95 protein-coding genes, 4 pseudogenes, 1 CRISPR repeat array and 1 riboswitch (1 of these 101 running past the window's edge) are annotated in these 115,343 nt (G+C 38.0%); of the genes and pseudogenes, 20 read left to right on the plus strand and 79 right to left on the minus strand.

Going from position 1 to position 115,343, the window contains the following annotated elements; all coding sequences use genetic code 11:
* Positions 1-60: 60 nt before the first annotated feature.
* A CRISPR array of direct repeats spans positions 61-882; the repeat unit is 32 nt; unit sequence ATTTCAATCCACGCACCTACATGAGGTGCGAC.
* Positions 883-1,076: 194 nt separating this feature from the next.
* The 9 genes from cas2 to BALCAV_RS00675 form a co-directional block, all read right to left on the minus strand.
* Entirely contained in the window at positions 1,077-1,367 is a 291-nt protein-coding gene (cas2, locus tag BALCAV_RS00640) for a CRISPR-associated endonuclease Cas2 (RefSeq protein ID WP_003321347.1), read from the minus strand.
* Positions 1,368-1,380: 13 nt separating this feature from the next.
* Entirely contained in the window at positions 1,381-2,412 is a 1,032-nt protein-coding gene (gene cas1c / locus BALCAV_RS00645; protein ID WP_003321346.1) for a type I-C CRISPR-associated endonuclease Cas1c, read from the minus strand.
* Positions 2,409-3,068 carry a CRISPR-associated protein Cas4 gene (gene cas4 / locus BALCAV_RS00650; RefSeq protein ID WP_003321345.1) on the minus strand — a complete coding sequence of 220 codons (660 nt, stop codon included), beginning with the start codon at positions 3,066-3,068 and terminating at the stop codon, positions 2,409-2,411. Before cas4 ends, cas1c begins: the two co-directional genes overlap by 4 nt.
* Positions 3,058-3,918 (minus strand): type I-C CRISPR-associated protein Cas7/Csd2, encoded by an 861-nt coding sequence (gene cas7c / locus BALCAV_RS00655; protein WP_003321344.1) that lies wholly within the window; start codon positions 3,916-3,918, stop codon positions 3,058-3,060. The genes cas4 and cas7c overlap by 11 nt, the downstream gene beginning before the upstream one ends.
* Positions 3,915-5,828: a type I-C CRISPR-associated protein Cas8c/Csd1 gene (gene cas8c, locus BALCAV_RS00660; protein WP_003321343.1), complete on the minus strand. Its 1,914-nt coding sequence runs from the start codon at positions 5,826-5,828 to the stop codon at positions 3,915-3,917. The genes cas7c and cas8c overlap by 4 nt, the downstream gene beginning before the upstream one ends.
* On the minus strand, positions 5,825-6,544 hold the full coding sequence (gene cas5c, locus BALCAV_RS00665; protein ID WP_003321342.1) for a type I-C CRISPR-associated protein Cas5c: 720 nt from the start codon (positions 6,542-6,544) through the stop codon (positions 5,825-5,827). Before cas5c ends, cas8c begins: the two co-directional genes overlap by 4 nt.
* A 107-nt stretch (positions 6,545-6,651) precedes the next feature.
* Positions 6,652-6,813: a hypothetical protein gene (locus BALCAV_RS22215; protein WP_160173380.1), complete on the minus strand. Its 162-nt coding sequence runs from the start codon at positions 6,811-6,813 to the stop codon at positions 6,652-6,654.
* Between the two features lie 263 nt (positions 6,814-7,076).
* Complete coding sequence (locus tag BALCAV_RS00670; protein WP_003321341.1) at positions 7,077-9,503, minus strand: CRISPR-associated helicase/endonuclease Cas3; 2,427 nt, start codon at positions 9,501-9,503, stop codon at positions 7,077-7,079.
* Positions 9,504-9,985: 482 nt separating this feature from the next.
* Positions 9,986-10,948, minus strand: a complete 963-nt coding sequence (locus BALCAV_RS00675; protein ID WP_003321338.1) for an N-acetylglucosamine kinase — start codon at positions 10,946-10,948, stop codon at positions 9,986-9,988.
* 206 nt (positions 10,949-11,154) lie between these two features.
* Between BALCAV_RS00675 and glcD the strand changes: the two genes are divergently transcribed.
* On the plus strand, positions 11,155-12,570 hold the full coding sequence (gene glcD, locus BALCAV_RS00680) for a glycolate oxidase subunit GlcD (protein ID WP_003321337.1): 1,416 nt from the start codon (positions 11,155-11,157) through the stop codon (positions 12,568-12,570).
* Complete coding sequence (locus BALCAV_RS00685) at positions 12,567-13,898, plus strand: (Fe-S)-binding protein (protein ID WP_003321336.1); 1,332 nt, start codon at positions 12,567-12,569, stop codon at positions 13,896-13,898. Before glcD ends, BALCAV_RS00685 begins: the two co-directional genes overlap by 4 nt.
* A 364-nt stretch (positions 13,899-14,262) precedes the next feature.
* Here BALCAV_RS00685 and BALCAV_RS00690 read toward each other — a convergent pair whose 3' ends face one another.
* From BALCAV_RS00690 to murQ, 9 genes are all read right to left on the minus strand, one after another.
* Positions 14,263-15,384 (minus strand): CdaR family transcriptional regulator, encoded by a 1,122-nt coding sequence (locus BALCAV_RS00690; RefSeq protein WP_003324173.1) that lies wholly within the window; start codon positions 15,382-15,384, stop codon positions 14,263-14,265.
* A 176-nt stretch (positions 15,385-15,560) separates the two neighbouring features.
* Complete coding sequence (locus tag BALCAV_RS00695) at positions 15,561-16,328, minus strand: MurR/RpiR family transcriptional regulator (protein WP_326938275.1); 768 nt, start codon at positions 16,326-16,328, stop codon at positions 15,561-15,563.
* 255 nt (positions 16,329-16,583) lie between these two features.
* Positions 16,584-18,170 carry a beta-N-acetylhexosaminidase gene (nagZ, locus tag BALCAV_RS00700; RefSeq protein WP_003324176.1) on the minus strand — a complete coding sequence of 529 codons (1,587 nt, stop codon included), beginning with the start codon at positions 18,168-18,170 and terminating at the stop codon, positions 16,584-16,586.
* 25 nt (positions 18,171-18,195) lie between these two features.
* Positions 18,196-19,245, minus strand: a complete 1,050-nt coding sequence (locus BALCAV_RS00705) for a serine hydrolase domain-containing protein (protein ID WP_003324177.1) — start codon at positions 19,243-19,245, stop codon at positions 18,196-18,198.
* Between the two features lie 172 nt (positions 19,246-19,417).
* Positions 19,418-20,602 (minus strand): anhydro-N-acetylmuramic acid kinase, encoded by a 1,185-nt coding sequence (locus tag BALCAV_RS00710; RefSeq protein WP_003324178.1) that lies wholly within the window; start codon positions 20,600-20,602, stop codon positions 19,418-19,420.
* Between the two features lie 231 nt (positions 20,603-20,833).
* Entirely contained in the window at positions 20,834-21,793 is a 960-nt protein-coding gene (locus tag BALCAV_RS00715; protein ID WP_003323720.1) for a carbohydrate ABC transporter permease, read from the minus strand.
* Between the two features lie 18 nt (positions 21,794-21,811).
* A complete protein-coding gene (locus BALCAV_RS00720; RefSeq protein WP_003323722.1) occupies positions 21,812-22,735 on the minus strand; it encodes a carbohydrate ABC transporter permease in 924 nt (307 codons plus the stop codon).
* A gap of 228 nt (positions 22,736-22,963) precedes the next feature.
* Positions 22,964-24,271, minus strand: a complete 1,308-nt coding sequence (locus tag BALCAV_RS00725) for a sugar ABC transporter substrate-binding protein (RefSeq protein WP_040323281.1) — start codon at positions 24,269-24,271, stop codon at positions 22,964-22,966.
* 88 nt (positions 24,272-24,359) lie between these two features.
* Entirely contained in the window at positions 24,360-25,271 is a 912-nt protein-coding gene (gene murQ, locus BALCAV_RS00730; protein WP_003323724.1) for an N-acetylmuramic acid 6-phosphate etherase, read from the minus strand.
* Between the two features lie 373 nt (positions 25,272-25,644).
* On the opposite strand from murQ, the gene BALCAV_RS20990 reads away from it, so the two are divergent.
* Positions 25,645-29,676, plus strand: a complete 4,032-nt coding sequence (locus BALCAV_RS20990; protein WP_052044313.1) for a SpoIID/LytB domain-containing protein — start codon at positions 25,645-25,647, stop codon at positions 29,674-29,676.
* 456 nt (positions 29,677-30,132) lie between these two features.
* Here BALCAV_RS20990 and BALCAV_RS00745 read toward each other — a convergent pair whose 3' ends face one another.
* Positions 30,133-31,329 carry an MFS transporter gene (locus tag BALCAV_RS00745; RefSeq protein ID WP_004427453.1) on the minus strand — a complete coding sequence of 399 codons (1,197 nt, stop codon included), beginning with the start codon at positions 31,327-31,329 and terminating at the stop codon, positions 30,133-30,135.
* Between the two features lie 122 nt (positions 31,330-31,451).
* Here BALCAV_RS00745 and BALCAV_RS00750 point away from each other — a divergent pair, with 122 nt between their 5' ends.
* Positions 31,452-32,210, plus strand: a complete 759-nt coding sequence (locus tag BALCAV_RS00750; RefSeq protein WP_004427450.1) for a TrmB family transcriptional regulator — start codon at positions 31,452-31,454, stop codon at positions 32,208-32,210.
* A 118-nt stretch (positions 32,211-32,328) separates the two neighbouring features.
* Here BALCAV_RS00750 and BALCAV_RS00755 read toward each other — a convergent pair whose 3' ends face one another.
* Complete coding sequence (locus tag BALCAV_RS00755) at positions 32,329-32,946, minus strand: acetate uptake transporter (protein ID WP_004427449.1); 618 nt, start codon at positions 32,944-32,946, stop codon at positions 32,329-32,331.
* Positions 32,947-33,242: 296 nt separating this feature from the next.
* On the opposite strand from BALCAV_RS00755, the gene BALCAV_RS00760 reads away from it, so the two are divergent.
* The 3 genes from BALCAV_RS00760 to BALCAV_RS00770 are packed head-to-tail and all read left to right on the plus strand — an operon-like array spanning position 33,243 to position 36,835.
* A complete protein-coding gene (locus BALCAV_RS00760; RefSeq protein WP_004427446.1) occupies positions 33,243-34,007 on the plus strand; it encodes a DeoR/GlpR family DNA-binding transcription regulator in 765 nt (254 codons plus the stop codon).
* Positions 34,004-34,921: a 1-phosphofructokinase gene (gene pfkB / locus BALCAV_RS00765; protein ID WP_004427443.1), complete on the plus strand. Its 918-nt coding sequence runs from the start codon at positions 34,004-34,006 to the stop codon at positions 34,919-34,921. The genes BALCAV_RS00760 and pfkB (BALCAV_RS00765) overlap by 4 nt, the downstream gene beginning before the upstream one ends.
* Before the next feature lie 27 nt (positions 34,922-34,948).
* Positions 34,949-36,835, plus strand: coding sequence for a PTS fructose transporter subunit IIABC (locus BALCAV_RS00770; RefSeq protein WP_004427441.1), 1,887 nt, complete (start codon positions 34,949-34,951; stop codon positions 36,833-36,835).
* Between the two features lie 11 nt (positions 36,836-36,846).
* Here BALCAV_RS00770 and BALCAV_RS00775 read toward each other — a convergent pair whose 3' ends face one another.
* Positions 36,847-37,125: a hypothetical protein gene (locus tag BALCAV_RS00775; RefSeq protein ID WP_152563023.1), complete on the minus strand. Its 279-nt coding sequence runs from the start codon at positions 37,123-37,125 to the stop codon at positions 36,847-36,849.
* Positions 37,126-37,352: 227 nt separating this feature from the next.
* Between BALCAV_RS00775 and BALCAV_RS00780 the strand changes: the two genes are divergently transcribed.
* The 5 genes from BALCAV_RS00780 (at position 37,353) to BALCAV_RS00800 (ending at position 43,263) form a co-directional block, all read left to right on the plus strand.
* Positions 37,353-37,964 carry a trimeric intracellular cation channel family protein gene (locus tag BALCAV_RS00780; RefSeq protein ID WP_004427437.1) on the plus strand — a complete coding sequence of 204 codons (612 nt, stop codon included), beginning with the start codon at positions 37,353-37,355 and terminating at the stop codon, positions 37,962-37,964.
* A gap of 181 nt (positions 37,965-38,145) precedes the next feature.
* Complete coding sequence (locus BALCAV_RS00785) at positions 38,146-39,939, plus strand: LytS/YhcK type 5TM receptor domain-containing protein (protein WP_004427435.1); 1,794 nt, start codon at positions 38,146-38,148, stop codon at positions 39,937-39,939.
* Positions 39,902-40,642: a LytR/AlgR family response regulator transcription factor gene (locus tag BALCAV_RS00790; RefSeq protein WP_004427432.1), complete on the plus strand. Its 741-nt coding sequence runs from the start codon at positions 39,902-39,904 to the stop codon at positions 40,640-40,642. The genes BALCAV_RS00785 and BALCAV_RS00790 overlap by 38 nt, the downstream gene beginning before the upstream one ends.
* A 526-nt stretch (positions 40,643-41,168) precedes the next feature.
* A complete protein-coding gene (locus BALCAV_RS00795; protein WP_004428311.1) occupies positions 41,169-42,623 on the plus strand; it encodes a carbon starvation CstA family protein in 1,455 nt (484 codons plus the stop codon).
* Positions 42,624-42,816: 193 nt separating this feature from the next.
* A complete protein-coding gene (locus BALCAV_RS00800; RefSeq protein ID WP_004428312.1) occupies positions 42,817-43,263 on the plus strand; it encodes a DUF4183 domain-containing protein in 447 nt (148 codons plus the stop codon).
* 126 nt (positions 43,264-43,389) lie between these two features.
* On the opposite strand, the gene BALCAV_RS20995 is transcribed toward BALCAV_RS00800, so the two are convergent.
* The 3 genes and pseudogenes from BALCAV_RS20995 to BALCAV_RS00815 form a co-directional block, all read right to left on the minus strand.
* A complete protein-coding gene (locus BALCAV_RS20995; protein WP_052044314.1) occupies positions 43,390-43,608 on the minus strand; it encodes a DUF4183 domain-containing protein in 219 nt (72 codons plus the stop codon).
* 189 nt (positions 43,609-43,797) lie between these two features.
* Positions 43,798-44,292: pseudogene (locus tag BALCAV_RS00810) on the minus strand (GntP family permease); the annotation flags it as partial.
* Positions 44,293-44,388: 96 nt separating this feature from the next.
* The gene (locus tag BALCAV_RS00815; protein ID WP_004428318.1) at positions 44,389-45,531 is read right to left on the minus strand and encodes a glycerate kinase; all 1,143 of its coding nucleotides are present in this window, start codon (positions 45,529-45,531) and stop codon (positions 44,389-44,391) included.
* 178 nt (positions 45,532-45,709) lie between these two features.
* Here BALCAV_RS00815 and BALCAV_RS00820 point away from each other — a divergent pair, with 178 nt between their 5' ends.
* Positions 45,710-45,994, plus strand: a complete 285-nt coding sequence (locus tag BALCAV_RS00820; RefSeq protein ID WP_004428319.1) for a helix-turn-helix domain-containing protein — start codon at positions 45,710-45,712, stop codon at positions 45,992-45,994.
* A gap of 425 nt (positions 45,995-46,419) precedes the next feature.
* On the opposite strand, the gene BALCAV_RS23315 is transcribed toward BALCAV_RS00820, so the two are convergent.
* From BALCAV_RS23315 to BALCAV_RS00845, 7 genes and pseudogenes are all read right to left on the minus strand, one after another.
* Entirely contained in the window at positions 46,420-46,554 is a 135-nt protein-coding gene (locus BALCAV_RS23315) for a thiamine pyrophosphate-dependent enzyme (RefSeq protein ID WP_081939175.1), read from the minus strand.
* Positions 46,555-46,661: 107 nt separating this feature from the next.
* Positions 46,662-47,006: a thiamine pyrophosphate-dependent enzyme gene (locus tag BALCAV_RS23000; RefSeq protein ID WP_004428322.1), complete on the minus strand. Its 345-nt coding sequence runs from the start codon at positions 47,004-47,006 to the stop codon at positions 46,662-46,664.
* Between the two features lie 231 nt (positions 47,007-47,237).
* Entirely contained in the window at positions 47,238-47,432 is a 195-nt protein-coding gene (locus tag BALCAV_RS00830) for a hypothetical protein (protein WP_004428324.1), read from the minus strand.
* 187 nt (positions 47,433-47,619) lie between these two features.
* Complete coding sequence (gene dcm, locus BALCAV_RS00835) at positions 47,620-48,669, minus strand: DNA cytosine methyltransferase (protein WP_004428326.1); 1,050 nt, start codon at positions 48,667-48,669, stop codon at positions 47,620-47,622.
* Between the two features lie 201 nt (positions 48,670-48,870).
* Complete coding sequence (locus BALCAV_RS21905) at positions 48,871-49,038, minus strand: serine protease (protein ID WP_136446061.1); 168 nt, start codon at positions 49,036-49,038, stop codon at positions 48,871-48,873.
* 12 nt (positions 49,039-49,050) lie between these two features.
* Positions 49,051-50,794 (minus strand): annotated as a pseudogene (thiC, locus tag BALCAV_RS00840) (phosphomethylpyrimidine synthase ThiC).
* A gap of 144 nt (positions 50,795-50,938) precedes the next feature.
* Positions 50,939-51,053: riboswitch (TPP riboswitch) on the minus strand.
* Positions 51,054-51,138: 85 nt separating this feature from the next.
* The gene (locus BALCAV_RS00845) at positions 51,139-51,435 is read right to left on the minus strand and encodes a hypothetical protein (protein WP_004428330.1); all 297 of its coding nucleotides are present in this window, start codon (positions 51,433-51,435) and stop codon (positions 51,139-51,141) included.
* Between the two features lie 423 nt (positions 51,436-51,858).
* Here BALCAV_RS00845 and BALCAV_RS00850 point away from each other — a divergent pair, with 423 nt between their 5' ends.
* From BALCAV_RS00850 to BALCAV_RS23185, 3 genes are read left to right on the plus strand one after another with little or no spacing between them, the layout of a single operon-like run.
* Positions 51,859-53,049, plus strand: a complete 1,191-nt coding sequence (locus tag BALCAV_RS00850) for a glycine C-acetyltransferase (protein WP_004428332.1) — start codon at positions 51,859-51,861, stop codon at positions 53,047-53,049.
* Positions 53,050-53,087: 38 nt separating this feature from the next.
* Positions 53,088-54,065, plus strand: coding sequence for an L-threonine 3-dehydrogenase (locus tag BALCAV_RS00855; protein ID WP_004428334.1), 978 nt, complete (start codon positions 53,088-53,090; stop codon positions 54,063-54,065).
* A gap of 19 nt (positions 54,066-54,084) precedes the next feature.
* Positions 54,085-55,323 (plus strand): GNAT family N-acetyltransferase, encoded by a 1,239-nt coding sequence (locus BALCAV_RS23185; RefSeq protein WP_326938276.1) that lies wholly within the window; start codon positions 54,085-54,087, stop codon positions 55,321-55,323.
* Positions 55,324-55,387: 64 nt separating this feature from the next.
* On the opposite strand, the gene BALCAV_RS00865 is transcribed toward BALCAV_RS23185, so the two are convergent.
* The 29 genes and pseudogenes from BALCAV_RS00865 to BALCAV_RS01005 form a co-directional block, all read right to left on the minus strand.
* Positions 55,388-55,705, minus strand: a complete 318-nt coding sequence (locus BALCAV_RS00865; RefSeq protein WP_003324551.1) for a hypothetical protein — start codon at positions 55,703-55,705, stop codon at positions 55,388-55,390.
* Positions 55,706-55,827: 122 nt separating this feature from the next.
* The gene (locus BALCAV_RS00870) at positions 55,828-57,450 is read right to left on the minus strand and encodes a lactate permease LctP family transporter (protein WP_003324550.1); all 1,623 of its coding nucleotides are present in this window, start codon (positions 57,448-57,450) and stop codon (positions 55,828-55,830) included.
* Positions 57,451-57,484: 34 nt separating this feature from the next.
* On the minus strand, positions 57,485-58,444 hold the full coding sequence (locus BALCAV_RS00875; protein WP_003324549.1) for an L-lactate dehydrogenase: 960 nt from the start codon (positions 58,442-58,444) through the stop codon (positions 57,485-57,487).
* 568 nt (positions 58,445-59,012) lie between these two features.
* Entirely contained in the window at positions 59,013-59,858 is an 846-nt protein-coding gene (locus BALCAV_RS00880; protein WP_003322836.1) for an ABC transporter permease subunit, read from the minus strand.
* Positions 59,858-60,643 (minus strand): phosphonate ABC transporter, permease protein PhnE, encoded by a 786-nt coding sequence (phnE, locus tag BALCAV_RS00885; RefSeq protein ID WP_003322837.1) that lies wholly within the window; start codon positions 60,641-60,643, stop codon positions 59,858-59,860. The genes BALCAV_RS00880 and phnE overlap by 1 nt, the downstream gene beginning before the upstream one ends.
* 12 nt (positions 60,644-60,655) lie before the next feature.
* Positions 60,656-61,420: a phosphonate ABC transporter ATP-binding protein gene (gene phnC / locus BALCAV_RS00890; RefSeq protein WP_003322838.1), complete on the minus strand. Its 765-nt coding sequence runs from the start codon at positions 61,418-61,420 to the stop codon at positions 60,656-60,658.
* Positions 61,421-61,449: 29 nt separating this feature from the next.
* Complete coding sequence (locus BALCAV_RS00895) at positions 61,450-62,547, minus strand: PhnD/SsuA/transferrin family substrate-binding protein (RefSeq protein WP_003322839.1); 1,098 nt, start codon at positions 62,545-62,547, stop codon at positions 61,450-61,452.
* A gap of 120 nt (positions 62,548-62,667) precedes the next feature.
* Positions 62,668-63,492: a PHP domain-containing protein gene (locus tag BALCAV_RS00900; protein WP_003322840.1), complete on the minus strand. Its 825-nt coding sequence runs from the start codon at positions 63,490-63,492 to the stop codon at positions 62,668-62,670.
* Positions 63,489-64,200, minus strand: a pseudogene (locus BALCAV_RS00905) (phosphonate C-P lyase system protein PhnL). The gene BALCAV_RS00900 and the pseudogene BALCAV_RS00905 overlap by 4 nt, the downstream one beginning before the upstream one ends.
* Positions 64,197-65,401 (minus strand): annotated as a pseudogene (gene phnM / locus BALCAV_RS00910) (phosphonate metabolism protein PhnM). The pseudogenes BALCAV_RS00905 and phnM overlap by 4 nt, the downstream one beginning before the upstream one ends.
* Before the next feature lie 13 nt (positions 65,402-65,414).
* Positions 65,415-66,254, minus strand: a complete 840-nt coding sequence (locus BALCAV_RS00915) for an ATP-binding cassette domain-containing protein (protein WP_003322844.1) — start codon at positions 66,252-66,254, stop codon at positions 65,415-65,417.
* A complete protein-coding gene (locus BALCAV_RS00920; RefSeq protein WP_003322845.1) occupies positions 66,247-67,113 on the minus strand; it encodes an alpha-D-ribose 1-methylphosphonate 5-phosphate C-P-lyase PhnJ in 867 nt (288 codons plus the stop codon). The genes BALCAV_RS00915 and BALCAV_RS00920 overlap by 8 nt, the downstream gene beginning before the upstream one ends.
* Positions 67,103-68,218, minus strand: coding sequence for a carbon-phosphorus lyase complex subunit PhnI (locus BALCAV_RS00925; RefSeq protein ID WP_003322846.1), 1,116 nt, complete (start codon positions 68,216-68,218; stop codon positions 67,103-67,105). Before BALCAV_RS00925 ends, BALCAV_RS00920 begins: the two co-directional genes overlap by 11 nt.
* Positions 68,206-68,823, minus strand: coding sequence for a phosphonate C-P lyase system protein PhnH (gene phnH, locus BALCAV_RS00930; protein ID WP_003322847.1), 618 nt, complete (start codon positions 68,821-68,823; stop codon positions 68,206-68,208). The genes BALCAV_RS00925 and phnH overlap by 13 nt, the downstream gene beginning before the upstream one ends.
* Positions 68,824-68,838: 15 nt before the next feature.
* Positions 68,839-69,264, minus strand: coding sequence for a phosphonate C-P lyase system protein PhnG (gene phnG / locus BALCAV_RS00935; RefSeq protein WP_003322848.1), 426 nt, complete (start codon positions 69,262-69,264; stop codon positions 68,839-68,841).
* A gap of 163 nt (positions 69,265-69,427) precedes the next feature.
* A complete protein-coding gene (locus tag BALCAV_RS00940; RefSeq protein WP_003322849.1) occupies positions 69,428-70,141 on the minus strand; it encodes a GntR family transcriptional regulator in 714 nt (237 codons plus the stop codon).
* 258 nt (positions 70,142-70,399) lie between these two features.
* Positions 70,400-71,275 carry an SMP-30/gluconolactonase/LRE family protein gene (locus BALCAV_RS00945; RefSeq protein ID WP_003322850.1) on the minus strand — a complete coding sequence of 292 codons (876 nt, stop codon included), beginning with the start codon at positions 71,273-71,275 and terminating at the stop codon, positions 70,400-70,402.
* Between the two features lie 69 nt (positions 71,276-71,344).
* Entirely contained in the window at positions 71,345-73,015 is a 1,671-nt protein-coding gene (locus BALCAV_RS00950; RefSeq protein ID WP_003322852.1) for a formate--tetrahydrofolate ligase, read from the minus strand.
* Between the two features lie 377 nt (positions 73,016-73,392).
* On the minus strand, positions 73,393-74,082 hold the full coding sequence (locus BALCAV_RS00955) for an HAD family hydrolase (protein WP_003322853.1): 690 nt from the start codon (positions 74,080-74,082) through the stop codon (positions 73,393-73,395).
* Between the two features lie 456 nt (positions 74,083-74,538).
* The gene (locus tag BALCAV_RS00960) at positions 74,539-75,426 is read right to left on the minus strand and encodes an ROK family protein (protein WP_040323296.1); all 888 of its coding nucleotides are present in this window, start codon (positions 75,424-75,426) and stop codon (positions 74,539-74,541) included.
* Positions 75,427-75,452: 26 nt separating this feature from the next.
* Positions 75,453-76,472 (minus strand): SIS domain-containing protein, encoded by a 1,020-nt coding sequence (locus BALCAV_RS00965; protein ID WP_003322855.1) that lies wholly within the window; start codon positions 76,470-76,472, stop codon positions 75,453-75,455.
* Between the two features lie 25 nt (positions 76,473-76,497).
* Positions 76,498-77,430: a 1-phosphofructokinase gene (gene pfkB / locus BALCAV_RS00970; protein WP_003322856.1), complete on the minus strand. Its 933-nt coding sequence runs from the start codon at positions 77,428-77,430 to the stop codon at positions 76,498-76,500.
* Entirely contained in the window at positions 77,393-78,289 is an 897-nt protein-coding gene (gene fba / locus BALCAV_RS00975; RefSeq protein ID WP_003322857.1) for a class II fructose-1,6-bisphosphate aldolase, read from the minus strand. The genes pfkB (BALCAV_RS00970) and fba overlap by 38 nt, the downstream gene beginning before the upstream one ends.
* A 93-nt stretch (positions 78,290-78,382) precedes the next feature.
* Positions 78,383-79,114, minus strand: a complete 732-nt coding sequence (locus BALCAV_RS00980) for a GntR family transcriptional regulator (protein ID WP_003322858.1) — start codon at positions 79,112-79,114, stop codon at positions 78,383-78,385.
* Positions 79,115-79,285: 171 nt separating this feature from the next.
* Entirely contained in the window at positions 79,286-80,107 is an 822-nt protein-coding gene (locus tag BALCAV_RS00985; RefSeq protein WP_003322859.1) for a carbohydrate ABC transporter permease, read from the minus strand.
* A gap of 10 nt (positions 80,108-80,117) precedes the next feature.
* Positions 80,118-81,047, minus strand: coding sequence for a carbohydrate ABC transporter permease (locus BALCAV_RS00990; RefSeq protein WP_003322860.1), 930 nt, complete (start codon positions 81,045-81,047; stop codon positions 80,118-80,120).
* 85 nt (positions 81,048-81,132) lie between these two features.
* Entirely contained in the window at positions 81,133-82,380 is a 1,248-nt protein-coding gene (locus BALCAV_RS00995) for an ABC transporter substrate-binding protein (RefSeq protein WP_003322862.1), read from the minus strand.
* A gap of 166 nt (positions 82,381-82,546) precedes the next feature.
* Positions 82,547-83,695 (minus strand): Gfo/Idh/MocA family protein, encoded by a 1,149-nt coding sequence (locus tag BALCAV_RS01000; RefSeq protein ID WP_003322863.1) that lies wholly within the window; start codon positions 83,693-83,695, stop codon positions 82,547-82,549.
* Positions 83,696-83,823: 128 nt separating this feature from the next.
* Positions 83,824-84,864, minus strand: a complete 1,041-nt coding sequence (locus tag BALCAV_RS01005) for a LacI family DNA-binding transcriptional regulator (RefSeq protein WP_003322864.1) — start codon at positions 84,862-84,864, stop codon at positions 83,824-83,826.
* 378 nt (positions 84,865-85,242) lie between these two features.
* Here BALCAV_RS01005 and BALCAV_RS01010 point away from each other — a divergent pair, with 378 nt between their 5' ends.
* Positions 85,243-86,916 (plus strand): methyl-accepting chemotaxis protein, encoded by a 1,674-nt coding sequence (locus BALCAV_RS01010; RefSeq protein ID WP_003322865.1) that lies wholly within the window; start codon positions 85,243-85,245, stop codon positions 86,914-86,916.
* A gap of 204 nt (positions 86,917-87,120) precedes the next feature.
* On the opposite strand, the gene BALCAV_RS01015 is transcribed toward BALCAV_RS01010, so the two are convergent.
* The gene (locus BALCAV_RS01015; protein WP_003322866.1) at positions 87,121-87,576 is read right to left on the minus strand and encodes an RrF2 family transcriptional regulator; all 456 of its coding nucleotides are present in this window, start codon (positions 87,574-87,576) and stop codon (positions 87,121-87,123) included.
* A 191-nt stretch (positions 87,577-87,767) separates the two neighbouring features.
* Between BALCAV_RS01015 and hmpA the strand changes: the two genes are divergently transcribed.
* A complete protein-coding gene (hmpA, locus tag BALCAV_RS01020) occupies positions 87,768-88,979 on the plus strand; it encodes an NO-inducible flavohemoprotein (RefSeq protein WP_003322867.1) in 1,212 nt (403 codons plus the stop codon).
* Positions 88,980-89,350: 371 nt separating this feature from the next.
* Here hmpA and BALCAV_RS01025 read toward each other — a convergent pair whose 3' ends face one another.
* The 5 genes from BALCAV_RS01025 to BALCAV_RS01045 all read right to left on the minus strand — a co-directional run bounded on the left by BALCAV_RS01025 (position 89,351) and on the right by BALCAV_RS01045 (position 95,681).
* The gene (locus BALCAV_RS01025; RefSeq protein ID WP_003324472.1) at positions 89,351-90,817 is read right to left on the minus strand and encodes a protein adenylyltransferase SelO; all 1,467 of its coding nucleotides are present in this window, start codon (positions 90,815-90,817) and stop codon (positions 89,351-89,353) included.
* A gap of 162 nt (positions 90,818-90,979) precedes the next feature.
* Positions 90,980-92,395, minus strand: coding sequence for an OmpA family protein (locus BALCAV_RS21005; RefSeq protein ID WP_003324471.1), 1,416 nt, complete (start codon positions 92,393-92,395; stop codon positions 90,980-90,982).
* Between the two features lie 241 nt (positions 92,396-92,636).
* Positions 92,637-94,127, minus strand: coding sequence for a glycerol kinase GlpK (gene glpK / locus BALCAV_RS01035; protein WP_040323263.1), 1,491 nt, complete (start codon positions 94,125-94,127; stop codon positions 92,637-92,639).
* A 23-nt stretch (positions 94,128-94,150) separates the two neighbouring features.
* The gene (locus BALCAV_RS01040) at positions 94,151-94,954 is read right to left on the minus strand and encodes an MIP/aquaporin family protein (RefSeq protein ID WP_003321529.1); all 804 of its coding nucleotides are present in this window, start codon (positions 94,952-94,954) and stop codon (positions 94,151-94,153) included.
* A 157-nt stretch (positions 94,955-95,111) separates the two neighbouring features.
* Positions 95,112-95,681 (minus strand): glycerol-3-phosphate responsive antiterminator, encoded by a 570-nt coding sequence (locus BALCAV_RS01045; RefSeq protein ID WP_003321527.1) that lies wholly within the window; start codon positions 95,679-95,681, stop codon positions 95,112-95,114.
* 1,150 nt (positions 95,682-96,831) lie between these two features.
* On the opposite strand from BALCAV_RS01045, the gene BALCAV_RS01050 reads away from it, so the two are divergent.
* Positions 96,832-97,863 carry a polysaccharide deacetylase family protein gene (locus tag BALCAV_RS01050; protein WP_235213054.1) on the plus strand — a complete coding sequence of 344 codons (1,032 nt, stop codon included), beginning with the start codon at positions 96,832-96,834 and terminating at the stop codon, positions 97,861-97,863.
* A 60-nt stretch (positions 97,864-97,923) separates the two neighbouring features.
* On the opposite strand, the gene cntE is transcribed toward BALCAV_RS01050, so the two are convergent.
* The 7 genes from cntE to BALCAV_RS01085 all read right to left on the minus strand — a co-directional run bounded on the left by cntE (position 97,924) and on the right by BALCAV_RS01085 (position 105,498).
* A complete protein-coding gene (gene cntE / locus BALCAV_RS01055; protein WP_040323268.1) occupies positions 97,924-99,135 on the minus strand; it encodes a staphylopine family metallophore export MFS transporter CntE in 1,212 nt (403 codons plus the stop codon).
* Positions 99,132-99,902, minus strand: a complete 771-nt coding sequence (locus BALCAV_RS21910) for an ABC transporter ATP-binding protein (protein WP_003321524.1) — start codon at positions 99,900-99,902, stop codon at positions 99,132-99,134. The genes cntE and BALCAV_RS21910 overlap by 4 nt, the downstream gene beginning before the upstream one ends.
* Positions 99,903-100,721: an ATP-binding cassette domain-containing protein gene (locus tag BALCAV_RS21915; RefSeq protein WP_003321523.1), complete on the minus strand. Its 819-nt coding sequence runs from the start codon at positions 100,719-100,721 to the stop codon at positions 99,903-99,905.
* Positions 100,718-101,524: a nickel transporter permease gene (nikC, locus tag BALCAV_RS01070; RefSeq protein ID WP_003321522.1), complete on the minus strand. Its 807-nt coding sequence runs from the start codon at positions 101,522-101,524 to the stop codon at positions 100,718-100,720. The genes BALCAV_RS21915 and nikC overlap by 4 nt, the downstream gene beginning before the upstream one ends.
* Entirely contained in the window at positions 101,521-102,462 is a 942-nt protein-coding gene (nikB, locus tag BALCAV_RS01075) for a nickel ABC transporter permease (RefSeq protein ID WP_003321521.1), read from the minus strand. The genes nikC and nikB overlap by 4 nt, the downstream gene beginning before the upstream one ends.
* Positions 102,462-103,973, minus strand: a complete 1,512-nt coding sequence (nikA, locus tag BALCAV_RS01080) for a nickel ABC transporter substrate-binding protein (protein ID WP_003321520.1) — start codon at positions 103,971-103,973, stop codon at positions 102,462-102,464. Before nikA ends, nikB begins: the two co-directional genes overlap by 1 nt.
* A 340-nt stretch (positions 103,974-104,313) precedes the next feature.
* Entirely contained in the window at positions 104,314-105,498 is a 1,185-nt protein-coding gene (locus BALCAV_RS01085; RefSeq protein ID WP_003321519.1) for a glycoside hydrolase domain-containing protein, read from the minus strand.
* Between the two features lie 189 nt (positions 105,499-105,687).
* Between BALCAV_RS01085 and BALCAV_RS01090 the strand changes: the two genes are divergently transcribed.
* Positions 105,688-106,743: a tetraprenyl-beta-curcumene synthase family protein gene (locus BALCAV_RS01090; protein ID WP_003321518.1), complete on the plus strand. Its 1,056-nt coding sequence runs from the start codon at positions 105,688-105,690 to the stop codon at positions 106,741-106,743.
* Between the two features lie 857 nt (positions 106,744-107,600).
* Here the strand turns inward: BALCAV_RS01090 and BALCAV_RS01095 are convergent.
* The 6 genes from BALCAV_RS01095 to BALCAV_RS01120 all read right to left on the minus strand — a co-directional run.
* Entirely contained in the window at positions 107,601-108,023 is a 423-nt protein-coding gene (locus BALCAV_RS01095) for a DUF1801 domain-containing protein (RefSeq protein ID WP_003321516.1), read from the minus strand.
* A 256-nt stretch (positions 108,024-108,279) separates the two neighbouring features.
* Positions 108,280-109,062 (minus strand): enoyl-CoA hydratase/isomerase family protein, encoded by a 783-nt coding sequence (locus tag BALCAV_RS01100; protein WP_003321515.1) that lies wholly within the window; start codon positions 109,060-109,062, stop codon positions 108,280-108,282.
* Between the two features lie 194 nt (positions 109,063-109,256).
* Complete coding sequence (locus tag BALCAV_RS01105; RefSeq protein WP_407920848.1) at positions 109,257-109,721, minus strand: MepB family protein; 465 nt, start codon at positions 109,719-109,721, stop codon at positions 109,257-109,259.
* A 307-nt stretch (positions 109,722-110,028) separates the two neighbouring features.
* Positions 110,029-110,703, minus strand: coding sequence for an HAD family hydrolase (locus tag BALCAV_RS01110; RefSeq protein WP_003321679.1), 675 nt, complete (start codon positions 110,701-110,703; stop codon positions 110,029-110,031).
* An 864-nt stretch (positions 110,704-111,567) separates the two neighbouring features.
* Positions 111,568-114,765, minus strand: a complete 3,198-nt coding sequence (locus BALCAV_RS01115) for an AAA family ATPase (RefSeq protein WP_004428306.1) — start codon at positions 114,763-114,765, stop codon at positions 111,568-111,570.
* Positions 114,762-115,343, minus strand: the 3' portion of a protein-coding gene (locus tag BALCAV_RS01120) for a hypothetical protein (RefSeq protein WP_040323271.1). 159 nt of this gene lie beyond the right edge of the window; only the last 582 of its 741 coding nucleotides appear in the window; its start codon lies beyond the right edge, outside the window; it ends in the stop codon at positions 114,762-114,764. Before BALCAV_RS01120 ends, BALCAV_RS01115 begins: the two co-directional genes overlap by 4 nt.

Consider the following 115,343-nt stretch of genomic DNA (forward strand, 5'->3'; position numbering starts at 1 on the left):
CCACGCACCTACATGAGGTGCGACTTCCTCAACGTCTGCAAAGTCATCATATTTGTTACCATTTCAATCCACGCACCTACATGAGGTGCGACTATTAATTATAAATTAGCACATGATTTAGATTAATTTCAATCCACGCACCTACATGAGGTGCGACTAATAGGTGTTTTTGTGCATTTTGATTAACATATTTCAATCCACGCACCTACATGAGGTGCGACTTCATGTACTTCTGTGTAATCCACTCGCAAAGATTATTTCAATCCACGCACCTACATGAGGTGCGACGGAGTTGTGGTTTTTATTTTTCTAACTATCACCGATTTCAATCCACGCACCTACATGAGGTGCGACATTATGAGCCAATTATAAAAAAATGGGAGGAGCAATTTCAATCCACGCACCTACATGAGGTGCGACCCTCTAATTCGCTAATTTTGAAAGGGTAAGCGGTATTTCAATCCACGCACCTACATGAGGTGCGACTCTTTCTACTTGCATAATAAAATCTTCCATCTAATTTCAATCCACGCACCTACATGAGGTGCGACGGCTACTAGTGCGGCTATTGCAGCTATAACCCAATTTCAATCCACGCACCTACATGAGGTGCGACATCGACAAAATCCTCTGCCGATATACTCCCATTTTATTTCAATCCACGCACCTACATGAGGTGCGACATCAGCGATTTGTCTTAATAATCCTTTAACCTCTATTTCAATCCACGCACCTACATGAGGTGCGACCCTTGTGCAAATAGGTATTGATCTAGTCATGGATTTCAATCCACGCACCTACATGAGGTGCGACGTTGACGGTCTTTCTCACCAATACGCATCGCTTCACGATTTCAATCCACGCACCTACATGAGGTGCGACAGCGAAAATGGCTCAAATTAAAGAAAATACCCATTAATTAGAAGACATTTCCACAAAAAAACTGCTCAGAATTAACTCATTCCTAAAAATACGACAAATTCCAACAATATCTACTTTATTTTTTAGGTGCGAATCCCCCTAGGAAATGATGATCGCCTCACATTCGCACTCATCTATTCTCTCATTAAAACTCGTCAAAAAATCAAAGGTGATTCGATGTCAATTGACTCCTTCACTCCAATATGCTCTACTTTATTTTTGTGGTTATCTCCTAATTTATAAAATCGGAGACTATCTTCTTTAGGATTTATAATAGATGATAGTTCATGCTTTAATGATACATATTGTGTAGAATCAATGATACATTCAAATACCGAATTTTGAACTCGTTGACCATAGTTTTGACAGGTTTTTGCGACTTTTCTCAAACGTTTTTGTCCAGCACTTGTCATTGTACTCACATCATAAGTTATTAAAATTAACATTGCCTACTATCACCTACTTCCAAAGAAATGGTGGGTACTCATCTAAATCTCCTCTAAGAAATCGAGCCAATAACAAAGCTTGGGCATGTGGAACAAGACCCCATGTTATTTTTTCTCCTAAAAAAGGATGGGTGATTTTTTCTTGCTTTTTATTTTGCCAAGCGGTAAGGAATTTTTTCCGAGCTTCTTCCGTCATAATAACAGCACCATTTTCTTTTTTGAAAAAATCGTCCTTATTGAGAGCCTTTTTATTAATAAGGGTCAACACAAATTTATCAGCATATATCCCACGTAATTCTTCCATTAAATCTAAGGCTAATGAAGCTCTTCCTGGTCTATCTCGGTGTAAAAAACCGACATATGCATCTAATCCAACTCCCTCTAATGCGGCAGCCATATCATTTGCTAACATTGTATAAGCAAATGATAATAAAGCATTCACATTATCAAGTGGAGGTCTTCGGGAACGACCTTTAAAACTAAAATTCTCTTTCTGCTGTAAAATCATTTGATCAAACAGTCGATTATAACTAATTGCAGCCTGCCCCTCTAACCCTCTTAAACGCTCCAAATCTTCACAAATTCTTACCTCTTCAATGATCGTTGATAAGTGCTGGGAAACTTCTTTAAACTTCTGTATATCCAAACGAAGCGGATAGTCCCTTGTCATTCTTTCTATCATCCATTTATTATTAAAAATTTTCCCGATAATAAAGTTCCTTGCGATATGAGCAGATGCCATTTCATTATCGGAGATCCTATACTGTTTTTTCCTTAACGTCACATTTCCACGGCTCTCACCAATGACCCTTGCCAAAAAACGCCCGTTCATTGTTAAAAAAGTAATGGAAATATTCCTGTCAGCACAATACCCCATTAACGCAGGACTTGCACCTGTATAACCAAAGGTGACGATGGATTCCAAATTATGAAGCGGGACTCTGCCCAATTTATTCTCATCTTTTAAAAGAACAATGTTGTCACCATCTAATGATAGATAGACATCTGTTTGGTTAATAAAAAGCGTATTTAAGAGCTTTCTCATCCTTTTATTTTCCCTTCAATATAGCTTTTTACTGATTGTTTGTTCATCAATTTAGGAAGACAGATATGTTGTAAGGAGCAACTTTTGCAAAAAGTTCCGGTTTTCACTTTTGGGGTATGGCGACGTTTGTAATATTGATACATTTCATGTGTGGTTTGCCTTACTTTCTCTTTTAATTCTTCTGTAATAGATACTTTAATCCGTTGTTTGGTTTCATTATAAAATAAATAACCATACTCCACCTCACACAATAACATCTCCTCAAGACAAATCGCTTGTGCGACCAGTTGCAATAAATCTTCTTCACCCTGTTTTTTCTTACCACGCTTATATTCAACTGGATAGGGTAAGTAGGTACCACTTACCCCGTTTATTTCAACGCCTTTTGCATCGCTTCTAAACTCGACTACATCACAAACACCCGTTATTTTTAATTCTCTGGACTGTATTGGCATAGCTCTTACAACTAATTTATCGCCACGTTTTTCACGAATTGTATGGTCATCTGCTCGTTTATGCAAATGTTGCCCTTCAACGGTTTTAACATTTTCCTCCCACTGCTGTTCAATATGAATTAACGCCCATTGACGCTTACAGAACTGGAAATGTTGAATACCTGATAACATTAAATAGTTATCTTCTTCATTAAAGGCCATCAATTACCTCAGGTACAAGGCCATCTAGTTCATCAATTTGAATCGTATAGTCCTCAAACTCTCTCGGTTCTTCTGTATTTTTTTCAATTTTTAATGTACGGTGCACTTTAGCTGATGAATATTGCCCTAACTTAGAACTATGCTCCCACCATAAAACCTTGTTTACCTCCATACTTCCATCTGGCCGTGCGGATGAAGCATCATTTTCAAACAAAGTAATTAAAGCTTCTTTAAATTTCTTAGCATCCTCATTAGAAAAACCTGTCTTTTCAGCTAACTGAGTGTTAATGCTTCCTTTAAACACATAAACTCCAAAATCGACACGGTGCTTCATTCCCATTGTGTCGGAGCCCTTAGCTGTTCCTGGTTCTGAATTAACACTTTTGGTAATTTGCATGTTTGTAATATCAATTTGGTCAACACTTGTTGCCGTATGAATAGAAACTGGTCCACGTACACCAACAGAAACCCCTTTACCACCAGACCCTTTGAAGGCAAATACTTGTCCAAAGCTCCTTACATCAATCCATTCGTTACAAGCTAATAAGGCAAAAGCATCACTAGAGCCATTTTTATCTTTCATTATTTTTTGTAACTCTGGAATCGCTTCCGCTCTTTCTTTTAAACTACCATAAGAATCTACTTTATTATCATTAGACTGAACAAAGACAGACTCTTCCATTTGCATCAAACGATTACGGATTTTTCGTTTTAAAGCGACATCAGATACTTCCCCTTTCCCTTCATAATTTTGTCTCGGTCGATTCCCATTTAACGGGTCTCCATTCGGATTGGCTTTTGTTACAGTAAAAACGACAGCGAAATCAATTTTGTGATCCAATGTACTCATAGCTCATTTCCCCCTTCATTTTGCTCCACTTTTTCTTTTTTCTGATACATGTCGTGACGTTGACTTGATAAACCTAATAAAAATTTACCTGTTAATGGACGGTTGTTAAAATCATCCACATTAAATTTTGATGAGATTTCATCAATAATTATCGTATATCTTGTCGCACCTTTTCCTAATTTCGCCAAATAGGGCTGTAAAGCTGCTTGTATCGTTTTCCAAGTTCTTTCTGGGCGATTCGCAAATGAGTTCATATAACGTGTGGCATTTGTTGCCCTTTTCTCACCATTGCTATCTAAGACGTTTCTTTCTAGTACATCGGCAACCGCTAGCAATCTACCAAAAAGGTAACTGCGATCGTCATTATTATTATCTACGGCCATATCATAGTCCTCCTTACTATTTATAAGTGCACATGCAATACTTAATGTTTTCTCCCATTCCCAATTTTCTAACGCAACTGGATTTGAAGCTCTTTGAATCGCACTTCGAACAATATCAGACGGAATCGGGTGTTCGTCGACAATACAAGGTAAAAGTCGTTCCATTAATCCTTTTACAACCTTTTCATTGGCATTTGGTCCATATGTAGCAAAGGCAATGTCTTTTGTCGATGGGGCACCGGTAAATTGAATCCTGTTACCATCTTTCGTTTTACGATAACTGTGACGCCATTTGCACCGTGAGTGCCAATTAATTAGACCATTTATATATAACTCTTTTTGAATATTACGATAATACAAAACCGCAAGACGACCGGTTGTTGCTGAGTCTAATACGAGAATATTGATTTGTTCATTAGTATCAAGTTCTTTTAATCGATTCATATATCCCGATAATGCTTTTTTTACTTCAGTAGCGTAGTTCTGATGGGTATTAGCTACTTGAATTGGTTCTTCTGGAGACTCGTCCCACTCTTCATAAATATCAAAACTATCACTAGTCGGATCAGGAACTTCAGGAACTTGATTCCCCCATACTAAAAAAACGCGACCATCGACAATTTTAGCTTGGCGATTAATTAACCACTTCAGTGCGTTATGAGCCTTTTGAGAGACATCATAACCTATAGTTGCTACTTGATCGCTCTCTCTAAATCTTCCACGATAAGTGAATCCACTCTTATCATTATCTGAAATCAACTTAGCTTTATCACCAGCGTTTCGAATTTTATTGGCATGTCGATTCGTTTTAGGGATCCATTCGCTGGATACATAACATAAATCTTCATCACCTAAACTTTGGTTGTAAAACGAGGTAAATGAATCAAACACCTCTTTTGACTGCCATACTTTTGATAACACTTTAGTTGGAGAGTGAACATTAAAGCGAATAAACGCTCCTTCTTGTCCTCCAGCAACAACGGAAAAAATATCAGGTTTTCCTTCAAATAATTCTTCATATTTTTTATCCCATGAAGTAATCAGTTTTCCTTCACTATCAAGGTGAAGTTTCTTTTCATTGACTAAATCTTCAATTAATCTACCTTTTTTCAAATACTTAAAAATACTATTGACCATCCAATGGTTATAAGGTGAGCTGACCCACTCTTCTAATTGAGCGATGTACGCTGAATAAGGTTCTTCCTTTTTTATCACTCCTCCATATTTAACGTAATCACCCGCAACATAACTTAGTTTGTCATGAAGAGGATAAGGTGCCACAAGTGAACCTGAACGACTTGAGGACTTCTCAGTTGCAGGGATTAACGTATTTCCATTACCTTTAGGAATAATCTCAGCGGAATAGAACTCCCCATCCTCTGTTACAAGCACCTCAATATGAGCCGTTTGCGTTGTATGCCCAACCGGAATTAACGTGTACTCCTTCTCAAATCGGTTCAATTTTCGTTCACCAACTTGACTCGAATTCTGTTTATACGTTTGATAGAGACTTAGAAATAAACTCATTCACTCATCTCTCCTTCTAACACCTTTGAAAGTTCCTCCACAGACTGGACATTCGATTGGTCAAAGTGTTTAGCTTCCATTTGACCTAAGGAGCGTACTTGCGGACATTGCTCAGGAAGAATAAATTTAATCACACCATTTTTTATAACTGGACTCCATAATCTTACTTCCATTTCATCTCTTCCTATTTCATCAGGATAGTTGATGCCATGAACCATCGGGCCAAGGTGAATCTCACCATAATCATCATAAAACCCTTCACCTTCATTAAATGGATGCGGCTCTACATATCCTTGACACTCTCTTGCCCCTAAGAAAATATCTCTTCTCCCTCCAACCTTTAAAGCACGTTTCGCAATATTATGATGTTTATTTTCATTACGGTCAAAAGCGAGATCTGGACGATGAAAGTTAAAATCAAAATAAGCTTTCACATGATATCTAGGCTTTTGTAAATACGTGTAATTCGCTAGTGTGTTTCCTCCACTATATTCAATCGGGCGGATCCCTTTAGATTCCATTTTAATCGGATTCATAATCCGCAGTTCATCAATATACCACACAATCGTTGGCTTCCAATAAATCGATTCGACAATTCCTTTTAAGGCTTGATACGTTGGCACTTGATAGGTCATCTTTTCGCCACCAAGCTTCATTAAGGGATCCGTAAATAAGGCATAATCACCCCAAAGAACAAACTCAATTGAATTTCGCATTGTTTAATTCCCCCTTTCGTTTATTCAATATTTGAAGTTAGAAAATGATTTAACCCCCTCTGTCATAATAGAATAGGCAGCTCTCATTATGACAGAGAGATATTTTCTTAACTAATAACTTTTAAACAATTTTGGTGCTCACACAATTTATTTTCAGCACCTTTAATAAGATAACAAATTGTATTTCTTAAAGTTGTATTCTCTTTTTCTAGTTCACATATTCTTTTTTGTAACTCTCGCTCTCTCTTTACAGATTGATAAATCATCATTTTAATATTAAACACCTCCCACCTCATAAAAAAATAATGTGAATAGAATGAATATTATGTATATTTTAACTTAAATTCCCCTTTATCACAACTAAATTTTAATTCCTATTTATTTATTATCTGAAGTACTAAATTCCCATCCCTAAATTAATATGAAATTTCTAATATGGTATAATGAATTGTCGCTGCCTCAGCGTGGATTGAAATAGATATTAAATAAAAGGTATTAAAAACCTATCATTCCAGATAGGTTTTAATTATCCTCAAAAAAACATTCCACCCATTTGTGCTTCACTTTTTGTATTCAATCCATACTCATCATCGTATGTATTTTCTACTAACACAAAGATCTCTCCATCTAGATAGGATATCAGCCCACCATTTTGTATTAATTCTCTTTTCTCATGTTCAAAAAGATTAATCGAATAATATTGTGCTTTCCTTAACAGATGAGCATACTCTTTAATCGACCTTGAACTATTTAATTCAGCAATGATCTCTTTTCCTTCTCCATAAGGAACGAGTACAGAAGTCGTTAAACTTTCAATTACTTGAAAGTTCTCAGCTGCTGTACGGTAACTATTGGCTAAATATAAATCAAATTTCTGGTTGTATGAACGAGCTTCTGCTAAATATTTATTTTTCTTCCTTGATGCATACAGTAAGTCAACCATGTCCGTTCCAAGACTAGGAATTGGGTAATTTAAGCTCACTTTTAATTCTGTGTAATACACCTGAAAAAACCTCTCTATCGCCTGCCTAGATAAGAGATGCCCACCATGTACGGTTGAATCTCTTTTTAAATCTTTTAAAATTTGCTTTGTGACCATTTTCCCTGCTTGTATTTCTGATAATTTGTCCAAATTTTCTTCTTCATGATCAATCATATAAACGGATTGAAGCCCGTCCATTTCACCGTGACGATTACACCTACCTGCTGCTTGGGCAACCGAATCTAAACCAGCTAAAGAACGGACTACTGATTGAAAGCTAATATCTACGCCTGCTTCAATCAGTTGCGTACTTACACATAATACTTTTTCTCGATTTTTTAATTTCTTCCTCATCTCAGCCAACTTTTTATTACGATGAGCTGCACACATGGAAGTGCTTAAATGGTAAAGAGAAACATCCCCGCCTATCTCTTTTAACTTCTCATATAAATCTCGTACTACTGATTTTGTATTTAAAATAACCAAGATACTCTCTTTTTCTTTCATCTGTTCTTCAATAAATGATACAAGTTTCTCATTTGTAAAAGTACTTTCTGAAGCCAAATCAATCATTTCCACTCGTTTGAAAGCATCAATTACCTTATCAACTTGTGCGATCATTTCACCATCATGTGTTATCTCCAACTTCTGCTCAACAAAATTTAGAGCAGGTTGAGTCGCTGTACAAAGAACCATCGTAGAGTGGGCATAATCTTTCAAAAAATTAAGAGCATCATTAAAAAGAGAAACACATGAAGTAGGAACCTTTTGAACTTCATCAAAAATGACCACTGATTCACTAAGATTATGCATCCTTCTACTATTACGACTTCCCTTCGCATAAAACACATTTAAAAATTGAACCATCGTCGTAAAAATAATAGGCGAATCCCAGTTATCCTTCGCCAACTTTAGTTTCTGCTTATTTGAAATTCTTCCATCCTCAGCTTCATCATCTATCGAATCATTAATAATATTTGAATGATGTTCTAATATGTTCGCATCATCCTGTAAAATTTCTCTGACTTCCTGAGCATTTTGTTCAATAATTGTTGTAAACGGGACAATATAAATAATCCGTTTTTTCTTTTGTAATAAAGCATGCCGCAAGCCAAACCTTAAGCTTGCTAAAGTCTTCCCTCCACCCGTTGGAATCGACAGAGTATAAATGCCTGAGGGACGTTCGGCAAATTTTGCACATTGTTCAGACATTTCGCTTCTCAACTTATCAATGGGAGATGGTTCACCTTGTTCACTTTTGAATGAATCAATCTTCTTCATTAACCTATGATAAAATTTTTGAAAAAGTTCTTCTGTATCAACCTCTAATTCATACGAAACATTCTCCTCAAACAGACGTGTATTCGTCCGATCCCCATCAATTAATGTGCTAAAAATAAACTTTATTAAAAACATTAGGTTTTTTTCGCGTTCAAGTGGTCTTTTTCGATTAAAAATCTCTAATTCTTTTGCTGCACGCTCTACATATTCTTTGAATTCAGATTCGCTCATTACATGCTCAAAAAATAGCCTCTTTGTTTCACTAAACTCCGGAAAAGGCTTTTCTTTTACACGATACAAATAATTCGATTCTAATTGCGGGGTTAGAAAATCTAGCAAATAAGAATGATGAGATAAAATACTATTTCCAACTACCTCTGATAAAATCAAATACCACATCTTCTCTTTTGCTTTATTAGAATGATACATTTCATAAAGTAACTTACCACCAGCTGTAGAATGATCGACACTTCCCCGCTTAGATGGTGCATCCGGATTTTCAATCGCATTCAATAAGTAATCTCGGAATTCGCACGTATACTTACCTAGGTCATGCAGCAAACCCGCTAATCCAGCGATATGTTTAACCCCTATTTTCTCACCATAGCCTTCTGCTAAATGTTTTACTTCGAGTAAATGTTCTCTTACTGTTTGGATTTTCCCATCAGATTCACGAACATGTGCGATAAACTCCATCCAATCCTCCTCTCAAAAATCAAAAACAGCAAAAAAACCATTATTATGATTTTCTTGCTGTTTCTCTAGGGGTATCATTTTGTTATTAACTTATATTATAGTCATTATATACCAACAAATAGAACTAGTCTATTATACCTATCAAATTATTTGAGTTTTTTTTAAAAGTTATGAATTAGCTAAATCGTTGGATGAGCAAAAAATTAGAAAATGGAGAAGGGGATCAAGAGATTTATTGACTCAAATTCTTGAATTATTTTATCGAAATAGAAGAGTTATAATACGAAGAGTTTATTTGAAATTTTAAAGTTCGCACCTTGAACACACGTATACAAGGTGCGACTGCGAAAATTAGCACAAACTAACACAATATAAGCATTATTTCGTCATAATCATTTGCATTCATTTCATTTTTATCTGAATTTTATACTTTCATTCTAAATCACTTTGTTTCATCCTACAACGTTGAAAAAATTCCTCACCTATTCTTTAATAAAATTCACCATAAATTCTCCATCCACCTTACCAACTTCAGCTCGTAACGCGGCAATAACCGCACCACCTACAGGGGCAATTTTCGGTAAGACAAAATGAAATGAATAGATTTTGTGTTCCTTTAATTGTTTTTCGATTCCAGCTTGTAATAAATCGGCTCGGTTCATGACACCGCCTGTTAAGACAATTGGCAAACTGGTATCCGTTCGAACGTTTCCTCTTTTTATCAATGTTGCGATTTGATGCCCGAGCAATTCGGCTTGCTCATTTAAAATTTGTAAGGCAACCCCATCCTTTTGATCAGCAGCGGCCATCACGTGTCGACTTAAGGAAGCAATCGTTTCACGAGCTTTTTCTTCATAAATAAATGGAATCAATGCTGCTGGATTATCTATTTGGAAGTGAGTCAAAATCAGCTTTGTTAATAAAGTCTCGTTGCCTGTTCCATCATAGGCTTGAAAGACAGCACTAACGCCCGCTTTCCCAATCGCATATCCACTTCCTTCATCTCCGACTAAATAGCCCCAGCCACCGACACGATAGCGGTTATTATCGCGATCTACACCGTATGTAATCGAACCAGTTCCTGAAATTTGCACGACTCCAGGTAAACCCATCGTACCTGAATAAAGAGCAATAATCGCATCATTATCAACCTCCACCAGGATACCAGGAATCAATTTTTGTAGAAATTCTTTAATGACTTCTTGCCGATTTGTCCCCTCCATACCAGAAAGTCCGGCAAATAAACTACTGACTTGTTGATAGGCCAGCTCATTTTGCTCCTTTAAGGCGAATAGTAATTGCTTTAGTTCCTCTTTAGCCTGCTCCATCCCAACGCTATTTGGATTTGTCGCACCAACCGTTATTTCAGCTGCCACATGACCTTTTTCACTTACTAGAACACCTGTCGTCTTTGTCCCCCCGCCATCAATACCAATCACATACATAAAATCGCCTCCATCTTTCTTTTCCTCATCATAGCGAATTTCCTATATAGTTGTCTATACCTATTATAACAACCTTGCTCCATTAGTCTAAGATACAATAATATTTTTATTACACCCCGTTTTTTTGTACAAATATACATATATAAACAATCGAAATCCCTTTATGATGAATGTATGCGATTACGTTTTGAAAAGGAGTTGTTTTTATGATAACAACTAAAATTAAAAAAGAAATTATTATGATTGTCGGTGAAAATAACTACGAGGATTCACCCGCTAGTAAGCTCGTTTATTCCTTTGATGCAACTCCACAATTTCAAGCGATGCCAGATGCTGTCGTCTCGCCTAGAAATAAAGAAGAAATTGCTCAAATCGTCAAGCTATGTAATAGCCATCAGATCCCGATCGTCCCCCGTGGTTCTGGGACTAATTTAAGTGCGGGTACGACTCCACTTGAAGGTGGAATCGTACTTTTATTTAAACATCTCGATCAAATTTTAGAAATAGATGAAGAGAACTTAACGATTACCGTTCAACCCGGGGTAAACACGCTCGAAATGAGCCAAGCCGTTGAAGAGATTGGATTATTTTATCCCCCGGACCCGAGTTCGATGAAAATATCACAAATCGGCGGCAATATTAATGAAAATTCAGGCGGGTTACGTGGCTTAAAATACGGGGTGACACGTGATTATGTACTCGGACTTGAAATCGTTTTACCTAATGGCTCAATCATTCGCACTGGTGGAAAGCTCGCCAAGGATGTCGCAGGTTACGATTTAACACGCCTTTTTGTTGGGTCTGAAGGTACGCTCGGAATTATTACGGAAGCGACGTTAAAATTAATACCAAAACCAGAAACGAAAAAGACGGTTCTTGCTCTTTATCAAAGTATGGATGCGGCAGCTCAGTCCGTCTCGAACATTATTGCCAACCGTGTCATTCCAGCAACTCTTGAATTTCTTGACCAGCCAACGCTCAAAGTTGTAGAAGATTTCTCAAAAATTGGGCTGCCTACACATGTGGAAGCTGTTCTTTTAATTGAGCAAGATGGCCCCATTGAATCCGTTCTTAAAGACATCGAAAAAATTGTCACGATTTGTAAAGAACACGGAGCAATTGAAGTCAATATGGCTCAATCAGCTGAAGAAGCTGAAAAGTTAAGCACCGCAAGACGCTCTGCTTTATCAGCACTGGCTCGCCTAAAGCCAACAACCATTTTAGAAGACGCGACTGTGCCACGTTCGGAAATTGCCAATATGGTAAGGGCCATTAACGAGATTGCTGCGAAGCACAACGTTGAAATCTGTACATTTGGTCATGCTGGAGATGGCAACCTGCATCCTACCTGTATGACCGATGCGAGGGATACGGAAGAAATTCACCGGGTTGAATTAGCTTTACAAGAAATTTTTGAAAAGGCCGTATCATTAGGCGGCACAATTACGGGTGAGCATGGGGTCGGAGCAATGAAAGCCCCTTATCTTCATTTGAAGCTGGGCGAGGAAGGAATTGCCGCGATGCAGGGCATTAAACAAGCCTTTGATCCGAACAATATTATGAACCCGAGTAAAATTTTTCCAAAGTCGACTCGGAAAAGAATTGTGGTGAATCAACCATGAACATAATTGAAAAAGAAAGAATCCAAAAGCAATTTCAAGAGAAGATGGACTATGATGAATTGTTAAACTGTATGCGCTGTGGTTTTTGTTTGCCCACCTGTCCAACTTATATCGAATCAGGAAAAAACGAGCTTCATTCTCCACGTGGACGAATTGCCATAATGAAAGCAGTCGTCGATGGCGATATCGAACCAGATGAGGAAGTAAAAAAATCCTTGGACATGTGTCTCGGCTGCCGGGCCTGTGAACCCGTTTGCCCTTCAGGCGTCAAGTATGGCCATTTACTTGAAGAAGCTCGCGATATTATTTATCAAAATAAAAAACCATCCTTACCTGTGAAAGGATTACGGGAAGTTGTTTTTAATCAGCTGTTCCCACACCAAAATCGCATGGTTGGTCTAGTTGGTTTATTAGGATTTTATCAACGATCAGGTATTAGTACACTTGCTCGAAAGTCAGGTATGCTAAAAGTTCTTCCCGATTCGATGCAATTAATGGAAAAAGTCATTCCTCTTGCTCCACGGAAAAAAGAAATAAAAAATCGACCAACACATCTTGAGCCACTTGCGGTTAAAAAGAAAAATGTTGCCTTTTTTAGTGGCTGTTTAATGGACACCGTCTTTATGAAAACTAATGAAGCCACCAAAAAGCTACTTCAATATGCTGGCTGTGAAATTGTCATCCCGAAAACTCAAGGTTGTTGTGGAGCCCTTCATGGTCATAGTGGCGAAAAAATGAAAGCGAAAGAAATGGCGAAGAAAAACATTGAAGCGTTCGAAAAAGCCGAAGTGGATTACATTATTACGAATGCTGGTGGCTGTGGGGCCTTTTTAGTCGATTATGACCATTTATTAAAAGACGATCCCGAATGGGTAGAGCGTGCCAAGGGTTTTGCCAATAAAATTAAAGACATCACTTCCATTTTAATCGAGTTAAAATTTGATCAATTACCATTGCAGTTAAATGAGGAAGTTTTGACATACCAAGATTCCTGTCACTTACGAAATGGACAAAAAACATTTATCGAACCGAGGAAGCTGCTTCAATCGATTTCAGGCTCTGATTTTGTTGAAATGAAAAACGCCGATCGTTGCTGCGGTTCAGCCGGTATTTATAACATCGTCGAATCGGAAATGTCGATGCAAATCCTCGATTATAAAATGGAACAAACCAAAAAGACAAAAGCAAAAACCATCGTAACCGCCAACCCAGGCTGCTTATTACAAATGAAACTCGGTATAGAAAAAGAAGGCCTGAGTGAGCAAATGCGTGCCATTCATATCGTTGATTTATTATTAGAAGCATATGAGAATGCTAAGAATAAATAGAAAGATAGTGATATTAAGGGTGAGGAGTACAGATGCTTCTCCCCCCTTATTTTCAAAACACCAATTCATTAGAAAGCACGGGAGGGACTCCGTTTTAGTGGCATTTTAAAGGTTAGTGCTTTCTTTTTTGTCCTATAAACCTTGGTTATACGTCATTTCAACACTCGGCTCCTTCCCTTTTGTCCTATAAACCTTGGTTATGCGTCATTTCAACACTCGGCTCCTTCCCTTTTGTCCTATAAACCTTGGTTATGCGTCATTTCAACACTTGGCTTCTCCCCGTTTGTCCTATAAACCTTGGTTATGCGTCATTTCACCACCCGGCTTCTTCCCTTTTGTCTTATAAATCCCATATCACCTTCCCTTAAACCTCGCCACGCAAGGAAAATGCCAAATAAAACAAAGTCAAGCCGAGTGTTTCTTTTGCATCAATTCCGGTTAATTCGCGAATTTGCTTTAAGCGATAGTGAAGCGTATTTTTGTGAATATGAAGGGCTTCTGCCGTATCGACAATCGATTGATTATGAATCAAATAACTACGTAACGTTCCTTGTAGCTCTGGCTCGCTTTCTAATCTTCCAAGAACTCGCTCAAGAAATTCATCTTTAACAGAATGCTCCATCTCTGCCCCTATAATCTCAAGCAATAACTCTTCAGAATAAATAATGCCCTTCTCGATGGTTGCAGCTTTGATAGCCTTACTTGCCTCATGATAAGCCCGTTTTAACGAGTATGTTGTGACTGATTCACTCACACCAATAGAGAAACGTCGGTTTTCTCCATTTTTCAAAAAAGCTTTTCTCCAACGAATTAATTCAGCTTCTAGCCTTTCATCTCGACAAGTCTCCTCACCCTCTATAGCACGTAACAATAGAAAGCGGCCATCTTGCCACCGAATCAAGACATCTTCACTTCGATGGGGAAATTGATTTTGAAACCATTCATTCATAAAAAACGACACAGCTTGCCCGTCCTCGTCACTTGCCTCCATTAAAATACAGAGGTATGGAAAACCAACCGAAATACCAAGCAATTGACCACGTTTAATAAAAGCTTCATCCACCTCGTTAAGCATTACCCATTCATTAAAAAAAGCTTCAAGTCCACGTGTTTGCCATTCCTTTTGTTCCAAATGATACGTTTCTTTAATCATCAACTCGGTCATTTTTCTTAACAAATCAGCGTATGGTTCGATTTCACTTGGATGTCCGGTTACACCAATTACACCAATAATTTTCCTCTCAAACATTAGTGGTAAATTGATTCCGTATTTGACCCCTTTGAAGCGTTCCCTATTCTGTTCATTAATATAGAGCTTTTTTTTCGATTTTAAGACATGATAAGCACCTTGATGAAAATCACCGACTCGGTTCGATTCAGTTGCCGCAATGATCGTTCCCTTTTCATCAACGACAATCATACTCTCATGCATGACTAATCGAACTTCATCAATGACCTTTTGGGCAAGTTCAGGTAATAACCGCATTCCTTTCACCTCTTTTAAATCCTTACTTTTTTCTTAATTTAGCTACCAAACTACTATATCGCACCCATATCTTCCTTATTCTTTACTATCCGAGACTCACGATGCCACCAAATATAAAAAAAGTGACCCATTGAGGGAGCCCTCGCTGAGTCACCTAATTTCCCGATACACGATACCTACTTAACCTTTGTTCTTCCTTTACTTGGAAAACGCAATGTCTCGACTACATTTCTCGTTTCATTTAAATGCTTAACCGACTTGTCATATTGAGAAGAGGCGACACACATAAATAAAATGTCGATCACTTGGAGTTGAGCAATTCGTGATGACGTTGCACCACTTCGGAAAGTTGGTTCTTTTGTCGCAGATGTATAAAGCTGAATATCAGCCGTTTCACTGACGAGCGATTGCCCATACTTCGTTAAACTTATCGTAGACAGCCCTTTATTCTTAGCGACCTCCAAAAATTGACTAACCTCTCTCGTTTCACCAGAAAAAGAAATTCCAATCGCCACATCTTCATCCGTAGCAGTTGCGACTAATGTCGTTGCCATATGAACATCGGTAAAAGCGTACGTTGTTTTATCAATACGTAAAAACTTCTGCTGAGCATCGTGAGCGATAATTCCAGAAGCTCCGATCCCAAAAAAGTGAATACGTCTTGCCTTATTTAACTTTTCAATCGCTTTTTCTAATTCTTCAATATTTAAAAGTTCGGCTGTTTCACGAATCGTTTGAATGGAATTGCTCGTCATTTTGTCAATAATCGTTATCGCCGATTCATTCGGTTCAATATCTCTGAGTCCGTGCTCTATTTTCTTTTGTAAGTCTCCTGCAATCCGTAACTTCAAATCTGGTAAACCTTTTAAATTTAACGATTTACATAAACGAATTACGGCAGCACTACTTGTGGCACTTCTTTTCCCTAATTCATGTGCTGTCAACGAAATAGACTCCTGTGGATGCTCAATGAGATATTCAGCAATTTTTTTTCTCAGAAGGAGGTAGTTTTGGCAACATTTCCGTTAACATAACAAGGCCGCCCGTCATAAATGACATTTCGTATCAACCCTTTTCCATCAAAATATTCTTAATGTCATTATACTAGATTTCTGATCGCATCACACTGATTAAGGATTGACCTTTTTTTATCATAATTGTTTTTCTATTTGCTCCTCCATAAACATCTTGATCTTCTTCTAAATGAACGCTTTTTTGACTGTTACTGGAGCTTTTCCAACTGGCTCAAGCTCCCCAAACAAAATCGCCGCTGCCGTCGATAATGCCGGGTAACTCAACTCATACGTATTCAAATAGACATCGATTTCATTAGGTAAAGCGTTGATATCATAAGGACTTCTCATCGCCACGACAATGACACTCTTCCCTAAATCAATCAATGTTTGAACAACCTTTACTTGTGCTTCATCAATGGAAGCCGACACTAGACCAATGATCACTTGCTCATATGGAGCCACTGCTTGAACCAATTGCTCTAGTGATATAGGCAATGAAATGACATCAGCATTTGTGGCATATTCTCGGATGGCTAATCCTAACGCTGAATGAGCGTATTGTTTATCTTCTGCTTTTGTTAAAATCGTATTTTGCGGTTCAATCACTAATCGTTTTTGTTCCTTTTGTAAAGGTAATTGTGCCTCACCTTTTTCAAGGGTGACACTTTTTTGGTAAACATTCAGTGCTTTTTCTTCATGTTCTTTAGAACCAACGATTTTGGATACTGATTGCTCACTTGCTAAATCTAGCTGCTCCCAACTCGTATACTTTTTCTTTAATTCTATTATTCGATCATAAGCAGCATCGATTTGAGCTTCCCTTATTTCACCATTGGCAAGCGCTTTTTTGATTTCATCCATCGCTCCTTTTTGTTTTTCCAACCTATGAGAAATCATCACAACATCAATCCCCGCTTTTATCGCCGCAACCGCTCCTTGCTCTGTTCCAACTGTTTTCGCAATTGCATCCATTTCAAGACAATCTGTTGTCACAACCCCATTAAAACCAAGCTTTTCACGAAGCAATCCCGTAATCACATTTTTTGATAACGTCGCAGGTATCTCCTCATTCGGTTCAAGTGCTGGAAAATGGATATGAGCTGACATCACGGTATCCGCACCTGCTTGAATACATTCTTTAAAAGGAAGCAATTCAATTTGCTCTAAACGTTCAAGAGAATGCTCAATTTGCGGCATCCCTAAATGGGAGTCAACATTTGTATCACCATGACCAGGAAAATGTTTTAACGTTGTGACCATTCCTGCTTTTTGCAGCCCTTTCATGGTTTCTTTGCCAAACGCTGCAACCTGCTCCGGTTTTTCACCAAACGAGCGAACACCAATGACCGGATTATCTCGGTTATTGTTAACATCAAGGACCGGTGCTAAATTCCAGTTAATCCCGAGTGCTTTTAACTCTTCACCACATATCACTCCAAGCTCAAAAGCATTTCTTACATCACCTGTTGCAGCTGTCGCCATCGCACCTGGTAAAATCGTCGTCCCTTCTCCAATTCGACGCACGATGCCATTTTCCTGATCGACACAAATTAGAAGTGGGTAAGCCTGATTTGCTTCATAAGCGATTTGCTGCAATTCCGTTGTTAAGGCAAGTACCTCCTCAGGCGTTCCAATATTTCGGGCAAATAATATAATCCCACCAATATGATAATCTGTAATAAACTGCTTCATCTCTTTCGGTACTTTTTTTCCATCAAAACCGACGACAAATAATTGCCCTAACTTTTCTTCTAAACTTAATGACGTCATAATTAAGTAAACACCTTCCTTTTATTTAATCAAAATAAGAACGAATAATATTATGGAATCTTGGCCTCAAACGCAGAATCGGATCCTTTCTGCCATAATGAACTCGATTGGTTAATAAAATGACCCGAAGATCGACCTTAGGATCAAACCAGATGCTCGTACCTGTAAACCCAGTATGACCATATGATTCGACTGAAAATAAATCACCACAAGAAGAAACAATCGGGCTTTTTAAAATCCAGCCAAGTCCACGAAACTCTGTATCAAACGGACTATAATTTTTTCTAGAAATTTGTAAAGAGCGAGCAGATAAAATTGTTTTGCCTTTATAAACTCCATCATTTTCAATCATTTCAGCAAAATGAGTTAAGTCCGACATCGTCGAAAAGAGTCCGGCATGCCCACTAATTCCTCCCATAAACTCCGTATTATCATCATGAACAATCCCTTGCTTATACCCTTGAAGGCCTTCACTATATTCAGTTGCTGCAAACCTTTTTTCATTAAAGCTCGGGTTAAACCCTGTCTCCTTCATTTCTAAAGGTTCGAAGACTTCCTTTTGAACAAAGTCTTCAAACCTCTTACCCGTGACCGCTTCAATGACTTGATATAACGTAATAAACCCTAAATCACTATAGATGACCTGTTCACCAATTGCTGAAACGAGCGACTCTTGATAAATTTGATTGATAATTTGTTCCGTTCCTAATTTTTCTTCGTAATAGCGACGGTGGGCCGGTAATCCAGAAGTATGTGTTAGTAGATGTTTAATCGTTATATCTTCTTTTCCATTTGTTGCAAACTTAGGTAAAATCGTTTTGATACGGTCATCTAAATGAATGTCTCCGTATTCGATCAACTTTAAAATGGATGGTAAGGTCGCCACAACCTTTGTTAAAGAAGCTAAATCAAAGACGGTATTTAAAGCCATTTTTTCTTTTGTAGGAAAAACGCTCCGATATCCTAAAGCCTCTTCATAAAGCACCTTCCCCTGATGAGAGATATGAATCACTGCCCCTGGAATATGCTTGAGGTTAATCTCCTTTCCTATAAATTCTCGAACTCTTTTCTCCAAAATATTCACTCCCTACCAAGCTCACTTAATTTATATGAATCAACCGATTGATGATGAATATTCATCATAATACTCCCAATTGTCTTTCATTGCGGTGACCGATTTATACTTTGCTATGTGCAAAAAAACTGAGCTTAAATCAAATGCTCAGTTTCTTTCACCACAAATCCATTTAAAAGGGCAAAGCTAATTTCCCCATCGAAACTGCCTTTGTAGCACCTGTCGCTGATGGTGTATTATTTGTTTGCTGACGTAAAAACTCATTTCCTAAAATCGCAAAAGCAATCGCTTCTTTAGCATCACTTGAAAACTCAAGAACCTCCATCGATTTGACAGGGCGCTTTAACCCTTTTTGTAAGTGATCCATTATAAAACGATTATGCACCCCACCCCCACCAACAAACACTTCCTTTATATCATATTGTTGATCAAGTTGCTCTTGAATTGTGCTAGTAATCGAATAAACGGTAAAGCTTGTAACCGTTGCGACAATATCCTCAAATTCTAATCTACGGGCCCGGCCTTCTAACCAGATTTTCTCAGCTAGATTACGGTGATAAAATTCCCTACCCGTGCTTTTAGGATAAGGTAATTTAAGAAAAGCGTCTTCGCTAATTAATTTTTGAAGCCACGCCTCGTCAACTTGGCCTTTTTGGGCAAGTTCTCCTGATTCATCAAAATCCTTCGCTCCATTTGTACCAATCCGCACCATCTCATCGATTAAGACATTCCCAGGCCCTGTATCAAATGCCAATACTTCATGCGAAGGCTGCTCCCCTGGTGAATAAGCTGGCAAAACAGTTAAATTTGCCATTCCACCAATATTTAATAACGCTCTTCCGTTTGTTTCACTACGAAACAGAATGTCATCAACAAATGGAACAAGTGGGGCTCCCTGACCTCCAACCGCCATATCACTTGGGCGAAAATCACCAACCGTTAACGCTTTTGTCCGCTCGGCAATAACCGCAAGCTCCCCAATTTGAAGGGTCGCCCCTTCATTAGGAAGATGGTGGATCGTCTGTCCATGTGAGCTCACAAAATCTAAATCCTTTAAATGATAGGGAGTGCCTTCTAAAACATACGCTACACTTTCCGCCATTTTTTCCGCGAGAAGCACATTTAAACGGCAAACCTCATCAACCGAAGACGTTTCTGGGTGACAAATACGAAGAATTCTCTCTTTTAACTCTTCCTCATATTGCAGCGTTTGAAAACCTACTAACTGAACTTCTGTTGAATATCCAGAACCTTTAATTTCAACTAAAGCAGCATCAATTCCATCAACAGATGTACCAGACATAAGTCCAACAGCAAGCACCTTTTCCTTTGTTAATGGTAATGCGATTGGCTTCACCACTCTCACCTCTTTATCGATTGTGTTAATAAAATTCCATTTTTTGTTAGAAAGTTATTTGATTCCCTTTGCGGCTTTTGTTCGCTCGCTTCAGGCTTCATTGCTGGACTTTGATTCCCTTTACGGCTCTTATTCGCTTGCTTTTGGCTTCATTCGCCGCCTTTGATTCCCTTACCGGCTTTTCCACACTCATTTCCGGCTTCATCTCAATTCACCAAAACCATCTCCACCTTATTCCTTCACTCCACCAAGCGTTAAACCTTTAATGAAGTAACGTTGGAAAATGAGGAAGAAAATAATAATTGGAACGGCGGCGACTGTTGCACCTGCCATTAAGAACTTAAAGCTCGTTAAGTTTGCATCTTGTAGTGTCTTTAATCCTGCTGGTAATGTCATCAAATCGACATCGTTAATGACAATGATTGGCCATAGGAAGGAATTCCAAATCATAACAAATGTGAAAATACCTAAAGTCACCATTGCCGGTACTGCTAGTGGCATAACAATTTTAAAGAAAATTTTCAACTCACTTGCTCCGTCAATTGTCGCGGCCTCAATTAATTCATCAGGTACAGATAATAAAAATTGCCGCATTAAGAAAACACCAAAAGCCATCGCTAAGTTTGGTAATATTAATGCCCAGTGGGTATCAAAAAGTTGTAACTCTTGTACGATAATAAAGGTTGGGACTAAAGTTACTTGTTCTGGAATCATCATTGTTGCAATAATCGCCCAAAAGAAAATCCATTTTCCAGGAAATTGTTTTTTAGCAAAAACATAGCCAGCCATCGTATCGATTAGAACAATGATTGCTGTTGTCACTATCGCTATATACATACTATTAAAGAGCCATTTTAAAATAGGGGTCGTTGTAAATAGCCGTGTAAAAGAGCTAAATGTTTTCTCCCTCACTTCTGTCATTAAATCGCTATGAATTTCTGCTTGAGCATAATCACCTGCACGCTCAGCCACTCTTTTCTTTTGCCATTGGGAAATGTATTCGGAAATCCCAACTGGATATAACTTTGGTGGAGCTGATTCCACATAAGACATCGGCGTATCCATCTCTTCATTTTGATAACTAGGTAATTGCAACGCCGTTGAAAAGACCCAATATAAAGGCAAGAGAGAGACGATAGCGACTATCGTTAATACGATTAATGTTATTGGCTTTTTTAATTTATTTAACATCGATTCTCATCCCCCTCACTATTTATCTGTTTTTAATGCTTTAAATTGAGCAATCGCAAAGCCCATCAGAATAATAAATAAAATGACAGATTGGGCCGATGCCAATCCAAAGTTAAAGTCTCGGAATGCCGTTTTATAAATGACATGAACGACGGTCTCTGTTGAATAGCCGGGTCCACCGCCTGTCATCATAATAATTTGAGTGAAAACTTGAAATGAACCAATCGTACTAATAATGACTAAATATAAGGTTGTTGGTTTTAACAAGGGTAACGTAATCCTTACCCACTTTTGAAATGGACTTGCCCCATCAATATCAGCAGCCTCATATAAGGAAGGATTAATATTGTTCATCGCCGCTAAATAAATAATGATTCCAGATCCTGGAGGTATAAGTATCGACATAATCATTAAAGATGGCAATGCAGTCGACGTTTGAGCTAACCAGTTCACCGGCTCAAATCCAAAGAACCCTATTATGTAGTTAAATAAACCAAAACGATAGTTATACATCCAACGCCAAACCATTGCGATAATAACCATTGAAGTAACTGTAGGAAGATAAAAGGCCGCTCTAAAAAAGGTTTGTGATACTCTGCCTAAAGGATGAATTAAGGCAGCAATTACTAAAGCCGTAATTATAAAAGCAGGAACTGTCACAAGTGTATAAATGAGTGTGTTCCATAAAGCTGCTCTAAAAATAGGGCTTTGAAATGCGTCAATATAATGCTTAAACCCGACATAATCAACGGTAAAAACACCACGGTCTTGAAAGGAGATAACAAACGCCCAGACGATTGGTATGAACATAAAAATAATAAAGAAGACTAACTTCGGTAATAGAAAAAAGTAGGCTGACTTGTTATTTCTTATTTTTTCCCACAACGTTTTTTTCGGTATAATAATTTTTTCAGTTGAACTCATATTAGGGTTTGTCTCCATTTTTGCTCCCCCTCTCCAATTCTACTCAATAAAAATTTCAACCAACATACACTTTGCACTCAGCAGTTGAACAACTGAACTTCCCATCCATTGGAACTCACTCTATAATCTCAGCAACCCGTTTCCCACAGGAGCCTCGTATATTCGATAAATTGACAAAATATTAAGTTTTTTATACCAAAAGCTCTTCTCCCTTCAACTGGAAAGAAGAGCTTTTGTTGAACCTAATTAATTACCCATAATTCTTTCTACTTCAGAACGTGCATCTTCTAAAGCTTCTTGCGGTGTTTTCTCACCATTAGCTGCCAATTGAAGCTGACTTTGAATCACTTCATCAATTCTTGCCCATTCTGGATGACGAGGAATCGGAATGACTTGGTCACTTAGTTCCTGTGCCGCAGCCATTCCCGGATTATCTGCAAATGGGTCCATATCTGCTGTAGAGATACGAGCTGGGAATGTACCATAATTTTGGGCCATTACATATTGTTCATCTGTACTAGAGACAAGCTTCAAAAATTCACCGACCATTTTTTTCTTCGCTTCATCTTCTTGATGGAACATTACATAACCACCAACACCACCAAATGTAACCGGCTCACCTAAATCACCAATTGGATATTCGGCGACCATAAAATTCATTTCATATTCTTCACTTTGTAAAGAGCTAATCGCCCATGTTGCCCATGGCTGAACCGCAACTGTCCGTTGATTTAGTGCTGCAAACGCTTGGAATGTTCCTCCAACATCAGCACTTCCCATTTCAACAGGTGCCGCACCGTGTTCAAACTTCAAATCAACCAATTTTTGTAAACCACTTACAGCTTCAGGAGCATCAAATGTATATTCCGTTAAATCATCATTTAATGGGTAGCCACCATCCATAAATAAGAATGGCCAAGCCTCATAATAACCCGGCATAATGTACGTAGAGAAACCATAAACATCGCCGTCTGTTAACGCAATCATTTTCTCAACAAACTCATCATACGTCCAACGCCCATCTACTGGCGGTTCAACCCCTTTTTCTTCAAAAATATCAAGGTTTAAGAGTAAAGTTTGTACGCTAATTGACGTTGGTACTCCGTAAATATTTCCATTATGCTCATAGGCTTCAATGGCATTTGGATAAAAATCTTCCCACTCTTCAGCGGTAAATAAATCATCTGTTTGCTCAATCACACCTTCTTCAATATGATTCAAACTAATTGTACCGCCACTAATATCAATCGGGGCAATGTCTGGCCAAGTTTTTCCTGCAATAGCAACACTCAAACTGTCTCCAAGCTCTGCCCATGGCTGCTGAACAATGTTAATGTCAACACCAGGATACTTTTCTTCAAATTCTGCTGCCTTTTCCTCGATCCAGTGGAATTTATTCTCATCTGCATCATCCCATCTTGGACCATCCCAAACTGTAATCGTTCCTTCCCATTCTTCCCAATTCTCAACATCTGTTGAAGAAGAGTTCCCCCCACAGGCTGTCAGTGCAGTAAGCCCTAAAATAACAGCTCCGGCAATCAATGATTTTTTCATCTTTTTCACTTGAATCCCCCTTACCTGCATAATTAATATGTTTAATCTCAATAGAAGAAATAATCTTCTATTAAGAGTAATACCGCGGTTAGTTTCTTTGGGCCAGTTCAATTGCCTTCCTTACAAATCCATTGCCTTGCTGCAAAAGTGCCAATGCCTCCTCATATCCTACATTCCCTCGGATCATCACAATCGCCACTTTTACATCATTGTTAGCTTTCATTAAAATCGTTCCAGCTTTCTTTTCTGATGCACCAGTTGCATTCATCACAATATTTTTCGCTCGTTCTTTGAGCTTTAAATTGCTTGCATTTAAATCGACCATTAAGTTTTCATACACTTTGCCTAGTTTAATCATCGTGGTTGTCGAGAGCATATTCAAGACCATTTTATGAGCAGTAGCTGCTTTTAACCTTGTAGAACCAGTCAAAACTTCAGGACCAACTGAAACTTCAATTGCATACTCTGCTACTTCGCTAAGTTCTGAATTTGTATTCGCTGTTAAAGCGATTGTTTTCGCCCCTAATGATGTTGCATATTCGATAGCCCCGATCACATATGGAGTACGTCCACTTGCGGCAATCCCAACTACAACATCATCAGGTCCGAAATGAGCCTTTTCTAAATCTCTTTTTCCTTCTTCTGGTCGGTCCTCAATGCCTTCTACAGCTGTTGTAATCGCCTTTTCCCCACCAGCCATTATTCCTTGTACAAGTCCAGGTTCTGTCCGAAATGTTGGCGGGCATTCTGATGCATCAATCACTCCTAATCTTCCACTCGTACCAGCTCCAACATAGAACAAGCGACCACCATTTTTCATAGCTTCATAGATAATATTTGTCGCTTGTTCTATGGCAGGCAAACATTTTCTAACAGCTAAAGCAACCGTTTCGTCTTCCTTATTCATTAAGGTTAAAACTTCTAAAGTTGATAGCTGATCAATATTGAGCGTCTGTTCATTTCTCTTCTCTGTCGTTAATTGCGATAAATCAAGTTCCATATAATCACCAAATTTCTATAGATGTAATGAAATATCATTTTATTTTATATTATTATTTATAAAACTTAATTTCAATACTTTTTTTAGAATTTTTCAAAATTTAATTTTATCCCTTTTAAAACACAGAAAACCAATTAGGATAAGAGTATTTCAAGAAGCGATATGACATAAATTAACAAAGTTCGTTGAATCAAGTAACTCTAGCAAACTTTCGACATAGTACTAAAATGATATTTTGTAAAAGTTAAGACAAACATGAAATATTGTGTTGAATTTTCAGAATTATTTTTCTATAATGGGATTTAATTAGTCGAAAGGAGGTTTATCTCGTTTGATCATGTCTTCATCATCTTAATAATCTAGGAGGAATCCCATGAAAAAGAAAGCGTTATCAAGAATGATGTGTGGTTTTTTAATTATTCTCTTGGCATTCGGACATATTCCCCAAGCTTCCGCAAGTGAACAGACATCTTCTAATGAATCATCTATGTCATTTACTGAAAAAATTATGTCAAAGGATTCTCATAATCTCTTACTTGAATTAGAGCTTCAAGGCAAGCTTGCTTTAGCCGATAATTATGAAGTGTTTTATGTAAAAGATGGACAAACGATTAAAACTTCCTTAGCAGAGGTACGAGTTGGTGCCGAAAACATTAAAGTCTATTTAAACGATGAAGATCAAATTGAAACGATCCATATATATGGAGAAACACCTATCAAAAACATTCGGGTCGGCATACATACAACGAACTTTGCTTCATTAGACCACGACTCCTTTATTGCCAAATCAGCAGCTGGTTTGTTAGTTGAAGACAAAATAGCAAATGAAAGCTTTGAGATCCCAGCTAATCAAAATATCACCATTACACGTAATGGTGCCGAACTTTCAGTCGTCAATTCTGAAGGGACAATTTATTCCGGAGAAAATCGAATTTATGTATATTCTCTTGATGAAGCCGATAAAATTGACGTCACTTCTCATACGAGAGCATCTGGATATGAACCTAGTTACCGAGGTTTTTTTGAGGTTACTCCTTCTCAAACAGATGGAAAAGTTAGAGTTTTAAATGAAGTTTATATGGAACATTATTTATATCAAGTCGTTCCGAGTGAAATGCCCGCTAGTTTTGGTGAAGAAGCTTTAAAAGCTCAAGCGGTTGCCGCAAGAACATATGCCTTAACGAACTTTTTTAGAGCTGATTTTTTAGCCCATGGTTACCAAGTCGTAGATAGTGTCATGAGTCAAGTTTATAATAATATTCCAGAAAATGCGACGACATCAGCAGCCGTTAATGCAACTGAAGGGCTTGTCATGATGAATAATGAGGAATTAATTGATGCTCTTTTTTATTCTACTTCTAGTGGTTACAGTCAAACCAAACATGAAACATGGTCTGAAGCTGATGGGACATACCCAAGTGCTGAGGTCCCTTACCTTATGGCTTCAAGTCATATTTATGATGAAGCAACCGAAGAAATTCTTGAATTTGATACAAGCGACGAAGAAGTAATGGACGAGTTTTTTCGAGATTTATCCTTACGTGGTTATGGAGATGATTCTTTATTCCACCGTTGGAAAGTTGAACTAACGGCACAAGAACTAACAAACACTTTAAATAAACACTTAACAACGAGACAAGTAGCTGACCCCAATTTTGTCTTGACTCTAAATGGTGATGGCCATTTCGTCTCTTTACCTATTCCAGCCGAGGGGATTGGTGAGCTTGTTGACTTAACAATTGCCAAACGCGGTGAAGGAGGAGCCGTTACAGAACTTATTGTTGAAGGGACAACTGGAACCTATAAGATTATTAAAGAATTAAATATCCGTTTTTCTATCGGCCTATTAGGTGCTGATATAGGAGGTAGTGATGCCGTTCTTCACCAAGCGACTGGCGGAAGTGAAGATTATCATGCAACACGGACAAACTTTACTTTCTTACCCTCCTCCTCTTTTACGTTGCAAATAGATTTTGACGAGGAAAATGAAGAAACCTTAAGCAATATTACTTTCTTTGGTGGTGGTTTTGGCCACGGTGTTGGGATGAGTCAATATGGTGCTGGTGACCTCGGCCAAAATTTAGGGTGGAGCTATGATGACATTCTTAAACTCTACTATCAAGAGATTGAATTTTTTGATATTTATCAAATTCCGAACGTAAAACCTCCTGTTGATCCACCTGTAGAAACGACTTTTAACGAAAAAATTATGTCAAAAACACAGTCTTCGATTGAGCTAGAGTTACAAGGAAATTTACCTGTAGCTTCTAATGTTGACATTATTAGAACGATTGACGATGTATCACAACCCGCTTCTTACAATGATGTACGTGTTGGTGCAGATAATGTGACCGTTCATCTAAATGAATTAGGTGAAATCGAAGCCATCGAAATTACGGGTACAACCCCAGTAGAATTTATGCGTGTTGGAATTATGAATGATAACTTTGCTTCTATTGACCATGATTTCTTTGCTGTTAAATCCATGGGCGGTTTAACCATTGAAGATAAAATAGCAGAAGAAATCATTTCAATTGATGCCGATACAGAAGTTGTGATTGCCATTGAGAATGAAGTAACAACGGTAAGTGTAGGCAGTGATGTCATTTACTCTTCTAATAATCGTCTTTATGTAAATCCTAATGAAGAAAAGATTTCTGTCACTTCTTTTACACGTGCACAAGGAGTACCGTCTTATCGAGGCTTATTCGAAATCACTTCCTCTCCAATTGCCGGAAAGCTTCGCGTCATTAATGAAGTCGATTTTGAAGAATATCTTTATCAAGTGTTACCAAGTGAGATGCCTGAATTCTTTGGTTTAAACGCCTTAAAAGCTCAAGCGGTTGCGGCAAGAACATATGCATTACGAGGATTCTATAGTACCGGTTTCACTTCGAATGGTTATTTTGTTGTAGATAGTGTTTTAAGCCAGGTTTACAACAATGTAGATGAAAATGAAACCTCAACTCAAGCCGTTAACGAAACAAAAGGTATTGTCATGGTTGATGAAGATGGGAATTTAGTAGATGCCCGTTATTATTCTACATCGAGTGGTTTTGGTGCTTCTAAACACCAAGTTTGGTCAGAAGCAAATGGCGACTTCCCTAGTTCCGTCACACCTTATCTCATTTCTCAAAGTCATACATTTGATCCCGATAACCCAGGACAAATGCTTGATATTGATACATCTGATGAAGAAGTGTTAAATGCGTTTTATAAAGATTTATCCTATGAGAGTTATGATGGTGAATCATGGTATTTCCGCTGGATGTTCGCTTTATCTCATGAAGAACTAGCGAATACGATTAATGCAAATATTCACGAAAGATATGCTGCTCAAAGTGACTTTGTCTTAACAGCAGACGAGAACGGAAACTTTGTTTCGAAACCAATCCCTGCTGAAGGCATCGGTGAATTTGTTGATATGCATGTGTCTGAACGCGGTGATGGTGGGATTGCAATGTCACTCATAATCGAAGGAACAACTGGTACCTATCAAATTTTAAAGGAGTATAATATTCGTTTTCTTATTCGACCACGTGCAGTTGACACTGGTGGAGATGATGTTATCCTTCACCGGGCGAAACAAGGAGAAACCGAATATGGAATGGAACTTTCTAACTTTTCAATCATTCCATCTGCGTTCTTTAGCTTAGATTTAGAAGATGGACAAGTTGTCTTTTATGGCGGCGGTTACGGTCATGGAGTTGGAATGAGCCAATTTGGCGCTTATCAACTCGGAGAAATGAACGGTTGGGAATACTCACGTATCTTAACTTCCTACTACCCTAATATGACACTCATTAATTGGGCTGATCGGACTGAAGTCGAAGTGCCAGGCGAACCGGGTGAACCGGGCGAACCAGGACAACCAGGTGAACCGGGTGAACCAGGACAACCGGGTGAACCGGGCGAACCAGGACAACCGGGACAACCAGGTGAACCGGGTGAACCAGGCGAACCAGGTGAACCAGGTGAACCGGGTGAACCAGGACAACCGGGTGAACCGGGCGAACCAGGACAACCGGGTGAACCGGGACAACCGGGACAACCGGGACAACCGGGACAACCGGGACAACCAGGACAACCGGGACAACCAGGACAACCAGGACAACCGGGACAACCGGGACAACCGGGACAACCAGGACAACCGGGACAACCGGGACAACCGGGACAACCGGGACAACCAGGACAACCAGGACAACCAGGACAACCAGGACAACCAGGACAACCAGGACAACCGAGCGAACAACCAAGTGGTGGTAACAAAGATGACAAAAGCCAAAAATTACCTGATACGGCTACATCCTATTATAATTGGCTGCTGATAGGCTCCCTTCTTTTACTCACAGCAGCAGGATTTTTCCTAATTAACAAACGAAAAACAAAAACAAACAATAGTTAAAAAAGCTGAATTGGAAATGAAAAGAGGCTGAGACAAAACCACTAAAAAAAGAGTTAGATGACTAGAAATGACGGTCATCTAACTTTGTTAATGGAAATTACTTATTTTATATTACAAAAGGAATGAGAAGATTTACCCTCTATCTTAGTGGACGAAAACATGCGGAGACTCCCGTGGGATCTAGTGGCAGAGCCGAAATCCACTAGTGAAACTAGTTAGTTCGGCACCACCCACAGGACGCGGAGCATGATTTTCGGGAACGGTGAGTAGAACGCTTTTCAAATCAGTACAGAGTTTTGTCCCAGTCAGATAGACAAACGGCCTGTCAGGAGCAATTCTTCACAGGCCGTTTTATATAGTAGATATTCAGGTTTCAACATGCATTGAACTTTTTCTAACCTTCTTAAGCTCATCCAACACATTTGATACTCCTAGCCTTAAGAAATAACGTTATTCTTAATTTGCTTTATACTCTTTCATCGCCTCACTAGTGAAGTCACCTGACACAGCATTTTGTTTTTTAGCTTTCATCGTTAAAGAAATAATTAACAATGAAACAAGTACTAAAACCCCTCCAACTGTAGCATTCATCTCTACTGTCGCACGTTCAATCACAACTCCACCGATCATCGAACCAAAAGCAATTCCAAAATGCAAGGCAGAATTGTTTAAACTTTGTTGGATATCCGATGTTTCTGGGGCAGATGCAATCAGATAACTTTGTATCGCTGGTGTTATTGCCCAACTTAGCATACTCCAAGCCATCATGACTAGTAAAAATAATGGAAGAACACTTGTCGTGTATGGAATTGTAAAAAGTGATAGTGCAAATACAATAATGATTCCAATAATGGTTTTTTGAGGGCCGAAACGATCAGATAACATTCCTCCTACTCCCCCACCAATAATCGCAGCAATTCCAAAAATAAGATACATCAAGCTAATCCAGGTTCCATCAAGTCCCATTGTCATTTGTAAAAAAGGTGTTAAGTAAGCATACAGTGTTAGATGCCCAGCTAGAAATAAAAATGAAGTTAACTGAATCAATAACAGTTTGCCATTTTTTAAGGTCTTCAACTGTTCTTTTAATGAAATACTTGGTTTCGGATTCATCCGCTCCATAAAAAAGTAAATACCAATAAAAGATATTGCTGTTAAAATCGTAATCATCAGAAAAGGTGCACGCCACCCAAAAGCATTACCTAGCATTAGCCCTATTGGTACACCAAGCACTAATGAAGCACTTATTCCCATAAACACAATCCCAATCGCACGTGCCCTGTACTGTTTTAAAACAATATTGGATGCAATCGTTACACATAAAGCAATTAGCAACGAACCACTCATCGCTGAAATAATCCGAGCAATCATCAGCATAAAATAACCCGTACTAAAAATAGCTAATAAATTTGCTAAAAAGAATATCAATAAAGAAATTAACGTTAACTTCTTTCGTTCAACTTTTGCTGTAGCCGTTAATAAAATCGGTCCAAAAATAGCAAATACTAAAGAAAATATGGAGATCAGCATCCCAACTTTCCCTAAAGAAACCTCCAAATCAACAGCGACTAAATCAAGGATTCCTCCAAGAATCAATTCAACTAATCCAACCACAAACGAAACAATCGTTAATAAATATACTCGTTTATCCATTTAAACACCTCTTTTTAAGTTACCACTAGAAGGGTAACATATATTTTATAGGTAAACAAGTAGAAATTCACAAGGGTATAGTCTATGCTATGAGTAAAGTTATCCATAAAAGGAGGATTAAGATGCTACAGCAATTTGGTTTTACCCAATATGAAAGTCAAGTTTATTCGTCTCTTATTACTATTAATCAAGCACTCGATCCGACTGCCATCGTTAAACGCTCCGGGGTTCCCCGTTCAAAAGTATATGAAGTTCTCCATCGATTATCTGAAAAAGGCATTATATTAGAGACCACCGTTGAAAAAAAACGTCTCTACATAGCTTTGCCACTAGATGCATTAATCGAAAAATTAAAATCGGATTTTGAATTAAATATTGAAGAACTTCAAAAAATCAATGTGGAAGAAATGGAAGCCGATGATCGAGTGTGGAGTTTAAAAGAAAATCATTCGATACAATCATTAATGAAGGAATTATCGGAAGCAGCTAAACAGACGATTTTTATTTCTGCATGGGCGGACGATTTAAATACATACTTACCAGTGTTAGAAAGAAGATATGAAGAAGGCTTAGATGTCATTATTCATGTGATCGGAGAAGTTGAAACGAGTATACCAACTGTCTCCACCCTTATCCCTGACCAAAGTCATAGCACACTCGAACGCAGTCGAATTATTATTGTTGACGACCAAGAAATGATGTTTGCTGGTATTGAAGATTCAAATTGGCAAGCGATTCGAACTCAATCGCCTCCACTAGTGAAATTCTTTACTGAATTCTTCTACCATGATGTTGCGTTAACTAAAATCACCCAACGCTATAAAGAAACCGTCATGGCTGATGAAGAAATTAAAGAAGTGTTAATGAAGCTCAGATACTAACTCGTTCAAGCAAAAAAGTCTCCGTAAAATCATGTTAGATTTTACGGAGACTTTTTTGAAACTATCGGAGAGTAACAATTTTTTCGCTCCCTCCTCCAACTGTAACATCGTATTTTATTTATTTTTTAAATATGCCAAATGGCTTTCCATTTGGTAAAACGACTTTTCCAAAGTGGGTATTTAACACGATTGCAGCTGCACCATAAAAAGATAAAAGAGCGATCGCTAATTCTGAGATAGCCGCTAACATTGACGTAAATTCATACATAATACCGAAAGTACTTAATGACAAACCGATAAATAAGAAATCAATACAAACAAAAATATAGAATAAGACCTTATTTGTTTCTAACGCTCCGACTGTCATAAATAAACTAAAAATTAAATATCCAATAAAAGCAACACCTAGTTGTCTTGAGTCGGCATATGCTAATAATGTTTCTCCAAAAACGCCCATTTGGATTAACCATGTCGTCCCTACTCCAAACCAAAATAAACCAAAAGCTCCAAAAGCAGTCGTTCCAAAAATATTATTATGCTTTGCGTCAAGCATCGCCGCAATTAATTGTGCAATTCCTCCTAAGAAAAACGCCCACGGCAGGATAAGTGACAAGCCATCCGTTAACCCTAATTTTTGTGATGAGGCAACCAACGTTACCATAGCTAGTCCAAACAAACCTAAAGCAGACGGATCGGCCGTTGTAATTTTAACCTCTGTATGATTCTGAGATCCCATTTTTTTAACCCCTTTATAATAAATATATAATTTCTTACCTATATAAACATTGATACGGTTAATCACATCTAAAAATAACCTTTTTTATCATACATGAAGTTTGTTGCTTTGTGTCGAATAAATTGCCCTTTTCATTAAGTCTTTTTAATGGAAATGTTTTGTCATAACAGAATAATTAGAATCTAAACGCTCTCAAAAATAAGTAAAGCGATTTCATGAACATTGAATGAAAATGATTGATTATGAATGATTTTGACTGTATTATAAAATTATAAAGGCAGAAGAGGTGAATACTCATGTTGACATTAGAGAGAAAAGAACGAATTCTTGCCCTTCTTAAAAGACATGAAGTTGTTAAAATTCAAGAGATCATCGCTGATACGGGAGCTTCTGAATCAACGATACGCCGTGATTTAACCGAACTTGAACAAGAGAAGAAACTTAAACGGATACATGGTGGTGCAACATTACCTTCAAACAAAAGAGATGAACCGACAATGGCTCAAAAATCACTCAAAAACCGTCACGAAAAGGTTGAAATCGCCAAAAAAGCAGCCACTTTTGTTCAAGACGGAGATTGTATTTTTTTAGATGCCGGGAGTACAACCTTTGAGATGATTCCTTTTTTAAAAGGCAAAAACATTGAAGTCGTCACAAATGGGCTAACAAATATAACAGCCTTGCTTGATGCTGATATTCATACTCATGTACTCGGTGGTTATGTCAAAAAAGGGACTCATGCATTTGTTGGTCGAAGTGCAATTGAAACGATGGAGATGTTCCGTTTTGACCATGTATTTTTAGGAACTAATGGCATTACAGCAGCTGATGGTTGTACAACCCCCGATCCTGAGGAAGCTTTTATTAAATCACATGCGATTAAGTGCGGTCGCCAAGCTTTTGTGCTAGCTGATCATACAAAATTTGGAGATGTTACTTTTTCAAAGATTACCGATTTAAATAAAGTTATCCTTATTACAAGCCAATACATGCAAGAGCAAAACTTTCTACTTCACGACCAAATAACAGCTTTGACCAAACTAGAGGTGGTAAACATATGATTTATACAGTAACACTCAATCCTGCACTCGATTATTTCGTTTCCGTTGAGTCATTTAAAACAAGCGAAGTGAATCGTTCTAAGGCTGACCATAAAGCCCCAGGTGGAAAAGGAATTAATGTCTCACGTGTTTTAAAACATATGGGTCAGCCAAGCGTAGCCCTTGGTTTTATTGGTGGCTTTACAGGTGAATATATTAAATCCACCGTCCAGCAAGAAGAGATTCAAACCGACTTTATTCAAGTCGAAGGGGACACTCGAATAAACGTCAAAATAAAAAGTGACGTTGAATCTGAACTAAATGGTGTCTCACCCAATATCTCTTCCGATAACGTTAGAGATTTAGAGAAAAAATTTGAAAAAATGGTTCATGGGGACACCGTGATCCTTTCAGGAAGTGTTCCAAATTCACTCCCTCCTACTGTCTATCAACATTGGACAAGTTTGTTGAAAAAGCGAGGGGTTGAAGTATTTATAGATACGAGTGGACAACCATTAGTAGAAGCGATTCAGGCAAAACCGACTTTTATTAAACCAAATCACCACGAACTATCAGAACTTGTTGGTGACTCTATTCAAACCTTTGAGCATGCCGTACCTCATGTTCAATCATTAATTGATTCAGGTATTGATTACGTCCTATTGACTTTTGCTGGGGACGGAGCATTATTGGCGACAAAAGAACAAATTCTAACCGCTAATACCCCTAATGGCATCGTCAAAAATTCAATTGGTGCTGGTGATTCAACGGTTGCAGGTTTTGTAAGTGCCCAGAAAGAAGGAATGGAACTTGCGGATGCCTTTCGATTTGCGATTGCAACAGGGAGTGCGACTGCCTTCTCAACTGGCTTAGCTACACGCTCAAAAGTCGAGTCTTTGCTAGCTGACATTCAAATTACAGCTTATAAACAATAAATAGCTAAAACGAAAGGGGAAAAAGAAATGAAAATCTCTGATCTATTAAAAAAAGACACTATGATTCTTAACCTTTCCTCCTCCTCAAAAGAAGAAGTTCTAGATGAATTAATCGTCAAACTTGATGAGGCCGGAAGATTAAACGATCGAACAAAATATAAAGAAGCGATTCTTACTCGTGAACAACAAAGTACAACAGGTTTAGGTGAAGGCATCGCAATCCCTCACGCCAAAACCGCTGCGGTCAAAACTCCAGCTATTGCGTTTGGTCGCTCAACATCTGGTATTGATTTTGAAGCACTTGATGGACAACCAAGCCATTTATTCTTTATGATTGCGGCATCAGAAGGAGCTAATAATGAACATTTAGCTACTCTATCAAAATTATCTACTTTTTTAATGGATGAAAACTTCCGTAAAAACTTACTAGAGGCTGAATCATTAGAAGATATTATCGCAACAATTGATAATAAAGAGGCTGAAGAGGAAAAAATTGAACATGAGGAAGAAAATGCAAGCGTTTCCGAAGATTCTGAAAAGTTTTTATTAGGTGTAACAGGCTGTCCTACTGGAATTGCTCACACTTATATGGCCGCCGATGCCCTAAAAAAAGAAGCACAGGAACGCGGTTATAAAATTAAAGTTGAAACAAATGGCTCTGGTGGAGTAAAAGGGAAACTGACCGCAGAAGACATCGAACGAGCAGACGGAATTATTGTTGCCGCTGATACAAAAGTCGATATGGATCGCTTTGACGGCAAACGTATTGTCATCGCTCCTGTTGCTGATGGTGTTCGTAAACCAGGTCTCCTCATTGACCGTGCCCTTTCTGGCGAAGAGCCAGCTTATCGTGGAAGTGGTAATCAATCAGATAATGCTGATACCAATGCGAATAAAAACTCTGTTGGAGCAAGTATTTATAAACATCTCATGAACGGTGTTTCCAACATGTTACCATTTGTTATCGGTGGTGGTATTTTAATTGCTTTAAGTTTTGTCTTTGAAACTGTCTTTGGTAAGGATAATTTCATTCGTGAACTTCTTATGACCATTGGTAGTGAGAATGCCTTTGCCCTCTTTATTCCAGTTCTTGCTGCCTTTATTGCGATGAGTATCGCTGACCGTCCAGGATTTGCTCCAGGTTTAATTGCTGGTTATATGGCATTCAATAATGACGCAGGATTTTTAGGTGGATTAATTGCTGGTTTCTTAGCTGGTTATATCGCTTTACTCGTGCGCAGATTATTATCACAAATGCCGCAAGCATTAGAAGGACTTAGAACGATTCTGTTTACACCAATACTCAATATTTTAATCACGGGTAGCATCATGTTTTTCTTAGTTGCCCCCCTTGCCTCTATCAATTTAGGCTTACAAAACTGGCTTGGTAATTTAGGAACAGGAAACATGGTCATTTTAGGAATTGTCCTTGGAGCAATGATGGCAATTGACATGGGAGGTCCGATTAACAAAGCAGCTTATACTTTTGGGATTGCGATGTTAGACGCTGGAAACCTTGGTCCACAAGCTGCGGTAATGGCTGCTGGAATGGTTCCACCACTAGGTATAGCGATTGCGACAACCTTTTGGAAACATAAATTTACAAAACAACAACGCGAGTCTGGTCGTACAAACTACATTCTCGGTGCATCCTTTATTACAGAAGGGGCAATTCCATTTGCTGCTGCCGATCCAGTCCGTGTCATTTCAGCTAGTGTAATTGGTGCTGCGGTTGCCGGTGGGTTAACAGGCCTATTCCAAATTGCCTTACCTGCCCCACACGGAGGAATCTTTACGATGTTCCTCGTGAACGGCTCCTCTTTCTCCTATATCGGACTATATGCCTTAGCCATTCTTATTGGTTCTGTTATCACCGGAGTCATTTATGGCATTATAAAAAAACCAATTTCATAAATCGATCGAAGTTAACTAGAAAAAAGGTAGATGTGCGTTATTTTACTCGTGCATCTACCTTTTTTTTCGATCCCTAATTTTGTCTTGTGGCTGGTTTCATTACTTATTATCGTTTTTTTGCACCCTAATTTCGCCATCACACTGATTTCATTACCTATCACAGCTTTTTCGCACTCTAATTTTGATATCCCCCAACTTTCATTACCTATCACAGCTTTTTCGCACTCTAATTTTGATATCCCCCAACTTTCATTACCTATCACAGCTTTTTCGCACACTAATCTCAACATCCCCCAACTTTCATTACCTATCACAACTTTTTCGCACTCTAATCTCCTCATTCCCGAACTTTCATTACCAATCCCGCTCTTAGACTTCCGACTCTCCTGCTCCCTTTATTCTTCTAGCTAAATTAACCATTTGAATCTACTCGCTTTAGTGTTACAATTTTAATCGCGTGTGTGTAAAGAGGGTCTTTACATGCCGAAAAATTAATATTGATGTAGGTGAAGTTAAAATGGTTTGGGAAACACTTAATATTATTGGAACAATTGCCTTTGCCATTAGTGGTGCAATCGTCGCCATTGAAGAAAAATATGATATTCTCGGTGTTTTAGTTTTAGGTTTTGTTACAGCTTTTGGTGGAGGTGCCATTCGAAATTTGTTAATAGGAGCTCCCGTTTCCCTCCTTTGGGATCAGGCACTACTATTTAGTTTAGCCCTTGTCACCATTATTATTGTGTTCTTATTAAAAGACGTATGGATCAATTATTTAAAACGGGTGATTATTTTTGATGCCATGGGCCTAGCAGCGTTTGCAATACAAGGAGCCATGCTTGCAAATGAAAATGGCTTACCATTAGTGGCAGTTGCAACGGCAGCGGTTTTAACCGGCTCAGGTGGAGGAATGGTCCGAGATGTATTAGCTGGAAGAAAACCAGTTATTTTCAGAGACGAAATTTATGCATTATGGGCGATGCTCGCTGGATTAGTTATCGGTTTAGGGCTCATAACGGCACCATTTATGTTCTACACTCTCTTTGTTATTATCGTCGTCTTGAGAATGTTATCGGTACGATTTAACTGGACATTACCTAAATACAGTGATGTTCAGAAAATTTATAAATAGAAGCGAGTATAACCCTTAGAGTCGTATGATGCGGTTCTGGGGGTTATTTTTTGGTTAGAGCAGAGTATTTTCCAACGCTCTCTAACTAGTGAGAATAATTATTCCTTTTTTACATAAATGCATTTGCTGTTAAATCATTTAATTTGCTATACTTTTGAAGATGAAAAAGGAAAAATAGGTGATGAAATTGTTTGAATTATTGCTCTTAATGTTGGAGAGACTTGGTTTGATTGTTATGCTCGCCTTTATTGCCACTAGGCTACGCTTTTTTAAAGATATGATTTATTCGTCTCAGCTTACAGGGAAGCAGCAAATAACAGCTATTCTATTTTTTAGCCTTTTCGGGATTATCGGCACGTATTCAGGGGTCACTTTCCGTTCTGAATCATTAGAATTAAACCGCTTCCTCATTAGCTTATCTGATGATGAGGCGATCGCTAATTTCCGTGTCATCGGGGTCACTTTAGCTGGGTTATTCGGTGGTTACAAAGTGGGAATTGGAGCTGGACTCATTGCCGGTGGACACCGGATGTTACTCGGTGGGTTTACTGGGTTCGCCTGCGGTGTAGCAACAATACTAGCTGGAGCTTTATCTGCTTATTATTCAAAAAAGAATCCAAAAGTACTCTCCCAGCCGAAAATAATCTTTTTTCTTGGTGCATTTGCCGAAACCGTGCAGATGATTTTGATTGTTTTATTAGCTCGCCCGACATCACAGGCACTCGATTTAGTCCAAACCATTGGAATACCGATGATTGTCGCCAATGGATTAGGATGTATGCTCTTTCTTTTAATCATCCGAAACGTACAAAAAGCCGAACATAAAATGGGAGCGTTACAAGCACAAAAAAGCTTACGAATCGCTGAACAAACTTTAACCTTTTTAAAACGAGGATTAAATACTGAATCAGCCTCAGAAGTTTGTAACATTCTTTACAAGGAATTAAATGTCGCCGGGGTAGCGATGACTAACCAAAAATCGATTCTTGCCCACATTGGTTTAGCAAATGATCATCATATTGCCAACATCCCGATTCAAACACAAATTACTTGGGAAGCGATAAAACGAAAAGAAATGGTGATTGCTAACGACAAAAGTATTCATTGTAATCAACCAGATTGTCCTTTAGGAGCAGCTGTAATCGCCCCTTTAACTATCCGGAATGAGGTTGTTGGTACCTTAAAATTTTATTTTCACTCCGAAAAAGAAATTACGCCACTTGAGACGGAAATGTTAGCTGGCTTAACGAATTTGTTAAGCAGTCAGTTAGAACTAGCAGAAGCGGATCGCTCTTATCAATTAGCAAAAGAAGCGGAAATTAATGCCCTCCAGGCTCAAATAAGTCCACATTTTCTTTTTAATACACTAAACACGATTATTTCATTAATACGGATGGATCCGGATAAAGCACGAAAAATGCTTCATAATTTATCTCAGTTTTTACGGCAAAATGTGTCATCAACTACAACGAGCCTACATTCCGTCGAGGATGAACTAAAACATATTCAATCTTATTTATCAATTGAAGAAACTAGGTTTGAAGAACGATTTTTCATTTCTTATCACATTGATAAACATTGTTTACATACAGCCATTCCTCCTCTCACACTTCAGCCGATCGTAGAAAACGCCGTGAAGCATGGTTTTAAAGATAAAGAGGGCCATTGTCATTTAACGATATCGATCAAGGAGCAAAATGCGACCGTTCTGCTTTCTGTCACAGATAACGGACAAGGTTTTGACACGGAAGAAATGGATTGGCTCGGAAAAAAGATGGCTCCTTCTACTTCTGGGACTGGAATTGGTCTTTATAATATTAACAAACGTTTACAAATGAAATTCGGGTCCGAATCAGCTTTACGAATTAAATCAAAAATAAATGAAGGAACAACTATTTATTTTACAATCCCCAAAATGAGTAAAAAGGAGACAAACGATGAACCAACGACCGATTCGAACACTGATCGTCGATGATGAAAAGTATAGCCGTGAAGAACTGATCTTTTTATTACAAGCTTATTCAGAAATTGAAATCATCGGCCAAGCTACGACAGGTCACGAAGCTGTTGCCAAAATCATAGAATTACAGCCTGAACTTCTCTTTCTTGATATCGAGATGCCTGGCATGACTGGTACAGAGGTTGCTTCTGTCTTAAAAGAAATGCAAAGTCCTCCTTATGTGATTTTTGCGACTGCCTATCCCCAATTTGCGGTTGAAGCCTTTCAAGTTCAGGCAAAAGGATATTTATTAAAACCGATCGATGAATCACAACTCACTGAAACGATTGAACATATCAAAACGTTAAAATTAAGCACGACTGGACAGCAAGAAACAACAGAGATTAGTCAAGGCAAATTAGCCGTGGAAACGGAAGGCTCCATTATTTTTCTCGCACCAGAACAAATTCAGTTTGTTTATCGTGATGATAAAAATACCAAAGTCGTAACAAGCGATCATTCCTATGAAACGAAAATGACTTTAAAGGAATTAGAAGCACGGTTAACCCCTTTTTCCTTTTTCCGCGTCCATAAAAGTTATCTTGTCAACACTTCTTATATAACGGGAATGAACCCATGGTTTAATGGTGCTTATCAACTTCATTTAAGCGGCTCAACAGAACAAATCCCTGTCAGCCGAAATTATGTAAAACCGTTAAGAGCGAAAATTGAATTATAAATACTAAACCTAAAATAGCTCGATTTTGACTTTTTATTGTAGTCATAATTCGAGCTATTTTTTGTTCCTTAACTCGACAAGTGCCAATGTACTTGTCGAACTAAATTGCTCCAGCATTCATTTGGATCTCTATGGTTCCCTTTGCGGCTCTGATTCGATTGCTTTTGGAATCATTCGGGCACTATGATTCCCTTTGCACCCCTGATTCCAGCACTTTTGACTTTGACTTCATTAATACCCTATGATTCCCTTTACAGCTCTTACTCATATGCTTTTGGAATCAGAACCCTCCTATGATTCCTTTTCTAACTCTTTTTCAACAGCTTCGGGCTGTATTGGGGCTCTTTTTCGACAATCACAGGCACTTGTCGAGTTAATTGCCGAACTTTAATTGTGCATCTTAATTTAAGATATTGACATCTTAATCTCATTATTTTGCATCTTGTCACGAAAACGCTCACAAATGTGAAGGTTTTATGTACACTTGGTCTATGAAAACGCATACGAAAGATTAGGAGGAACAAATATGATTACTTTTTTAGTGAGTATTGCACTTTTAATTATAGGTTATTTTACTTACGGAAAAATTGTAGAGAAGATTTTTCAACCAAAGCAAGAGCGTGTGACACCTGCTTATACTAAAGGTGATGGTGTTGACTACTTACCGATGCATAAAAACAAAAATTTACTAATCCAATTAATTAGTATCGCTGGTGTTGGACCAATCTTCGGACCGATTATGGGAGCATTATACGGGCCGGTTGCCTTCATTTGGATTGTACTAGGCTGTATTTTCGCTGGGGCGGTTCACGATTACTTAACAGGTATGATTTCAATTCGTAATGGTGGAGCTCACTTACCTGAGCTTGCGGGTCGTTTCTTAGGAAAAGCTATGAAGCATGTCGTAAACGCCTTTTCCATTTTATTACTACTATTAGTAGGTACAGTATTCGTTGCATCACCAGCTGGCCTATTATACGACTTAACGAATGGTGTTATCCCTGTCATTGTATTCGTCGTACTTATCTTCATTTATTTCTTATTAGCAACAATTTTACCGATTAACAAAATTATCGGTACGATTTACCCTTATTTAGGAGCTATCTTATTAGTAAGTACAGTTGGTGTTGGTGGTGCTCTTGTTGTAACAGGTGCTCCAATTCCCGAGTTATCATTTACCAATACACATCCAGCGGGAGCTGCTATCTTCCCACTATTATTCTTAACGATTTCTTGTGGTGCCTTATCTGGTTTCCACGCGACACAATCACCAATCATTTCGCGTACAACCCAAAATGAACGTCAAGGTCGTCGTATCTTCTTTGGAGCAATGATCGCTGAAGGGATTATCGCCATGATTTGGGCAGCAGCAGCCATGAGTCTTTTTGATGGACCGGTTACGTTAAGTGAGTTGATTAACACAATTGGTACAGGTGGTATCGTAAATGAAGTATCGACTATGCTACTTGGTTCTATTTTTGGTACAATTGCCGTAATTGGTATCATCTTATTACCGATTACATCTGGTGATACAGCATTCCGTAGTGCACGTATGATTATTGCCGATTATATTAAAGTACCTCAAAAGAAAATCATGAATCGTATGTTAATTGCTGCACCATTATTTATTACGTCAATCATTTTAACAACTGTTGACTTTACAATGCTTTGGCAGTACTTTAACTGGGCTAACCAATCGACGGCTGTTATTGCCCTTTGGATTGGAGCGATGTTCTTATATATTGCCAAACGTAATTACTGGATTGCCATATTCCCAGCATGGTTTATGACAATGACAGCATCTACTTATATTGCCAATGCACCAATCGGCTTTAATTTACCAATGAATGTTTCACTTGTTTTTGGTGGTATCTTTACGGTACTAATCACATTCTTTTTCTTTAAATTTGCTGCGAGAAACCGTAAAAACAATATCCCAATCGAAGACGATGTTTCTGATTGGAAACCTGATGTCGCTTAATAAATGAACCTAATATCTAACAGCTCGGTACGAAATAATTTTCGCATACCGGGCTGTTTTTTCTATAAGCTCACCTAGCTCATTAAGACGGGACGATACTTTCTAAAAAAACGAAACACGTCACTTTAGCAAATGCATATGATGAATGTAGGTTCATTTGTCCATTAAAGTTGTTCCAAGAGGTGATTGATTTATGAAGCAACCCAAAAACAAGCAGAGCATAAAAGCCAAAAGAATTTATGATTGGACTCGTAAAGATATTATGTTAGAATATCGTATTTCCGGCCACCCTTTGCCCCCTTCCAAGAGCACAAAACCAAATAATCTTATTTATTATGCGATTGCCAGAGAAAATCAGTTTACATTCACTGATTCCGATAGATTAACAGAATATGAGAGCTCAAAAATTATCTCTCCAAAAGATTCCATGGTGGTCAATTTATTTATAAACGGAATTTTACAACCACCGATTTTATATAAGGTAGAAGCAGGGAAATTAACTCTTTTAAGCACAGATGCCCCACTACAAGGAAACCTAATCATCCTGCAATTTATTTGCTTTTTATCGGGATTTCCTTTATCTATTAAGTTTCAAAATCAACCGTTCCTTCCGGGCTGTAATTCATCACTCTCACAATAATAGACGTTCCAGCTAAAATACCTTCCTCTTCCCCTGTAGGCAGTGTGATCGTTAAACTACCTGGATCTGGTCTTCCTCAACATCTTCCTCTGGAGTATAAGAATAAATCTCTCCAATCTGTAAAACTCAATTAATATAAACTTCAACATAACTATTCCCTTCATTTAATTCAGGAAACGCAGTAACAGTCCCTCCATCATTACCAAAAAAATCGGTAGCAGCAATTGTTACAGTATCTTCTGGTGCAACAGGAGTCGCTGTAACATAAAAGAATTGGTCCAACACGGGATCTACTTCAACAGCGACCGTACCAGATATATTAATTTTCATAAGTTGAAGTGCCATTTCCATTCCTCCTTTCTCCTAATACTTTATATAGTTTATGTTTCACAATTCACAATCGTATAGTCAGTTTCTAGATACTATTTACCCTTTTCTATTATATTTAAGTAAAAAAAGACCATTGGAAGATTTAACTCCAACAGTCTCAACTCTATTAAACTAATATTAACCACAACACCATCGTTACTATAAACCAGCAGCTGCAATCGGTCCTGGTGTTGGTGGAACTAATGTGTGTGTGGCATACAAACCCGTTGCTAATACGACCGACATTGAGGCCATTGCGACTTTTGCTCGTTTTGCTAACGCTTTCCTTAAACTATTTAAAATAATAAAACCGGAGTCACAAAAGACTGGAATCGAAACGATAAATCCAATAATACTCATTGCAAGCTGTGGATGATTCGGTCCAATTACACGTAACACAACCTCTGCCATTCTGTAAGCGGCTCCTGCTTTTTCTAAAATAACCCCAATGATCGTACCAAAAACGATTACAAGTCCAATGCTAGTCATTAGACTACCTAATCCACCATTAATGCTTTCAATAATTAAATCAAAAGACATCCCCGAAGCAAAGGCAACAAATAATGTCCCTATTAATAATGACAGAAACGGATGAATTTTAAACTTACTCGTTGCTACTACAATTAGTAATACCCCTAAAGCAATAATTAAAAATAACATTGATAATACCTCCCCTTCATGATGCAGCGAAGCCCTTTTGCTTAGTAGCGGCGAAGCTCGGTTTTTCTTGAGCTTCTAAATGGCGTAGTAGGTTGTTTATTTATTTCCATACGAAGCAAAAAATGTGCGAGCAATCTGTTCAGTTGTCATTTCTAAAAACTGATCGCAACCTTCCATTGCTTCTTCTAACGTCATTGGAGCATTTACAAGACTAAATATGCTCGTAATTCCATATTGATACAGCTCTTCAATCCCCGCTCCAATGGAACCTGTAATTACAAAGACTGGGATCCCTTGTTGTTGTGCCGCTTCTGCAACCCCCATTGGTGTCTTTCCTGAAGCGGTTTGTGAATCAATTTGTCCTTCTCCAGTTAAAACAAAATCGGCTCCACATAGCTTTTTCTCAAGTTCCGTATATTCAATTACGATATCAATCCCACGCCTCGTTGTAGAGGGAAAGAAAGCTTGAAACGCTCCGCCAATTCCTCCTGCCGCTCCGGCCCCAGGTTTATCGTGAAGACGGATACCCTGTTTTTCTTCTATCAAATCAGCCCAGCGAGTTAAGTACCCATCTAATTGTTCAACCATTTTTGAAGTTGCCCCTTTTTGTGGGCCAAAAACAAAAGAGGCTCCATTTATACCAATCAGAGGATTTTGAACATCTGAAGCAATTAAAAATTCAGATTCCTTTATCCGGTGATCAAATTCTCGATCATCGATTTTTGCCACCCGTCCAAGCTCTGCTCCACCGTACCCGATTAACTTTCCTTCTTTGTCAAATAGACGCATTCCTAATGCTTGAAGCATCCCTGCCCCACCATCATTGGTAGCGCTTCCACCAATCGCTAAAATAAATTTTCGATATCCTTGTTCAAGTGCTGCCTTAATTAATTCACCTGTACCATACGTCGTTGTTAACATCGGATCTCTTTCTTCCGTTGCAACTAAGACTAGCCCTGAGGCACTGGCCATTTCAACAACACATGTCTCTCCATCACCTAAAACGCCATATGCCGCTTTAACTGGTTGTAATAATGGACCTTTTACAGTGACTTCAACAATTTCTCCTTTTGTTGCCGCAACTAAGCTTTCCAGCGTTCCTTCTCCACCATCAGCAACCGGAACTAACACGGTCTCCGCCTGAGTAAACGCTTTCTTTATACCCTTTTCCATTGCTCTTGCTGCCTCAACAGCTGATAGACTTCCTTTAAAAGAGTCTGGTGCTATTACAATTTTCATCTTGTACCCACCTAACGTATTTCTTATAATCATAATTATAAACATCGTTAATATGATAATCATCGTTCAAAACAAACAAAAAAAGTAAACGAATTTATTTATTTTTCATTTATCCTTAACAAAACAAAGCCATATTTATCAAAATCATTAAAAAATTTTGATTTCGTAGGAGGACTTCATGTTAACTCAAGAAATTGCGAGAGACATTGTCGAACAAACAACCATTCGTTTAAATCGAAATATCAATATTATGGATAAAACAGGAACGATAATCGCTTCTACTAATCCGAAATGTAATTTAAATATCGGTGATTGTGCAAAAAAAATGTTTATCCATCGTAATTCGCTCATTTACCGCTTGAAAAAGGTCAAAGAAATTACCGGCTATAATCCACAAGAATTAAGTGACGTTATCCCTCTCCAATTAGCTATTTGGTTACGCGAGATGGATTTAGACGAGTAAAAAAAAGGCTGGGCGAGCAATTTAAAAAGTAGATGCGTGCCACAATAGCGGCGCATTTACTTTTTTTTGATGAATTTAAACTTATTTCGTACCTTAATTTCTTCGGCTCGTGGGTTTTGTTACCTATTCCTGGTTATTCGTACTCTAATTCTTTCAACTCGCGGGTTTCATTACCTATCCTGATTTATTCGCACTCTAATTCTCTCAACTCAGTGGTTTCATTACCTATTCTAGTTTATTCGCACTCTAATTCTCTCAACTCAGTGGTTTCATTACCTATTCTAGTTTATTCGCACTCTAATTCCTCCAACTCAAAGATTTCATTACCTATCCTAGTTTATTCGCTCCATAATCCTTACAAATCGTGCGTTTCATTACTTATTCCCGCATAGTATTAATGAACGCTTTTGTTTACTTTAAAAAAGTTAAAAGATTGGAACACTGATTGCCCATTGGTTATTAATACACAAAAAAACAGATGGTGTATTGAGCACTTGTGCCATATTCACCCCCTCATGAAAATCACCTTTTGAAGTTGCCCCATCACCAAATGTTGCCATTGAAACGTGGTCATTTCAGCTTAATCTACTGGCCCATGCTACTCCAACTGCCTGAGGAATCTGAGGTGGAATCATAATCGATAGCGGAAAAATATGAACCCCTTCCCTTACAAAACTCCCTCTTTATGTCCCATTGCATACAACAAAGCATGTTTAATATCCATGCCAAACGCCAGACATGCAGCTAGGTCCCGACCATATGGAAACAACCAATCACCTTGTTTTAAAGCAAAAACACTGCCAACCTGTGCAGCCTCATGCCCTCCAAAAGAAGGATAAGTTCCGATTCTACCTTGTCTTTGGAGTCGAATAGCTCGCTCATCATACAAACGAGCCAGCAGCATTTTTTTATATAATCGAATCAATTGTTCATCCGTTAACTCTACTTTTGCCGCGCGCATCAGATTTCCGCTCTCATCTAAGAATTGAATCACTTTCAATTGAATCCTCATCGCTTAACCTCCTATGGGAATAGTGCGAATTAAAAGCAAAAAAACTCATAAATAACAATTAAAGCTCTCTTCTTAACTATACGACCTTATGACATTTATATTCATATAATGCCATACAAAAAAAGAGCCATCCTACAAGAATCATACATCTTGTGGAATCGCTCCATTTCCCAACCGTTTTGAGGGCCATACCATTTCATTAAAAATGGAAATTAAAAACATAGCCTTTTCTTACTTGAATATCTTTTTGAACGCATTAAAAAATGTTGTACGCTGGTAAACTTTATGAGAACTATTTTTCGGACTCGTAATCCACCCATAAGTTTTCGGTGTTCGAACACCTGGTCGATGAACAACAAAATGTTTGACACTTGTTCTTGCTGAAATCCTCCGTTTTAAACTAGGTTTTCTTATCCCCACTTTCATATTATCAGCCCCTCATCTTTTTGAGGTAAGGACTAAGATGCCACTCTAACATTCTTTTCGACATAAAAAGGTTCAATCCTTGTCGGAGTTACGAATAAATGCTTCAAATTTATTTAATCCATTCTTCTAATAATAAATGCTGTTTGAGAAACATAAATATTTTTACAAAATAAAAAGGCTCTAAATGTTAAAGCCTTGATAACTGAAGGGAGGGAGTTTCAGACCCAACTATTAATTCATGTATTGCTTTATGTTCGAGCAATGCCAGTATGATATACTGTAACACATTAATAGGAACACTATTTCCAAATTGTTTCCATGCTTGACCATCACTAACTGGAATTTTAAAATCCTCTGGGAACCCTTGAATTCGGGCACATTCCCTTGGAGCCAATTTGCGCACTCGACCGTTAATCAAATAACAACCCGTTTTGCTACCTGGCCCGCCTCCTTGTGCAGATAAAGTAACAGCATGGCCTAATTCACTATAAATACGCTCCCCTTGTCCGCCCTTATTAATCGTCCCGACTCGAACCGGCTTTAAAATATAATCCATTAATAAAGATTCAACCGGTACTTTATCATAGTCAACGGTCATATCCTCCCTTTTAATTACATAACGATCTGTTTTCTCATCATGTAACAGAAAATCCCTTAGAATTACGCGGTCATTAGGGGGGGGTGGAAAGGCAAAAGACTCGACTTGTAAATCTTTTCGAATCGCCACCATATAAATCCTTTCTCGATTTTGCGGTAGACCAAATTGACTCGCATTAAGGACTTGGTGCCAAAATTTGTAGCCGATCTGCTCAAGTGTTTCTCTGACTGTATTTAATGTATTCCCTTGATCATGGGTGGCAAAGTTCCGGACATTTTCCATAAAAACAAGCTTCGGTTGATGATGCTTCACAATCCTTGCGACATCAAAAAACAGTGTTCCTCTCGTATCTTCAAACCCTTGTCTTTTTCCGGAAATACTAAACGGCTGACACGGAAAGCCTGCACATAAAATATCATGCTGCGGAATTTCACTCGCCTCAATTTGTGTGATATCCCCTTCTGGGTGGATGCCAAAGTTTGCCGAATAAGTCGTTTGGGCATGCTTATCCCATTCAGATGCATAGACACATTCAGCCCCAAAAGACTTCATCGCCAAATGAAAACCACCAATTCCAGCAAATAAATCGACATATTTCATCCCTTTTAAAGAGTGAGCAAACCCAGTCACATTAATCATTTTCAAATCCTCTTCCTTCGTCCAACTTCTATCCCATCATTTTAACATAAAAAGAAATTACTTTTGATTTAAATCGTTTTGATAAACTTGCCTGATTATGTGGAAGAAGATACCTAGGCAGCTGCTCCTTTCTCTTGCTTATGACTTTCCACTAAACTTCACACGTTTCCACTCATAAAAAAGAGGCTAGATTAGCCCCTTTTAATAATATAAAATTTTCACTTTCTCACACTTGTCACACTGAACCATATACGTGTCTCCCGAATAATGATGGTCACATTCTCGTTGAATTTGTTCAATTAAATTTTCTAGTTCTTTAATCGATGACTGGTATCCTAAAATGGTGGCCTTTAATTGATTCACCTTCATTTTAATCAGCCCCTATAAATAGAGTTGACTGCCTTTTTCTCGAAACTCTTCGGCTTTTTCTTTAAAGCCTTCTTTCACTTCCTCATTGCTTTTTCGAATGTCATGAGAGATTCTCATGCTACAAAACTTCGGTCCACACATTGAGCAAAAATGTGCCGTTTTGGCTCCTTCTGCTGGTAATGATTCATCATGAAAGGAAAGAGCTCTTTCAGGATCAAGTGATAAATTAAATTGGTCTCTCCACCGAAATTCAAATCGGGCTTTAGATAAAGCATCATCTCGTTCCCTCGCATTTGGATGCCCTTTCGCTAGGTCAGCAGCATGGGCCGCTATTTTATACGTAATCACCCCTTCTCTTACGTCATCACGATTCGGTAATCCTAAATGCTCCTTAGGTGTCACATAACAAAGCATCGCCGTTCCATACCACCCGATCATAGCCGCTCCAATGGCTGATGTAATGTGGTCATAACCTGGAGCAATATCCGTTGTCAACGGGCCAAGTGTATAGAAAGGGGCTTCCTTACAAAGCTCGAGCTGTTTATCCATATTTTCCTTAATTAAATGCATCGGAACATGTCCTGGACCCTCGACCATTACTTGAACATCGTGTTTCCAAGCCCGTTCTGTCAATTCACCTAATGTTTCAAGCTCAGCAAATTGGGCTTCATCATTCGCATCAGCAATCGAGCCAGGTCTCAGTCCATCACCTAAGGAAATACAAATATCATATGCTTTTAAAAATCTCACAGATCTCATCAAAATGCGTATATAAAAAGCTCTCTTCATGATGGGCTAAACACCATTGAGCCATAATTGCCCCACCTCTTGAAACAATGCCTGTCACTCGCTCCACCGTTAACGGAATATATCTTAAAAGAACGCCAGCATGAATCGTAAAATAATCAACGCCTTGTTCCGCTTGTTCGATTAAGGTATCACGATATACTTCCCACGTAAGGTCTTCAGCTATCCCGTTCACTTTTTCTAATGCTTGATAAATCGGAACCGTTCCAACCGGTACTGCCGAATTACGAATAATCCATTCCCTTGTCGTATGAATATTCTTTCCGGTTGAAAGGTCCATAATATTATCAGCTCCCCACCGTGTTGCCCAAATCATCTTTTCCACCTCTTCTTCAATCGACGAGGTCACAGCGGAGTTGCCAATATTCGCATTAATTTTCACATGAAAATTCCGACCGATAATCATCGGTTCTGATTCGGGATGATTAATATTCGCAGGGATAATCGCTCTCCCTTTTGCCACTTCATCTCTCACAAATTCGGGCGTCATTTTTTCGCGAATCGCAATAAACTCCATTTCCGGGGTAATCATTCCTTTACGGGCATAATGAAGTTGAGTGACATTTTGGTTCGTTTTTGCTTTGAGTGGTCTTTGTTTCATTTCTGGTAATGGAACGGTCTTTTTTGTTCTTCCATTATCCTCTGGTTTCATTTGCCGACCATCATACTCTTCACAGTCTCCACGTTCAGAAATCCAAGCCGAGCGAATTCTTGGTAATCCTTTTTTTAAATCAACGTGATAGTTATCATCTGTATAAGGACCGCTCGTATCATAAACTTGCAACGGTTTATTTTCCATCTGCCTTCCATTCACGTTCGTATCACTCAACTGAATCTCTCGTACCGGCACTAAAAGATCTGGTCGTGAACCTTGCAAATACACTTTTTTACTTCCTTCAAAACTAGACATAATCGATAAATTCTTCTCATTCACTGAAGATGTTGACATTCTACTCGCTCCTTTGATTTGTAGTGGATCGATGTAGAACACGCCAAAAAAAGCGGAGGCCGTTTGACTAGAAGCCACAAAAAAACCAGATCCAATATACATAAATGGACCTGGTTTTACTTAACTCATAGAAGTTAAAAACACAAATAAAACGACTAACTTCCCTACGCTGGCATGATCCAGATCAGGTCCAAAGAGTCAAAAAGTTTCAACGCACTTCTCTCTCAGCCCAACTCATTGGGCACCCCTAGCTACTTATATTAAGTTTCCTAGAAATTATATCCTTTTCCGAAAATTACGTCAACACAACATTTGTAATGGGCTATTTTTCATTACCTTGTTCACTATTTCTGCCTAATCATTTCGTCTAAGCCTAAAAAACGAATCCGTTGATATGTCGCATAATGGGAACGATACAACAAATTACTCGCTTCTCGAACAGATAATTCCTTTGAATGTTGTATGAGAAATTGTTCTTCATCTTCCGTCCACCTTCGACCTATATTTGGTGTTTCAAACTGATACAGTTTCAACTGAAAGGCGAGATGTAATAATTCGGTTAACGATAATTGATTCAATTCCATTAATTCAGGGATGGATAAATTTCCCCACTGTTCTTTGATCTGATTTTGATTATTCAATGTTCACACCTCATAATACGTTACTCGTTTTATGGGCGACTAGTCTCTCTTTTTCTCTCTATAATTTATTTGGTAAAATACCTATTTACTCCTTCGTTAATTGTACCACAGCATCAAAAGCAAAATTAGGCATTTTTTTGAACACCTTAAATAAGAAAAACGAGAGCATTTAATTTTTGTGAATTATTAACATCATTTCTTTTATCTCTTTTTGAAAAGAATATAAATAAGGAAACTCACTTTAACTGAAACCGAAAAGGATTTTTATCATTTTTGTCCTTTCTGCATATACAATATTAATGATATATGTTAAATTATAAGCAAATAAGATGATTTTTTTTAGACAAACCACATTTTTGTCCTCTACAAATGAACATTTGTTTCTATGGATTGTAACCGAAAAAATGATGAGGAGATGATCATATGTCAAGCAACACATTACAACAATTTCTAACTACTAATTTAAATGATTTAAAAGAAAAAGGTCTTTATAACACCATTGATTCTTTAGAAAGTGCAAACGGTCCCATTATCAAAATTGATGGCAGAGAATTAATTAACCTATCTTCCAATAACTATCTCGGTCTTGCAACAGATGAACGCTTAAAAGAAGCAGCAACTAAAGCAATCACTGATTTTGGAGTTGGAGCTGGAGCCGTTCGAACAATTAATGGAACATTAAAATTACATGATGAATTAGAAGAAAAATTAGCCGAGTTCAAACATACAGAAGCAGCAATTGCCTACCAATCAGGATTTAACTGTAATATGGCTGCTATTTCTGCTGTGATGGATAAAAATGATGCGATCCTTTCTGATGAATTAAACCATGCATCAATTATTGATGGTTGCCGTCTTTCGAAAGCAAAGATCATTCGCGTCAAGCACTCTGATATGGACGACTTACGTCAAAAGGCAAAAGAAGCGACAGAGTCTGGTTTATACAACAAAGTAATGGTCATTACAGACGGTGTGTTCTCAATGGATGGAGATATCGCAAAACTTCCAGAAATCGTACAAATCGCTGAAGAGTTTGATTTAATCACCTATGTCGATGATGCCCATGGCTCAGGTGTTCTTGGCAATGGTGCCGGAACAGTGAAACATTTTGGCTTATCTGACAAAGTAGATTTCCAAATTGGAACTCTTTCAAAAGCAATTGGTGTTGTCGGTGGTTATGTAGCAGGTAAAAAAGATTTGATTGACTGGTTAAAAGTTCGGAGCCGTCCGTTCCTTTTCTCAACCTCTCTAACTCCAGCAGATATTGCCGCTTCCATAAAAGCAGTTGAGGTGTTATCAAACAGTACAGAGCTACAAGAGAAGCTTTGGGCAAACGGAGATTATTTAAAAAAAGGTCTAAAAGAACTCGGGTTTGATATCGGTGAAAGTGAAACACCGATTACCCCTTGTATTATTGGTGACGAAGTGAAAACACAGGAATTTAGTAAGCGTCTAAATGAAGAAGGTGTCTACGCAAAATCGATTGTTTTCCCAACTGTCCCTCAAGGTACGGGTCGTGTTCGTAATATGCCAACTGCTGCACATACAAAAGAAATGTTAGATAAAACGATTGCGATTTATCAAAAAGTCGGAAAAGAAATGAACATTATCTAAAAACATTATGTTCAAAATAGATGAGCGGAGGAATTCTCATGAAAAAAATCTTAATTACTGGTGCATTAGGTCAAATTGGCTCAGAGTTAACGATGACTTTAAGAGAGCGTTACGGAGCAAAAAATGTCATCGCTACAGATATCAATAAAAACGATAGTAATGTTGTTTACAGCGGACCATTTGAGCAATTAGATGTCACCAATGATAAAGCTTTTTTTGAAACAGCAAAAAAACATAACGTTGACACGGTTATTCACTTAGCCGCTCTATTATCCGCAACAGCGGAACAAAAACCACTTCTAGCCTGGAACTTAAATATGGGCGGACTTGTCAATGCCCTAGAAGTTTCAAGAGAGTTAAATACTCAATTTTTCACTCCAAGTTCAATCGGAGCTTTTGGTCCATCAACACCAAAGGATCGTACACCACAAGATACGATTCAACAGCCAACAACGATGTATGGTGTCAACAAAGTATCTGGTGAGCTATTATGTAACTACTACTTCCAAAAGTTTGGCGTCGATACGAGAGGGCTACGTTTCCCTGGCCTCATTTCATATGTGGCTCCTCCAGGCGGTGGCACAACGGATTATGCCGTGGAAATTTATTATGAAGCGATCAAAAAAGGACACTATTCTTCTTACATCGGAAAAGGCACATACATGGACATGATGTATATGCCTGATGCTTTAAATGCGATTATTAATTTAATGGAAGCAGATCCTGCTAAGCTTAAGCACAGAAATTCTTTCAATGTTAGTGCAATGAGTATTGCACCTGAAGATGTAGAAGCAGCCATCCAAAAATTAATGCCAGAATTCACGATGGATTACAAAGTCGATCCAATCAGACAACAAATTGCCGAAAGCTGGCCAAATGCCATTGATTCCACTTGTGCCTGCGAAGAATGGGGCTTCAAAGCCGAATACGATTTAGACAGAATGACAGCGGATATGCTCTTGCATTTAAATAAAAAACTGACTATCGATTCAGAAATGACAAAAGGCGCGATTTAAGCGCCTTTTTTTATTGCCTGTGTTTAGTTGCAACTTTAATAGTTATTCGCACTGTAATTCCTCACAGCACGGGTTTTCATTACCTATTAACAGTTATTCGCACCCTAATTCCTCACACCACGGGTTTTCATTACCTATTAACAGTTATTTGCACCCTAATCCACACAACTCGGCTTTTTCATTACCTATCACCATTTATTCGCACCCTAATTCCTCACAGCACGAGTTTTCATTACCTATTCTGTTTTATACGCACCCTAATTCCTGCCACACCGCTTTTTCATTACCAATTACCATTTATTCGCACCCTAATCCTGCACTCCCCGCTTTTTCATTACCAATTACCATCGATTCGCACCCTAATCCTCGCAACTCCTCTTTCTCATTACCAATTACTATCCTCTCTTCTTATTTCAATTTGCAAATGAGCGAATGTTTTAAAAAAGGAAATATCCTCCCACTTGTAGAACTAGTCATTATTCAAAGGGGGCCGAAGATGTCGAATATACAAATATTAGAAATGGATAGCCAACTGTTAGAAGGAGTGGGGAGCTTCTGTCTTAGAAGTAAAAAGAAATCGAATGGATACATAAATAAGAATAAATGGCTGAACACTCAGTTTGAAGAAGGTTTGAAATATGTACAATTGATTGAAAATAAAAAACAAGTCGGGTTTATTGAATATACAGAAAGTGAAAATTCCTCTCGTGTTGTTTTTGCTGCAAACTATTTAGTCATCCATTGTTTATGGGTAAGTGAGAATGGCAAAGGCTATGGTACAAAGCTCATTCAAAAATGTATTCAAGACGCAAAAGCATCCTCCAAGAGTGGTGTAGTTGTTTTGACAAACCCAGAAACCTCTTGGACACCAAGCAAAGAAATTTTTATAAAAAATCAGTTCAAACAAACGGAAACAGGTCCTCATCATTTCGAATTGCTCGTTTATCCATTAAAGCCAAACGATTCACTCCCGACATTCCCTACTAATTGGGAAGAAAGAACTCAAAAATATGAGGGACTAACCATATTACGTTCGTTTCAATGCCCTTATGTTGAAATTGCGACAGAAAATATCAAAACAGCTGCACGTACATTAGGAATTGATGTAAATATCATCGACCTAAAAACGAGAGAACAGTTAATGGAATTAGCCCCAACCCCCTATGGTATATACTCGGTTGTTTTCAAAAGAGAACTTATCTCCTTTCATCGATTAACGGTTCGTACTGCAACTAAACGTTTGAGAGAACTTATGTAATATAGGAGACCACATTTAGATAGCACAAAAAGACTGCCCAGATATCGGGCAGCCCCGCTTATTTTCAATTAAAGAAAAGCACATTGAATAACATCTCACCTTTTATTTCAAACCATATATTTTCCAATGCTACTATAAATATAATCGCTAAAATAAATGAAGTAATTGAACAAAACACTTTATTCCTTAACCTCATGCTAGAACGTTTATAAAGTACAGTAATGAAATAAATAACAATCAACCAAATAACACCTTGTAAAACCCCTGCAACTAAGTCTATATAAGAGAGTGGTGGTTTAATAAATGGAGATAAAAAAAGATTTGTGAGTAACAGTAATATAAATAGGAAACATTGATACATGATAAATGCAATCTTTTCCATAAAAGAATGGACTCCGTTTCAGTTGAGCATAATTATTATTTAAATTATAAATCCTTAATGAAGAAAAAAACAGACAAAAAAGACAGATGAACTTAAATTCACCTGTCTTTTCTTAAAGCCTTTTAGAAAAACAACGATAGCACAAAGGTCATGATACAAACGATAAATAACAACATTAAGCTGTATTTTAACGTGTACTTAAAGATGAAAGATTCATTTCCTGTCTGACTAACAGCTGCTGCGGCAATGGCGATTGATTGAGGCGAAACTAATTTACCCATGACGCCTCCTGCTGTATTAGCGGCCACTAGTAGTGCTGGAGATGTTCCGATTTGTGTCCCAGTGACAACTTGTAGGCTTCCAAATAAGGCATTGTTATTAACCACAGAGCCTGTTAAGAAAACACCAATCCAACCAAGAATAGGACTCACAAATGGGAAGAAGTTTTCTGTTTTCGCGAGAGCAATTCCTATCGATGCACTTAAACCAGAGAAATTGGACAGATTCGCAAAGGCCATAACTAAACAAATAGTGAGAATAGGCATCCACAATTCTTTAATCGTCTTTCCTAATTCTGAGAAAGTCTGTTTCGTTGATAATGCAGGAAATAAAATACTTGTTAAAATAATCGCGATTAAAATGGCAGTTCCTGTTGCGGAAACTAAATTTAAATTCCAAATCGCTGTAACAGGGGTCGCCTCTGCCACAATAGGTGGACTTTGGACAATTTGTTCATGTAAGCCTGGAATTGGAAAGCGAATCGTTGTAAAATCAAGCATTCCCCCTGGAGCGAATAAAGACTTAAATGCAGGTAAACTCCACAGAGCGATAACGGCCGTTAAGATATAAAACGGAGACCATGCCACTACAATTTGTTTGAATTTATAAGATTGTAACGGAACTCGTTCTTCTGCTCCTGGCTCACGGTAAATAGCTTTAGGTTTCCATTTTTTCAAAAATAAGGCAAGTGCAACCATACTTAATAATGACGACAAAATGTTGGCAAGTTCAGGTCCCATAAAGATGATCGTCAATGTTTGAACAACTGTATACACACCACTTACAACAAGAATAGCTGGAAAAACTTCTTTCATCCCTTTAAAGCCATTTAAAATGACAATTAATAGAAACGGAACAGCAAATGAAATGACAGGTAACATCCAGGCAAGCATTCTTGACAATTCAAGCGTTTCTAGTCCACCTATTTGTGCCCCCGTAATAACCGGAATTCCTATTGCCCCAAAGGCACCTGAAGCAGCATTAGCAATTAAACATAGGCCGGCAGCTTTGATGGGCTTAAATCCAAGTGTGACAAGGAGTGCTGCACTAATAGCGATCGGTACACCAAACCCGGCAGCCCCTTCAAGGAAAGCATTAAAACTAAATCCAATCAATAATAACTGTAAACGATGGTCCTCTGAGATCGTTGCAATACTACCTCTAATGATATCAAATTTTCCTGACTCCACCGCAATTTTATAAAGCCACACCGCCATAATGACGATATATCCAATTGGCCAAAGAGCATTGGCTATTCCGTTTAACATCGCGGCGAGTGCATTTAGAACTGGCATATCAAATACAAACATGGCGATAAGAGCACTAGCGGCAAGCGTTAAACCCGCCGCATAGATGGCTTTCATCTTAAATAAGGTCAAAAACAACAAGAACAGGATAATAGGCAAAGCTGCTACCAAGGCACTAAATAGTTCATTGCCTAATGGATCATATTGTTGGAACCACATGATGTCATTTCTCCCTACGTATTAATTTAGGTTTTTACACTTTTTCGATCGCTTCTCGATAAATATTTTGAACGGTTTCGACACTATGAGTGAACTTTTCTTGCTCTTTCTCACTTAAGTTTAATTCCATCACTTCACGAATCCCATTCCGATTCACCGTAGTTGGTACACCAATACAAACATCTTTTGCCCCATATTCACCATCAAGATAAGCACTAACCGTTAATATTGCATTCTCGTCTTTTAAGATGGCTTTTGTGATTCGTACCAAGCTCATCGCAATGCCATAGTAGGTTGCTCCTTTTTTTTGAATAACATGATAAGCCGCATCACGTACATTTTCGTAAATTTCATCAAGATTTTCCATTTGATAAGACTCATCTTGTTTTAAATACTGTGTAATCGGCATATTCCCAACGGTTGCGGTGCTCCAAACTGCAAGCGATGTATCACCATGCTCGCCCATAATATAAGCGTGTATATGACTAGTCGAGATTTTAAAATAATCACTAAGCATAAATCGTAATCTGGCTGTATCTAGAGTGGTTCCACTACCGATAACACGATGTCTTGGTAGGCCACTAAATTTTTGAGTTGCTTGAGTCAAGATATCAACAGGGTTTGTTGCCACCAAGATAATTCCATCAAATCCACTTTCCATCACATCATTTACAAGCCCTTTAAAAATACGAAGGTTCTTTTCAACTAGTTGAAGGCGTGTTTCTCCTGGCTTTTGATTGGCTCCCGCACAAATACAAACAATATCTGCCTCTTTACAATCACTATAATCACCAAAAGATATTTTTGTTGGATAATCTGAAAAGGCTACGGCATGGTTTAAGTCCATTACATCACCGATTGCTTTCTCTTTATTTAAATCAATAATGACTAACTCCTCTGCTATTCCTTGGTTCATCATTGAAAAAGCGTAACTGCTCCCCACAAATCCTGCTCCAATCACAACAACGCGGTTTACTTTATCCGTATTTTTCATTACAATCATCCTCTCAATATACTTAAGATTTATTAGTGCCTTTCATTTCTGATTACAGTTTTATTATAACTTTATTCTAATCATTTGTGAAACACTTCACAAACTTTGTCATTAAATCGTCATAATTATAATTCCTTTTTAGATACGATCTTAAACATGAAAATAAAGCGGAAACTCGAGTGGAAGTAAGGAGCCTGCCACAAGTAAAGAGGCCACTGAAAAAGTCTCCACATCAGCTTTCTCTTAGTAAAATCAAAGGCTATTAAGTTTCTATGCAAATAGTCACTCATAGGTACAAACTGTTTTTTTTTGAACTAAAGCGGAGCTCTCGAAATGCCCGGAGACTCCTGCGGGAGAAGTGAAACACGGGAGACCCCGCAGCGGTGAGCGAGGTGGCTTATCTCTCCCCCTCACAAAGAGGCTGAAAAGAGGGCTTGTGGCTCTGACTCCCCCGGAAAGTCAAGACCAATGAGCATCAGCCCCAATTAACTTATATCCAAAAATATAAGAAAAGCCTAATGAAATCACATCAGAATTTCATCAGGCCCATCTCATTTATATAAGTCTTTTATTTTTCTGCTGTCACTGGAAAATAACGCTTTTTCATCTGCGTAGAAATAATTTCTAAAACTAACGCCACTACTAATATCGTATAAGTGATGAAGCCAACCTCTCTTAAATCAAAATAAAATCCAGAAGCCATAAAGAGTTCAAAGCCAATTCCACCTGCGCCAGCAGCTGCACCCATCGCAACAGCTACGCCAAAGTTGATTTCGAACCTCAAGAATGTCCATGATAATAAATACGTAAAGGTGGTTGGCAAGACACCACTTTTTACAACTTGCCACCAGCTTGCTCCCGTTGCCCTCAAGGCTTCCAAAATCCCTTTGTCGACTTCTTCAAATGATTCTGAAAAAGCTTTTGTTAAATAAGCGATGGAATGAAAGAGCATTCCGAGTATCGCCGCTTCACTGCCAAGCCCTGCTGCAATCGCAAAAATCAATACCCAAAGGACAGTTGGAACTGCTCTGATAAAGGCCATTATCACGCGGATTGTTTTTGATAACCAAGCCTTTGATAAGTTCAAAGCAGACATTAGTGCTAGGAAAAAGGCAATAACCCCACCAATAACCGTAGATAAAACGGCAAGCCCTAACGTCACACCAATTTGGTAAAAAGCCTCTCCCCAGCTGAAATGATTGAGCTGCGGTTCTAAAAACATTGTTTTGAGATTATATAATGTTTCTGAAATAGCCGTTGACCAGTTTAAACCCGTATAATCAAATAAAAGGAAAGCGATAATCGTACAAACGGTCAATCCTAAAATCGTCCAGTTCATAACACTTGTTATTTTATTACCAGCCTTAATATTTATTTTTCCGTTTCTAGTACGTTTAATATAAGCTGTCTCCATTACAAAATCACCTTTCGTATTTGATTAGATGCCAGTTCAATCATAATTACCGCTATAACAATCGTCATCGTAATCAAGGCGACAGCCTCATAATCTAGCATTTTATAATATAAATCGAACGTATAACCAATTCCTGTTCCAGTCAAAATTCCAACAAGTGTTGCACTTCGAATATTCGTTTCAACCATAAATAATGTCCAGCTTATCATTTGAGGTAGACATTGAGGGAGAACGGCCTTTGAAACAATTTGAAAATAGGTCGCCCCAGAAGCTTGAAGGGCTTCAAACGCACTTTGATCCGCTTCATCAATCGCTTCAATAAAAGCCCGTGTTAGAAAACCAACTGTCCCAACAAATAAAGCTAGAAAACCAGTCATTGAATTTTGTCCAAATGAAATGAGCAAAATTAATGCCCAAGCCACAACGGGAATATTACGAGATGCTGAGGCGATAAATCTGGCAAATACACTCAAAGCTCCATTTGTTCTCGTCGTTTTTGAGCCCATACACCCTAAGAATATCGATACTAGAGCCGCAATCGTGGTTGCCGCAATCGACATAAAAATCGTCTCAATCAATTTATCCATAATGCCTGGCAATTTTTCGAAGGCATCCGCTGTAATCATTAAATTTGAAACGATCCATTGAAAGGCAGCTGGCAATGTCGCCACTCCGTCAATCAAATCGAAATTTGTCACGACAGATGAAGCATAGCTAATCAAAATGACGGCGAAAAAGATCAGGCTACCTTGCCATTTTCGTTTCCGAATAATATTTTTATCCATCTCTTTTTCTCCCTACACTGTAATTAATTCTCTTGATTCCATCCCATAGACATGTTCAATCATTGTTCGATCAAGTCTAATAGGTTTTCCATCAAAGATAACTTCTCCCTTATTCAAACCGATAATTCGATCTGAATTATCTTGAGCTACCTCAACTTGGTGTAAATTAACAAGACAAGTAATTCCTAAATCAGTCGTAATCGAACGTAGGTGATCCATGATAACCTTAGATGCATTTGGGTCAAGTGAAGCAATCGGTTCGTCACATAAAATTAACTTCGGATTTTGAATCAACGCTCGGCATATTCCTACACGCTGTTGCTGGCCACCACTCAATTGGTCACAGCGTTTATACGCATGTTCTTCAATTCCCATTTGTTTCAGTAAGGAGAAGGCTTTTTCCTTCTCCTCCTCTGTAAAGTGTCCTAACATCCCAGCCAATGTTGACTTATAACCAAAACGCCCGTGTAACACATTCTCAATGACCGTTAACCGTGGAACTAGGTTATAATGCTGAAAAACCATGCCGATATTTGTCCGTAGCTGGCGTAGCTCTTTACGTTTTAATTTCGTTACATCCAACCCATTAAATAGAATCTCACCACTATTGACCTCTACTAATCGATTAAGACAACGTAACAATGTCGATTTACCTGCACCTGATGGACCGATAATCGAGACAAACTCTCCTGCGTTCACTGAAAACTCGATGTTTCTTAACACTTGGATATTCGCTTGATACGATTTACTAATTCCGTTCACTTCAAGTAAGGCCATGTGATTCACTCCCTTTTACTTATTCAAAATTAATTGGATAATTCACGAATAGGATCAAACCACTCATTTTCTACTTCTACAAATCTTTCTTCTGCACTTTTGAAAAATAATCCAGAATTCCCACTATCAGCAGGGACAAAAATCTTTTCGTTATTCGCGACCTCATCTGAAGTCATTAAATCTTTCAACTTTTGAATTTCCTCTTCACTTAGTAATTCGTGATTTACAACAAATGGAGCATTTAAGACAGGAGTTGCATGCATAATCATAAATTCCGCTTCTGGTACTGTGTTAAAAGGCTCTGCCGCTCCATCTTTTACTTTATAAATCGCCCCGACCGTATTCGCTTCACCTTCAACTAATTCCACATAGTTTTCCAAGCATGAATCACAAAATGCCGCGACATCTGCTCGTCCATTTAAGAGATTAACTGCTGAACCTTGATGAGAGTTTCCGAAAAGTACTTGGCTAAATAATGGGCCACCCTCCATTAAATCCGTCTCACTTAAATCAGCAAAATCTGATTTAGGTTGATAGTGACCGAGAATATCAGCAGCTGGAACTACAAAACCAGAAGTTGAGCTATTCGAAACAAATGACATTGTTTTCTCATGAAGTGTATCTAAAGTAAACTCACCGTCCACTTTAAAATCATCTTGTTCATCCAAATTAACTGCTAACCAGCTATAATAAACGGCATCATCTAGTGTTCCAGACCCACCTGAAGTAACGACTAGTGGCTTTAAATTTTCATTTCGATTTTGGGCTTCAATAAAACCTTGTGCTCCCATAAAAGCAATCGCTGAATTATTATTTACAATCGTCTCAATCGCAATCGCATAATCTGTTGTTAAATGATGATTTACTGTCTTTCCTGTCGCTTCTTCAATCATAGCCCCAATTTCATCTCGTGCTGTTTTCATATCAGAACCAGATTCATTCGGATACCAGACCATATCAATTTCTCCGCTACTTTCATCCACCGCAACCTTATTTTCAGTACTTGAATCATTGGTAGTATTGTCATTACTATTAGCTGCCGTGCCTGTGTTACTCTCACCTGAACAAGCGATTAATAGAAATAACCCCATAAGTACCGTAAAGATTAACCCATACTTTTTCATCATCATTTTTAGCCCCTTTTTAATAAATAGTAGACTTCCTCATTTAGTCTTAAGATTCAAAGAATTTAAAACCAACTTTATTAAAACATATTTAATTTCATTTTTTTCTATATTTACCGTTATTTAACGATAAGTATAATTCTCTTTTACATTAACTTTATTTTTGGGACTTATCAGCTCACCAACCTCCATGGGTCTTCCATAAGAACCATGGTAATCGGAGCCCCCTGTCATAAAGAGATTGTATTTTTCACATAATTGTTCCACTCGAAAATGATCTTCTTCAGAATGTTCGAAGTGATTTCGTTCAATACCATCTAAACCAGCCTCTACTAATGCCGGAACAAAATCATAAGAATCTAACTGACCAGGATGGGCCAATACGGCCATGCCACCGTCCGCTTTAATCGCTTGAATCGCTTTGATCGCATCAACATAATAAATGTCACCTTTGGCCACTCCGCCTTTAAATAACATTTGATAGAGCTGTTGATAGTCTTTTGAAGAGAAGGGATGCTTCGTCAGAGAATGCATAATATGCTGTTTATAAATGACATTGCTCATATTTGCATACTCAAATATCGACTGTCGATCTAGTTCATATCCAGTCTGCTCAATTTGCTCGATCTGCCAAATAGAATGACGGTGCCTCCGTTCAAGCAGAGGATTACATAATGCCTGAATATGAGTAGCCTTCTCGTTGTAGCCATAACCGAGAATATGTACTTTTCTATTTCGTTTAAAATCAAAGGCCGAAATTTCGATCCCAGGAATCACTTCAATCCCGTATTGCTTTCCTAATGTGAGGGCTTCTGCTAAGCTTGCTGTCGTATCATGGTCAACAAAGCTAATATGGCTAATGTCATTTCTCCTAGCCTTTTGAAGCACCTCTTCCACTGAATCCGAACCATCTGAATAATGACTATGAACATGTAGATCAGCTCTCATACACTAGCTCCTACAACAGTCAGACTTTTTGATTGCATATCATAGACTTTGTCACATAAACCATCCATAAATTCAAGGTCATGAAAAATACCAACAAGGGTCGTTCCTTCCTTCTTTAATTTTTCAATCATTTCCCTCACCTTTAATTTCGACTTTTCATCTAAACTTGCCGTCGGTTCATCTAACAAAAGAATTCTTGGTCGTTTCACTGTTGCAATCGCAATATTAAGCCTTAATTTTTCCCCACCGGAAAAGGTGTTAGGATACGTATCCCACAAAGAAGAATCCAATTCAAAATGAGTTAAAATACTTTCAGCAGCTCCAATCGCTTCTGCCTCAGATTTCCCCATTTCTAACGCCGATTGGATTACGAGTTCCTTTGCTGTCACACGTGGCATCACATTTAAAAAATTGAGAGACATAGCCAATCTCATGTTTTCTTAAATAAAGAACTTGTCGTTCGCTCGCTCGAAGCAAATCAATTTTGCCGAATCGTTCTGAATCATAATAAATTTCACCTTTATCAGGTAAATACGTTCGATAAATACTTTTTAAAATAGTCGATTTTCCACTTCCACTTTTTCCAATAATGCCGATAAACTCTCCCGCCTCAAGCGAAAAATAGATATCCTTTGTCGCTTCAATTCGTTTATTTTGATAAGAAATCGTAAAGGACTTTCCGAAGTTTTCAATCGTTAAAATCGTCATCCGATCACTTCCTCTGCGTAAGAGTTTGTTCGGTATTTGGTTTGGGTCAAAAGGACACCATTTACCATCGTCGTCGTAATCATTGGATAACCATCTTCCATTCGTTCAATGATTAAGAGATCTGCTTTTTTTCCAGGTGCAATCGAGCCAAGTTCGTGCGCAAGATTGACAGCTTTAGCAGGATTGATGGTGACCATTCGAAACATCTCTGCTAAATTCTGTCCATGTGTTTCATGCAGAGTAAAACCGCATGTAGGAGAGCAGAAGGATAGTAATCACTACATAAAATATCGGCATACTTTTGCTCAATCGCCTCACTAGCTGATAAATTGCCAGAGTGGGATCCACCTAACATCACATTTGGTGCGCCAACAATCGTTAATAACCCTTCTTCCTTTGCCTTTTTAGCGACTTCTAATGTAATCGGAAATTCACTGATCGTTGTACCAAATTCCTTCACAACCATAATTTTTTGTTCATTATCATCATCATGGGAAGCAACCGCAATCCCTTGTTGAATCGCAAATTCAGCAACTTCCTTCATGTGCTCAACCGTCATTACAGTCGCCTCTTGCCTTTCTGAAATAATGTGATCAAGCTCTTCATTTGAGACATCACGATAGCCACGTAAAGTATCGCGATACATTTCGATATTTCGGTATTGACCTTGACCTGGTGTATGGTCCATAAAGGAGAGGAGATGAATTTTTCCATCCTTGATGTTTTGTTTCAATTGATCAATTTCTAATAAATTATCAATCTCAAATCGGGCATGAAGTCTGTGGCGAATCAAGTGAGGATTATGATGCGTTTTATGAATCGCATCAACAAGCTTCTGCACATTTTCTGGATAGCGCATCGGCTTATGAGTAAACACATCTTCTCGGTAAAAAGACAACGAATGAAACATCGTCGTAATACCATTGCCAATTAAGATTTTTTCCGCTTCTCTTAAACTAGTATGCACATCCATCATACTCGTTGGTCTTGGAGAGACAATCGATTCAATATAATCTGAATGAATGTCAATAAAACCAGGTGTAATATACCCTCCGTTTGCATCAATACAAGTTGCTTCTGGATATTGATTGACTTCACTTTCAGCAATAATAGTAGTAATCACATCGTCTTTTACAACAACGGCATACCCTTCTAAAATAGTATCCTCCGTTACGACTAACCCATTGCAAATAATATACATATGACCGCTCCTTTTATAACAAAGAATAAACAAGCTGTTGAGTATAAGAATGTTGTGGATCTTCTAAAACTTGGTCAGTTAAGCCCTCTTCAATAATCGCTCCATTTAACATCACAATCGTTCGGTCGGCGAGCATTTTAATAACCGCTAAATCGTGAGAAACGACTAACATACTAATCCCTAATTCTCTTTGAATTTGCTTAATTAAATCCAAAACATTTGCTTGAACGGATAAATCAAGTCCAGTCGTCACTTCGTCCAAAAACAAAACCGGTGGGTTATTCGAGAGTGCTTTGGCGATTTGGACACGTTGTTGCATCCCTCCGGAAAAATTTCTTGGCTCTTCTTTTCTACGGTTAAGCGGGATTTGGACACTTTCTAAAAGGGCACCACCAACCCTCTCCATTTCGGACACATTTCTACTGCCTGCCGCGATTAACTTTTCGGCAATGTTTCCAATCGAGGAAACATCCATTTTCAACCCACGAATCGGATTTTGATAAACCATCCCATAATGATGATTTCGAATAAACCTTTTTTGCTGAGATGATAAGGAAAACAAATTTTTGGCTTGCCATTCCTCTACTTGTATATAAGCTTCTCCACTTGTAACCTCTAAATCAAAATATAAACATTGCATCATCGTTGACTTTCCACTACCACTTTCCCCAACTACCCCAAGAATTTCGCCTGGATACAAATCAAAGGAAACATTTTGGCAAGCATAGACTGTTCCACAAACAGGACAATAATTTTTTTCCAAAAAGCGATTGCTCGCATCGTTACAATTCGGACACCCTTCTCCAAATTGCTTTTCTAGATTCCGTACAGATAAGCTCGGCTTCTCAAACATAGTTTTCCTCCGCCTCCACTTTTTCCGAATCGTTTAAACGTTCTAAACAAAAGCTCGTATCATTACACTGGTATATCGTCTCATTCGTAACGGAATCTTGTAACTCGTCTAAGAAAACATCTTCTGCCCCACATAAACGGCATGATTTCCCTGGGAATGTTTCCACAGAAAATGGATAATCCTCAAATGCTAAGGAGTGAACATTCGTATACGGCGGGACCGCATAAATTTTCTTCTCCCTTCCTGCTCCAAGTAAAATAAGTGCCTCCGACTGATACATCTTTGGGTTATCAAATCTTGGAATCGGGCTTGGTGCCATCACATAACGGTTATTCACATAAACCGGATGATCCGCTCCTGTCGAAGTTCTTCCATACTTCATAATTTGTTCAAATAACATGAGCCAAGCTCCACTATATTCTTCTTCTGCATGAAGAATTTTCGTTTGGTGCTCCTTCGCTTCGACGTTTCGTAACGGCTCAGGTGCAGGCACTTGTAAAACGAGAATTTGTTCCTCTGTCATTGGCACTTCCGGAATCCGATGTCTTGATTGAATAATCGAAGCCTTATTTGTATGCTCCGTTATCTCGACACCAGTCGTTACATGCACAAGCTTTTTAATATTAATTGCATTAACTGACTCATCTGCTCCTTGATCAATCACTTTTAACGTATCGTTTTTCCCGATAATCGAAAGGGTAATTTGTAAACCCCCTGTTCCCCAGCCGCGAGCAATTGGCATTTCTCTAGAAGCAAAAGGAACTTGATAGCCTGGAATCGCAACAGCTTTTAATAAGGCTCTACGAATCTCCTTTTTGGATCCTTCATCAAAAAAAGCAAAATGATGGTTAGTTTCCACGCTCATTTCCTCCTTTTTTTATCTCTCGTAAGCTATCTAACTTAGATTGGAAAGTGACATAATGAGGAAGCTTTAAATGGGAAATAAATCCGGTTGATTCAACAGAATCAATGTGTAACAAAACAAACTCCTCATCATGGGTTGGAAACGTCACTTCAGGATGTTCTAAACACTGATCCAAAATACTCATCGCGATTGCTTTTGTCTCATTTTGACCAAAACAGATGCCATATCCTATTTCAAATTGCAGTTCCTCTTGTTTTGCTTTATTTTTCACTTTGATAGGAACAAAGGACTCGACCTCCGTAACCGTCACCTCCCCTAAGTAGTAATCTTCATCCGGGTCTCTACTCTCCTCAAGTGGATGTGAGATATAAATGGGAACCTCTCCTACCCTCACCTCTCCTACATTTGGGTGAACTTGACCATAACCCCGTAAAGAAGCATAGCCTAATGATGTCACCGCCCCAGTTTGTCCACGAGTTAAAGTTTGCAACTTTGCACTTCTTGGTGCTGGGAATGTAAGGCTTTGTTTCGTTATATCAAAAGGAGGCTCATTATTTTTTTCATATGTCGGAAACAACCCTTCTCTCCTCAGGTACTCAACCACTTTTGGAAAATATTCGACTTTTTCAGCAGTTTGAGCGTTTTCCCATTGCCCCAGAAATCCTTTTAACCACTCACTATTTTTAAGCGTATCTTCCTTTAACAAGTCAAAATTAAGAAGTCGATGGGTATAATCATTCGTTGCCCCAAGCAATTGTCCACCAGGAATATCTTTGAAACTAGCAGAGATCCTTCTCCTGACAAACATGTCCTCTGTCTCCACCGTTTCACTAAAATACAAACGAAGCAAAGTCGAACGATGGGCTCTCATGAGAAAAACCGCCTCTTCCATACTTCCTTCTGCTTGTTTAATCGCAAGAGCCGTTAATTTGGGTGAATATAAGCTACTTTCCGACATGATTTGGTCAATTAACGGCTTCATCGTTGCTAAAATCGTCTGAACTTCAATCATCTCTTCTTCTTTTAATCGCTCATATTTTAAGCGTTTAATCGACGCTTCAATCGCATCCGTTCCACCTTTAACTGCTACATAACCCATTCGCTCACCTTCTTTTCTACTTTTGTCGTTCTCGGAATACAAACGAGGTCTCCATTTTGAGCAGCGAAAATCATCTCGATTCCTAGTGGGTACTCCTTCACTCTCTCCAAACGCTCTCCCCACATATTGGTGACACCTTTTACTTGAAGATTTTGAACGGCTTTAATGCCTGGACCTTTTAATTGAAGTTGCGGCTCGGATGAAATAACTTCTACTTCAAAAATCCAAGTCGCTGCCTGCTGGGGATCAACTAACGTTCCGATTTTACATTGTTGTAAGGCTTGTTTTACATCAACCTCATCACTTTCTTTTAAGACAATAATAAAGTCTGCCTGTTTAACATCTGTAAACTTTGCTAACGTATAAGCGGAAATTTTATTTTTTATTTCCTCCACATTATCAGCCAAAACCGAATAACAAACTTCTGAATCTAATAAGGTTAATAACGTTAACCACATAGGTAATGCGCACGGATATTGCTCTTGATGTTGATCAGAGTTAGAGTCATCTTGTAGCACATTTGTGATCGTTCCAGGACGCGACATTCCTTTAAGGATCTCTCTAAACACCCTTTGTAAATCATGTACCTCATCGATTTGTCTCATAGTAAGGCACCTCCATTAATCAATATCCATCGCTTCAAAATTTACTTTTGTATCAAATAATTGCTGCTGCATACTTGCTCGATCCTTTTCTATTTTCTTTTCCTCGAGTAAAAGTTTATCGTTCCAATTCTTTGTCTCTGGCAGATCTAAAACATAAGCAGCATCAATAATCGCTAATTGTTGGGCCAACCCTTTCCTATCCCCCATGACTAAGCCAATGCCAATAGTCCCTTGAACCTCCACTTTAGCCTCAGTCATTAAAACCTCCCCTAAATAGAAAAGAGATTTTTGAGCCGTTTCTCTCATCTTCATCATCGTCAATCCAATTCTCGGCTCGACTATCTGTTGCCATTCATACTTGTCTGTAAGTTCCTGAGCCATTTCTCTCGCTAATATCGGTTCACCTTCTATGAAGATTTTTGTCCTTCTTCGTCTTTTCATGTTTACCCCCTCCTGTTAAATCAATCATAACTTGGCGCCAGGCTTATGTACGTTAAGGGTTTGATAACATTCCGTAAACTTTATGGACCTAGTATTAACGATATTTAATTTCTGTGAATTCCATCAAAAAAAGCCACCCTCTATGGATGACTTTGTTACATGATTAGTTTGAAATTTTATATTTGAATTTATCACTTCGATAGGAGATTTTTGTATATTCCAGTAATTTTCCTGTTTGCTCATCGATCGTATTGCTTTCTAATAAAATGAGCGGAATCATACTCGGCATGTTCAGAAGCTCTTGTTCAGCAGCGGTTGGATAAACGATGCTTAATAACGATTTATTACTTGTAAAATGTGTATATCCAAATTGGCGATAATAAGAAAACATTGACGTAATTTTCGGTCCATCCTTTTCAATAAAAGGAAACAAAACATCACTGACATATGACCGATGAATGGCTAATGGCTGTTCATCAATATAACGAACTCTTGCCACCTCATAACATGCATTTTCTTTTTGAATCTCCAGTTCTTGGTACAGTGCCTTATCATATTCCATCTTTTGAAAAATAAGATTTTCTGTTCGTAACAAATACCCTGCTTGATGCATCTTATCGGAAAAACTTTCTTCCCCCGTTAAATGCAAATGAATCAAGGAAGCCGGCTCCCTTACATACCGGCCTTTCCCTTTCTTTGCAAAGATTTGCCCACGAACTTCTAATTGATTTAAGGCATGTCGAACCGTCAAACGCGGCACACCAAATCGCTCAGCAAGTTCATTTTCAGAAGGCAACTTGTCCAAAGGAAGAACTTCTTTTGTCACAATCATATTGTTTATCTCATCAATAATTAAACTTTCCTTATTTGACTTCATACAATACATTCCACCCTCTCAAATAGAAGAGTCCTATATCGTTATTGTAGAACTAGAAACCAATAATGGAAAGTCGATAGTTGGATTTAAAGTGGGGGAGGGAGATGGCCAGTCCTTCTCAGTTTTTCTTACACAACAACACCGTCCATTTCCTTTTCAACAACGTTCCTCTCTTATTCTCAAAGCAAAAAACGAAGCCATCAGAAGAACTCCCCTGACGCTTCGTCTTTTTATTGCTAAGATAATGTTCAAGTAAAATCAAACTCCAAGAGTAACTTTGTTGAGTGGTTTCCCTTTTACAGGTAGTTCACATGTAAAAACCGAACCGGCTAAAGGCTTTATAGCCAATTTCTCTTCACTTAAACCTGTACGAGCCGTTGTGATAAATAGGGTATCGTAATTCTGTCCCCCAAACGTACAACTCGTTACATGGTCTGCTTCTACCTCTATCCGATCGATAATCTCCCCTTTTTGAGGATTGACACAGAGTACCACTCCACCACCCCACATCGCAATCCACAAATTTCCGCTTTCATCAATGGTCATTCCATCTGGATAACCCTTTTCAGATGATAGATCGATTACTGGCTCTGCCTCGCGTAATGAGATAGTCTCCTGATTGAAAGTTTGGGCAAATACTTTCTGAGTGGGCGTATCAATAAAATACATCAGCGATAGCTCTTCATTCCACGCAAGTCCATTAGAAATCGTCATGCCATCTCTTGCCTCAATTAGGTGAGCCTTATCATTCAAAACATAAAGAGAAGCGACTTCAGTTTCATTCCCTTCGCACATTGAACCAATCCAATACCTGCCAAAAGGATCACATTTCCCATCATTAAAACGCATCCACTTTTTTGCCGGAATAGCCGCTATTTTTCTCGACTGCTTTCGTTCTGCATCAAAAATAACGAGCTCATTTCCAGTCGAGATAAGCCATTCTTGTCCATTTATTTTTCCTACACTCGTAACAGGATGTGAAAAATGAACTTTTCTTGTTAGCCTAGTTTCCGGCTCTAAAAATAATAATTGTTGTTGTTTAATATCAACAAACACCAATTGCTTTGACTCCTCATCCCATACCGGACCTTCTAAAAGTTCTCCAGTATGTTCCCAAAGTAATTGAGCTTTCATTATTATCCTCTCCTTTTGGCGTTTTTGGTTTGGGGTAAGCAAGTCCAATAACTGAGTGAATCCTTAACCTTAAGATAATCCGATTATTTCACGGTTCTCATTAATATCCATACCATTAGCTGCTGGAGTTTTCGGAAGGCCTGGCATTGTCATTATCGAACCTGTTAAAGCGACAATGAAACCGGCACCTGCTGAAACTTTTAACTCTCTTACTGTTAAGGTAAATCCAGTAGGAGCTCCGAGCAAAGTTGGATTATCAGAGAAAGAATATTGTGTTTTCGCCATACATATCGGTAATTTATCTAAGCCAAGGGCGACAATTTCCGTGATTTGTTTTCTTGCAGCCGGTGTGTACTCCACCTGCTCAGCTCGATAAATCTCAGTTGCTATCGTCTTGATCTTTTCTTCAATTGAATTATCTACATCATAAAGAGGTGCATAAGTGGACGTTTTCGTTTCACAGATTTCGACGACCTTATGAGCTAAATCGACCGCTCCTTCTCCACCTTTCCTAAATACATCGGTGAGAATGACGTCAACTCCTTTAGCCGCACATCTCTCTTTTAGGCGTTCAATTTCTAATTCAGTATCTGTTGGAAATTGATTAATCGCAACTACTGTCGGCACACCAAATTTCGCTAGGTTTTCTAAGTGTCTTTCTAGATTCACGATTCCAGCGTCTAGTGCTGCTAAATTCTCATGAGCGAGTTCTGCTTTTGCGACTCCCCCATTCATTTTTAACGCTCGAATGGTCGCCACGATGACTGTCGCACTTGGCTGTAAATTAGCATATCTACTTTTAATATCAAAAAACTTCTCCGCTCCTAAATCGGCTCCAAAACCTGCTTCAGTTACAACATAATCAGCTAATTTTAAACCAATTTTTGTCGCCATTACAGAGTTACAGCCATGAGCGATATTCGCAAAAGGCCCACCATGTATAAATGCAGGTGTATTTTCAATCGTCTGAACTAAGTTAGGCATAATCGCATCTTTTAATAATAATGCCATTGCTCCTGTTGCCCCCAGTTCTTCAGCCGTAATGACCTTGCCCTCGTAAGTATAGGCAACAACCATTCTAGACAGACGCTCCTTTAAATCTGTCAAGCTTGAAGAAAGACAGAGGATCGCCATAATTTCAGAAGCGACTGTAATATCAAAGCCACTTTCCCTCATCACACCATCATATTTTCCTCCTAATCCAATCACTACATTACGAAGTGCCCGATCATTCATGTCCATAACTCGTTTCCAAATAACTTTCTTCGGATCAATATGTAAGGCATTCCCTTGATGGATATGGTTATCAAGTAAGGCAGCAAGTAAATTATGAGCTGAGGTAATGGCATGAAAATCTCCAGTAAAATGAAGATTAATATCTTCCATTGGCACAACTTGTGAATACCCTCCACCCGCTGCTCCACCTTTTATCCCAAAGACTGGACCAAGTGATGGTTCTCTTAAAGCGGTAATCGTTTTCTTGCCAATTTTATTTAATCCCATAGAAAGTCCAACATTAACAGTTGTTTTCCCTTCCCCTGCTGGTGTAGGGTTAATCGCTGTCACAAGAATTAACTTTCCATCCGGTTTGTCTTCTAATCTTGATAATACATCTAATGAAACCTTTGCTTTATATTTACCATATAACTCTAACTCTTCTTCTTTAATCTCCAAATATTTTGCCATTTCACTAATTGGAAGCATCTTCGCCTCTTGTGCAATTTGAACGTCTGTTTTCATAGTTCCTCCAAGTATGTAAAAATAGTTTTCGATTGCCTCAAGTCATATAAAAGTAAAATTCCACTATGTAACCATTTCATCCTCAATCATATTTGCCGCTCTATTTCCCCTCTTCCCATCTAAAATTATTCCTACCCTTACTATACCAAAAAATGAAGGGGTGGATGAGGGAAGTTTTTATCTTAGAATAATATCGACAGCCTTTGATTTCCCTTTGCACCCCCTGATTCTCTCACTTTTGGAATCATTGACTCCCTTTGATTCCCTTTGGCCCCCTAATTCCATTGCTTTAGGAATCACAAGCTAGAAAAAACCTTTTTATTAACAAAAAAAGAAGTCATTTTGAACTCCTTTTCAAAATGAACCCCTTTTCCTTATTAAACATTCACCCTATTCAATAAATTAATGACATCGGTCAAATCATTTACCATAAAGTCGGGTTCAATTTCATTTAGTGACATTTGATTGTTTCGATTTACCCAAACACTTTTTATCCCTAGCTTTTGGACTCCGAGAACATCCTGTGTTAATGAATCTCCCACATGCAAAACTTCCTCCGCCTTCACTTCCCCTAACCTTAAAGCTTCCTTAAACATATCCGGTCTCGGCTTATAAGAGCGAACATCCTCACTTGTAATCACTCCATTCACTTCTATTTCATGATACTCGAGTGCTTCCATAAGCTCCTCACGATCAACATTAGCGAGAATATAGACGGGTACATCCACTATCGCAAAAAAGGAAATGGCATCAGCATAAATAGCTGGACGCTTCCATTGGTCAAACATTTTTTCACTTAGAATGAGTGCATCTAAAGAAGCTTGAAAATGGGTCAACGTTTTTTGGATAGAAATAATTTCGACCTGTCGTTGTGACAAGAAATTGGCCCCATAGCTTTTTGTGAATAAATGATAAAATTGATTCCACCAGTATGTAGCAATTTCATTAATACTTATGTCTTTTAATGGGGAGGCTGCTTGAATTTCTAAACTAACCTCATAAATCACTTCCCCGACATCATGGACAACAGTTCCATAAAAATCTAAAAAAATTGCTTTTATTGACATAAGCCTATCTCCTTCCATATTTCCAAAAATGGCTACAATGATTGGTTGATTTATTGCGAGTATCAAAAGGAGCGTGACCTTATATAAACCATTATGTAAAAAAGAAATCGTAATAAGGTTTTATCATCTCTTTCTCTTAAAAAAGGCCCATTTTGGCTTTTACCTTATATTCGCTTTTCTTTAATCGATATCCTGTAAAAAAAGGGTAAAGATCCTTACATTCATTAGATTAATTAAAAAAGAGAGTGACCTTTTATAAGACAACTCTCATTCTACTCTTTTATTTTAGACTCCTTTTTATTACCGTTAACACATTTACTATTTAATAGAACTTTTGCATCTTACATAGAAAAACCCCTTCAAATAGAAAGTAAGAACAAAAGCCTACGCTCTTCCATTTCTACATGTAGGGGTACTATTAATGTATAATTGATAAAACCTTCTATAATTAGTACCTTATTTCATCGCATTTGCTGCAATCGCAGCTCCGAAAAGACCCGCTTCTGCTTTTAGCTTACTTACTCTTAGTCGCTTTTCAATCCCACTCTGAACTGGGTTTACAACAAGCTTCTTCAGCTCTTTTTTGATTAAATCTAGCAGCCATGGTTGATGATTGACTACTCCGCCTCCTAGTACGATGATGTCGGGATCGAGTACACAAAAGATTTGATGCAGCCCTTTTGCTATATCTTGAGTCATTTGAGTGACTATCTCTTGAGCCAAAGGGTCACCCTGCACAAATCGGTCCATTAATTGTATGACCGCATCTTTTGATTGTAAGTTCAATCGATTAACGCATTTTTTAGTAAGTGATGTTCCTGAAGCCTTTTCTTCTAACGTTTCTTTCTCATCACGGCCAACATAAGTAAGCCCAATTTCTCCAGCCATTCCGGCTCCACGAATTACTTCGCCTTTTTGAATAAAACAAGCGGAAATCCCTGTACTAATCGTTACGAAGGCCATTAACTCATTTTGTAATTGATGAGCGAGCCATTCTCCTTTTGCCGCCATATAGACATCATTATCAATCATAATTTCAGCTGTCGGAAAATTGTTTTGTAACCTTGAAACGAGTGGAAAGTCCCGCCAAGGTAAATTATTTTGATAAATGGCCATACCTTTCATTATGTCTACTTTACCTGGAAGCCCAACTCCAATGAATTGAACCTCTTTTTCCCTCACACCCGCCTCATTCAGTACATATTGAAACGCTAATAAAAGTTGTTCATACATCGTCTCGGCACTCTCTGTCCTACTAGGAAGGGTCTTTTGTGCATAGATGACTCCAGCTTCATTCAGTAAGGCAGTTGCGATTTTTGTTCCCCCAACATCAGCTGTTAACATATAATTCACGGCTTATCCTCCTTACATTAGAGGTTTAATTCGACTACTTGTGATAAGTTTTTTGGTTTGTCTGGATCATAGCCTAATCGCAAAGCTCGATAATACGCTAAATATTGTAATAGTGGCACATATAAAACAAGTCGATTTCGGTCTGAGATTTCCTGACCTATTGTTAAGGTATAGTCAGCTTCAAATGTTTCTGAATAAGGTCCAAGTGCAAGTACTTTTCCTCCTAACCTTTGAATATCTTTCACTAAATCTTGATCTAAATCTTCTGTTTGCTTTTGTGACATCACTACAACGACCGTTCTGTCGTCAACAATTGAAATCGGTCCATGACGAAACTCGAGATTGGAATAACTCTCACATTCTGTTTGTGTCATTTCTTTTAATTTCAACGTTACTTCCTTCGCTAACCCATTGTAGTAGCTAGCCCCTAAATAAATAAATCGTCGATATGTTAACTCAGCCGCAAACCTCTTGACTGAATCTTGCATTAATAATAAGTCCCCGACTAATCGGGGGATCTCCTTCAATTCTGTCCAATCCTCTTTTGCATCCATTAGTTTAGTTGTATATAATTGCAGGGCGTATAACATATTTGTAAAAGATTGCGTCATGACAACACTTTTTTCATTAATATGTTCTAAAGCAATAACTTCATCTGCTAATTCAGCCAAAGGACTCTCTTCAAAACAAGTAACCGCAAATGAACTAGTATTCGTTTTTTTATTAATAAACTTCAATGCAGCTACTGCCTCACTCGTTGTTCCGGAGCGAGAAATAACGACTACTTTATACGTTTTATTTTCGGTAAAATAAACGTCAGGATTCAAAAAGATTTCAGATGCAGGTACGGCCGATGCAAATTGTCCTGTGACGCTTTGGAAGTATTTCGCAGCTGAAATCGCTAGATAAAAGGACGTGCCACATCCAATGAAATAATGCATATCGACACTCTCTTTTTTAAACTTTTGCTTATTTATAATCTCGTACGTGTCCTTCATTTTATTTGCCTGTTCACTAATCTCTTGGTACGTATACATATTTCTTCATCCTCTCCAAATGAATTCATGATAACTTTTCTATTTTTATCTCGGCTTGAAAGCTCTTAATATCTGATGTCTTAATACATCCTGCATATAAATGAAGAGCATTAGACATTCCGCAAGCAACCCCTAATTTCAACGTTTGTTCAATCGATAGATTCGAGAGAAAGCCTGCTGTTAACCCAGCGACCATTGCATCTCCACTGCCTACTGTATTTTTCACCTCTAGTAATGGTGGCGTCAGGCTGTATTGACCTTCTTCACCAATGTAGAGAGCACCGTTTGCCCCTAACGAAAGACAAACATGTGGAATTCCTAGGTCAAGTAGTTTCTCCGCTGCCCTTATCATCTCTTGTCTAGACAACTTTTCTTTTCCTAACCAGTTCATTAATTCAGGCTCATTTGGTTTAATCAAAAAGGGCTTTTCACTAAGTGCGGCTTGAAAAGGTTCGCCACTCGTATCCAATATCGCTTTCGCCTTCGCGTGATCAATGATCTTGATTAATTGTCCATAGGCATTGATAGGAACTCCTTTTGGTAAACTCCCCGATAACACAACGAACTCACTTTGACTCGCTAATTGGTGGACAAGCTGACAAAGCTCTCCCCATTTCGCTTGATGAACAGTCGGCCCCTGTTCCAATAATTCTGTCTCTTGACCATTTCCATCAGCCATTATGTTGAGACATTCTCTCGACTCGTCTTCTATTTGAATAAATCGGTGTGGAATTGACCTTTCATTTAATAATTTCTGCACTTTTAAGCCATTAAATCCACCACTAAAACCTGACACTTTTACTTCATACCCAAGAGCTTGCAAAACTTTAGCGACATTAATTCCTTTGCCACCAGGTTCTTCATGTACTTGCTTAATTCGATTCGTTTTCCCTTTTTGAAAATTCGACAGAAAATACGTTTTATCTAATGCTAGATTGAGTGTGATTGTTGTAATCATAACGAAGACCCTTTGATTTAGATTGAAGAACGGTTATCTTTTCCTTCACGAGTGCTTTTACTGCTTCAGTGCCTGGGACAAAATATTTTCTCGGATCATCCTCCTCTGAATGTTCGGAAAAATATTGACGGAGCTCTTTCGCATAAATAAGCTTTAATTCGGTTGAAAAATTCACCTTTGAAACCCCGTAATCCAATGCCTTTTGTACGGCATCATCAGCAATACCAGAAGCACCGTGCATCACAATAGGACAAGCAACTCGTTCGTTGATTTCCTTTAATAAATCAAATTGTAAGTTTGGCTCCTTTTTATACATGCCATGAGCCGTTCCAAAGGCAGGAGCAAATGAGTCAATACCGGTTTGCTTAACAAAAAATTCAGCCATTTTTGGATCGGTATAAACGACTTCCTCTTCATTTACAACTAAATCGTCCTCTACACCACCAATTGTGCCAAGCTCTGCTTCAACTGGCACATCAAGCAAATGAGCAACTTCTGTCACCTTTTTAACGAGTGCGATATTATCCTCCAAAGCTAAGTGAGAACCGTCTATCATCACCGACGTATAGCCCGCTCTTAAACATTTCATAACGATATCAAAGGAATCACCATGATCTAAATGTAAGGCAACAGGAACCTTGGCTTGTTTAGCCGCTGATTCAGCCATTGCTTTCATATACTCAATCCCGACATATTTAATTGTGCCTGGTGTTGTTTGTAAAATAACGGGCGAACCCATCTCCTCGGCTCCAGCAATAATGGCCTTCATGATCTCTAAATTATGAGCTCCAAAAGCCCCAATCGCATAATGATTTTGATAAGCATCCTCTAATAATTGTTTAGTAGAAACTAATGACACATCATTCACTCCTCATCCGTTAATGGGTTGTTGGTACAAGTTAATCTTAGAAAAAATCATAGACTTTTTACATACAGGTCTATGATTTTTCTTCTAAATTAATTCTGTGTAAAATCGACAACGGTCTCCACGTACGATAGAACGGCAAAATTCAATAGGGACACCATTTAAATCATAGGCCGTTCGCTCTAGTAATAGTGCTGGAAAACCTTTCTCAGTTTGAAGTAACTGACTAGCTTCTTCCTCTAATAAGATCGGCTCGAATGCTTCTTTCGCCCTTGTCACAAACACTTGAAATTCTCTTTCTAATAAATCATATAAGGATACAGTTCCAACCTCTTTTAAACGCTCGATATCATCGACCACTTTCTTCGGTAAAAACGATTCTTCCAATATGATTGGTTCATCGTTCGCACATCGAATTCGTTTTAATACAATAACTTTCTCCTTTTTCTCTAAAACTAAAGCCTGCTGTACTTCCTTGCATGGCTCAACTTCCTTTACCTCAACAATAATATCAGAAGGGTTCATCCCTTTTTCTTTCAGAACCTTACTAAAGCTATAAAAACCGGTTAAAGGTTGCTCTAGTTTCTGTTTAGCTACATACGTTCCTTTTCCTTGAACTCGGTAAAGCACGCCCTCTTTCACTAAATCTTCTATCGCTTTTTTAACTGTATTTCGACTAATGCCATATTGCTCCATTAGTTGATTTTCTGACGCAATTTTATCCCCCGGCTTCCAATCCCCTTCACTAATCGTCGAAATTAACACTTCTTTTAATTGATGGTAAAGGGGGATCAAACTATCATGTTGTAACCCTGGCATAACAAAGTTCTTCCTCTCACTTACATTCAATCACTTCTCAAAAAAATCGATTGAATAGTAATAATTGTTAGTTAATTAATTGAATTGATTATACCCCTCCCCTGTTAACACGTCAACCCAACCAGCTTACACCTATTCACTTTATCCTTTTGGTTCTGTCTATCAATTTGGCTATTTTGAACTGCCCATCGTAATTCCTTCGATAAAGTAACGTTGTAAGAAGATAAAAATAAGAACCATTGGCCAAATTGCCAATAATGACCCTGCCATTAAAACAGGGAAATTCGTTGAGTATTGTCCTTGAATCGCAACTAACCCTGCAGAAAGTGGCAATTTAGCTTGTGAACTATTAACAATTAATGGCCATAATAAATCATTCCAAGACCAAAGCATCGTAAAAATAGCGAGTGAAATCAACGCTGGTTTTGTTAATGGCAATAAGATAAAGAAAAAGATTTGGAAATGATTACAGCCATCAATCCTTGCTGCCTCATCTAACTCTTTTGGCAATCCCATAAAGAATTGACGCAAAAGGAAAACCCCAAAAGCACTAAATAAACCTGGAACTATTAAAGCTTGTAAAGTATTTAACCAGTTTAACTCTACCATAATTAAATATTGCGGAATCGCATAAGCCTGAAGTGGAACCATTAAAACGGATAGGGTAATAATAAATAAAACGTTCCTTCCGGGAAAAACAATTCTGGCAAATGCATAGGCGGCAAATGAACAAATAATCAGCTGCCCGACCGTTCGACCTACAGTCATCATGATCGTATTCCAATAAAACTGTAAAAATGGCATATAATCAAAAACTCGAACATAAGAAGCCCAGTTCCATTCATTCGGAATTATAGTAGGAGGCACTTGTGTTACCTCCCCCATCGTTTTTAAAGAAGTTAAGACCATCCAAATAAATGGGATAATCATTAACACCGCACCAATGGATAGGATCAGATGGATGATTAACGCACGATTTGATTTTAGCTTCATGATACCCTCCTTAGTTGTAGTGAACCCATTTCTTTTGGAAATAGAATTGAAAAATAGTTGCGACTAAAATAATGACAAATAAATTAATCGAAATTGTCGCTCCATAACTTAAATCATGGTTAATAAAAGCTTCACGATAAAACAAATACACAAGGGTTTGCGTGTCAAAAGCAACCGGACTATCTATGCCAACCATCATGTAAATAAGCTCAAATGTCTGTAATGTACTAATAATCGAAATCACACTGACAAAAAACAAAGTCGGCGTCAGGAGAGGCACCGTAATTTTCGCAAATTTGGCAAAGGGTCCAGCTCCATCAATTTCAGCGGCTTCATAATAGGAGGGTGATATATTTTGTAAACCAGCTAAAATAATAATCATGTTATAACCAATCGTTGACCAAATCGCGACAACGATAACCGCATAAAGAGCAAAACTACTATCGACTAGCCAATAAGGCCCTTGAATCCCAAAAAAGCCAAGAACATGATTAATTAAGCCATAATCTCCATTGTATAACCATTTCCAAACCATCCCGACAGCTGCTGGCATTGTAATAACAGGTAGAAAATAAAGCGTCCGGTACATCGTTACGCCACGAATTTTTTGATTGAGTAAAACAGCGACAACCGTTGAGAAAAAAACACTCGTTGGTACAGCGATAGCCGTAAAGATAAAAGTATTCTTCAAAGCCATCCAAACATTTGGATCTTGAAATAAACGCACATAATTTTCTAATCCTATCCATGACACTTGACCAAAAGAACCATACTCTGTAAAAGACAAGTAAATGGTATAAAAGATCGGGCCAATATTGAAGATGAACAGTCCTAGAAAACACGGTGCAATAAATAGGTAAGCCCACATATAATCTTGTTTTTTCATAGGAGTTAACTTCAGACTCAACTTATTTTGCGAGACGGTTTTCGTATTCAACATACTATCTCTCCTCATTCAATTTGAATAAGCCAAAATGGAGGGGGGAGGGAAATGCCTTGTCCACGCTTCCCCCTGCTCACATGCATTAATTCGATTCGTTTTCTAAAATCTCTTCAATTTTTTCAGCGAGTTCATCAGCAATTTCTTCATATGTCACTTCCCCTGCCCACACTCGGTTTAAATAATCCGTTTCCACTTGCTGCCAAGTCCTCGTGTGCAATGAGTTCGGCAATGGATCCGCATATTCCACTTGGTCAATAAAGGCTTGGGCATTAAAATTCGGTAATGAATCGACCCATTTTTGCTCAGTCCCCGTATACGCTGGGATAACCGTTCCTGTCTCTGCTTGGATTTCAGCCGCTCTTTCCGAACCTAAAAATTTCAAGAACTCCCAGGCCGCCTCAGGATGATCGGTATGACTAGCAATTACATTTCCAAGTCCGTGAATCGTCGATGATCTTTTTTCTCCCATTGGTAATGGGGCCACATCGACTTTATCCTTAATAAATTCATTATTGGAGAAAACAGGTGCAAACCATGAACCTGATACAAACATCGCGACATTCCCCGACTCGAACATACTTGATGCAGGTGTATCTGTCATTTGTTGAATCGTTGGCGATACTTCATACTCATGAATTAAATCCGTCCAAAATTTAATACCTGCGACCGCTTCTGGTGTGTTATGACCAGCTGAATTTGTTTCTAAATCAATGATATAACCACCCGCTTGATGAATCGTATTATAAAAACCTGATTGAGAATTTAAATGTGCTGCAATTCCATATACACGATTGTCCGTATCTGTTATTTCTTTTGCTGCTGTAATTAAATCATCCCATGTCCACGTATCATCTGGATATTCGACTCCTGCCTCATCAAACAGCTCACGGTTATACCATAATCCAATCGTGTCATAATCTTTTGGTATCCCATACTGGCTTCCACCTGCACTATATAAATTAGTTAATGTCTCAGGATAGTTTGAAAAATCGTAACCATCCTTTGCCACGTATTCATCCAAATTGAGTAACATATCACTCTCAGCAAATAATCTAATATTCGGTCCATTCATCCAAAAAATATCAGGTAACGATTGCCCAGTCCCTGCAATTTCAAGGTTATCCCAATATTGAGCAAAAGGAGTGTTCTCAATATTAATCGTGATGTTTGGATGTTCTTCATTAAATTCTTCCACAATTTGTTCAAGTGCTGGCATTTGATCCAAATCCCAAACCATATACGACAACGTCACTTTTTCATCTCCACCCGCACTATTTGAACAAGCAACAAGCAACATTAAAGCAGCAACCATTATTAACACTTTTTTCATTTGATCTTCTCCTCCAGTAAAATGATTTTTAATTCTAATACTCACAAAACATAGGCATGATAAACTAAGCTATTTATATTTAATAAAGAACCGCCAACAGGTTGATAGGTTGTTGGTACAAGTTTATTTAAAAAAATATCAGCTACTTTGAGCGATACTTTCCTTCTCAACTTATATGGCTTAATTCTTGACTGACTTCCATTACTTTTCCACCTGCTCGAATTGATTCTGTCGCCGCACATCCAACTGCAACGCTCATTCTTCCCGCAAATGGAGTTGTCAAAGGCTGTTTATTATGAAGGACTAATTCAACAAAGTCACTACAGATTTTTGGGTCGGCTCCGCCGTGGCTACCTGTCGTTTCCTTCATTTCATAAGTAATATCACTAAATTCATGCCAAGAATTAGATTTCCGCGTTTTGACGTACACTTTTTTCTCAAGCTCTGAATTTTCAATTCTTCCTTTCGTTCCAATAAACGTATAATTTCTTTGATAATCTGGCGTAAAATGACATTGGAGATAAGAAGCTTTAATTCCATTCTCAAGTTCCATCATCACCATGTTATTATCCTCAACATCAATTTCCTTGCGAAAAGCACATTGTGTTAATGTATGCAGACTTGCCTCTGGACAGGTGTCTTGAATGTCACAGGTTGGACATGTTAAGTCATTTGGTTGCTCCCCACCGAAATAATCTAACCCGCCAAACGCGGTTACTTTTTTCGTATACTGTCCCGTAATCCAATGAATGACATCGAGATCATGAGAGCCTTTTTGTAATAATAATGAGGTCGTATTTTCAGACGCCCCATGCCAGTCATGATAGTAATAATAACCACCTAAACCAACAAAGTGTCTTACCCAAACCGTCTTTAACTCTCCTATTACACCCGAGTCAATAATTTCCTTCATTGTCTGATACATTGGCATATAACGCATATTAAACCCGACCATTAAATGCTTCCCTGACTTTTTCTGTTCCGCTATAATTCGATCACAGCCCTCAACTGTAATAGCAAGAGGCTTTTCACAATACACATGCTTCCCCATCCTCAATGCTTCAATCACATGCTCTTCATGTAAATAATCAGGTGATAAAACAGCTACTGCATCCACCTCAGGATGTTGAAGCAATTCCTTATAATCCGTCGTTACAAAAACTTCCTGCTTAATCATTTCTCCAAATTGATCCAAACGTTCTTGCGACTTATCCGCTACAGCGACAACCACTGACTTTCCCTTTGGATTATGCCAGTATTTCGCAATCCCACTACGTAAACCAGCTCCAATAATACCGATTCGTAATTGTTTCATTTCATCGACTCCTTATATCAATTCCTGTGCTAAATATATCATTCTGTTTTTCTAAATAAGGATTCTTCTTCGTTTTCGTTTTTCCGATAATAAGCCAAACGTTTTCCAATAGATTAAAAAAATTTTACCTAATTCGTTGAATCCCTAATAATTAATTGGTTCGGCAATTGAATTTTCACTTGAATAACCGTTCTTTTTTCAATATGGTCAATTAATGTTTTCGCAGCCATTTCACCTAATTCGGTTTGTGGAATAGCAATAGTTGTTAATGGTGGATTTGAATACTTTGATAGCTCAATATTATCGATCCCAATAAACGCTATATCATCTGGCACACTTAATTTATGGGCTACTACCGCTCTCATTGCGGCAATCGCTAGCAAGTCACTAGCACAAACCATTGCACTTGGAAGGTTTGTATGACCACCATTTGCAATAATCTTGTTCATCCCTTCGTAACTGCTATCTAGTTTCCAGCATGTATTCACTACCCATTTAGGATTGATTAGAAGACCCGCTTCTTCCATTGCATATCGATAGCCTCGATATCTTTTTTCCGCTTGAAAATCTTTATAATTTTCACCTATTCCTCCACCGATAAACCCAATCTCGGTGTGACCTTTAGCAACTAAATACTGAACAGCTTTTTTGACAGCTGAAATTCGGTCATAATCAATGACTGACATATCCTTATCTGTATAAAAAAAGTCTATTCCTACTACAGGTACATATTTAGTAATATAATTCAAAGTCTCATCATCTAATTGTTCGACTAAAATTAACCCTTCAATTCCTGACTCATGGATCGTTTTCACAAGAGTTGTCTCATTCTGAAGCTCTTCTTTGTAAACGTTTACAAATGTATAACCAGCCTCCGTAAGAGCATTATAGACCCCACCATAAATATTAGAAAAATACGGATTAACTTCAGCACTTTTAAGATTGGCGACCCAACCTACTTTGTGAGTACGCTTCGAATTTTTGCTAAGCACATTACTTACTAAACTTCTTGCATTTTCATTTGGTACATACCCTAACTCTTTAACCGCTTCCCAAATTTTCCTCCGTGTTTCTTGGTGGACATTACGTGATGTATCATTTTTAATCACTCGAGAAACCGTTGAAATTGAGACGCCGACATGCTCTGCAATATCTTTTAATCTAGCCAATTCTTCTTACCTCACTAACCACAATTGATCTGTAGCTTCATGTTTGTATTCAGTGTAACTAGCCACCCTCCTTTTTTAATAGATTAATATTCTGATAATTCAAAGTATAAAATCAAAACATTCAAGCTGTCAACCATCATTTTAAATTTAATTTATGGTCATATCTTTTAGTGAGCATTTTTTATTAGATTCACGTCTGTAAATCAACCCCAAATATCCTCTAATTATCATTTCTTTCACAAGGAATTTTTTATTTTGCATGGACAACTTTATGCAAAAGGAAAAAATTAATAATTTCTTCACCCGATCCTTACATTTCATTTACAATGCTCCTGTAAGATCTGTATAGGCATATAGTATCAGGAGGAATGATTCAGCATGAAATGGTCTACATCCAAACTAAAGACAAGGCTTTTTATTTTATTTACCTCATTATTAATTATTTCCATAAGTGCTGTTGGAATTAGTTCTTATTCCAAAGCTAGTAAGCTCACAACTGAAATGATTGAGAATCGGTTAATTCGAGAAACGGACATGATGAATTACATAGCAGAAAATTTAAAATTTGTTTATATTAGCGACGAAGAATACTTTATGCAACAACTTGAAATAAATGTCCGTAACCAAAAGGAGACACTTAATTCAGATGGATTAGAGACTGATTTTCTGTACATCGTTGATCAAGAAATTATTCCTTTTAAGATAAGTGATGGTGTAATTCCATCACTTCCAGCTCCACTTAAAGATACAATGATTCAATCGAAAAATGGGTTAATCCATGAATCGATCAATGGAAAAGATTATACGATAGCCTTTCGTGAAATGCAGGAAATCAACGGGATCTATGTTTTATTGACAGCCACTAATTCTTATATGACTCCTGTTTATGGAATGGCTCAATTTACCTTTCTTGTAACAGTTATTAGTATCATTATCGCTTCTATTTTCATTTACTTTTTTGTAAGAACGATCGTAAATCCTCTTACTACTTTACGGCAGACAATGAAGGATGCAAGAGAAGGTCGTTTATATCAATTACAATCACTTAATACATCGATTCCCGAAATAAACTCCTTACATAAAAGTTATAACGAAATGATTAGTCAAATGCAACAGATGATTGAGGAATTACATGGTACAACAAAAGAACTCGAAACGAGTGGAGTAGAACTAAAACAATCATCAAGTGAAGCTCTTTCCTCTAGCCAACAGTTAATTTCTGCTATTAATCTTGTTCAAATTGGTGCAGAACAAACGGCTAGTAGTTCTACTCAAAATGTCCAGAGTTTCAATCAAATGAAAATCAAAATGGACGAAATATCCGAGTGGATGGAAAATGTTACAACAAGCTCCGAGCAAATGAATCACTCAGCAAAAACAGGTGAGAATAACATAAAAGAATTAATTACTTTTATGAATCAATTTGGCGAGGAGTTTACGACATTTTCAACCATAATCAAACAAGTTAAAGAGAACTCTCTCTCCATTACTAATCTAATTAGCTTAGTCACTGGTATTACTGAACAAACAAAATTGTTAGCTTTAAATGCCTCAATTGAAGCCGCTCGTGCTGGTGCTGAAGGACGGGGCTTTGCTGTAGTTGCCAAAGAAATTCGCAAACTAGCCGAACAATCGACAAATGCTACAAAAGAAATCTCCTTCACGATTCATAATATGGAACAAATCTCTATCAATGCTGCCTCTGAATTCGAACAGCTTTTAGCTAAAATTCAAGCAAATCTAGTAGTGGTCACTAATTCAAAAAGCTCAATTGATGAACTAATGCTAGGGATCCAAAAAGTAAGTGAGGGCTTACATATCGTACAAAAAGAATTAAATGATTTCGAGCAAATCCTCCCTCAACTTGAGCAAGAAGCAGAGAATTTTTCTTCCGTCTCCCAAGAAACGTTAGCAAGTACAGAAGAAATGCTTGCTGTGAGTGAAAATCAAATACTACTTATGACCAGAACGAATGAAATCGGTTTGAAGCTAAATAAACAATCGGACTCCATTTCTGGCGTGACAGCGAGATATAAGGGAAATTTTAATTAACTATTGATCTGAAATTCGGGGAGGCCTGCTGCTGCATATGAGCAGCGGCTTTTTCTGTTCTAGCTTTCTAACAAACTAACTTCTTTCATTTCTCGCATAAAAAACAATATAAAACCTCATCAATGACAACTCCGTTTAGAAATCCATCTAGACAATAAATTTCCTTTTGACAGCTATGACAGTTTCCTACTAATTCCTTCAACTTCATTCACCTACTTTATATGAATGTTGATTTAATAATTCTCTCAATGAATCCGAGTTATGAATTAAATCCTCTAATGTATATTCATACAAAACGTTTAAATAGGCTTGAGTTGCTTGTTTTAATACTCCTTTTAATGTACAGGCTGGTGCTAGAGCACAAGCATTCTTATTCGGGTCAAAACATTCTACCATATGGAAATCATCTTCCGTTTGCCTAACGACTTCTCCAATATTAATATCTATTGGCAACTTAGCTAATTTTAGTCCACCATTTCTCCCACGAACATTCTCAAGATACCCAATTTTCCCTAATTGATGGACGACCTTCATAAGATGATTTTTCGATATATGATACGTATCAGCAATTTCTTGAATTTTAACTAAATGCTCTTGTTTATTGATAGCAAGATAAATCAACACACGTAAAGAGTAGTCTGTGTAGTTCGTTAACCGCATGACTTCCCCTCATTTCTCAATTATTTATTTCATTTTATCATAACCCCTGTCAGAATTCTTTTCGTACAATTTTGTGAACACAAATGTGTCAAAAATTTAAAGATGTATTTAAAATATATCTTTTATTTAATTAAGCTGATATTAATAAAGAGAAGATTATTTTAAATCATAATTTAGGAGCGTGACCAAACATGCTAAATTCAAAAACGATCGCCATTATTAAATCTACTGTCCCTGTTTTAGAAATACATGGTGAAAAAATTACCACACGTTTTTACAAGCTTATGTTTCAAAACCACCCAGAACTACTTAATATTTTTAACCATATTAATCAAAAGAAAGGTCGACAACAAGCCGCTTTAGCAAATGTCGTTTATGCCGCTGCCCTTCATATCGACCAATTAGAAAACATTATCCCAGTTGTAAAACAAATCGCTCACAAACATCGCAGTTTAGGAGTGAAAGCAGAACACTACCCTATTGTTGGAGAGCATCTTCTTTTAGCAATTAAAGACGTACTTGGAGAGGCTGCTACTGATGAAATCTTGCAAGCTTGGGGAGAAGCATATGGTGTCATTGCCGATGCCTTTATTAGCATTGAAGCAGAAATGTATGAGGAAGCCGAGCACCAACAAGGCGGCTGGAAGGATTTCCGTCATTTTACCGTATCTAAAAAAGTTAAAGAGAGCAGCATGATCACCTCCTTCTATCTAAAATCAGAAGATGGCCAGCCTATTCCTTCTTTCCTTCCAGGACAATATGTGAGTGTCAGAGTCCGTATTGCTGGAGAAGAATATACTCATATCCGCCAATACAGCTTATCGGATGCCGCTGGAAAAGATTATTATCGTATTAGTGTCAAGCGCGAAAATGAAAAAGACAAACCAAATGGTATAGTATCCAATTATTTACACGAAGAAATTCAAGAAGGAGATACCCTCGAACTCAGTGCTCCTGCTGGTGATTTTGTACTAGACCCAGCAGGTGATCGACCTGTCGTTCTAATAAGTGGTGGGGTTGGATTAACTCCGATGATGAGCATGTTATTAACAAGTGTACAGCAACAACCTAACCGAGAGGTCACCTTTATTCATGCAACCATGAACGGTGAGACTCATGCCTTACACAACCAAGTTAAGCAGGTTTCAACTGAACATCCAAACGTTAAATCCTATGTTTGTTATCAATCACCAACAGAGTCCGACTACGAGCAACAAAACTTTCAAAAAGAGGGATTCATTGATTTAGCTTGGTTACAGTCCATTATTGAAGATAAAGAGGCTGACTTCTATTTCTGTGGTCCCGTTCCATTTATGAAAGTGATTAACGAATCTTTAAAAGAGTGGGGCATCACAGATAACCAAATTCATTATGAATTTTTTGGACCAGCGATGAAACTATAAAAAAGTTAATAGCTTAATCAAAGAGGTAGGGATAAAATCCTTCTCTGATATGAAAAGCCGGTGACATTCTACTCGTTAAAATGTCACCGGCTTTCATTATATTTATTGAAACGGAAGTGGGTGGCGATGAATGGAGTTCTACTCACCGCTCCCAAAAATCATGCTCCGCATGTTTTCGTCCACTAGGGCACAGGTTAATGAAGGTCATAGCGTAAAGTAACTAAATTCAAAACAGAGAAATAGAGAAACCAAAAACAATTAAAATATATTCTTTGAACTTACTTTCCACTTTCTATAGCTAGTTATATCACTGGCTTCTTTTCTTGATTTTTCCCTGTGTTTAATCTTTCTTCTAAATAACTTTTATCCAATCACGTCCCACAATATGTTTGATAGCCTTCATCATTCTTAGGTAACTTTGTGAATTCATTCTGCTTATCCGAATAAGCAAAAGGATCAGATAGAACTTCTAGCAGCTTTTCCATCACCGTAAAATCTTCATCCATCACAGCAGCTTCTAGTGCTTCCTCGACTCGGTGATTCCGCGGAATAATCGCTGGATTTTTTGATTTCATCAATAGTTTGGCTTCTTGTTTGCTTTCTTTTTGATTATCTAATCTTACTTGCCATTGCCTTTGCCATTCTTTAAATTCTGATGACTGATAAAAGTCACTTTGTTCATATTGCTCTAGAGTTAGAGCCCTAAACGTGTTTGTATAATCGACCTTATGTTGTTCCATTAACTTTAGCAATGTTTTGACTAACTCTTCATCCTTTTCCTCTTTTTGGAATATACCTAATTTTTCAGCCATTCCAGCTAAATAGGCTTGCTCATATAAAGGCCCAAAGCTTTCAATCGCTTGTTGTGCCAACTCTAAAGCTTGTTCTTTGTCTTCTGAAAGTAATGGGATGAGCGTCTCAGCAAACCTAGCGAGATTCCATGCCGCTATATATGGCTGATTGCCGTAAGCATATCGCCCCTGTCGATCGATTGAACTAAAGACTGTCGCCGGATCATACGTATCCATAAAAGCACACGGACCATAATCAATCGTTTCCCCACTAATTGACATATTATCAGTGTTCATTACGCCATGTATAAAGCCAACGAGTTGCCATTTAGTGATTAACTCTACTTGATGTTTGATCACGTTTTCTAACAAAGAAAGATAAGGGTATTTGGCTTCAGCTACTTTTGGATAATGCCTTTGAATCGTATAATCAGCGAGTGCTTTTAGATGATCAAATTCGCCCATTTGAGCTGCATATTGAAAAGTTCCAACGCGAATATGACTTGCGGCGACTCTCGTTAAAACCGCCCCATCTAATGTCGTTTCTCTGTAGACAGGCTCACCCGTTGTCACAACTGCTAAGCTACGAGTTGTCGGAATTCCTAAACCAAACATCGCTTCACTCATGATATATTCCCGTAACATCGGTCCAAGGGCTGCTCGCCCATCACCTCCACGAGAAAACACCGTTCGCCCTGAACCTTTCAATTGAATGTCAAAACACTCCCCTTTTGGCGTCATTTGCTCCCCAAGCAATACCGCACGTCCGTCCCCGAGCATAGTGAAGTTACCAAACTGATGGCCCGCATAAGCTTGAGCCAATGGTTTTGCCCCGTCTGGAGCCAGATTTCCAGCCAAAATATTAAGGCCTTCTTCCGCCAATATTGTTTCATTTAAACCAAGGTCTTGAGCTAGTCTCTTATTGAAAATCACTAAACGAGGCTCACTAACACGATTTAAACTCTGATTACTATAATAGGCATGAGGCAAACGACTATATGAATTGTCCAAATTCCATCCCATTTTCTCATGATTATGTACTGACATAGTTTCACCTTTTCATCATCTGTCTTATCTTTAGTGTAACTTTTTCTAATCAAGAAGACAAAAAAGTGCTTTATAAAATCAGCTCAAACTTCGCCACTTAAAATCAATAACTAAAGAACCCCCTAACTTCACTCATCAGTAAATTAGGGGGGATTTTAAATGTTAGTTTTTCGGATTAATAATAATTTCGACACGTCGGTTTTTTTTACGACCACTTTCATCATCATTTGATTCAATTGGTCTCGTTTCGCCATATCCATTTATCGTAATATTTAAATGCCCTATATCACCATTTTCACTTAAATATTCTTTCACCGACTGTGCTCTTCGCTCCGATAAATCGATATTATAATCGGCATCACCTTGACTATCGGTATGGCCATCAATATGAATAATCGTACTCGACTCCAGTCCATTTAAAATGGTCACTATATCATCTAGTGTTGACGTCGAGTCTAGCTTCAACTCATGGCTATCATAATCAAATAAGACATCATCTGGCATCGCCACTTTGATTTCCTCTTCGTCAGAGGTCAGATTCGTTTCTTCCGGTACTTCGATTTCCGGAGGTTCTGGATATAGCTCCATATAAATTCGCTTAGAGCCGTTATCGCCTTCCTCAACTAATTCCCCGCTTATATTTTCGTAATTCTCACCATATACGTCCTTCATCGCTTTTTTCAGCTCATGTGTCATATTTGGACCACTCATAATTTGGATATAACCTTCTGGACGTTTAGAAGAATACTGAATTCTTAATAAAAAAGTCCCATCTGGTTGTACTTTTGTTTTATTCATATAAGTAAATTGTGGGGTAACCGCTGCTGGAGAGGAGAAGTACCCTCCCTGAATTTCCGCTCCTTCAATTAAATTCATTTTTCCTCTCACATAATAAAACCGATGATCATTCGTTAACTCATAATCAAACCACAGCTCTGTCTCTCCATAATCAACCGGTTTTTCCGCTCTTTCCGGTGTAGAAAATTCTACTTCAATCTCATTCCCATCTAATAAAACATAAATCGGAACAAACACTTTTTTAGATACTTCCCCATCAAATGATTCACTTTGATAAATATGAGCACCTGTCAAATTTTCGCCATTTTCTCCATATACTTCACTGATTTCATTCACTTGACTTTGCGATGTAACCTCTAAAGTAATTTCTATATACTTGCCATTTTGAAACTCAGACGGTCTTTCCATTTCAACAATAATGGTCCCATCCTCTTTGACCTCTGTATCATCATTTGTTAACATTCCCATCACTAAGCGATTACGAAATGGCTCCATATACTTATCTACCTTGACTTTTGTTCCCGGCAAAAGATTACTAGCTGCCTCAATGCGCATCGTACTTGCATCGACTTTTAATACACCTTCAATAAATACCTCTCCATCAAACGTTAAATCATTCCCTATCTCTTCACTTTCATTCAATTGCTCAGCCACCACCTCATCTTCCGCTTCATTCGTCCACACACTCTCATCACTCTTATCAACCTTATTAGTACAAGCAACGAGTATAAGTGCCAATGCCATTAGAAAACTAATAAATATGAAATAATTTCGCTTCAAAAAACTCTCCTCCATCTCCATACGTCAGTTGCCTCAACATAATATCATACATATTTTGGATAATATGAACTTTTTCTTCGTTTACAGTATTTTGAAACTTTTGACCTTATTTAGACTAGAGCAAAAGCCTTGATTTTTTTCTGTTTCATAGTACTAACGACAGAAAAAAGAGGCCCACACAGTCATACCTGCTCCTATGACTGTTGGCCTCTTTTTAAATTGTTCATTATATTTCTAACTATTATTTAAAAGCTCTCGTTGCTGCAACTGCTTTTTTCCATCCTTCATATAATTTATCACTTGTTTCTATTTCCATTGCTGGTGTAAACGAAGCATCAATCGCCCATTGTTTCGCAATTTCTTCTTTGTCTTTCCAATAGCCAACCGCAAGTCCGGCTAAATAGGCGGCTCCTAACGCTGTCGTTTCATTTACTTCCGGACGTTCAACAGGAACATTTAAAAGGTCGCCTTGGAATTGCATCAAGAATTCATTCTTAACGGCCCCTCCATCTACACGTAATGTCTTTAATTCTATACCAGAATCAGCCTCCATCGCTGAAAGCACATCCTTCGTTTGATAAGCAAGCGACTCTAATGTGGCACGGACAAAATGCTCTTTTGACGTTCCCCGTGTAATGCCAAAGACCGCCCCACGAGCATCACTATCCCAATACGGGGTCCCAAGTCCAACAAAAGCCGGAACAACGTATACTCCCTCTGTCGATTCAACCTTTTGTGCGTAGGCCTCACTATCTTTTGCATCCTTAAACATTCGTAAACCGTCTCTTAACCATTGAATCGCCGAGCCTGCCACAAAAATGCTTCCTTCTAATGCATACTCTACCTTGCCATCAAGTCCCCACGCGATTGTTGTCAATAACCCGTGATTTGATGGAACGGCTTTTTCTCCTGTATTCATTAACATAAAACAACCTGTGCCATACGTATTTTTGGCCATTCCTTCTTCAAAGCATGCCTGCCCAAATAAGGCCGCTTGCTGATCCCCCGCCACACCGGCAATTGGCACTTCATGACCAAAGAAATGATAATCGACCGTATGAGCATATACTTCAGAGGAAGGCTTCACTTCAGGGAGCATCGAGGCTGGAACCCCTAATATATCGAGCAATTCTTCATCCCACTTTAAATCGTAAATATTAAACATTAACGTCCGTGAAGCATTCGTATAATCGGTCACATGGGCTTTCCCACCAGACAGTTTCCAAATAAGCCAACTATCAATCGTGCCAAATAACAATTGACCATTATCGGCTTTTTCCCTCGCACCATCAACATTATCTAAAATCCACTTCACCTTTGTTCCCGAAAAATAAGCGTCAATTAAAAGCCCTGTTTTCTCTCTAAATAAATCATTATGTCCGTCCGCCTTTAGCTCGTCACAAATTTCACTCGTTTGCCTTGATTGCCAGACAATCGCATTATATACCGGCACACCTGTTTCCTTATCCCAGACAACCGCCGTCTCACGTTGATTCGTTATTCCAATCGCTTCCACTTGAGCTGGTTGAACACCTGACTCTGCTAATACTCCAGCAAGAACAGCAAGCACCGAACCCCAAATTTCATTGGCATTATGCTCGACCCAACCAGGCTGAGGGAAAATTTGGGTAAACTCCTTTTGAGCTGTATGAACAATCTCCCCACTTTTATTAAATAAAATCGCTCTTGAACTCGTTGTTCCTTGATCAATTGATAAAATATATTTCTCCATCATAATCCTCCTCATTTCCTTTCTCAAGCCAAGCTACTCTCTTTTTTTCCAAAAATTAACGTAAGCACTAATATAGCAATGACAGACCCAAGAACAACCCATGTAATCGTCGAAATCATACCAGCAAAGAACACTTGATAAAAGATAGCCCCTAACGCTCCTCCCATTAATGGTCCAACAACCGGTATCCAAGCATAACGCCAATTCGATGATCCTTTTCCATGAATCGGTAGCAAAAAGTGAGCAATACGTGGACCAAGATCCCTCGCTGGATTAATCGCATACCCTGTCGTTCCACCTAATGACATACCAATCGCAACAATTAACAAACCAACGGCAATCGGATTCAAACCTTCTGTAAAACTGTTAGCACCGATAAATAAGAGCCCAAGCACTAAAATAAATGTTCCAATCATCTCACTTAAAAGGTTAGCAAACGTGTTCGGGATAGCTGGACCTGTTGAGAATACGGCAAGCTTTGCCCCTTGATCAGTCGTTGCACGCCAATGTGGTAAATAATGAAGGAAAACGATAACCCCACCAATAAAAGCACCCGTGACTTGTGCGATCATATAAAGTGGAACATCTGCCCAAAGAAAGTCACCAGTCACTGCAAGCCCTAAAGTAACAGCTGGATTCAAGTGAGCCCCACTAATCGAACCAACGGCGAATACCCCCATCGTGACAGCCAAACCCCAAGCAAGGGTTACGACCACCCAACCACCACTATTGGAATACGTCTTCTTTAAATTAACACCCGCAACGACCCCGCCACCAAAAATAATTAAAATCATCGTTCCTATTACTTCTCCAAGAAATGCCGACATACCTCTTACCCCCGTTCTGAATTTTTATCTAAGAAAAAAGAGACTCCCAAATAACCTCTCAATAAAATGAGAGCGATAAATGTGAGTCTCCTAATCTCCAACACATCTATTAACTTGTTAATGACCAAAAGATAACGCTTTCACAAAAAGAAAAACATTAACTTAAACTTTCCGACATTAATGACTTTTTATTTTTCCACAAACTACTTTTTGATGTCGTAATCGCTGAAGCTCCTGCCTCCAACGCAGCGATTATTTCCTGCTCCGTCCGTATGAGACCCCCTGCCAATATCGACGTGTTTAGCCGCTCCTTCACCTCCTTTATCATCCATGGCATCGACCCTGGTAAAACTTCAACATAATCAGGTCTAATCTTTTCCGCTAGCTTACAGCTTCTCTCTAATGCAAGAGAATCTATGAGAAACACGCGTTGGATCGCGATTACTCCCTTTTGTTTCGCCTTCATGATCACACCTGATTTCGTAGAGATAAGACCAAAAGGCTTAAATTCGTGACAAATAAATTCCGTAGCAGACTCATCATTTCGCATACCATGAATCATGTCGACATGATAAATGATTTTCTTACGATGAAGTTTTGCCAAGCTCGCAACATGTTTCATTTGTGAAATATGCATTTCTAAAAAAATACCTATCTCAAGAGAACTATGAAGAAACTGTTCATATTCTTTAAAATTGGATATAGCCGGCAAAACCTTTTGTTCCATCGCTTGCACTCTCCCTTATTAATCTAAATAGAAGGAGCAGTTTGTTCGCACGGTGAATATCACTCTTTTCATCTCCTTGTACATTGTATGAAGCTCTTTTCCGATTATGACAAGCAAAGATAGGAGTGAATAAATATTTATCACACACCAGGATGGCCAGTTTTGTTGCTTAGTCGTATTTATATGCACCATATTTTTGCTATAACTTGATTTACATTACTTATTCCTGTTTATTCGCACCGTAATTTCGGCCATCCCTGGGTTTCATTACCTATTACCTTTTATTCGCACCGTAATTCCGACAGCTCGGCTTTTTCATTACCTATTACTGTTTATTCACACCGTAATCCCGACAACACGGCTTTTTCATTACCTATCACCGTCAATTCGCACCGTAATTCCGACAACTCGGCTTTTTCATTACCTATTACTGTTTATTCGCACCGTAATTTCAGCAACTCGGCTTTTTCATTACCTATTACTGTTTATTCGCACCGTAATTCCGACAACCCGGCCTTTTCATTACCTATTACCGGTTATTCGCACCGTAATCCCGACAACACGGCTTTTTCATTACCTATTACTGTTTATTCGCACCGTAATTTCGACAGCTCGGCTTTTTCATTACCTATTACCGGTTATTCGCACCGTAATTTCGACAGCTCGGCTTTTTCATTACCTATCACAGTCAATTCGCACCGTAATTCCAACAACCCAGCTTTTTCATTACCTATTACCGGTTATTCGCACTGTAATTTCGACAACACGGCTTTTTCATTACCTATTACTGTTTATTCGCACCGTATTTTCAGTAACCCTCCAGTTTCATTACCTATCACCGTTTATTTACACCGTAATTCCGACAACACGGCTTTTTCATTACCTATTACAGCTCTTCTCTCCTAACGCCAATAAATAAAAAAAGAGACTCTTCACAAGGTCTTATAACCTTCTGAAAAATCCCATTCCATCAAATGTAAAAAAACAGAATAATCACTACCATTTTTAGCCAAACTATTTATAATGTGCCTAATTAATTTATCAGTTTTAGTTCGTATATTCTAGTATTTAAGGGAGTTGTAAATGAATGAACACCTCGAAGTTACAGCATTTCTCTATACTCACATCTAGCTTTCTCATGTCGCTTATCATGTTTACATTTCAAACTTCCGTGCTTGCTCAAGATTCGATGCTAGATGAAGCGACGGTTGTCATTGATAACCAACCATTTGAAACAGAATATATTATGAATGAAGGTCATGTTTTAGTTCCTGCTCTTTTTATGAAGCATACTGGGGCACTCGTCAATTGGAATGAGCAATACGAATCAGTCGTCTTTCAAGCTAACGAGAAAAAAATGGCCTTGCCGGTTGGGAAAGATTATGCCGAAATATATAATGAAAAAAAGAATCAATGGGAAAGACAACCTCTTCCGGTAAAAACGATTGATTATGAGGGGACCGCTTTTATTCCACTAGTAGCTGCCTCCCGAGAATTAGGAATGGATGTCACTTATCATTCGCAGCAAGCGCGAACGTATATCCAGAGCAATATCCAAGTGACTCCAAATCATTTTGCTCAAGGAAACACTTCGGAAAAACTAGTTGCTCTTACATTTGACGACGGTCCGGACCAACACTATACACCGATCGTTTTAGATATTTTAAAAGAAAAGGGAGTCCATGCCACTTTTTTTGTTGTCGGACAACAAGTCATGATCTCGCCTACAATCATGCAGAGAATTGTTGACGAGGGACATGGAATTGGAAATCATTCCTGGGGCCATCCAAATTTGAAAGAATTATGGTCATCGGAAGTGCGTGAGGAAATTCAACTTACACAAGAAACCTTGCAAAAAACAGTTGGCAGAGCCCCGATGCTATTCCGCCCACCTTATGGCTCCTATACTAAAGCGGAGACGGTCATCTTTAATGAACTTGGCATTAAAAACACCCTCTGGTCCGTCGACACGCTCGATTGGAGCGGACAAGGAGCCGAACAAATTTTAGATACTGTACACCGCCAAGTCTTCCCCGGTGCAATCATTTTGCAGCATAACTTCCAAGCAGATGAACCACTTTTGGATGGTTCGGTTGAAGCACTTCCGAAGATGATTGATGAACTACGTGAAAAGGGGTATAAGTTTGTCACACTGCAAACGATGATAGATAGACAGAGGTGAGTAAAAGCATGACTAAGTACATGATAGAAATATTTAAAATGTACCTCACAATAGCCATACTCACCTTATCATTTTTTTCTCCTCTAAATGTATATCAGGTCCATTGTCAATTGTATACCGATAATAATAAATAACGAATATAACAGCCAATGTCATAAATGAACAAACTATAAACATTGTGCTATATGAAGTAAACTGCACAACAAACCCCAACATCAATCCACCTAATGAAAAACCAAGATCATAAGAGGCTAACAAGAGACCAAATAAAACATGCTTTTTTTCTTTTGGAATAACAAAAGAAATATACGTTGTCAAGGTTGGATAAAGCATTGCAGTTGCAAAACCAATAAATATACTTGCTATATAAACAAAGTTACCTAAAGCTGGGGCAAATGCTAAAATCAGCGTCCCCATTGTTGAGCTTAGTAGGACAAGAGATATAAAAGTTGGATGCCACATTCCATCAGATGGAATGTATTTCTTAAGAGTGTAACGACTCCCTACTACTACAAGAGCTTGTAAAAACAAATAAAGAGGCGCATTGCCCTCCCCTTCCACTACCATATAAAGAGGGATAAATATTGTCAAAGCACCAAAAATGGCTGAACCTACGACCATTGTAATGGAGGAGACAAGCAATGCCTTATTTTTCCGTACCGCTATCGCTTCTAAAACCAACTCTTTTAATGAAAATGAAGCATTTGGTTGCACACTTTTCGGAAGAGGTGATTTAATAAAAAAGAGGAAAGGCACTATCGCTAATAAACCAATCGTTATGAATAGTATGTCTAACGACCATTGTCCCCAAAGCATAAGGGCAAGTGCTGGTCCATAAAGGCTAGGCATAACCGTAGATAATGAATACATAGCCATTCCTTGTCCACGATCCCGATCCTTTAATACTTCTGCAATCCCTAACTGCATTGCCATTGAGAAAAAGGCCGTAACGACACCTTGCATGGCCCGGACGACATACAAACTATCAACGGTAAACAGAATATAAATCATTAAGGTTAAAGCATGTCCAATTAATAACCATTTCATTATTTTATAAACACTATATTTCGCAACCATTTGCCCTGCCCACGGACGTAGAATCATACATGTAAACATATAAAGCCCCATCATAATGCCAATTTCGCCTTCTAACATCCCGCCATCTGCTGCTTGTAAAGGAAAAATGACGGTTAATATCGAATTAGCTGTAAAGAAGAGCATCGCTAACATATATAATTGCAACATCCTAATTGAAGTAGGTCGATAGTTCATAAGAGTCTTTCACTCCGTTCATCCCCAAAAGCTGAAATTAATTGTTTTGTATAAGGTTGAAGTTCTTTCAAAAAGAGATTTTCCTTTGTCGCCTCATCGATTATTCGTCCCTCTTTCATAATGTAAATCCGTTCACTCATAAAACGGACAGCCGCTAAATCATGAGAAATAAATAGATAAGACATTGATAAATTCTCTTTTAAATCTTTAAGTAAATTTAAAATCTTTGCTTGGGTCGTAACATCTAAGCTTGCTGTAGGTTCATCAAATACAATTAAATCTGGCTGTGTGCTAATGGCTTTTGCTATCATGACACGTTGTTTCTGACCACCACTTAATTGATGGGGATACTTTGGGAGGTAATCAGCCGGTACTCCCACCATTTCTAAAAGTTGTTTCGCTTTCTCAATCCGAGTGGTGTTATGCAAAAATGAAATTTCTTTCAGTTTTAAAGCATCATATGGTTCCATTAAAGTATCGATGATTTTTCTTCTAGGATTCATTGATGCAGATGGATTTTGAAAGACCGCTTGAATACGGCTACGCTCAGTTCGATCTCTTTTTCTTTGAAGGGGTCTACCTTCTAATAGCAGCTGACCAGAGGTGATTTCTTCAAGACCTAAGATACATTTCGCTAGCGTGGTTTTCCCACTCCCACTTTCTCCAACTAAACCGACACATTCTCCTTTCTTAACGATTAAATCTACCTCACAAACAGTCGCTTTTTTATTAAAATATTTCTGAACGTTATCTAACTGTAGTAACAATTAATTCACCAACTTCATTCGCTCTTCAAGTAAGAGTCGTTCTCTTGTTTCATATAATGACGGAATTGCTGAAAAAAGATGTTTTGTATATTCATGCTGTGGGGAATCCAATATACGAGATTTATAGCCCTGTTCTATGATTTCTCCATTTTTTATAATGGAAATAGAATTTGTATAACGCTTTACATGTCGCAAATCATGTGTAATGAATAAAATGCTACAACCACACTCTTGTTGAAACTTCTTTAACAATGACAAAACAGTCATTGCCGATATGCTATCGAGTGCTGTCGTAGGTTCATCTGCAATAATAATACTCGGCCCAAGCATCATAACAAAGGCGATCGCTGCCCGTTGTAATTGGCCACCACTCAACTGACAAGGATACTTTTTTAACACCGACTCAGCAGGTAAGTTTAATTCTTGAAATGTGTTTAACATTAAGGTTTTACTTTCTCTTTTTGTTAACTTTGTGTGGGCTTTAAGCATATCTTCACATTGCTTTTCAATTTTTAGAAATGGAGCAAAGGATGATGTATAGTCTTGAAAAATATAAGAAATACGGTGGCCTCTTATACAGCGCATTTCCTCAGCACAAAAGTCCTTCATATCACGTCCTTCTAATAAAATTTTTCCACTTTTAATTTTTAAAGACTGAGGAAGCATTCGACCAATTGCCGCTGCTGTCACACTTTTTCCACTACCACTCTCACCAATAATAGAATGCCATTGCCCACGTTCGAGTTGTAAATGAACATTATTAACAATCACTTTTTCATTTGACTCAATCGTCAAACCATTTAGCTCCAAAATAGTCATGAAGATACCTCACTTTTTCTAACATCATAAGAATCACGTAGAGCATCCCCTATTAAATTGTAAATTAACACGATAATCACAATCGCTATCCCTGGATAAACCATTAATTGTGGTGCAATGTAAAAATAGGCATTAGCTTCATTTAACATTGAGCCCCACTCAGCATACGGTGGTTGCACACCTAGTCCTATATAGGAAAGTGTCGCAATTAGTAAAATAATTTTTCCGATATCAAGTGATGCATAAACGACTGTAGTCCCAATAATATGAGGAAAAACATGTTTTCTTAAAATCGAAAAGGTTGATAATCCATTTATTTGTGCCATGGCAATATAATCGGTCTGTTTTATGGATAAAACCGTTCCCCGAATAATACGAGCGTAGCTAATCCACCTTACGAAGACGATCGCGATAATTAAATTCATCATCCCTGGTCCTAAGATCCCACAAATAACAATAGCAATGATAAAATCAGGGAAAGCAAGCAGGGCATCAACCGTTCTCATAATAACTTTATCGACCAATCCACCTCGAAAGCCTGCAATAAGCCCAAGAGGTATACCAATCAATAAAGAAATCAGTAAAATTATAAAAGTCGTTCCAACTGTCATTTGAGCACCTGCTAAAATACGCGAAAGCAAGTCCCTTCCTAAATGATCCGTGCCTAGTAAATTCTCATGTGATGAATTTAACAATCGTGCAGACATGTCCACTTTTAACGGGTCATTCGGTGCTAAATAAGGTAAACAGATTAACAGTAGAGAAGTCCCTATAAAAAATCCAATAACGACCTTCCTTTTCATACTTTTCTCACCTCTTTAACACGAATCATCGGATCGATGTAACGATAGCAGACATCCACTAATAAATTTATGAAAATAACTAATACACCCATTAACAAAATATAACCTTGAATAACTGGGTAATCACGCTTTGCAATCGCATCTATTGCAAACTTCCCTACCCCTGAATAGGAGAAAATCACTTCAATTACCACAGTTCCTGCTAGTAAACTACTTAGTGACATTCCTAGTAGAGTAATAATAGGTGCTAAGGAGTGACGAAACGCATACTGAAACAAGATTTTACTTTTTTTCAAACCTCTCGCATGTGCCGCTTTTATAAATTCTTGATTTAAACTTTCAATTAAATTCGCACGTATTAGTCGCATGTATACACTCGACATAGCTAAACCAAGTGTCAAAGAAGGCAACACTAAATGCTGCCATGAACCTTTTCCCATAGATGGAAACCACCCTAATTTCACCGCAAATACTTGAACAAAAATAAGTCCTAGCCAGAAGCTGGGAATAGCTGCTCCAACTAAAGCTAGGAGTCTACTAATATAGTCCACCCAACTATTTCGGTATAGTGCAGCCAAGACCCCAAGAGGGAAAGCCACTATTAACATAACCAAAAGAGATGTACTAGCAAGTAAGATCGTAGACGGTAAACGACTTAACAATTCCTCTTTAACCGGTTGTTTAGTGATATAAGACTCTCCAAAGTCAAATTGTAAAAAACGGCTTAACCATTCCAAATACTGTTTTAATATCGGTTCATTAAATCCAAGCTCTGTTCGATAAGCATCAAGTTGCTCTTCACTAATTGAAATATCTTCTGTTTTTAACATTACTCGAACGGGATCCCCAGGTGCCAGCTTCATAAATATGAAACTGACAACTGAAAGAATTAGTAAAAATGTAACCATTTCAATTAATTTCTTGAAGACGTATTTCATTACTCAACCACATCAATATCTTTCGTTAACATATAAAACTCACCTATGTTGAGACTATAATTTTTTACATTGCTCTTATATGCTGCATAATTACTTGGATGAACTAGAAAAGAGATATATTCCTGTTCACTTGCTATTGATACTGCTTCTTTAGCGAGTTCAATTCTTTCCTCTTCATTTTCAGTTTGATTAAACGTATCAATGGTTTCTGTTAACTTTGTATCGTTAAAATCTTTAAAGTTAACCGAACCACCTGGATATAAAACCGCATTAAGATAATAACTAGCATCACCACGAGGGTTCGTATTAGCACTGTAAATCGCTAGATCCCAATCGTCTGAATTCAACTGTTCATCAATATTCTCAACGATTAAAATCTCTACCGATAAGCCAATTTCTTTTGCATTTGACTCTAAATATTGAGCTATTAAAGGTAAATCCGGACGATAAGAATACGTTACTAGTTTAAGAATTAGTTCTTCTCCATCCTTCATCATTTTTCCATTTTCACTTTCAAACCCAGCAGCCTCTAAGTATTCCTTAGCCTCTTGTTGATTAAATGCTTTCTCGTCTTCACTTGTTGCAAAGGGGGTATTTTTTAAAAATGGTCCACTAGCAACAACAGCGTTACCAGACATAATATCTGAAACTATTTGCTCTCTATCAACAAGTGAACTAATTGCCTTACGAACATTCACATCACTTACTATTTCTTTATCTGTATTATAAAGAAGCATTGTAGAACGAGAACTTGGTGATACAATTGTTTCAATATCATTGTGTTCACTTAACATCCTTAAACTTTCCAGTGCTGGGCGATAGACAATGTCCGCATCTCCAGATTGTAAAGCTGCCGTCCGAGCATTTTCATCCGCATTAAAAATAAAATGCACACGGTCGAGCTTTGGTTCACCATCCCAATAGTCATCAAACTTTACTAATTCTGCTTTTGAACCAGGTTCAAAAGATTTTAATTGAAAAGGCCCTGTACCTATTGGCTTACTATCGAGATTCTCAGAACCAACTTCCACAATAGAAGTATTCGGATGTGTAAGTTCTGAAGGAAATGAATAAAGGGACTCATTTAAATAAATCGTTAATACCTGTCCATCCGCTTCCATTCTTTCAATTTTCAAAGCTAATTTCATTGCCTCACTCACTTCAAGATTTCGCTCAATCGAAGCTTTCACCGTTTCAGCTGTAAGGGAAACCCCATTATGAAATGTAACATTATCACGAATCGTTAAAATCCATGTTTGTCCATTATTTTCAATTTCCCACCCAATCGCAAGACCTGGATAGAGCTCACCATCATCTGATAGATTTACTAAAGTTTCCGTTATACCTGCACGAAGCGTATTCCACGATAAATGAGGATCGAATGTATCTAATGTGAAATTGGACAAAAATGTTAGTTCTTTTTCTTTCACAGATGAATCACTCTTCCCATCATTACATCCAGAAATAGTTAATAATGCAAATAAAATCAAAATATAAAACCACTTTTTCATTTTTTATCTCCTCGTATCCGTTTAGTTATATGTATAAAAACCTTCATACACCATAACAATCACAAATCGTAATCATTATGATTTGCATTATATCGGAATCATTACGATTTATCAACGGTTATTTTGAAAATGATTTTCATACAATAAACCGATACAAGTTCTAGCTGTTTTTTCTCAGCGGAACCTCCTAAAAAGCTCATGCTAAAAAACCTTGTCGCATCAAGCAATCAAGGTTTTTTAGCTAGACATAGACATTTGCAATCTCGTGATTGACCATGTTAGTCGTTCACACAAAACTTTATCCAGTCCATTTAATATTCTCGATAATTTTTAGCCTATCTCACCAGAGGACATCAGTTAATTCCGATTGAAATAGATTCGTATCAATATTACATGTTTGTGCATCAATTCCATACTGCCAGCCATAGGCCAACGAATCTTCTGGGGCTTCTACATCATAGTCAGGAGCATTGTCCTCTGTCGTAATCCCGATATTAGGAGCCGCTGACCACAGATACGTATCTGCTAATATATTTGAATTGTTCTCAACCGCTTGATTAAAAGCTGCTGTTAACGTTTCATCTTCTGCAAAAATTCCATAGATAGCTGGTTCATAAGAAGAAACACTGATTTCATCATACCAGCCTTCTAAAAAGGCCGCATCAACAGGGTAAATCGGTTCAATATTGGCAAAAAGCGCAACTCCCTCTGGTGCTCCAATTTCATTTGCTAATACGATCGCTTCTTGTGCTAAAGCGACTCCATTATCATACCCAGTCGCATCCTCAAACTGATTAAAAATTAATAAAATTTGAGCGTCATGTGAATGAATCAATTCAACTTGTTCATCTGTTAAACCATAGGATACACCTTCTTTATCCCCTAAATAACGACCAACTACTTGAGGCTCGCCAAAATTCTCTTGCACACAACCATAAAAAGCTTCTGTCGTTTCACTGGCCGAGTCAATTCCCCAAACTACTTCATCGGCATTTTCCTCTTCTTTATTGCCATCTTCTTTTCCATTATCACTTTCATCTTGATTATCGGACTCTCCGTTTTTTTCAAGCTGATTGTTAACCTCGTTATTGACTTGAACATTGATATTAACATTTATATCGTTGTTTATATTATTTTCGATCTCATAATCTCCGTCACCATTTAATATGTTCTCAATATTATTTTGAAGCGAACCGAGAAGGTTTTCTTTTAACAAATTCTCGATCTCATTACGAATAGTTGCAGAACCTGAACCATTGATATCATTAACAACCTCATTTTCGATATCAATTTCTCCTTCTTCCGCATTATTAGTAATAGAATTTTCAATCTCAACTTCAGAATCACTTGAGATAGAGTTTTGGATGTTGTTCGATATTTTTATCTTCTCATCTGATGATACTTCATCATTTCCTTGAGTATTTGTATTGGAATGGGTTGATTGAACGAAGAAAATCAAACCAAAGACGGTAAGTATGACAAAGAAAGCAATAAAGGACATCAAAAAACCTTTCTTATTCTTCATAAATGACATTCCTCTCCAATTAATCTCCTCATTTCATACCCTATGTAAATTAATGAAAGGTGTGAAGGTTCTTATCAGAAATGCCAACAAAGCAAAAAAGGAAATATTTAGTGAATGTTTTTTTGAGAACATGATCGAGAATAAAATGGGGCATATTACTCCAAATGACTAAAAAAGGAAGTGTAATAAATGAAAATTCCTAAGACCCCTTGGACGATGCTTTATAAAGTAAAGAAGGCAACATTTCCAGAGGTCCGTTTCTATTTAGATGAGTGGAGGCGAAAGGCGATAAATATCCCAAATTCAGAACTTCGAGCACAAGCGGTAACAAGCCTAAAAGAAAAGGCCTTTCATTGTGACGGTGGAGCCGTTTATGGATTGCTTGCCGGAAATGAACGCCAAAAAGTGATCCAATTTATTGTCGCCTATCAAACCATTAGTGATTACTTAGATAATCTTTGTGATCGAAGCACTTCATTAAAAGAAGAAGATTTCCGCGCTCTCCATCAGTCCATGTTTCACGCCCTAACCCCTGGAGCAAAACCCGAAAACTATTATCATCTCCGCGCTGACCAAGACGATGGCGGGTATTTAGCTTCCCTTGTCTTAACTTGTCAAGAAATTCTCCAACAATTGCCCGGTTTCCCAAATTGCCAAGATGCCCTGCACCAATTAGCCGGATATTATTGTGATTTACAAGTATTTAAACATGTCGAAAAGAGCAAACGTGTCGAGTTACTAAAAAACTGGCATGAGCAGCATAAGCATGAATTGCCACCAATGACCTGGTATGAATTTTCCGCCTGTGCGGGCTCTACTTTAGGAATCTTCTGTCTGATTGCCTACGCTTCAAGAAGTGAGCTGACAAAAAAAGAATTCGATGTATTAAAAAATGGCTATTTCCCTTGGGTTCAAGGTCTTCATATTCTACTCGATTATTTTATCGACCAAGAAGAGGATCGAATTGGCGGTGACCTTAACTTTATTTTTTATTACGACAATGAAGAACAAATGGTCGAACGATTTAAATTTATCAAAGAAAAAGCAGAAGAAAGCATTCGAACGTTACCAGATTGGAGATTTCACCAATTGATTAATAAAGGCCTCATCGCGATTTATTTAGCGGATAAAAAAGTACAGCAAGACAAAGGATTAAGAAAGACAGCCAAACGTTTTATTCGCTTTGGAGGTTTACCAACCGCCTTTTTCTATTTCAACAGCTGGATGTATCGCGAAACAGTTTGATTTAATTCGACAAGTGCACTGTCACTTGTCGAATTACTAAGGATTGGTAATGTAAGTTGGGTTTTCGACCGATTACGATGCGTATTACTCTGAATTGGTAATGAAAGTTTGGCTTTCCTCCGTTTTCGGTGCGTATTACATGGGATTGGTAATGGAATTTTCGCTTTCGACCATTTTCGGTGCGTATTACTCTGAATTGGTAATGTAATTCTTATTTTCCTCCGTTTTCGGTGCGTATTACTCTGAATTGGTAATGAAAGTTTGGCTTTCCTCCGTTTTCGGTGCGTATTACATGGGATTGGTAATGGAATTTTCGCTTTCGACCGGTTACGGTGCGTATCATACTGGATTGGTAATGAAATTTTCGCTTTCCTCCGTTTTCGGTGCGTATTACTCTGGATTGGTAATGGAATTTCCGCTTTCCTCCGTTTTCGGTGCGTATCATACTGAATTGGTAATGAAATTCTTATTCTCCTCCGTTTACAGTGCGTATTACTCTGAATTGGTAATGTAATTTTGCTTTCCTCCGTTTTCGGTGCGTATCATACTGAATTGGTAATGGAATTTTCGCTTTCCTCCTTTTACGGTGCGTATCACATGTGATTGGTAATGTAATTTTCGCTTTCCTCCTTTTACGGTGCGTATCACTCTGAATTGGTAATGTAATTCTTATTCTCCTCCGTTTACAGTGCGTATTACTCTGAATTAGTAATAAAACTCTCACTTTTACCCAATTACATTACGTATCACATAAGATTCGCATCATAATTAGAGCACACCCCCACACAAAAAAGACCATCCGAAGCTGATTAACTAGCTTTCAGACAGTCTCTTCCACTCATAAGAACACACAACCATCACTCTTCTGGATAAGTTTCTCGCAGAAATATGATCGACTGTTTAATTAATGCTTTTAATACATCAACATCAATATCGGCTATTTTACTAATGTAGACACAAGCCTTTCCTGACGTATGTTTTCCAAATTCTTTTAATAATTCATCTCGCTTAGCATCACCGGTTGCAAAATAGAGACTAATCTTGGCTTTGCGAGGCGAAAAGCCAACAAGTGGTGCATCCCCTTCGTGACCAGTTTTATATTTATAATGATAAGAACCAAAACCAATAATACTCGGCCCCCACATTTTTGCCTCGTAACCAGTAACTTCCGTAAAAATGTCTAGTAATTGATAGGCGTCTTGTTTTTTCTTAGGACTTTCAACTTTTTCGATAAACTCAATCACATCATGGTCAGTTTCTTTAGTTTTTAATTCGTACAATCTACACCTCTCCTTTAACCAATTTAAACTATCTATTATTTCAAGTGAATTTCATTAAATGACTTTATCTTCATTATACCGAAAAGGGAGTTCCTCTATAATCAAATCCTTTTATTTTCATCCAATGCTTACGTTTATCTTCTTAATATATATACTTACTCTGAGCCTCTTTTTTGATTTAATCAAAATTCCCAAAAACCCTTCAACACAAAAAAAGAGAGTCATGCATTTAATGCACTGACCCTCTTTTTTATATCTATTTCCCAGAAAACTTTGGCCTCCGCTTTTCAAAAAAAGCTTGAATCCCTTCACGATGGTCGTCCGTTCCTCGCATAATAATTTGTGCAGCATTTTCCTTTTCTATTACTTCTTCAAACGACGAATCAAAAGAATCATGAATAATTCGTTTCGAGCTGACGAATGCTTGAGTTGGACCACTAGCGATTTCGGCTGCTAATCCATTCGCTGTTTCCAATAACGCTCCTTTTGCAACTACCTCACTGACTAGTCGTTCTGCTTTTGCGTCTTGCGCTGTTAAATTCACTCCACGCATAATCCATTCCTTAGCTTTCAATTCACCGACTACTTTCGGTAAATGATAATGGATCCCAAGGTCTGGAATTAAAGCGATATTTTTAAACGACAAAACAAAACGACTATCCTCTTCCGCTACAATCAAGTCGGCTGCTAAAGCTAAACTCATTCCTGCCCCAGCGACATATCCATGAACAGCCGCAATAATCACCTTTGTCATTTTACGCATCGTTGCGACAATTCCTGTAAAATCATCAATCACTTCTTTAGTTTTTAATAAAGTAAGGTCCTCGTTTGCCATCATTTTTATATCTCCACCGGCACAAAAAGACTTACCCTTGCCCGCTAAAATGACAACTTTAATCGAACGGTCTTCTTCTAACTCTCTTAACACCGTCGTCAATTCCTTAATCAATTTTAACCCCATCGCATTTAACGAATCCGGTTCGTTCAAATAAATGGTAGCGATTTCATTATTTTTTTCGACCAACACACTTTCACTCATTTTATCTCCTCTTTTCTTCTTAACTACCTTTTTACTATGTAATTAAATAAATTTATAACCCCTTTTATATATAATTCTTTATATATATTATTTTCCCTGCAAAAAAAATTATTTTTTTCAGATAAATGAGCTTGTAGAGTAAAGGTCTAGATGTAACTTTGAAATAAAGAGTGATTAAATAGTTACCTTCATGCTTAATTTAACACAAAATACAATTTCTTTAATTTTTCAATTTCGAATTTATTTGATAAGTCAATAAAATATTCTACTTGCCATGCTTGAGCCCTTGTAGCATTTGTATTCAATTCAGTTACCCAACTAGGATAAACTCTAAGAGCCATTTTTCCCTTCTGCTTGGAACTTTTTAATATCCCATATTTAAGAAGCGCTTTTTTAGGGAAAATAAACTGTCCCTGTTTATCGTTATCTATGACGGATACGATTAATTTCTCTGGTGAATTCTCATAGCTATAAGCTTGATTGATTCCATTAATATCTTTCTCCCAAAACGCAACAAAATAGCCCTTCTTTTTAGGAGTTAATTTAGCAAGTCTACTTCTGTAAACTTGTTGATTTATAATTAAAAATAAACCTTCATATTCACTATTTTGGACTTCTCGCTTTAGAACAAAGTTATCTATATTTCCAAACTCGTTCATTATGTCTCTTAACAAAATTTCCGATTTCATTTTAACTCCTCTCTCCTACACAATGATCATTTTTCTTACACTTAACAAATACCTCAATATTAATACTTGTATTAGAAAAAAATATAAAGATAGCATAAAAAAGCAATCTCTCATTCAATCTTTTTAGCTTCTTCCTTCGCAACTTTATTCAGCTTAAGATTTTCTCACCATTGGACAATTATTCGTTCTCACTATACTTGAATATCTGTCAATTTACTATGTCTATAAATTAGACTAGTATCATCATAGAGACGCTCCCTCTAAAATCATTCCTCAATTAACAGCCATTTTGATTGATGCTCTCGATCATCAAAGATAATTCCGCCAGATCATCGACCATTAAATCAGCCTCAACCTGATTCCAATGATCGTCCTTTTTCCAAACTCCCTTTATCCCTACATTTTGTGCTGCCCTTACATCATTTTCAGGATGGTCTCCTACAAATAGACTTTCATTAGGAGAAGCCTTAAGTCGCTTCAATGCTCGTAGAAATATTTGTGGGTCAGGCTTTTTTATTCCTTCCCATTCAGATACTAAAATAGCATCAAAATATCCCTCAATACCTAAAGCCTTGATATTATCCATTTGAAACTGTCCATATCCATTTGTAATCATACCTAGAGTATAATTGCTACTTTTCAGTTGCTCTAACATATGATGGAGATTAGGAAAAGGGACACAATGATACTTAAATTCATTCATGTAGTCTTTTAATAAAAACTCAGGCGTTACCCCTTTTATCTCATATTCACCTACTAATTGCTGATAGACTTTATCCTTCCATACATAACCACGTTTTTCCAGTTCTAAAAACCTTGTTATGTATGCCTCTTTACTGACATGCCCCACCCATTTATTCAAACGCTCATATTGTGCTTCAATAAAATTTCTAACTGATCGGTCCCGATTTAATAAAGTTCCGTCTAAATCAAATAAAACAGTTTTAATCATTATAAATCAGCTCCTGCTATGTACATAACATTGAGATGAACCTCTACATTAGTTAAACTTCTCGTTAACCATACCTTTCTCCTTCTCTTATTTAAGGAGCCAGCCCAAGTAAAATCAAGGGGCTGTCCCAAAAGTCATGAAAATGACCTTTGAGGGTTCAGCCCCTTTTTGAATATGATAAAAGTGAGAGGGAAGACACCGCTCCCGAGATGGGGGGCACGCTTTCCGCAGGTGGGATTTCTTTTACCATAAAAAGTTCTGCTATTTCTTTTAACTTCAAATTATAGCCCCCTTCTAAACAAATTTATATTTCCTTTTATTTTACAGTTCATTATTATAATTCTACATTTTTTATTAAACTCCCTTTGTTAAATAACATTGTTTCAACTTCTGACCGAAATGCAACCTTAAAAAAGCCATTAACTTAGATGGGCTAAGTTAATGGCTTTTAGTCTTGGTAACTATTATGTTTTTCGGAAGGTATTACTTTTTTTTATATATTATAAATCTGTTATTCGTACCGTAATTTTGGTCTCACCAGTTTTTCATTCCTTATCCCGCACTATTCGCACCGTAATTTACCACAGCTCGACTCTTCATTCCTTATCCTGCACTATTCGCACCGTAATTTACCACAGCTCGACTTTTCATTCCTTATCCCGCACTATTCGTACCCTAATTTGCTTCAGCACCGATTTTCATTCCTTATCCTGCACTATTCAAACCCTAATTTGCCACAGCACAGCTTTTCATTACCTATCACCCTGGATTCGCACTCTTCTTTCCTTGCTATACCGGTATTAAATTGCTTATCCAAAATCGCCTCTTATCCGGCAAGTACCCATCTATGACCGGTGTCCTTACTTAAGTCTTCACAATCCCTACCACATTACTTTTCGGAATCGTTGGATCGTGTTTGACGATAAACGCTTTTGAAAATCGATTATGATATGTTGATTCATGTGACTTTGGTGTTAAAATAATTAACTTTCTTTGCAATTGTTTCACATATAAATCAAACACCTTTACTTTTCTGTTTTCATCTAACGCACTATCAAACTCATCGAGGACAATAAAGCCAGGGGTCGTTTGTAAATTTTGGAGAAGGGCTAAGGCAAATAGAAGAGAGCTAAGTGATTCTTCTCCACCTGATACTCCTTTTCCAACTTTTCCTCCACGTGCTTTGACACTTACATCCTCTAAAGCCCCTTTATGACCTTCTTTTCTTGCTTTTATATATAGCTTAAAGAGTGTCCGTTGTCTGCGGTCTTCATAGGATTCCCAACTAACATCGCCTTCAAATTGAAACTCATTCATATACATTTTAAAGCGTTGTTGAATTTCAAGAACTCGCATGTTTATCGTGATCTCTAGCTTATTCTTTAAGTCTTGTGCCCGTTCTGTATCTTGTTCGAGCAATAACTTTGTCCGATTATATTCATTTGCCAACCGATCGTATTCCTCTTTAATTGTTTCGTAATTTGCCTCTGCTGCCGGATCGATTCCGTCTTCCGAACGGGCACGATCGAATTTTGTTTTCCCTAATTCACGGTTATGAAGGAGCTTCGTAATCGTTAATAAATGCCCGCCCGTCAATTCAGATGTGCACTCGTCATAAATCTCAGAGACAAGACCTTTCATCTCATTTAGCTCTTGGATACATTTGATCATTTGTTCTTTGTTTAGTTCTAAATCTTCTTGACGGCGTTGGAGTTGTTTTTCTTTAACTCTTATGCCATCATGCACCGAATCTATTTTGTCTTGGATTCCACTCCCTTTTCGTTCCAACTTTCTAATTTTAGAGTCGAGAGCCTCCTCTTGTTGCTCCAGTTCTTTATTACGTTGTTTTTGCTCGTCCAAATCATTTCGATCACTTGCCGTTCTTTCCCTTAAACTATGAAGCTTTTCGTATTTATCTGACATTTGTCCGAGCTCTTGATAAAACTGTTCTTCCTTTTTTAACTCATTCAGACAATTTTCTTGCTCGATTTTTTGATGGATTCCCTTTTCTTTTTTAACGTCCAACTCTTTTTGCTCAGACTCTAATAATTCCTTTCGCTCAGTCTTTTCAGCTAGCTTTTCCAAACGTAGTCTTCGCTCTTCTTCCAACGTCATAAACGCCTCTGATTCTTTCACACGATGAATAATGCTATTCAATTCCTGAAGCGTTTTTGTAGAATGTTCCATCCGATCACTTAATTTGATTTTGTCTTCTTGAGCTGATTTCAACTGTTGAATAACCACTTGTTTTCTCGCCAACAAAGCTTTAGCACTTAAAATAAAGCGGTCTTTTTCTTGTCGACCTCTATAACCTAATGAATCAACTAATATTCCATTTTCAATCCTTACTTCCCCTTGGGCAAACAATTGTTCAATCCACCATAAGGCTTTCATCGCTAAATGCTCTTTTGTGCCGATCCCACTTTTGATCTTTAAATGAAGCGAAGGTAGATGAGTAACGGAACGGTCAGGAATTAACTTCATTAAAGGGACATGATAGAGATCATTAGGTGGTTTAATGCTCTTCCCTTCAAAAAATATCGTGTATTTGATCGCATCAAATAAGTGTTCATCCTTCAGCTTCGCCTGTTCATCTAGCTCGACTAGTTCACGAAGAGGATACGCTTGGATTCTTTTCATTTTAAAGAAATTCAATGAATCTATTTGTCTTTCTGATAAGTCACGGTTCTGTTCTAACTGTTTTAGTTCCTCGGATAACTCAGCTAATCTTCTTTCTATATCGATATGTTCGTTTCTATTTTCCTTTAATTCCTTTTCTAATCGTTCAATACTATTTTGAACAACGTAACTACTCGTATACGTTGCCAATCGCTCCTGATGTATAACGGCAGCTTCGTTATCAACTTGTATTTCTTGTTTAAGCCTTGTTATCTCTTCAACGACCGATTGCCATTCACCTGACACTTCGTCTATCCTATTCTTGACTAAATCAAAGAACTCAGTTGTTTCTTTTTGATCTCTGTTCAAAGCCTCTAACTCATTTTGAACTTCCTCTTCTGTTCTCCGAATATATTGTCTTTGCTCCAGGATAACGGCTAATTCTTTCTCTAAACCACTTATCGTAGCTTCATTTTCTTTAATCGTTTGAGCTAATTGGTTTTCTTTTTCTTCTTCGGCCTCTATCCTTTGAGCAAGTTCCTCATTCTCACGCTTCCGTTCTTTTAGCTCGAGTTTGATTTGTTCCCGCTCGTTTTCTTTCGCTGCTAACTGGTCTTGCTCTTCTTCCATTTCACTTCTTGTTTGCTCGATTATATCTTCAAACTGTTCTTTTTCCTTTTTATAATGAACTTCTAGTTGCAATAAAGACTCTATATAAAGCTTAGCACCTGATTCTAAGCGCTTTTTATTATCCAAAAAACGATCCAATGCATTTTTTGATAAAGAGAGTAATTGCTTTTTATGTTTCATATTAACTTCTGCCGATCCTAATGTTTCTTTTGTATCCTTTAATTTCTCCATACTTTCTTCCCAATTTCGCTGCACTTGATCAATTCCGTGCATTTCACTAAATATCCGAAATCGTTCTTCTGGATTCATGACCGCAAATTGATTCACTTCCTGCTGGTACCAAATTAAGTAAAATAAGTCAGGATCAATTTTGTATTTTTGTTCTAGTGCCTTTTTATAAGCGGTAAAATTATTAAAACGGTCTCCCGAGGTGAATTTAATTGGGGTTTCCCACTGATCGATTTCCTCTCCAGCATAAATAAAAAATTCTTTTTTGATTGGTTGTCCAGGCTCTTGAACAATGTGCAACGAAAATTGAATATAAGTAGGGGCATCTATTTTCATAGCTCCTTCATTTTTAAAAAGGAGCGAAATCTTCCCCCGCCATGTCTGCTGCTCCGGTAAATTACGAGATTTCAACCCTTCAATGTCTACTTTCGACGAATACAAAACAGCTCCCATACAAAATGTGATCGTTGATTTTCCAGCCCCATTTGGTCCAGTAATCATGACATGATCGTCTTTACCAGACAAATCGAGTTGCGTTGGCTCATAATCGCGGATGCCTGAAAAAGTTAAGCGCCACGGGATCATTCAGATTCCCCTTCCTGATAAAGATTATATCGTTTAAAAAACTTCATAACCTCGTCTTTATTTAATTGATTGGATTGACTAAATTCGGTTGAACGTCGTAAAAAAGAATCCGAAAACAAGTGCACACCGATCGCTGTTAAAGCATAGGCTTTTTCATGAGAAGAGGTTTCAAAGTCTTCAATCGCTCCGATTTTCTTCAACGGATCAAGATTAACTAAAATTCGTTGGTTTGCCTTTGTTGATTCGTGTCCAAACGCATTTAGAAGTTGGTCAAATAACGTAAACTCATGTTGAAGTACTTCTTGTTGATAAAACATATAGAGAAGAATCACTAAGCTTTCTTTTGTTAATGTGTTTCGTGCAGCCCTTGCCGGGACACGCATCAACACAATCACTTGATCTCTTCGTTCATCATAAATAACTTTAAAATACCTGCTAACCGCTTGATTTAATCTTGTGATAAAAGAAGAAAATTCTTTATCGTCCCCTTGAATTTCTAATTGCTTCTCTACTTCTTTTCTAGACAAGCCAAAATTCCCACCACGGATAGAAGCAGAAGAAGAAAACAAGATATTCAT

The organism is Alkalihalobacillus alcalophilus ATCC 27647 = CGMCC 1.3604 (genome assembly GCF_000292245.2).
Lineage (GTDB): Bacteria > Bacillota > Bacilli > Bacillales > Bacillaceae_D > Alkalihalobacillus > Alkalihalobacillus alcalophilus.

Excerpts from the sequence above, each read along its gene's own strand:
- BALCAV_RS00955 (WP_003322853.1), bottom strand. The coding sequence starts at position 74,082 with ATGTCAATAAAAGCAATTTTTTTAGATTTTTATGGAACTGTTGTCCAT.
- murQ (WP_003323724.1), bottom strand. The coding sequence starts at position 25,271 with ATGGAACTTGATTTATCGCAATTAACGACAGAGAAGAGAAATGAACAG.
- BALCAV_RS00855 (WP_004428334.1), top strand. The coding sequence starts at position 53,088 with ATGAAAAAAATCTTAATTACTGGTGCATTAGGTCAAATTGGCTCAGAG.
- cas8c (WP_003321343.1), bottom strand. The coding sequence starts at position 5,828 with ATGAGTTTATTTCTAAGTCTCTATCAAACGTATAAACAGAATTCGAGT.
- BALCAV_RS00980 (WP_003322858.1), bottom strand. The coding sequence starts at position 79,114 with ATGCCAGGGTTACAACATGATAGTTTGATCCCCCTTTACCATCAATTA.
- BALCAV_RS00785 (WP_004427435.1), top strand. The coding sequence starts at position 38,146 with ATGAAATTGTTTGAATTATTGCTCTTAATGTTGGAGAGACTTGGTTTG.
- BALCAV_RS00750 (WP_004427450.1), top strand. The coding sequence starts at position 31,452 with ATGCTACAGCAATTTGGTTTTACCCAATATGAAAGTCAAGTTTATTCG.
- nagZ (WP_003324176.1), bottom strand. The coding sequence starts at position 18,170 with ATGACGTCATTAAGTTTAGAAGAAAAGTTAGGGCAATTATTTGTCGTC.
- BALCAV_RS00725 (WP_040323281.1), bottom strand. The coding sequence starts at position 24,271 with ATGAAAAAATCATTGATTGCCGGAGCTGTTATTTTAGGGCTTACTGCA.
- BALCAV_RS00965 (WP_003322855.1), bottom strand. The coding sequence starts at position 76,472 with ATGTATACGTACCAAGAGATTAGTGAACAGGCAAATAAAATGAAGGAC.
- BALCAV_RS20990 (WP_052044313.1), top strand. The coding sequence starts at position 25,645 with ATGAAAAAGAAAGCGTTATCAAGAATGATGTGTGGTTTTTTAATTATT.
- BALCAV_RS00745 (WP_004427453.1), bottom strand. The coding sequence starts at position 31,329 with ATGGATAAACGAGTATATTTATTAACGATTGTTTCGTTTGTGGTTGGA.
- BALCAV_RS23315 (WP_081939175.1), bottom strand. The coding sequence starts at position 46,554 with ATGGCAACATTTGGTGATGGGGCAACTTCAAAAGGTGATTTTCATGAG.
- BALCAV_RS00865 (WP_003324551.1), bottom strand. The coding sequence starts at position 55,705 with ATGGAAAAGATTGCATTTATCATGTATCAATGTTTCCTATTTATATTA.
- BALCAV_RS00945 (WP_003322850.1), bottom strand. The coding sequence starts at position 71,275 with ATGAAAGCTCAATTACTTTGGGAACATACTGGAGAACTTTTAGAAGGT.
- BALCAV_RS00675 (WP_003321338.1), bottom strand. The coding sequence starts at position 10,948 with ATGTATGTGATTGGTATTGATGGCGGGGGGACAAAGACGACAGGTGTT.
- phnE (WP_003322837.1), bottom strand. The coding sequence starts at position 60,643 with ATGGATAAAAATATTATTCGGAAACGAAAATGGCAAGGTAGCCTGATC.
- BALCAV_RS01105 (WP_407920848.1), bottom strand. The coding sequence starts at position 109,721 with ATGAACGAGTTTGGAAATATAGATAACTTTGTTCTAAAGCGAGAAGTC.
- phnH (WP_003322847.1), bottom strand. The coding sequence starts at position 68,823 with ATGAGACAAATCGATGAGGTACATGATTTACAAAGGGTGTTTAGAGAG.
- BALCAV_RS22215 (WP_160173380.1), bottom strand. The coding sequence starts at position 6,813 with ATGATGATTTATCAATCTGTAAAGAGAGAGCGAGAGTTACAAAAAAGA.
- BALCAV_RS00880 (WP_003322836.1), bottom strand. The coding sequence starts at position 59,858 with ATGGAGACAGCTTATATTAAACGTACTAGAAACGGAAAAATAAATATT.
- BALCAV_RS00995 (WP_003322862.1), bottom strand. The coding sequence starts at position 82,380 with ATGAAAAAAGTGTTAATAATGGTTGCTGCTTTAATGTTGCTTGTTGCT.
- BALCAV_RS00895 (WP_003322839.1), bottom strand. The coding sequence starts at position 62,547 with ATGATGAAAAAGTATGGGTTAATCTTTACGGTACTTATGGGGTTATTT.
- pfkB (WP_003322856.1), bottom strand. The coding sequence starts at position 77,430 with ATGATTACAACAATCACACTCAATCTAGCATTAGATAAAACGTATTTT.
- cas4 (WP_003321345.1), bottom strand. The coding sequence starts at position 3,068 with ATGGCCTTTAATGAAGAAGATAACTATTTAATGTTATCAGGTATTCAA.
- BALCAV_RS01090 (WP_003321518.1), top strand. The coding sequence starts at position 105,688 with ATGAAAATTCCTAAGACCCCTTGGACGATGCTTTATAAAGTAAAGAAG.
- BALCAV_RS00875 (WP_003324549.1), bottom strand. The coding sequence starts at position 58,444 with ATGAAAAATACGGATAAAGTAAACCGCGTTGTTGTGATTGGAGCAGGA.
- BALCAV_RS00925 (WP_003322846.1), bottom strand. The coding sequence starts at position 68,218 with ATGGGTTATGTAGCAGTTAAAGGTGGAACGGATGCGATTGAAGCGTCG.
- BALCAV_RS23000 (WP_004428322.1), bottom strand. The coding sequence starts at position 47,006 with ATGAGGATTCAATTGAAAGTGATTCAATTCTTAGATGAGAGCGGAAAT.
- BALCAV_RS01100 (WP_003321515.1), bottom strand. The coding sequence starts at position 109,062 with ATGAGTGAAAGTGTGTTGGTCGAAAAAAATAATGAAATCGCTACCATT.
- cas5c (WP_003321342.1), bottom strand. The coding sequence starts at position 6,544 with ATGCGAAATTCAATTGAGTTTGTTCTTTGGGGTGATTATGCCTTATTT.
- nikC (WP_003321522.1), bottom strand. The coding sequence starts at position 101,524 with ATGAAAAGGAAGGTCGTTATTGGATTTTTTATAGGGACTTCTCTACTG.
- cas7c (WP_003321344.1), bottom strand. The coding sequence starts at position 3,918 with ATGAGTACATTGGATCACAAAATTGATTTCGCTGTCGTTTTTACTGTA.
- BALCAV_RS01025 (WP_003324472.1), bottom strand. The coding sequence starts at position 90,817 with ATGTCAGTACATAATCATGAGAAAATGGGATGGAATTTGGACAATTCA.
- BALCAV_RS00990 (WP_003322860.1), bottom strand. The coding sequence starts at position 81,047 with ATGTTGAATACGAAAACCGTCTCGCAAAATAAGTTGAGTCTGAAGTTA.
- BALCAV_RS20995 (WP_052044314.1), bottom strand. The coding sequence starts at position 43,608 with ATGGCACTTCAACTTATGAAAATTAATATATCTGGTACGGTCGCTGTT.
- cas1c (WP_003321346.1), bottom strand. The coding sequence starts at position 2,412 with ATGAGAAAGCTCTTAAATACGCTTTTTATTAACCAAACAGATGTCTAT.
- BALCAV_RS00780 (WP_004427437.1), top strand. The coding sequence starts at position 37,353 with ATGGTTTGGGAAACACTTAATATTATTGGAACAATTGCCTTTGCCATT.
- phnG (WP_003322848.1), bottom strand. The coding sequence starts at position 69,264 with ATGAAAAGACGAAGAAGGACAAAAATCTTCATAGAAGGTGAACCGATA.
- BALCAV_RS00795 (WP_004428311.1), top strand. The coding sequence starts at position 41,169 with ATGATTACTTTTTTAGTGAGTATTGCACTTTTAATTATAGGTTATTTT.
- BALCAV_RS01050 (WP_235213054.1), top strand. The coding sequence starts at position 96,832 with ATGTTTACATTTCAAACTTCCGTGCTTGCTCAAGATTCGATGCTAGAT.
- BALCAV_RS00800 (WP_004428312.1), top strand. The coding sequence starts at position 42,817 with ATGAAGCAACCCAAAAACAAGCAGAGCATAAAAGCCAAAAGAATTTAT.
- BALCAV_RS21905 (WP_136446061.1), bottom strand. The coding sequence starts at position 49,038 with ATGAAGGTGAATCAATTAAAGGCCACCATTTTAGGATACCAGTCATCG.
- BALCAV_RS00815 (WP_004428318.1), bottom strand. The coding sequence starts at position 45,531 with ATGAAAATTGTAATAGCACCAGACTCTTTTAAAGGAAGTCTATCAGCT.
- BALCAV_RS00670 (WP_003321341.1), bottom strand. The coding sequence starts at position 9,503 with ATGGAGTTTATCGCACATGTTCGTGAATCTGATGGGAAAATCCAAACA.
- BALCAV_RS01045 (WP_003321527.1), bottom strand. The coding sequence starts at position 95,681 with ATGGAACAAAAGGTTTTGCCGGCTATATCCAATTTTAAAGAATATGAA.
- BALCAV_RS01000 (WP_003322863.1), bottom strand. The coding sequence starts at position 83,695 with ATGAAACAATTACGAATCGGTATTATTGGAGCTGGTTTACGTAGTGGG.
- BALCAV_RS00760 (WP_004427446.1), top strand. The coding sequence starts at position 33,243 with ATGTTGACATTAGAGAGAAAAGAACGAATTCTTGCCCTTCTTAAAAGA.
- BALCAV_RS00685 (WP_003321336.1), top strand. The coding sequence starts at position 12,567 with ATGAACATAATTGAAAAAGAAAGAATCCAAAAGCAATTTCAAGAGAAG.
- BALCAV_RS00690 (WP_003324173.1), bottom strand. The coding sequence starts at position 15,384 with ATGCGGTTATTACCTGAACTTGCCCAAAAGGTCATTGATGAAGTTCGA.
- BALCAV_RS00915 (WP_003322844.1), bottom strand. The coding sequence starts at position 66,254 with ATGTTTGAGAAGCCGAGCTTATCTGTACGGAATCTAGAAAAGCAATTT.
- BALCAV_RS01115 (WP_004428306.1), bottom strand. The coding sequence starts at position 114,765 with ATGATCCCGTGGCGCTTAACTTTTTCAGGCATCCGCGATTATGAGCCA.
- cas2 (WP_003321347.1), bottom strand. The coding sequence starts at position 1,367 with ATGTTAATTTTAATAACTTATGATGTGAGTACAATGACAAGTGCTGGA.
- BALCAV_RS00770 (WP_004427441.1), top strand. The coding sequence starts at position 34,949 with ATGAAAATCTCTGATCTATTAAAAAAAGACACTATGATTCTTAACCTT.
- BALCAV_RS00775 (WP_152563023.1), bottom strand. The coding sequence starts at position 37,125 with ATGTTGAGATTAGTGTGCGAAAAAGCTGTGATAGGTAATGAAAGTTGG.
- BALCAV_RS00850 (WP_004428332.1), top strand. The coding sequence starts at position 51,859 with ATGTCAAGCAACACATTACAACAATTTCTAACTACTAATTTAAATGAT.
- phnC (WP_003322838.1), bottom strand. The coding sequence starts at position 61,420 with ATGGCCTTACTTGAAGTGAACGGAATTAGTAAATCGTATCAAGCGAAT.
- BALCAV_RS00900 (WP_003322840.1), bottom strand. The coding sequence starts at position 63,492 with ATGAGAGCTGATCTACATGTTCATAGTCATTATTCAGATGGTTCGGAT.
- cntE (WP_040323268.1), bottom strand. The coding sequence starts at position 99,135 with ATGAACTATCGACCTACTTCAATTAGGATGTTGCAATTATATATGTTA.
- BALCAV_RS01040 (WP_003321529.1), bottom strand. The coding sequence starts at position 94,954 with ATGTCGGCATTTCTTGGAGAAGTAATAGGAACGATGATTTTAATTATT.
- BALCAV_RS00715 (WP_003323720.1), bottom strand. The coding sequence starts at position 21,793 with ATGTTAAATAAATTAAAAAAGCCAATAACATTAATCGTATTAACGATA.
- BALCAV_RS00755 (WP_004427449.1), bottom strand. The coding sequence starts at position 32,946 with ATGGGATCTCAGAATCATACAGAGGTTAAAATTACAACGGCCGATCCG.
- BALCAV_RS00820 (WP_004428319.1), top strand. The coding sequence starts at position 45,710 with ATGTTAACTCAAGAAATTGCGAGAGACATTGTCGAACAAACAACCATT.
- BALCAV_RS01010 (WP_003322865.1), top strand. The coding sequence starts at position 85,243 with ATGAAATGGTCTACATCCAAACTAAAGACAAGGCTTTTTATTTTATTT.
- BALCAV_RS21915 (WP_003321523.1), bottom strand. The coding sequence starts at position 100,721 with ATGACTATTTTGGAGCTAAATGGTTTGACGATTGAGTCAAATGAAAAA.
- BALCAV_RS01110 (WP_003321679.1), bottom strand. The coding sequence starts at position 110,703 with ATGATTAAAACTGTTTTATTTGATTTAGACGGAACTTTATTAAATCGG.
- glpK (WP_040323263.1), bottom strand. The coding sequence starts at position 94,127 with ATGGAGAAATATATTTTATCAATTGATCAAGGAACAACGAGTTCAAGA.
- BALCAV_RS00940 (WP_003322849.1), bottom strand. The coding sequence starts at position 70,141 with ATGAAGTCAAATAAGGAAAGTTTAATTATTGATGAGATAAACAATATG.
- BALCAV_RS00985 (WP_003322859.1), bottom strand. The coding sequence starts at position 80,107 with ATGAAGCTAAAATCAAATCGTGCGTTAATCATCCATCTGATCCTATCC.
- BALCAV_RS00790 (WP_004427432.1), top strand. The coding sequence starts at position 39,902 with ATGAACCAACGACCGATTCGAACACTGATCGTCGATGATGAAAAGTAT.
- BALCAV_RS01015 (WP_003322866.1), bottom strand. The coding sequence starts at position 87,576 with ATGCGGTTAACGAACTACACAGACTACTCTTTACGTGTGTTGATTTAT.
- nikB (WP_003321521.1), bottom strand. The coding sequence starts at position 102,462 with ATGAAATACGTCTTCAAGAAATTAATTGAAATGGTTACATTTTTACTA.
- hmpA (WP_003322867.1), top strand. The coding sequence starts at position 87,768 with ATGCTAAATTCAAAAACGATCGCCATTATTAAATCTACTGTCCCTGTT.
- dcm (WP_004428326.1), bottom strand. The coding sequence starts at position 48,669 with ATGATTAATGTGACTGGGTTTGCTCACTCTTTAAAAGGGATGAAATAT.
- nikA (WP_003321520.1), bottom strand. The coding sequence starts at position 103,973 with ATGAAAAAGTGGTTTTATATTTTGATTTTATTTGCATTATTAACTATT.
- BALCAV_RS01085 (WP_003321519.1), bottom strand. The coding sequence starts at position 105,498 with ATGAAGAATAAGAAAGGTTTTTTGATGTCCTTTATTGCTTTCTTTGTC.
- BALCAV_RS00720 (WP_003323722.1), bottom strand. The coding sequence starts at position 22,735 with ATGGAGACAAACCCTAATATGAGTTCAACTGAAAAAATTATTATACCG.
- BALCAV_RS00960 (WP_040323296.1), bottom strand. The coding sequence starts at position 75,426 with ATGTTAACAGCTGATGTTGGGGGAACAAAAATCGCAACTGCCTTACTG.
- BALCAV_RS00830 (WP_004428324.1), bottom strand. The coding sequence starts at position 47,432 with ATGAAAGTGGGGATAAGAAAACCTAGTTTAAAACGGAGGATTTCAGCA.
- BALCAV_RS00870 (WP_003324550.1), bottom strand. The coding sequence starts at position 57,450 with ATGTGGTTCCAACAATATGATCCATTAGGCAATGAACTATTTAGTGCC.
- glcD (WP_003321337.1), top strand. The coding sequence starts at position 11,155 with ATGATAACAACTAAAATTAAAAAAGAAATTATTATGATTGTCGGTGAA.
- pfkB (WP_004427443.1), top strand. The coding sequence starts at position 34,004 with ATGATTTATACAGTAACACTCAATCCTGCACTCGATTATTTCGTTTCC.
- BALCAV_RS00950 (WP_003322852.1), bottom strand. The coding sequence starts at position 73,015 with ATGAAAACAGACGTTCAAATTGCACAAGAGGCGAAGATGCTTCCAATT.